Raw genomic sequence first — 115,343 nt, 5'->3', positions numbered from 1 at the left:
TGGTCCTGCTTTTCAGTATATTCTAGATACAGATTATGACGGCATTACTATTGGCGATGTAGAAAACGACTTTACCGTAGGTCTTAATGTAGGCGTAGGTGTTAACTTAGGGAAATTAGGAGTTGACCTTAGGTACGAAAGGGGCTTTAGTGATAATGAAGTTGATATTATTAATGCAGATATTACATCTGTAGAAAAAGATAGAATAGACACTAGACCAGACCAACTTATTTTAAGTTTATCTTTAAAATTATAATTTAAAACATAGTTATTAGGTAATAACAAGAACCAAAAAAAAGCCCTAGAAATTACTTTCTAGGGCTTTTTAAATTTATAAAGCTTGATAATACTATTAATTATCTGGGTCTAAGTAATTTGGAATACCATCTCCGTCTGTATCTGGGTAAGGCAAAATTATATTACCATCCTCATCACTAATTTCATCTCTAGTTAAAATACCATCGTTATCATCATCATCATCTAAAAAGTTAGCCACGGTAGATATTGAAGAAGAACCATCCTCAGATGCTTTATCTGTATTATCATCATACAAATAACCATTACCATTTAAATCTTCTAAGTAAGACGGTATACCATCATTATCATGATCAGATTCATTTACAGCAACTAAGTCAATTTTAAAAATTAATGGACTATATGCAGGTATAGAACCAGTAGCATTATTGTAATAACCCAAAGCAGAAGGAAAAATTATCATACCTACACCATAATCACTTATTTCAAAAGTACCATCAGGATTAACATCATCTTCTGTTAATGCCTTGCCTGCTTTTAAATGTTGTACTGCTTCTGAAAAGCCACGAATTCTACCTGTATATGGTAACCATAAAGGAGTAGATGTAGATGCATCAAAAACAGTATTATCTAATAACAACCCCTCATAACGTATATATGTTGAGTCTGCTGTATTAGCCTGTGCTCCTACTCCTTGTCTTGCTACAAGGTAATAATAAGTATGCTCTACTTCTTTATTGTCAGTTAATCCTATTTCTTCAGAGCGTACAGTTGTTTTAACTGCCGTCATCATATCAATTAACGGTGTTTTATCTGCATTTTCTCCTTCAATTTCTCCTAAAACAATTTTATAGTCAAAATCTGCTGGTGGATTTTGAAAATCTTCATAGTTGTAAAAGTGTGTCTCTAAGTATTTAACTATAGAGTCTTTATCTTGGTCTACTATTTCACTTAATGCTTTTGGAGGCTCTATAGTAAAGCCATTATCATCACTATTGCAAGCCCATACCAAAATGGCTAGTAAAGCAATTAAAAAAACGTTCTTAAATTTCATCTATTCTAATTTATGAGCCGCAAGATACAATTTTCCACTATTTTTGCAGAAGTAGTTAACAAAGAATTTGGAGTTAATATGAGGATAGACAAATATTTATGGTGTACGCGCTATTTTAAAACAAGAAATATTGCTACTGAAGCCTGTAAAAAAGGGCACGTTAAAGTTAATGATAAAGCTGTAAAACCATCTAGAGATGTTTTTCCTATGGACAAAATAACGGTACGTAAAAACCAAATAAATTACCAGTTTACTATTTTAGATGTACCACCCAACAGAGTTGGTGCTAAATTAGTAGATATGTACCGTAAAGATACTACACCAAAAGAAGCTTTTGAGCACTCTGAGCTGCTTAAATATTCTAAGGACTACTATAGAAAAAAAGGCACAGGAAGACCTACAAAAAAAGACCGTAGAGAAATTGATGATTACACAACTACAAATTCTACCGAAGAAGAATAACACTTAAAAAGTGTTTAGTATATTTGACTATATAAAATTACAATACACAATGCAGAACAAAATATTATCTCACAACCAAATTCAGCATAAAATTAAGCGTATTGCTTACCAAATTTATGAGGCTAACGTAGAGGAAACAGAGATTGTAATTGCTGGTATAGAAGGTGGCGGACTAAAATTTGCAAAAAAGCTTAGCTCTGTTTTAGAAACTATTACCACTGCTAAAATTACATTGTGTACTGTAAAAATGAATAAAAAAAACCCTTTAAATAGCGGAGTTACAACTTCTATTTCTAAAGAAGAATACACTAATAAATCTGTTGTTTTAATAGACGATGTATTAAATTCTGGAACAACCTTAATATACGGTGTATTTCATTTTTTAAAAGTACCCTTACGCCAATTAAAAACAGCTGTTTTGGTAAACAGAAACCATAAAAAATATCCAGTAAAAGCAGATTATAAAGGATTATCTTTATCTACATCTTTACAAGAACATATAGAGGTAGAATTTAAAGATAATAATGATGCAGTGTACTTAAACTAACTTTTCTACAATATCATTTACCACTTCAGCGGCTTTCTTTTGCTGTACTAATATAGTATGGTGAGCTTTTGTGTAAAAATAACTACGCTCAAACAAATGTGCTCCTATAAACTCTGGCAATTCGTTTTCTGGTAATCTTGCAATTAAAGGTCTATCTGCCTTTTCTTTTACCAATCTCTTTATAAGTTCTGGTATGGGTACATTTAAATAAAAAACATTACTAGTATTAGTAGTCATAACATTAATATTGTCTCCATAACAAGGTGTTCCGCCCCCTGTAGAGAGTACAAAATCATCATTTGTTGCAAAAATTTCGTTTAAACATAAAATTTCCGCTTTTCTAAAAAATATTTCTCCTTTAGTAGAAAAAATATCAGAAATAGACATCTCATACTTTTTTTCAATGTAAGAATCTAAATCCAAAAAATTGATTTTCAAACGCTTGGCAAGCTCTCTCCCTATTGTAGACTTTCCGCTTCCCATATAACCAACAAGTACTATTTGCATCTATTTTTTTATACAAAGATGGTCTATTTTATACCGAAATAAAAAAAATAAAATAAATTTAATAAAAGTCCTTGTGAAATTAAATAAAGGTCATATATTTGCACCCGCAAACAACAATACGCTGTTTTGCTGGAATAATGACCTGGTAGCTCAGTTGGTAGAGCATCTCCCTTTTAAGGAGAGGGTCCTGGGTTCGAGCCCCAGCCCGGTCACAAAAATAAAAAACCGAAAGTTAAAACTTTCGGTTTTTTTTATGCCTTATTTTAAATATAATTTATTCTTTTTGAAGGTGTTACGCATTAAGTTGTAATTTATCTATTTTTCTATGACAAAAACCCTTGCAGAATAAAATAAAGGTCATATATTTGCACCCGCAAACAGCAGTACGCTATTTTGCTGGAATAATGACCTGGTAGCTCAGTTGGTAGAGCATCTCCCTTTTAAGGAGAGGGTCCTGGGTTCGAGCCCCAGCCCGGTCACAAACAGAAATATTAAAAAAAACCTTGTAGATTAATTCTACAAGGTTTTTTTATTTACAGCCAAATTTTGGATCTACTTTACATTTACGTTGTAGAAATTAACCTTTCTCCCTACTCCTACACTTTCATTTTAATAGAAAGTCTATTTTATTAAAAACCGCCCATTTTTTGTAGTTGCCATATTAATATCTAGTGCAAATGTCTAAAAACGTACAACGTATTGTGCATTGTTCAGTTATTGTCTAGTACTTATATATATTTAAGTATCAATATATACACATATTTGCATATCTCCTTATAGCAATAGTCTTAAAGAAATTTACACTACAGGACTAAAATCAATTTAAAAAAACCAGAAAACCAATACTCTTAAAATGAAATATAAAATAGCGCTTTTAACCTTATGTATTATTACGGCTTTTAACTGTAAAACAAAAGAACCTGTAACAGTACAAACAGATTTTAATTTTGATTGGAATTTTAAACTTGAAGACACTGTTGCAAAAATTCATAATACCGAGTGGAGAAAAGTAAAACTACCACATGATTGGAGCGTAGAAAACAAGTTTGACTCTATACGCGGTGAGGGCGCTACAGGTTATTTACTAGGCGGTATTGGTTATTATAAAAAAGATTTTACTACCAACTTACACAAAAACCAAGTGGCATATATACTTTTTGATGGCGTTTACAACAACGCAACCATTAGCCTAAACAATAATGAACTAGGTTTTCACCCATACGGTTACTCTCCTTTTTATTATGATGTAACATCTACCTTAAATGAAAATGGAAATAAAAACACTTTAAATGTTAAGGTAGATAGAACAAGATATGCAGATAGCAGATGGTACACGGGATCTGGGATTTACAGAAATGTAAAGTTTATTACCAAAAACAAATTACACATTCCTATTTGGGGTTCTTTTATTACTACACCAACGGTTACTAATAAATTAGCTACTATTAGTATACAAACCACTATAGATAATAAATACAATAGCAGTAAAACAGCAATACTAAGTACAACTATTTATAATACAAATAATGAAGTAGTTAACACCAATACCAAAAATATAACTGTTGCTAAAAATACAAGCCTAAAAGACTTAACCACTATTAAAGTAACTAATCCCAAACTATGGGATATAGATAGCCCTACACTATATACGGCTATTACCACTATTACACTAGATAATAAAGTTGTAGATACACAGAAAACAAAATTTGGTATACGAAGTATTAGGTTTGACGCTAACACAGGATTTTATTTAAATGGAAAAAATAGAAAGATAAAAGGTGTATGTCTACATCATGATGCGGGACTTGTAGGTGCTGCGGTACCAAAAGGCGTATGGAGGAGACGCTTACAAACATTAAAAGACATAGGCTGCAACGCAATTAGAATATCTCACAACCCAGCTTCTAATGAGTTTTTAGACCTATGTGATGAAATGGGATTTCTTGTACAAGATGAATTTTTTGATGAATGGGATAACCCAAAAGACAAGCGAAAAAATATGAATGAAAGAAGCGTTGACTACATTACAAGAGGCTACGCAGAACATTTTCAAGAGTGGGCTGAAAAAGATTTGAAAAATACGGTTTTATCACACAGAAATCACCCTTCTATTTTTCAATGGAGTATTGGTAATGAAATTGAATGGACTTACCCACGAAATGCAGATGCAACTGGCTTTTTTAATAATATGGATTGGAGCGGAAATTATTTTTGGTCTTTACCTCCTAACAGTATAAACACTATTAAACAAAAACTTAACACACTACCAAAAGGTAAGTATGATATTGGTACAACAGCAAAAAAATTAACAAAATGGACTAAAGAATTAGATACCACTAGATATGTAATTGCAAATTGCATTTTACCTTCTTCTAGTTATGAGTCTGGGTATGCAGATGCTCTAGATGTTATAGGTTTTAGCTATCGTAGAGTAATATATGATTACGGACATAAAAACTATCCTAATTTGCCACTTATGGGAACCGAAAATCTTGGTCAATGGCATGAATGGAAAGCAGTTATGGAAAGGCCTTTTATTTCTGGTACATTTTTATGGACAGGAATAGATTATATGGGAGAATCTAATAAAGGATGGCCTAAAAAGGGAACTTCTAGCGGACTTTTAGATGTTGCCGGGTTTAAAAAACCATCATACCATATGTTTAATGCTTTGTGGAACAATGAGCCCAATATTTATATTACTTCTCAAAGTTTAGATAAATCTATTTATAAACTAGATGCTAATGGTAATCCTATAGAAAAAAAAGAAGGTAAATGGAAAACCGCTTTATGGCAATGGCACAATGTAAATGATCACTGGAACTACAACAACAATGAACCCACCGTTGTAGAAGTATACTCCAATTGCAGTGAAGTAGAATTATTTTTAAACAATACATCTTTAGGCATAAAAAAACTTGCAGATTTTGAAGATCATATTTACAAATGGGCAGTTCCTTACAAAAAAGGAACTTTAAAAGCGGTTGGCTTAAAAGATGGTGAAAAAGTAGAATATACTATTACAACTACAACAAAACCAACAACTATAAAACTAACCACAGACCAGAAAAAATTAACTGCAGATGGATATGCTGTTGCTCACATTGTTGCTCAAATTACAGATAAAAATGGAAACCCTTTAAAAACTGAAAATCAAACTATTAACTTTATAGTTACTGGTGATGCTACCGTTTTAGGTGTAGACAATGGCAGCATTACTAACACTCAAAACTTTAAAAGCAATACAATTAAAACCAGTAAAGGAAGAGCTCTTTTAATTATACAATCTTTAGCAAATAAAACATCTTCTATAACTATTACAGCAAATTCTGCTTCATTAAAAAGCAACCAAATAACAATTACTTTAGAACCTAATAAAAATTAAAACTATGATTAAAAAAAGCATAGCATTTTGTGCAATAGCTTGTTTATTGCTAATGGCTGCCTGTAAAAATAATACCAAAGCTACAAATACTGCCATAGAGCAAGAAACCAAACTAGAAATTACCCCAAAACAAATTGATGAGTTAGGTATAACAAACCCAGACTCTTTAAGTGCTGCAACAAAAAGAGCTTTGCAATGGCCAAAAGATTTAGGAAATGAATGGTTTATACAGTTCTCTAACCTTAAACCTTTAAAAGGTGATTTAGCTTATGAAGAAGGTGTTGTACGTAGAGACCCTAGTGCAGTAATTAAAGAAAATGGTAAATACTACGTTTGGTACAGCAAAAGCACAGGACCTTCACAAGGTTTTGGTGGTGATGTAGAAAATGAAAAAGTTTTTCCTTGGGATAGATGTGATATTTGGTACGCTACATCTGAAGACGGTGAAACTTGGAAAGAAGAAGGTATTGCCGTTGCAAGAGGTGAAAAAGGCGCTTATGATGACAGATCTGTTTTTACAGTAGAAATAATGAAATATCAGAACAAATATTACTTATGCTACCAAACCGTAAAATCTCCTTACACAGTACGCGTTAAAAATCAGGTTGGTTTAGCCTGGTCAGATTCGCCAAACGGACCTTGGACAAAAAGTGAAGAGCCTATACTTAGTCCTGCAGATAATGGTATTTGGAAAGGAGAAGAACAAGACCGTTTTGCTGTAGAGAAAAAAGGAGATTTTGATAGTCACAAAGTACATGATCCTTGTATTTTGCCTTACAAGGGCAAATTTTACTTGTACTATAAAGGCGAGCAAATGGGCGAAAAAATTACATTTGGTGGTAGACAAATACGCCATGGTGTTGCTATTGCAGACAATCCTTTAGGGCCTTACGTAAAATCACCTTACAACCCAATAAGTAATAGTGGTCATGAAATTTGTGTTTGGCCATACAATGGTGGTATTGCGTCATTAATTACTACAGATGGTCCAGAAAAAAATACTATCCAATGGGCTCCAGATGGTATTAATTTTGAAATTAAATCTGTTATTCCTGGTGTACCAGCTCATGCAATAGGCTTAAACAGATCTGCAGATACAGAAAAAGAACCAACAGAAATATTACGCTGGGGACTTACACATATATACAATAGTAGCGACTACCAAAGTATTATGAGTTTTACATCTGCCAGAAAAACTACACACAGAGCTAAAGGTGTAAAATCTAAATAAGTAACACTATAAACTAAGCACAAAAAAAAAGGAACAGCAAATTATTGTTCCTTTTTTTATTGTACGTTTAGTTAAATAAATAATAGTAATTTTACAGTATAAAAGCATACCGGTAATGAGTAAACCAAAGGAAGTTTTAAAATCTGAATACAATGTTCCTAATTTAGAAAGAGGCTTAATGGTTATAGAAATATTAGCCACTAAAAAAGACGGTTTAACGCTTGCCGAAATTACAGAAGCACTAGACCTTACAAAAACCACTGCTTTTAGAGTTGTAAGCACGCTAATTTTTAAAAATTACTTGCAAAAAAACGAGACCACTAAAAAAATTACACTTTCTAGAAAAATGCTTACACTAGGCATATCTGCAATGAACGAACAAAGTATTGTAGAAATGTCTATAGATGTTATGCGTGCCTTAAGAGATGAACTAAAGGAATCTGTAATGCTTGGAGTTTTATTAGACACTAAAGGCACAATATTAGAGCAGGTATCATCTTCCTATCCTGTAAAATTATTTGTAGAACCAGGTACACAGTTTAATTTACACAGTTCTGTTGGCGGAAAAAGTATTTTAGCTTTTTTACCCAAAGAAGAATCTAATAGCATTTTAAAAAAAATTAGTCTTACTAAATACACAAAAAACACCATTACATCTAAAAAAGAGTTTAAAGAAACGCTAGCCTTGGTTAAACAAAATGGTTATGCCATAGATAATGGTGAAGATATACAAGGTATACACTGCATTGGTGCTCCAATATTTAACGAGTCTGGCTACCCCGTTGCTGCACTCTGGATTACAGCTCCACACGGTAGACTACCACATGAAGAATTTCATAAAAAAGGACAAATTGTAGCAAAATACGCCTTAGAAATATCTGTTAAACTTGGTTTTATTTCACAGTAAATAACTTACTCTTTTTATAAAATTTCATTATTATAATATTCTACAACCCTTATTTAAACTAGGGTTAGTAGCTACATCATTAGATTTTAACACTTTATACTCTATTTAAATGTTTTCCATATTATAAAAAAATGTATATTTGTTTCAAATATGAAACTAGTTTATTATTTGAAACTTAAATAAATGATAGCAACACAATATAAAGGCAATAAAAATTTTGCTGTAATTGATAAAAAAATTGAAGAACCCAAAGATGATGAGGTTCGTATAAAAGTAGCCTATTCTGGCGTATGCGGTACAGATGTACACATTTATCATGGTATGATGGATAAACGAGTTTCTATACCGCAAACAATTGGCCATGAAATGTCTGGTGTTATTGATGCTGTAGGCAAAAATGTAACCAATTTTAAAGCAGGAGAAAAAGTTGTAGTAAGACCTTTAGATGACAGAAAAGTAAAACCTTCAGATAAAGGGTTTAATCATATCTGTGAGGACTTAAAATTTATTGGTATTGACAGTCCTGGTTCTATGCAACAGTACTGGAATGTACCTGCGTTTGTTTTACACAAGCTAAAACCAGAAACAGATTTAAAATTAGCTGCGTTAATTGAGCCTTTGTCTGTAGCAACACATGATGTACGCAGAAGCGGACTAGTTAAAGGTGAAACTGCTGTTGTTTTAGGTGGCGGACCAATTGGTATGTTGGTTGCTATGGTTGCAAAGGAAGTTGGCGCACAGGTTATAATTTCTGAAGTAAACCCTACAAGAATTAAAATGGCAAAGGACCTTGGTTTTGACGCTGTTAACCCAACTGAGCTTGATTTAGTAGCATACGTTAAAAGTAAAACAGATAACAAAAGAGCAGATGTTGTTTTTGAAGTAGCTGGCGTACAACCTGCATTAGATATTATGTGTGAGGTTGCAGGTATTAGAGGAAGAATTTTAATGGTAGCAATACATGGAGATAAAAAACCAGTAGACCTTTTTAAATTCTTCTGGAAAGAATTAAGCTTAATTGGTGCTAGAGTTTATGAAAAAGAAGATTATGAAAAATCTATAGAGCTTATTACAGAAAACAAACTTCCTTTTGAGGCTATGATTACAGATGTACAGCCTTTAAGCAAAATTCAGCAAGTGTTTGAAAACATTGACAAAAACCCTTCTGGAATGAAAGTATTGATGGATTGCAGTTTATAATTTTTAAAGAAACTATATAAAAAATGAGTGTTTTAGATACATTTAAATTAGAAGGCAAAACAGCTTTAGTAACAGGCTGTAAAAGAGGTATAGGTAAAGCTATGGCTATTGGTTTAGCAGAAGCTGGCGCAAATATTATTGGGGTTTCTGCTAGTTTAGAATTAACCGGTAGTAGTGTAGCTAAAGAAGTAGAAGCAAAAGGCAAAAAGTTTAGTGCTTATCAATGTGATTTCTCTGATAGAAAAGCTCTTTATGCTTTTATAAATCAGGTGAAAAAAAATCATCCACAAATAGATATTTTAATTAATAACGCTGGTACAATTTTAAGAGCTCCTGCTGTAGAACATCCAGATGAAATGTGGGACAAGGTAATTGAAGTAAACCAAAATGCACAATTTATACTTACCAGAGAAATTGGTAAAGAAATGGTTGCTAGAGGTTCTGGTAAAATTGTTTTTACTGCATCATTATTAACCTACCAAGGTGGTATTACTGTACCTGGTTATGCCGCTAGTAAAGGTGCAATTGGACAATTAACAATGGCATTTGCCAACGAATGGGCTGGCAAAGGGGTAAATGTAAACGCAATTGCTCCTGGTTACATTGCTACAGATAATACCGAAGCTTTACGTAATAATCCAGAGAGAGCAGAATCTATATTAGCAAGAATTCCTGCTGGTAGATGGGGAAAACCAGAAGATTTTGCTGGCCCTGTAGTCTTTTTAGCTTCTGAAGCTGCTAATTATATGAGTGGAGCTGTTATGCTAGTAGACGGCGGATGGATGGGAAGATAATTTAAAAGATATACAATGCATCATCAAAATATAAAAATAACGGTTCTCTTATTTGTTCTTTTAGAGGTGAGTTTACTATTTGGACAACAAAAGCCTAATATTGTTTTTATACTTTCTGATGATGCTGGTTATGCTGATTTTGGTTTTCAAGGCAGTACAGAATTTAAAACTCCAGAACTAGATAAGCTTGCTAAAAAAAGTGTAAAGTTTACACAAGCATATGTAAGTGCTGCTGTTTGCGGCCCGTCTAGAGCAGGAATGCTTACCGGGCAATACCAGCAAAAATTTGGTTTTGAAGAAAATAATGTCCCTGGTTATATGAGTACTTCTGGCTTGTTGGGTGACGAAATGGGATTACCTACAAACCAACTTACTATTGCAAACTATTTAAAAAAACAAGGATATACTACTGCCCTTTTTGGAAAATGGCATATGGGCAACGCAGATCGTTTTCATCCAACAAAACGTGGTTTTGATGAATTTTATGGTTTTAGAGGCGGTGCACGTAGCTATTTACCGTATGATAAAAACAATGTACTAACCAAAAATGAAGACAGACTTGAAAGAGGCTTTGGAAATTATTTAGAACATAAAGGCTACCTTACTGATAAATTGGCCAATGAAGCCATATCATTCATCAATAAAAATAAAAAATCTCCCTTTTTTATTTACTTGTCTTTTAACGCTGTACATACCCCAATGGAGGCTACAAAAGAAGACCTAAAGCATTTTTCTCATTTAACTGGCAAAAGAAAAATATTAGCTGCAATGACTTTAGCAATGGACAGAGCTATTGGAACTGTTTTAAATGAACTAAATAAGCAGGGGTTAGATAAAAATACTCTAGTTGTATTTACCAATGATAACGGCGGACCATCAGACGCAAACCAATCTAACAATAGTCCGCTTAGCGGTACAAAAGCAAACCATTTAGAAGGTGGTATTAGGGTACCTTTTTTAATGTCATGGCCTGGTAAACTTAAGAAAAATACAACTTACAACTACCCAGTTAGCACCTTAGATCTTTTTCCAACATTTTTAAACGTAGCAAACGGAAACTCATCAAAATTAAAACAACTAGACGGTGTAGACCTAATGCCTTATGTAAACGAAGAAAATAAAGAGAGACCGCATAAGGTTCTTTTCTGGAAAAAAGAAAACAGAGCCGCTATTAGAAATATGGATTGGAAACTAATTCGTTTTCCAGACAGGCCTGCAGAGTTGTATAATTTAAAAGAAGACATTTCTGAAGTAAACAATTTAGCAAATCAATATCCAGAAAAAGTAAAAACATTATACAAGCAATTATTTGCTTGGGAACTTACATTAGAAAGACCTCTTTGGCAATTAAGAAGAGAGTTTGAAGGCCATGCTGCAGACCGCATGGACGCATTTAAAAAAACGAACATAAAAAAATAACACCATACACTATGTCACCAACTAAAGAATACAAGTTATTTATTAACGGAGAATGGGTAAAATCTACATCTGGCGAAACTATTGCCATTATAAACCCATCTACAGAAGAGGTAGTAGCAAATGTACAAAACGGCACTGCAGAAGAAGCTCTAGATGCGTTAGAGGCAGCAGAAAAAGCGCAAAAAGAATGGAAAAAATTACCAGCACGTTCTAGAGCAGATATGTTATATAAATTGGCAGATGAAATTGATGCTAATACAGAGCATTTGGCTCAACTATTAACCAAAGAACAAGGAAAACTTTTAAAAGTTGCTCGTTTTGAGGTTGCTGTTACGGCTTCGTTTATTAGATACGCTTGTGAAGGAGCTCGCAGAATTGAAGGTGATATTATTCCTTCTGATAACCCTAACGAGCAAATATGGATTCAAAAAGTTCCGCGTGGGGTTGTTGTTGCAATTACAGCTTGGAATTTTCCTTTGGCTTTGGCTGGCCGTAAACTAGGACCGGCTTTGGTTGCTGGTAACACCATTGTACTTAAACCAACATCAGAAACACCATTAGCAACACTAGAGTTAGGAAACTTAGCAAATAAAGTGGGTATACCTGCTGGTGTTATAAACATTATTACTGGTCCTGGAAGAGCTATGGGTAATGCCCTAGTAGAAAGTCCTATTACTAAAATGGTAACTATGACTGGCTCTACACCTGTAGGACAACAAATAGCAAAAAACGCAGCAAACAACCTTACTCACGTTCAGTTAGAGCTTGGTGGTAAAGCTCCTTTTATAGTTTTTAAAGATGCTGATATTGATGCTGCTGTAGATGCTGCATTACATTCTAGATTTGACAACTGCGGACAAGTTTGCACCTGTAATGAACGTATGTATTTACATGAAGATATTTACGATGTTTTTATGGAGAAATTCATAACAAAAACTAAGGCATTAAAAGTTGGCAACCCTATGTTAGAGGATACAGATATGGGACCTAAAGTAAATGCTGCCGAGTTAAAACATATGGAGCATTTAATTGCTGTTAGTATAAAAGAAGGAGCTACAATTGCAACTGGAGGAAAGAAACCAGAAGGAAAAGAATTTGAAAAAGGATACTGGTTTGAGCCTACCGTTTTAACTAACGTAACACAAGATATGACTATTGTTCATGAAGAGTCTTTTGGTCCTATTTTACCCGTTTTAAAGTTTAAAACTTTTGATGAAGTTATTGGTTATGCTAATGACTGTGAATACGGACTTGCTGCAATGGTTTTTACCAATGATATGAATACCATTATGAAATGTAATGACGAACTAGAATATGGAGAAATTTATGTAAATCGTGGTCACGGAGAGCAACACCAAGGTTTTCATAACGGTTACAAATTATCTGGTTCTGGTGGCGAAGATGGTAAATATGGTTTTGAGCAGTATATGGAAAAGAAAACATTTTACATTAAACATAAAGCATAGTAGCAACTTTTAAAGATTAAAAATGAGTACAAAAATTAAAAGTGTAAAAACTAAGCTATTTAAGGTTCCGTTACCAGAGGTTTTAAATGATGCCAAACACGGAGACCACACACATTTTGAGCTAGTAACCACTACCATTACTTTAGAAGATGGCAGTACTGGAACAGGCTACACCTATACTGGCGGTAAAGGTGGACACGCTATTAAGGCAATGGTAGAACACGATTTTGCCTCTGTTTTAATTGGTAAAGATGGAACAGACATAGATGGCTTGTATGATTTTATGGAGTGGCATATACATTACGTAGGTCGTGGTGGTATTGCATCATTTGCAATTTCTACTATAGATATTGCTCTTTGGGATATTAAGTGTAAAAAAGCCAACCTTCCTTTATGGAAAATGGCTGGCGGTACAAACAACACTTGTAAAGCATATTGTGGCGGCATAGACTTACAATTTCCAATAGAAAAACTTCTAAATAATATGAAAACCTATTTAGCTAACGGATTTAATGCTGTTAAAATAAAAATAGGAAGAGAAAATTTAGAAGAAGATTTAGAACGTATAAAAGCGGTAAGAGAATTTATTGGGCCAGACGTTACTTTTATGGTAGATGCCAATTATTCTATGTCTATAGAAAAGGCTATTAAAGCTATTGAAGGTTTTAAACAATACGATATTACTTGGTTTGAAGAACCTATTATCCCTGATGATTACAAAGGGTTTGCAGAAATAGTTGATAAAACTGGATTTCCTTTAGCTATGGGAGAAAACCTGCACACTATACATGAATTTGAGTATGCTTTTGAGCAAGCAAAGCTTTCTTTTATACAACCAGATGCATCAAACTGTGGTGGTATTACAGGCTGGTTAAAAGCTGCCCGTTTAGCAGATAAAAAAGGAGTTCCTGCTTGTTCACATGGTATGCAAGAACTGCACGTAAGTTTAGTTTCTGCCCAACCTAACGCAGGTTGGTTAGAAGTACATAGTTTTCCTATAGATGAATACACAACTAGACCCCTTGTTGTAAAAAATCATAGAGCTGTGGCTCCAAACGAAGCAGGAACAGGCGTAGTATTTAACTGGGAAAAACTAGCTCCTTATCAACAATAAAAAAAAATAGTATGAAACCAATACAAAGCAATTTTGGACTTATAGATGATAAAAAAGTAGATTTATATACTTTAAAAAATGCAAACGGAATGGTGGTAAAAATAACCAATTACGGAGCAACGATTACGTCTATACAAATACCTAATAAAAAAGGAGACTTAGTAGAAATTGCTTGTGGATTTGACACTTTAGATGGTTATTTTTCTGATGAATACAAAAAAAATGCTCCTTATTTTGGAAGTACCGTAGGTAGGTACTGCTCACAAATTAAAGATGCTACGTTTATTTTAAACGGTCAAAAATATGAATTAGCAAAAAACTGTGGGCCTAATAATTTACATGGAGGTGCCGTTGGCTTTGATAAAAAAATATGGGCCGTAGATGCTACTTCTGCTAGTGAAAATAAATTAAAGTTATCTTTAGTAAGTAAAAATTTAGAAGAGGGCTTTCCTGGTAATGTTAGTGTATCTGTAACATTTACACTAACAAATAGTAATGAATTAACCATTAGCTACAGTGCAACAACAGATGCAGACACACCATTATCATTAACAAACCATACGTATTTTAACTTATCTGGCTTTACCACATCTATAGAGAACCATACAGCTCAAGTTTTTAGCAATAAACGTTTAAAAATTGATGAAACTGGTGCCGCAACAGGAGAAATAATAGATGTATCTAATGCTGTGGATGATTTAAGAAACCCAAAAAAAATTGCAGACGCACACAATGCAATGAATGATGGTTTTGAACATTTTTATGTTTTTGATAATACTGGAGAAACAGTAACTAAAGTAGCAACAGTAGCCAATGAAAATGAGCAATTAAGTTTAGATGTTTTTACTACAGAGCCTTGTATGCTTTTATACACAGGTAAATACACTGCCAATAATTTAAAACGAGAAAATGGTTTAGAATATGGTAAGTTTAGAGGATTATGCTGTGAAACACACAGGTATCCTAACGGACCAAATATTAAAAACTCTCCAAAATCTATTACAAAAGCTGGTGAAAATTTTAAGAGCACAACCGTCTTTAAATTTTCATTTTAACAATAACTAATTCACTCAAAAAAACAACCAAACTATGACAGAAGGAGTATTACTAGCAATTTTTGCAGGATTAATGTTGGGCCTATATGCCTTACCAGAAAAATTTACCAAAGATTTTAAATATGAGAATACTTGGAGCTTATTTTTTCTACTAACAATGTTTGTTGTTCCAATAATTGCATCAATAACTTTAATAAAAGGGTTTGGTGATATTTTTGGAAATATGCCAACAGATATATGGATAAAAATGGGACTTACAAGTTTTCTTTGGGGAGTTGGAGTTATGATGTGGAGCAAGGCTATTAATCACATTGGTTTGTCTTTAGGGTTTTCTTTATTTATTGGAACCATAATTTTAGTAGGTTCTGTATTACCTTTTATTGAAGATGGCTTACCACCTACTAACAAACTAACCATTATTTTAATTGGTTTATTAGTTGTTTTAGTTGGCATTTTTGCTAACGGAAAAGCTGGCTTTATTAGAGAAAAAGTAGAGAAAAACTCAGAAGAAAATACTGCTAAAAAAGGATCTATGACTACAGGTATTTTAATAGCTGTAGTTGGTGGTTTACTTGCTACAGGTTTTAGTTATGCTAATGCGGCAGGAAGACCTTATTTACACCAGGCTAGCCAAGCTGCAGGAAATGCAGAGTGGATAACTGCTGTTGCCGTTATGTTCCCAATTTTTATTAGTGGAGGTATTGTAATGACTGCCTATTTTTTATGGCAACTAAATAGTAAAAAAGCTTGGAAAGATTTTAAAACGCCTGCTTTTAGTAAAAACTTTGTATTAATACTAGTAATGGCATTTTTTCATTATGCTGCTTCTGCCCTATTTGCCTTTGCTGCTTACAAATTAGGAGCTTCTGGTAACACTGTTGGCTATGCCATTTTTAACACCTCATGTGTTGCAACAGCTATTGTTAGTGGTATTATTACTAAAGAATGGGTTAACGCATCAACAAAAGCAAGAAACTTTTTATACTTAGGGCTTAGTTGTATGATTATAGGTATTGTGTTAGTAGCATACAGTAATGGAATAGAATAAAAACACACTAAATTAAAATATAAAAAGCAGCCAATTAATTTTAATTCGGCTGCTTTTCTTGGTATTATTAATACGCAATTACTACTCTGGTTTATATACCCTAATCCAGTCTACACGCATAACAGTTTTTTCTTCGTTAGTTACTGTTGGGTCATTTAAAAAATCTACACCTTGGTTCTCTCTCCAAGATTGCGCGGCGGCGCTAATAATCAAATGCATTGGTTTAGTTAAGCCAGCACCATTTGTGTAATTCTCTGGATCTATTTCGTTAACAGGTGTTTCTCTAACCAGTATACCATCAACATAATAAGATAAATGCCATGGATCTTCCCATAATACACCATAATTATGGTAATTGTCAGACCAAATTGTTCCCTTACCATCTGCATACCAAGTTTCTGGTCCTGTTGGTTGATAATCTTTAAACGGGTCGCGTATGAACACATGATGACTTAAATGTAGACGTTTTGAAAAGTAGTCATTACTCTTATCACCAAAAGCTTCTAAATTATCAATTTCTTCTGTTGAATCCTCACTCAACATCCATACTGCAGATGATAAAACAGATGCACTAAGTTTTACTCTTACCTCCATATATAACGGATAAGACACTTTGCTTTTTGAAGTTACACAACCGGTAAGAATTGTATTGTCTACTATGTTTGCTTTAAAAACAAGCTCACCACCAACAACTGAAGATTGACTAGGTGTATAACGAGTTATTCCTGGACCAGTCCATTCATTAAAAAAACGATCATTCCAATGGTTATAAAATTTATTAGATGCTTTTCCTTCTTCATAATTAAATTCATTAGAAACCTTTGGTTGTATTGTCCAAGTTTTACCGTTAGTTGGTTTAGGCAAAAAAGACACATCATTTTTATCTGGTTTAATTTCTTCTTTTGGTAATTCTTTATCAGTTGCCGTTTTATCTGCATCACTATTATCTTGACTTGAACAACTGCCCATATAAATTACGAAGGCAATAATCATTAAAACGAAGTTTTTTTCCTTAAGTATAGTTTTCATTAATTTTATTTTAAAAATTGAAGATGAAAAAAAATAAGTTGATAACGAAAATATTTGACTAGACAAAAACTGGACATAAAAAAAGTTTAGACCGCCATTACAACAGTCTAAACTCTAACAAATGAACTAAAAAAAACTAATTTTTTATAATTGAAATATCTTTTCTAAAGCTATCCACTTTTCTCCTTTTTTTGCCCAAGGCAACTCTTGCTGGTACTTCCACATTAAGTTTTCCCACTCTTGTACTTTATGATTATTAGCATCCATTTCTGCCTTTTTTTCGGCATTAAAAGTAGCATCTACCTCCATAATCATAAACATTCTATTACCTGTAAGGTATATTTGCATATCTACAATACCTGCATCCTTAATACTCTTAGTAATCTCTGGCCAAGCTTTGCCCTTTGCGTGGTACGCCTTATATTCTTCAATAAGCTTAGAATCGTTTTTTAGGTCGCAAGAGTAACAATATCTTTTGGTTTGCATTTTATATTTTTTTTGAGGATTTATAGGTTACATAGCCATAAGCAGTAACCACAGATAAACATATAAGTGGTAGTATAAATGAAAAGTTAATTTCTGGTATAAACCCTAACACTTTTACATCTGAAAAACCAGGACCACCCCAGTCTAAAATTCCACCTTGCAAAACCGGCATTAAAGCACCGCCAACAATAGCCATTACCAAGCCAGCAGATCCTATTTTAGCTTCGTCTCCCATATCTTTAAGTGCTATGCCATAAATGGTAGGAAACATAATAGACATAAATAAAGATATACCCACTAAAGAGTACAAGCCTACTTGCCCTTGTAATAAAATTGCTCCTGCAGAAAATAGTACTCCGCCTAAACCAAATAATAGTAATACACGAGACGGATTTAATGTTTTCATTAAAGCTGTACCAATCCACCTGCCAGTTAAAAATATAACCATTGCCGCTACATTATACCATGTAGCCGTTAAGGCTTTATTTGCTGGTAAACCTTCATTTATGTTATCTACGTACTGAAAAATATAGGTCCAACACATAATTTGTGCTCCTACATAAAATGCCTGTGCAACTACTCCAAAAATGTAGTTTTTATTAGCAAGTAATTTTTTAAAAGAATCTGAAATAGACATTTTATCTCCGTCTACAGATTTAGGAATTTTAATAAATAATATAATACCCATAATACATAAAACTACTACTCCTAGTATAATATATGGCACGCTAATTACACTTAAGTCATTTTCTCTAATTACCGCCTTTGCAGATGAGGATAACCCGTCATAAATTAATTCCCCTGCTTCATTTTTATCATCAGAACGTAGTGCAGAAATAACAAACTGTTGAGCCACTATCATTCCTATTAAAGAACCAATAGGATTAAATGCTTGTGCTAAATTTAAACGTTGCGTTGCAGTTTCTTTTGCTCCTAATGATAAAATTAGTGGGTTAGATGTAGTCTCTAAAAAAGCTAAACCACATGTTATAACCCATAGAGATATTAAAAAGTAATTAAACTCCTGAAAAGCTGCTGCCGGATAAAACAAAAAAGCACCTATAGCATACAAGCATAACCCTAATACAATACCAGATTTATAACTGTATTTTCTTATAAATAATGCTGCTGGTAATGCCATAAAAAAATAACCAAAGTAAAAAGCAAACTGTACTAACGATGCCTGCATATTAGACAATTCTGGCATTACTTTTTTAAATGCAGAAACCATAGGATTGGTTAAGTCATTTGCAATTCCCCATAAAGCAAATAAAGAGGTTATCATTATAAAAGGAAATAACAATTCCTTTTTTACAATTGGTTTATTGTTGGTTAAATTCATAATTTAGGATGATTACTTTGATATAAAATTAAAATTAGCAGCTGTTACAAAAGGCTACAACCGGCTTAAATAATAGAACAAATGATTTTATGTGCTATTCCGTTAACAAAGACCTATCTAAATGGACATAACCACCATCTACAGTAATAAACTGTCCTGTTGTGTGTGATGATTTTGAGGATATTGTAAACAAACATTGGTCTGCAATTTCAGCAGGCATTGTCATTCTATTTTCTAACGGTATTTTTTTTACAATAGATTGAAGCTTGTCTTCTCCGTTTTCTAATGTTTTAATCCAAGCTTCATAAGCAGGTGTCCAACTTTCTGCAATAACAATGGCATTAGAGCGTATCCCGTAGCTAATTAAATCTACAGCCCACTCGCGTGTTAAGCCAAACACTCCACCTTTAGATGCTGCGTAGCCAGATGTGCCTCCTTGGCCTGTAAGTGCTACTTTAGACCCAATATTTAAAATATTACCCTTAGTTTTTTTTAGCATTGGTAAACAGTATTTTGCCATTGCAAAATAACTTACCATATTAAGCTTAAGAGAATACATAAAATCTTCTATAGAAGCACTTAAACCTGCACCGTCATTAACACCAACATTATTTATTAAGGCATCAATTTTACCGTATTTTTCTTCTATTGTTTTAGCTGCTGCTTCAATTTGTATGTGGTCTGATAAATCTGTTTTTACAAACAAAGCATCTATACCCTTTTCTTTAAGTTCTTTTTCGTACCCAAAACCTCTATCATTTCTACAAACTATAACTGGTATTGCGCCCTCTGCCGCTAAATGCTGAACAATTGTTTCTCCTATACTTCCTTTAATACCTGCAGCGCCTGTTACTACAACAACTTTATCTTTTAATCCTAAATCCATTTTATATCTTTTATAAATTATAAAATTTTACAGCATTTAACCCTAGTATCTTTTCTTGATCTTCTGCACTTAATTGGGAAATAAAATCTGTAACTAACTCTTTTACTCTTTTATAGTTGCCCGCTACTAAACACACAGGCCAATCTGACCCAAATAATAACCTATCTGCTCCAAATGCTTTTAAAACCAATTGCATATAAGGCTTTATAGTTTGTGGTGTCCAAGTTTTGTAATCTGCTTCTGTTACCATACCAGATAGTTTGCAGTAAACGTTTTGTTGTGCGCCAATTGCCAACATTAAGTTAGCCCAACCATCATAAAAACCATCTTTTATATATGGTTTAGCAATATGATCTATAACAAAGTTTATTTTAGGAAACTTTTTCACAAACTCTAGTACTGCCCCCAATTGATGGGGAAACACTAAAATATCATACGTAAAATTGTATTGTTCTAATTGAGCTATTCCGTTTAAAAAATTGGATCTTAATAAAAAATTATGGTCTGGCTCACCTTGTACTACGTGCCTAAACCCTTTTATTATTTTTATTTTACTGTAATGTTTTAAAACCTCATCAATATTTTCTGCTCTAAAATCTACCCAACCAACAATACCTTTTATAAAATTATTTTTAGAAGCCAAGTCTATTAAAAAGTCATTTTCTAGTATAGTTTGGTCTGCCTGTACAGCTACACAACCATCTATATTATTTTCTAAATAAACTTTCTTTAGTTTGGCTGGCATAAAATCTTTTCTAATTACAGCCATAGTATCATCTATCCAACTATGTTTTGTTGGTTCATACTTCCAAAAGTGTTGATGCGCATCTATTATCATATTACTTTTCCATTTTTCTTAAACATTCTTCTACTCCATATTCATCAATAGCCGTAATGCTTTTAGCAATAAAATCTACCAGTCCTTTATACTTTGTTAAATCTTCTCCAACTATAGTTTTATTAGCTAAGGTATGTGCAACCAAATCTGTTACAGATTGTGATTTATTATCTACCATTTCCCATTGGTTTTTAAAAAAATTAAAGACCAACTTATCATCAGTAACAGCAATAGTTTCTCCATTAAAACTACCTTTATAAAAACGAATTAAGCTAGCCAATGAAAAAGCAATACGTTTAGGAAAAGAGCCGTGTAACTGGTTATAATCTTTAAATGCTGGCAATAATCTAGATTGAAATTTAGAGGTACTATTTAATGATATTGCAATTAAAAAATGTTGAAGTGTAGGATTCCTAAACCTGTCTACAACAGCATCTATAAAAGCATCTATTTCATTTGAAGAAAACTTAGTTAACGTAGGTTTAATTTCTGTAGCTAAAATTTGAAAAATATGATTGCTAACCACCTCATTATCCATACTTTCCTTTACCGTTCTTAAACCGGCTAAATAACCAACCGGAACTAAAGAAGTATGTGCACCATTTAAGATACGCACTTTCATTTCTCGGTAATCGTGTAAATTATCTACAAACTGTACGTTTAAATCTGTTTTAGCAAAAGGCAATTCTTTTTGCACCAATGCATTTGCCTTAATTACCCAACTATGGTACTCTTCCCCAGCAACTAAAAGTTTATCTTTAAAACCTGTTTTTTTCTCTATAAATGGAGCTCTGCCTGTAGGATAACCAGATACTATACGGTCTACCAGTGTACTGCAAAAATGGTTGCAATTTAAAATCCAGTCTATAAACTCTTGTTTTAATTGCCAATGTTTTGCATACTGTAGCACTGTTTCTTTTAAAGCCTCACCGTTATCTTCTATTAACTCACAAGGCAATAAAATACAGCCTTTATCCTTGTCTCCATTAAAATAACTATACCTGTGATACAGCCACAATGTTAGTTTAGCAGGAAATTCTTTAGGAGGACAATCTGCAATTTTATCATTCTCAGAAAACTGAATTCCGGCTTCTGTTGTATTAGAAACTATAAATCGTAATTCTGGCAACTCTGCTAATGCCAAATATTTATCCCATTCTGTGTAAGGCTGAATAATGGTACTTATAGATTCTACTAAAGTAACTTCTGATACTGTTTCCCCATTTTTAATACCATCTAAGGCTACAGTAAACAAACCGTTTTGCTCTCTAAGAGCAGTATAATCTCCTGTTTCTGTTGGTTTAACTACAGCTACACTACCATTAAACGCTGTTGTTTTGTTTAACACATCAAACATCCAATCACAAAAGGCGCGCAAAAAGTTACCTCCGCCAAATTGCATAACACGTATGGGATGTATAACTGGTTTTTTAGCCGTATGCCTATCTAATAATTGTATTGTTTTTTCTTTTGTTGCCATTTTTATAATGCGTTGTTTACTACGTAAATAGTACTTATAAAGAAACTCCTCTTTTCCACGGAATAAAGTCGTTATTGCCATGTATTACTGCTTTTGATGCTAGTTCTCCGCTAGCAACTTTTATAATATGTTCTAATATTTTTTCACCCATAGTTTCTATGGTATCCTCGCCACTAATTACAGTACCTGCATTTATATCTATAATATCTTGCATACGTTGGTATAAGCTGGTATTACTAGACATTTTTAAAACAGGTGCAACTGGGTTTCCCGTGGGTGTTCCTAGGCCAGTTGTAAATACTACTACATTACAACCAGAACCAACCAAACCTGTAGTAGACTCCACATCATTACCCGGTGTACACAACAAATTTAAACCCGGTTTTGTAACCTGCTCTGTATAATCTAACACGCTAACAACAGGAGATGTACCTCCTTTTTTGGCTGCTCCTGCAGATTTCATAGCGTCTGTTATTAAACCATCTTTAATATTTCCGGGAGACGGGTTGTTCTCAAAGCCAGAACCAACAGCAACTGCTGCTGCTGAGTACGCTCTCATTAAATTGTAAAACTTTTTAGAATCTTCTTCTGTTACACACCTATTAATTATTTCTTGCTCTACGCCATTTAACTCTGGGAACTCTGCTAAAACAGGACTACCGCCTAAAGCCACTAATAAATCTGACGCATAACCTAAAGCTGGGTTTGCAGATATTCCCGAAAATCCATCAGAACCACCACACTCTAACCCTAAAACCAATTTGCTAAGCGGTGCTGGTTTACGAGTAATTTTATTAGCTTCTATTAAACCTAAAAATGTATGTTTAACTGCTTCTTCAATAAATTTACGCTCACTTAAACTACGTTGTTGCTCTAAATAATGAACTGGTTTGGCAGTAATGGGGTCTATGGATAAAATGGCATCTTGCAGCATAGAAATTTGTGCATTTTGGCACCCTAAACTTAAAATTGTAGCACCTGCAACATTTGGGTTGCATATATAACCTGCTAATAATTTACATAGGGTTTCAGAGTCTTGCCTAATACCTCCACAACCACCATTATGCTTTAGAAATTTAATTCCGTCTACATTAGTAAACACCCTATTTTTAGCCATTTCCTCGTGAGTAGTAATTATAGGCGTACTTAAAATAGCATCTTTGCTTGCTCCAGATTTGTACTGCTTAATTAAAGCATCTGTATCTACAGCAAAATCTTTTTTTGTTTGGTACCCTAGTTTCTCTGTAAGTGCAGCTTCTAAAACATCAATATTTCTGTTCTCACAAAAAGTTAGTGGTATTACCAACCAATAATTGGCAGTACCTACTTTACCATCTTTTCTATGGTACCCGTTAAATGTTCTGTTTTTAAACTTAGATATGTCTGGTGCACTCCAAACAAATTCTTCTTTTTTATTTGCAAAGTCCGATGATGCATGTTTTATATTTTCTGTTGTAATTGCACTACCTGCTTTAATTGTTGTGGTTGCTTTACCTATTAAAACCCCATACATAAAAATTTTATCTGTAGGATTAAAGTCGTGCAAAGCAAACTTATGTTTTTGCTTTATATCTTGTTGTAAAACTATTTGTTTGCCTGCAATAGTTACTACTGTACCTTTACTTAATGCTGTAATGGCAACTATAATATTATCTTTAACATCTAGTTGTATGTAGTTTTTAGACATGGCTATTTTTTAAAAATTTACAGTTGCTTTTATTACTCCTGTTTCTGGTTTAAGCCAACTATCAAAATTTGAAATCATTTTTGTAAAAGGTACAGAGTGCGTAATAAATGAATCTGTAGGAAACTGATTTAACACGTTAATTACATGTTCAAAATCTTCAGTTGTTGCGTTTCTGCTACACATTAAAGTCATTTCCTTTGCGTGTATAGCTGGGTGTGTATAGGTTAACTCTCCTTTAGACAGGCCTACTAGTATAAATCTTCCGCCGTGAGACATATAAGACGGACAAGTTTCTAGTGCTCCTTTATGTCCAGATGCATCAAAAACAGCAGTACATAAATCGCCATTTGTAATCTCTGTAATTTTAGCCACAGGATCATTAGCTACGTTTACGGTATAATCTACTCCTATTTTATCTTTAGCATATTGTAATCTTTGCTCATTTAAATCTAGTGCTATTACTTTGGCACCTGCAATTTGTGCTAATTTCATAATTCCTATGCCAATAGGACCGCAACCAACAACAGCTATAGTTTCTCCTTTTACAATATTTGCTCTTCTAATAGCGTGGGCTCCTATTGCCAAAGGTTCTACAATTGCCATTTGGTCATTAGATAAATTATTAGCTGGTATTAATATAGAAGCTGGCACAGTAATTTGTTCTTGCATACCACCATCTGTATGCACACCTAAAACCTTTATGTTAGTGCAACAATTTGTTTTTCCGTTTCTACAAGCTATACAAGTTCCACAGCTTATATACGGCATAACAACTACTTTATCTCCTGCTTTTATTCCTTTATCATTTACGCCAATTTCTAAAACTTCTGATGCCAACTCATGGCCTAAAATTCTAGGATATGTAAAAAAAGCTTGGTTACCACCATAAGCGTGCAAATCTGTACCACAAATGCCTACTTTATTAATTTTTAGTAAAGCTTCATCTTCTTTTCTAACTGGTGCATCTTTCTCTTTTAAAAGAAATTCTCCTGGTTTTTCACAAACTATATACTTCATTATTTATGGCGTTATTGTTAGTTATTTTTAACAGTTAATTGTGTTATTAGCTCTTTGGTAAAGTTCGCTTATATCAATTTTGTTAATTACAGTATATGTTTTAAAAGCTAGAACATATGTTATTTATTGCTTTTAAAAACAAACACGTAAGAACAACTAAATGATTGCTTATCAATATATTACATTAAAACTAAACTGTATACAATAAACAAACTCAAAAAACCATATGACTTATTGTATCCTCTATTTTGATATATTTGTTAGTATGACTATCAACCCTACCAAACTTTTTATTCGCCAAAAAATAAAGCTACTATTAGCTAGCTTATTTTTTATTTTAAGTACTACAACATATGCACAAAACTCTTTAAAGTTTGAGCATTTAACTACAGAAAACGGTTTATCGCAAAGCGATGTTAATACAATTTTTCAGGATAAAGATAGATTCATGTGGTTTGGAACCCATGATGGTCTAAATAGGTATGATGGTTATAACTTTACCATCTTTAAACCAGATGCTAAGAACGATAAAAGCATTAGTAGTAATTTAATTTGGAAAATAATTGATGACGATTTAGGAAACCTATGGATTGGTACCACTGGCGGCGGACTAAATTATTTTAACAGAGAAACAGAACAATTTACAACCTTTAAACACAACCCTAAAGATAATAGCTCCTTAAAAAGTAATTATATAACAGTACTTTTTAGAGACAGTAGCAACAGGCTATGGGTTGGTACAGTAAAAGGGATTAGTATGGCCAATTTAAATAAGCCAGCAGACTCTTTAAAATTTACCCACTACAACTTATACCAAAACAGTTCTGTACCAATAAAAAGCACTAATAACGTAAGTACCTTTTTTGAAGATAGCAAACACCAGGTATGGATTGGTGGCACTCATGGCTTATCTAAATTATCTAGAGACAATAATGGAAATATTTATTTTCAGTCTGTAAATCAACTTATTAATTTCCCTGATGTAAATGTTAAAGCCATTGCAGAAGACAGTTTTGGCAATTTAATTTTAGGTACCAGTAAAGGTTTATTTAAATACACACCTAATAAAGATAACAACCAAATAGAATTTTTACATGAAGGCTCGTGTAACGCAGTATCAGTTAGCAATAATAAAATCTGGGTAGGTACAGATAATGGCTTACTAGAGTTTTCTAACAATGCTAATACTGCACCAAAATTAATTAGCACTTATATATACGACCCAAGAAAACCAAATTATAGTCTTACTAAAAACGCTATTAAATCTTTGTACGTAGACCATACTGGTATTATTTGGGCAGGTGCCAATGGCGGTGGTGTAAATAAATTTGATCCTAATAGAAAACAGTTTTCTCACATAAAAAAAAGTCTAGACCCAAATAGTTTAAGTAATGATAAAGTAAGAGCAATTTTTGAGGATAGTAAACAAAATTTATGGATTGGGACAGAAGGTGGAGGATTAAATTTTATTGAAAAAAACAAGATTACCAAAGATTTTAATCAGTTTCAACACTTTAACAACATCAATAAAATATTTGCTATAGAAGAAGTTAAAATAAAAAATAAAAGAAAAATTTTTATTGGAGGCGAGTTTTCTCCCGGACTTTATGAAATTGATGTTACAAGCAACAAAAAATTAGATGAGAACGATTTAAAGTTAATTCCAGATGTATCTGGTAGCGTATTTTCTATCCTTCAAGACAAACAAAAAAATATTTGGATAGGAACCTACAATGGTGGTATACATAGGTGGTTAATTAATAAAGACAGTATTAGTTTTACCAAAGACATTTTAAGGTACAACAACAACCAACAATTTAGTTTACCTAACAATATTATTAGAGATATTTTTGAAGATTCCAAGGGAAATGTATGGTTTGCAACTGGTAACGGGTTAAGCAAATTAACCCCAGAGCAACAAAGGTCAAAAACACCAAAGTTTGAAACTTTTAAAAACAATCCTGAAGATGACACTACACTTAGTCACAATTACATATTAACTGTTTTTGAGAGTAAATCTGGTACCATTTGGGTTGGTACTTTTGGAGGCGGATTAAACAAACTTATTGTAAATAAAGACAAAAAAATACGTTTTAAACGTTACACAGAAAAAGATGGGCTACCTAACAATGTTATTAAAGGTATTTTAGATGATAACCAAGGTAATTTATGGATGTCTACAAACAACGGATTATCTAAATTTAACCCCACCTCTGAAACTTTTCAGAATTATGATGTTAATGATGGTCTGCAAAGTAACGAGTTTAGTGAGCTTACTGCATTAAAAACAAAAGAAGGAAAACTATTTTTTGGAGGGGTAAATGGGTTTACTACTTTTTATCCAGAAGAAATAATTAGTAACAAAATTAAACCAGAAACTGTACTAACAAATTTTTCTGTTTTTAACAAACCAGTTGCTATTGGTGAGCTTATAAACGGAAGAGTAATTTTAGATAAATCTATAAACTCTATAAATAAAATAAAACTGAAGTATAGTGAAAATAGCTTTTCTTTTGAGTTTGCCGCATTACACTATGCTGCATCCAGAAAAAATAAATATGCCTATAAACTAGAAGGTTTTGATAAAGACTGGATCTATACTACATCAAAAAACAGATACGCCACTTACACCAACCTAGAGCCTGGCTCTTATGTATTAAAAATAAAAGCATCTAACAATGATTATATTTGGGATGAAACCCCTATTGAGTTAAAGATAGATGTTACACCACCTTGGTGGAGAACAAATATTGCCAAAGCTTTATATATATTACTAGCAATTGCCCTGCTACTTGCTTTTAGAAGATATACTATAATTAGATCTGCAGAAAAACACCAGCTAGAACTAGAGCACTTAGAAAAAGAAAAACACGAAGAAATTCACCGTTTAAAATTAGAGTTCTTTACAAATATTTCTCATGAATTTAGAACTCCATTAACCCTTATAAAAGGACCCTTAGATTTTTTGCTAAAAAAGGCAGATACCATTAGCCCAAAAGAAGCAAAAGACCAATATGTATTAATGCGTAAAAACACAGATTACTTATTACGTTTGGTAAATCAATTATTAGATTTTAGAAAAATGGATCACGGAAAAATGAGCCTTAATCTAAGTAAAAATAATATTGTAGAATTTTTAAAAGATGTTGGTGAACCATTTCAGTTTTTAAGCAGAAAAAAGAATATTAATTTTGAAATTAATGTTTCTAAAGAATCTATTTTAAGTTGGTTTGATCCTGATGCGGTAGAAAAAATTATAAACAACTTACTTTCTAATGCATTTAAATTTACTCCAGAAAATGGTAATATTAAACTAGATATATTTAATGGCACAGATTTTAAAACGCCAACAGGTATTACACTAGATATAGACCAATCTAAATACATAGTTATTCAAGTAAAAGATTCTGGACCTGGTATACCTGCACACAGATTGCAGCATATTTTTGAACGTTTTTACACAGAAATTGGATTAACAACTCATGTAAACACTAAAGGTACAGGCATAGGCTTATCTTTTACAAAAAACTTGGTAGAACTACACCAAGGTATTATTAAAGTAAAAAGCGATTCTGAAAACGGATCTACTTTTTATGTTTGGTTACCAAAAGATAAAGAAACCTATGAAGAAAAGAAAGAGCTTAACTTTCATGAGGTTTTTGAAGACAATACATTTATCAGCAAGGTAGATGCAGAGTCGCATGCCATAAGTTTTATGGATGATATTATAGACCAGAATATGACACGGTCTAGATCTAAATTACCAATGCTTTTAATTATTGATGACAACCCAGATATAAGATCATTTATTAAAAAAGGATTAGGTGAGAGCTATTATATTTATGAAGCCGAAAACGGACAAAAAGGATTAGAACTTGCCAAAAAGTTTATTCCTAACATTGTGATAACAGATTTAGTTATGCCTGTTATGGATGGTATAGAATTTTGTAACCAAATAAAATCTACACAAGAAACCAGTCATATTCCTGTTGTAATGTTAACTGCTAAAACGTCTCAAGAAAAAGAAATTGAAGGCCTAAAAACTGGTGCAGATGCTTACATTAGAAAACCTTTTGATTTAGAATTATTAGAGATTAAACTCTCTAATATTTTAAATGACAGAGAAAAATTAAGGAAAAAATTTAATAGAGAAATTACACTACAGCCAAACGAGGTTACAGTTACGTCTTCTGATGAAACTTTTTTACAAAACGCCATAGAAATTGTAGAAAAGCATATGATGAACTCAGAGTTTAGTGTAGAAATGTTAGTTAAGGAAATGAATATGAGTAGAAGTAACTTGTATTTAAAAATTAAAGAACTAACAGGACTCTCCTCTAGTGAGTTTATAAGAAACATTAGGTTAAAAAGAGCTGTACAGCTTTTTGAAAAGAGCGATTTATCTGTAAAAGAAATTATGTACATGACTGGTTTTAATACGGCATCATATTTTTCTAAATGTTTTAAAAAACAGTTTGGTGTTGTACCTAGCAAATACATTAGAATTAATAGTGAAGACACTACAGACAAAGAATAGCTTGTAATAAAAAACATATGTTTTATTATTAAAACCATCTGTATACTACTTTTAAAGCTGCAAATCTCAACTTTGTTACATAGGAGTTAATTTTATTATTGTGCGTACAACTTTAGTGCGCACAATAATTTTATGGTAAAATATGTAGTTATGAAGATTTATACAGCTATTTTAATACTAGTACTTACACTTAGTGCTTGTGGTAAAAAAAGCAATCCAAAGTCAAAAAAACAACAACCTAATATTGTTTTTATTTTTACAGATGACCAAACCTACACTGCCATTAATGCTCTAGGAAATTCCGAAATTAAGACTCCAAATATGGATGCTCTTGTACAGCAAGGAACCACATTTACTAACGCATACAATATGGGTTCATGGAGCGGTGCAGTTTGCGCAGCATCTAGAGCAATGCTTATTTCTGGCAGAACCGTATGGAGAGCTAATAATTTTAGACAAAATTGGAAAAAACAAGATTCTATTGATAAAACTTGGGCTAAACTATTAGAAAACAGTGGTTATGACACGTATATGACTGGTAAATGGCACGTAGATGCTCCTGCTACAAAAGTATTTAAATATACTGCTAACATAAGACCTGGTATGCCAAAAGATGCTTGGGACCACGCAACAATGGTTGCAAAGTTCGATTCTCTTAACAAAACTAAAAATCCAGATTCTAAAACAATTATGCCTAATGGCTATAACAGACCAAAAACTACTACAGATACTACTTGGTTACCTACAGATATTACTAAAGGTGGTTACTGGAAAGGCGGAAAACACTGGAGTGAAGTTTTAAAAGACGATGCCATTTCTTTTATTAACTCTGCCAAAGAAAAAGAAACACCTTTTTTTATGTACTTGGCTTTTAATGCTCCGCATGATCCTAGGCAGGCTCCAAAAGCTTACCAAGATATGTACAATGTAAATAACATTACTATTCCAAAAAGCTTTTTACCAGAGTATCCATACAGGCACAATATTGCAAATGGTGATGATTTACGAGACGAAGCCTTAGCTCCTTTTCCTAGAACAGAGCTTGCCATAAAAACTCATATAAAAGAGTATTATGCTAGCATAACGCACTTAGATGCTCAAATAGGAGACATACTAACAGTATTAAAAAAGTCAGGAAAAATGGATAACACTTATATTATTTTTACATCAGACCATGGCTTAGCTATGGGAAAACATGGTTTACTTGGCAAACAAAATTTATTTGACCACAGTATTAGACCTCCAATGATAATTGTTGGTCCAGATATCCCTAAAAACAAAAAGAATACTGCAGATGTGTACTTGCAAGATGCTATGGCAACCTCGTTAGAAATTGCAGGTATAAAAAAACCTAATTACATAGAGTTTAATAGCTTTTTACAGTTAGCAAAACAAAATAATACAAAAAGCAATTACAAAAGCATTTATGGTGCGTATTTAGATGTACAAAGAATGATAAGAAAAGATGGTTACAAGCTTCTTGTATACCCTAAAATTAAAAAAGTACTGCTGTTTAATCTACAAACAGATCCTGAAGAAATGAATAATATTGCTAACCTACCGGAAGAGCAAAACAGGGTGCTACAGTTGTTTAATGAACTACAAAAGCTTCAAAAAACAATGAATGACCCGTTAGATATTTCTACGTCTAAACCTCAACTTAAATCAAACTAAAAAATAAACCATATGCAAACATATAAATTAACTGCTTTACTACTTTTTCTGATGTTTTTTTCTTCTTGTCAAGAAAAGGAAATAGAAGTTTTAACAGACCAAGATTTTAATAAAAACTGGTTATTTATAAAAGATAGTATTCCTAATGCAGAAGCCATAACTATTAATGATAGCAATTGGAGAAAAGTAAACATACCACATGATTGGGCTATAGAAGGTCCGTTTAGTGATAAAAATAATGCACGTACAGGTGGTTTACCTATAGCTGGTATTGCCTGGTACAGAAAACATTTTACTGTAGACGCCAAAAACAAAAACAAACAAATTTCTATAGAGTTTGATGGTGTTATGGACAACTCCAAAGTGTATATTAACGGCAATTTTGTAGGAGAACGCCATTACGGTTACAGTGGGTTTGAGTATAATTTAACTCCGTTTATAAAATTTGGAGAAAACAATGTTATTGCCGTACAATTGGCTCCAGAAGTTTTATCCGAAAGATGGTATCCTGGCGCTGGTATTTACCGCAAAGTTCGTTTAAAGTTAAACGAACCAATACATATTCCGCAATGGGGAACATACATTACTACACCTAAAGTGGCAAGTAATAAAGCCGTTGTTAGCGTAGAAACTAAACTAAAAAACACCTTAAATACAACTGAAAACATTGTACTAGAAACTACCATTTTAGACATTAACAATACAACTGTTGCTGTTTCAAGCAACAAAATAGAACTAGCTAAAGCATCTGAACAAAAAGAGGTGCAAAAAATTACAGTTCCTAACCCTATTTTATGGGATATTGGCAAACCAAACCTATACACAGCTGTTAGTCGTGTTATAAAAGATAACAAGACAATAGACGAGTATACTACAGAATTTGGTATTAGAACTATTGAGTTTAAAAAAGAAGGTTTTTATTTAAACGGAAAAGCAGTAGAACTTAATGGTGTTTGTATGCATCATGATCTTGGCCCTTTGGGTGCCGCTGTTAATTACAGAGCTACCGAACGCCAAATGCAAATAATGCAACAAATGGGTACAAATGCACTGCGTACTAGTCACAACCCACCTTCTACAGAAATGCTGCAGGTTTGTGATAGACTTGGCATTGTGGTTATTGATGAAGCTTTTGATGAATGGAAAGAGGCTAAAGTACCTAATGGTTACCATAAATATTTTGACAAATGGGCAGAGAAAGATTTGCGAGATATGATAAAAAGAGATCGCAACCACCCCTCTGTAATTATGTGGAGTATTGGAAACGAAATTTTAGAACAAGGTAAAAAAGATGGCTGGAAAATAGCTAAAATGTTAAATGACATTTGTCATAATGAAGACAATACCAGACCTACAACTGCTGGTTTTAACTACTACCCTGCTTCATTTAAAAACAAATTAGCATACCAAATAGATGTTGTTGGTGTTAACTACAAGCCTGCTTATTATGCAGAAATTAGAGAACAAAACCCTGATATGATTTTTTATGGATCAGAAACATCTTCACAAACAAGTACTAGAGGTTACTATGAGTTTCCATTAAAAGAAAGAGTTAGCAAAGAAACTAATCAGGTTTCTAGTTACGATGTAAATATTGGGCCGTCTTGGACATACCCTCCAGAAGTAGAATTTGAAGCTCAAAAACAGAATCCACACTCGTTGGGAGAATTTATCTGGACTGGTTTTGATTATTTAGGAGAACCCACTCCTTATGGAGGAAGAGACAACTCCACTAACGGATATTGGAATGATGATTGGCCATCCCACGCATCATATTTTGCACCTGTAGATTTAGTAGGTTTTCCTAAAGATAGGTTTTATTTATACCAAAGCCAATGGACAAAAGAGCCAATGGTACACGTATTACCACATTGGAATTGGGAAGGTAAAGAAGGTCAAAACATACCAGTATACTCGTATACAAATTGTGATGAAGTAGAACTTTTTGTAAACGGTAAATCTTATGGCAAAAAAATAAAAGGAAAAGATACTACTACCATTTTTGCAGAATACAATGGTTTTAAAGGTGGTACTATTGATTCTAAATACAGACTTTCATGGAATGTACCTTACCAACCTGGAAGCTTAAAAGTTGTTGGATATAAAAATGGAAAGCCTGTAGCTACAAAAGAAATTAAAACAGCAGGTAAACCTCATAAAATAAAATTAATAGCAGACAGGAATACTATTAATGCTACAGGAGAAGATTTGTCATTTATTACAGTTAGGGTTGAAGATAAAGACGGTAACTTATGTCCTAAAGCAAATCATCTAATTAATTTTAAAGTATCAGGTAATGGCAATTTAGAAGCTGTTGGCAATGGCAACTCTGCCTCATTAGAGTCTTTTCAGGTAAATTATATTACGTCATTTTACGGTAAAAGTTTAGCCATTTTAAAAGCTACAGAAAATCCTGGTAAAATAACATTAACAGCTACTGCAGATAACCTTACCTCTGCCACAATAACTATAAAAACTAAATAGGAATGAGTAGCCTTAAAAATGTAATACTTGTTTTTTGTTTCTTTTATTTTGCGCAACTAATAACTGCACAAAAACAGCCCAATATTATTGTGGTATTAACAGATGACCAAGGTTGGGCAGATGTTGGTTTTAATGGTGCTACAGATATTCCTACACCAAATTTAGATAGAATAGCTTCTGAAGGTGTAATTTTTTCTAACGGATATGTTTCTCATCCTTATTGCAGTCCGTCTAGAGCTGGATTACTTACCGGAAGGTATCAGGCGCGTTTTGGGCACGACTGTAATATGCCATACAATGGTGAAAATGATGCAACAATTGGTACACCTTTATCTGAAAAACTAATATCTGAAGCATTAAAAGAACAAGGATACAGAACAAGTGCAATTGGCAAATGGCATATAGGAGATCATCCTAATCTGCACCCACCTGCACAAGGTTTTGACCATTGGTTTGGTTTTCCTGGCGGAAGTATGAACTATTGGGGAAAAGCAACAAGCAAAATTCAGACTATTTACCGCAACACAAAGCCAGTTGCAGAGGAAGAACTAACCTACTTAACTGATGATTTTACCAATGAAGCTATCAATTTTATCAACAAAAAAGATAAAAACCCATTTTTTATTTACTTAGCCTATAACGCACCACACGCACCAGACCACGCTACAAAAAAATATTTAGAGCAAACCAAACATATAGAGTATGCTGGCAGAAGTGTTTATGCTGCTATGGTAAATGCTGTAGATGCTAATATTGGTAAAATAGATTCTACTCTTGTTGCTAATGGTATTAAAGACAATACTATTTTAGTTTTTTTAAGTGATAATGGCGGAAGAATACAACATGCAGATAACAGACCTTACAGAGGTCACAAAGGAATGTTGTTTGAAGGCGGAATAAAAGTACCTTTTTTTATCTCATGGCCAAGCAAAATAAAAGAACATAGTAGGTATAAAAAACCTATATCTTCATTAGATGTATTTCCTACACTTTTAAATGCTGCTGGTGGTAATGCTGCTATAGAAAAACAATTAGATGGTGTAGATTTAATGCCTTATATACTGAATAAAAATAAAGATACACCGCACAAGACTCTGTTTTGGAGATCTTCTGGTAATTTTGAATATGCCGTAAGAAAAGGCAAGTACAAATTGTATAAAAGTGCCTATAAAAATAAAACCCTACTTTTTAATATTGAAGAAGATAATTTAGAGCGATATGATATTGCTACCCAACACCCAGAAATATGTATAGATTTAGAAAAGTCTTATGCCAACTGGGATGCAAAAAACAAGACTCCTGGTTGGTTAGATCCACACGCAGAAAATGTAGTTAAAGAGGATAAAAGATGGAGAAAAACACGAGAAAAATCATTAAAAAAGTAATATTTTAGCCACAAAACCAATTCAATGATACATTTACTTAAAAACAAAAAAAGATATATTTACGTTTCGCTGGCAATTGCAACTAGTATTTTTATAAGCAGCTGTAAAGAAACTAAAAAAGAGGCAGACAATTCTGCTAAAAATAATACAACAATGGAAACCGCCAAACCAAATATTGTTGTTATTTATATGGACGATTTAGGTTACGGAGATATTAGTGCTAATGGTGCTACAGAAATAAGTACTCCTAATATAGACAAACTTACCAACGATGGCGTTAGGTTTACCAATGGTTATGCAACATCTGCAACCTGTACGCCTAGTAGATATGGCTTACTAACTGGTGTGTACCCTTGGCGTAATAAAGATGCGGCAATTTTACCTGGTACTGCACCACTTATAATTAATACAGAGCAAACTACCATTCCTAAAATGCTTAAAAAACAAGGATACGCTACTGGTATTGTTGGTAAATGGCATTTAGGACTTGGACAAGGAAATGTGAATTGGAATGAACGTGTTTCTCCTGGTCCTAATGAAGTTGGTTTTGATTACTCTTACATTATGGCAGCAACACAAGATCGTGTACCAACAGTTTATATAAAAAACGGACACGTAGATGGTTTAGACCCAAAAGATCCTATAGAAGTAGATTATTCTAAAAATTATGACAACCAACCAACAGGCAAAAACAATCCGGAATTGTTAAGTATGAAATGGCATCATGGACATAATAATAGCATTGTAAATGGTATTCCTAGAATTGGTTTTATGAAAGGTGGTGAAGCTGCCAAATGGAGTGATGTAGATATGGCAGATCATTTTTTAAAAGAAGCTAAGTCATATGTTACAGAGCATAAAAATGAGCCTTTCTTTTTATACTACGCTTTACAACAGCCACACGTACCGCGTACACCACACCCACGCTTTGTAGGCAAATCTGGAATGGGTCCTAGAGGTGATGTAATTTTAGAAGCAGATTGGATTATTGGTGAGTTTATAAAAACATTAGAAGAAGAAAAACTATTAGAAAATACTTTAATTGTATTTACCAGTGATAATGGTCCTGTTTTAAACGATGGCTATTTTGATGATGCTGTAGAAAAATTAGGAAAACATACACCTGCAGGTGGCTTAAGAGGTGGCAAATACAGTTTATTTGATGCTGGCACACGTGTACCTTTTATTACGTATTGGAAAGGAAAAATAAAGCCTGCTGTATCTAATGCTTTGGTTTGCCAAGTAGATTTACTTAGTTCGCTAGCTAAACTAACAGGCAGTAATACTAACACAAATGATAGCAAGCAATTATTAGATGCATTTTTAGGAAAGTCTAACAACGGAAGAAAGCATTTAATTTTAGAAGCTAGCAAAAAAACAGCTTTAAGGAGTGGCGACTGGGTGCTTATTCCGCCTTACCCAGGTAAAGCTATAAATACACAAGTAAACATAGAATTGGGTATAGCTAATGAGTATCAACTTTATAATTTAAAAGAAGATAAACAGCAACAAAACAATTTGGCAAAAACAAACGCCAAAAAGCTATCTGAACTTGTTTCTATATATACACAATTAAGAGGGGAAACTACAGAGGAATTAAAAGAATTAGAATTGAAATAACTTATTACTTTAACCAAAATTTATAAGACCTTGAAAACATAATTCAAGGTCTTTTTTTATACAAACACTTTCCTTTTTAACACTAATAATACCTTAAAAATATGTAATAAACCATATGTTCTATTTTTCAATACATATCTAATTACCAAATAGACCAAGAATAAATAATTTTAATTTCTTATAAACAAAACTCATTATAATGAAAATAAAATTAGCGCTTTTAAGTTTATTTGTTACTGCAATTTGTTTTGCACAACGTAATAATTTACCAGAAGGATTTACTGTTGGTGACAGAACCAAAACAAACTTAAATTTTAACTGGAAATTTCATTTAGGAGATTTACCAAACGCTCCTACTACTATTAATTTTGACGATAGTAATTGGGAAAACGTTTCAGTACCCCATACACCACAATTGGTATCTTATGAGTTAGATAGCGTAAAAGAAACCTGGGTACAAGAAAAGTATTTGCGTGACATTAGTTGGTATCGAAAAAAACTTACGATTGATGCCAATGCTACAGGAAAAATATTTTTAGAGTTTGAGGCCATACACAATGCTACTGAGCTTTGGGTAAATGGTAAAAAAGTTGGCAACTATGCCGTAAACGGTTATGTTCCTTTCCATTTTGATATTACTGACTTTGTAAACTTGGGCAAAGAAAATACTATTGCTGTTAAGGCAGATAATAGTTTTAGTCAGGTAATTGCTCCTGACCCACACAGAACAGATTATGTAAAGTTTGGTGGCTTGTATAGAGATGTTTATTTGGTAACAACCAATAAGTTACACGTTAACTACAACTGGGAAGATTTTAATGCTGGTGTGCATATAACCACCCCAACAGTAAACAAGCATAACGGAACGGTTACCATAAAAACTACCGTAAAAAACGAAAACAATACCGCTAAAAACACAAAGATTATCACCAAAATTATTAATAAAGATGGCGTGGTTGTAAAAAAAATTACTTCTACTAAAACAATAGCGCCTAATAATGTATACACCTTTAGACAATCTGCAACTATAGAAGACAATTACCATTTATGGTCTCCAGATTCTCCCTATTTGTACAGAGCTAATTCTGTTATTTATGATGAAAATAATGCGGTAGATTTTGTAGAAAACAAATTTGGTTTCAGAAAATTTAGCCTAGAAAAAGGTAAAGGGTTTGTTTTAAATGGCGAGCCATTATTTTTAGTTGGTGCTAACCGTCATCAAAACTACCCAAATGTAGGTGATGCTGTTCCTAATTCTTTTCATTACAATGAAGCACTACAATATAAAAAAGCGGGAATGAACATTATTAGAACATCACATTATACACAAGATGATGCTTTTTTAAATGCTTGCGATGAGTTAGGTATTTTGGTTTATGAGGAACCTAGTACTTGGATTTTATGGGGTGATGATGCTTGGTTTTCTAATTTAGAAGCTGCTACAAGAACTATGATACGTAACCACAGAAACCACCCTTCTATTATTGTTTGGGGTGCCGGAATAAATCACAGAGGTCCAGTACCAAGAATGCAAACTGTTGCTAAAGAAGAAGATCCGTTTAGGTTAACAGCATCTGCATCTAGCCCATGGAACGGAGTAAAAAATGAAGGTGTTACAGATGTACACGCAACTATGGATTACCGTAGAACAGAATTTCCTGAGAGTGCTTTTACAATGGTTATGGAGCACGGTAGTACACCAGATTCCGAGGTAAATCAGTTTCATATTTCTAGGTACAAAGGCAATAAAAACAATTTTGCCGCTATAACTTGGTTGGGTGCAGATTACAATCATTTACAACCAGATGTAAATGACGAGCAATGGAAAAGAGATTTTATGACAACTTATGGAGTATTATCTGCTTTTAGAGTTCCTAAACCGGTGTACTACTGGTATCAATCTGAATTGGTAAATAAACCAATGGTACATATTGCAGATGAAACAGCTTCTAAAAACGGAAAAGTTAGAGTTTTTAGCAATTGCCAAGAGGTAGCGCTTTATCACAATGGGAAACTTATTGCAAGGCAAGTTCCAGATAATAGTCTTACCAAACTAAACCTAAACCATCCTTCATTTACATTTAAATATAATTGGAAAAGCGGAACCTTAAAAGCTATAGGTTATACAAATGGAGAAAAAATAACCGAGTTTACAAGGCATAAAGAAGAGAGTCCGTATAGTTTAAAACTAGATTTAAATATTACAAACCAACCTTTTTATGCTGGCGGATCTGATATACGCTTGGTACACGCATCTATTCTAGATAAAAATGGCGAGGTAGTTACTAACACTAAGCAGCGCGTAGAGTTTTTTGTATCTGGTGCAGGAGAATTAATAGACAATGGTAAAATAGATGCTAACCCTGCACGCTCTTTTAATGGTGTTGCATCAATTTACATAAAAGGAAAAAATACTCCAGGTAAAATTACAATTACAGCTAAAGCTAAAGGCTTAAAATCTGCTAAAACAAGTATTACAACATCAACCTATAATACAAATGAAATTATAAATAATGCTAATCCTATTTACGATTTTCCTGTAACAAGAGTAGACATTGGAGGCAATAAACAATTGGTACAATTTGATTGGGAAGAATGGACTGGTGATAGCAATAAAAACTTAACCTACAACCTAAAAGATTTTAATGCTACTATAGCGGTTAGTGCTACAGACAACATTAAATGGTTAGGAGATACCGCAATGTTAGGAGATTTAAGCTTTGTAGGCACAGATGGTCTTTATTCAGAAAAAGGAAATTTAAGTCTTAGCATAAATAATTTAAAAGCAGGTAATTATGAAATAGAAACGTTTCACCATACCAGAAGAGGCAACGTTAAAATGACCAATGAAATTGAAGTACAAGTTGTAGATATTAATGGTGCTTTTTCAAGAAAATCTGATGACCACATTGTAGATTATTACCAGAATGATAATACAGGAGAACGTAAACCATTATCTATTACATCTAAGTTTTCTGCAGACGGTAATAGTACAATAACCATCAACTTTAAAAATTTAAACAATGTAAGTGATATGTGGTTAAACGGCTTTGTATTAAAACAAGTAAAATAATGCATTTTTCCAACACCTAATTAACCACCCAACAAACCAAAAAACAATGAAAATAACACTAAAAAAATACTTGTTTTGGCTGTTTTTACTATGTTTTACTAGCATAATAGCACAAGAGCAAAATGAAAAAGTAATTTATATTAAAGAACCAAATACTACTTTGCAAGCTAATACTACGTATGAGTTTACTATTGGCTATGTTGCTTTAATTGATAGTGACTTAAGTGTTGAACTTAGTGGTGGACCCTCTAAATTTTATGCTGGCAGCAAGGTAAAAGTAAAAAAAGGTCAGGGTATAAAAAAGCTAACTATTACAACTAATAAAAAACCAACTATAGGCAAAGGCTATAAACTTGTTTTAAGTTTAAGAGATGTAAATGGCAATTGGAAAACTACACGTACAGGGCACGTTATTAGTAACATAGAAATGGTTAAACAAGCTGTTTCATTTTCTAACAATGTAACGTTTTCTCCACTTTTGGCTACTAATATTGTTAGTAATCCAAAATATAATGTACCAGTAAGTTACATTACAAAAGAACCAATATTTATACAAGCTGCAATTTGGGAGGGTGGTAAATGGTTAGCATCATCAGACCGTATAAAGGTATCTGCTGGTAAAGGAGATAAACAGTTAACTATAAATTACAATATACCTTTAGAGGGAAAAAATTACAAGTACTCTGTTTCTTTTGGTAGTCAAGAAGATTTTAGTAATAAAACGTATGTAAGTAAAGAAATATCTGGCCTAAAAATTACCAAACCTCAAAAACAACTTACCATAGTAGAGATTAATGATAAAAGCATTCAGGTATCTTTAAACAAAACAGCTAAAGTTTTAACCTTACCAAGTGCAACTGCATTTAAATACATAAAAATAATAACATTAAAAGGAGAAACAATTTTAGAGGTAAAAGATAGCAAGTCTGTAGCTCTTAATAACTTACCTAAAGGTGGATATTTTGCTATTACAAGCGACAATAATTATTACAAATTTGCAAAATTTTAAACATATGAAAAATAAAATTTTAACGCTTATAAGTATTACACTTTGCTCATTCTGTTTTTCTCAGAACAATAGTGTACAAATAGATTTTACCACCCAAAAGTTTATTGGAGATAAAAGTGAATTAAACCGAGAAAAATACTTTGCAATGCACGCTTCATACAATGACGGTGCTTTGGCAGACGACCCCAATTATTTATTTAACGATTTAGGTATTGAATTTGGAAGAACATTTGCTGGACCTGGACCTTTTTCTAAATATAAAAAAGGAGATTTATCTGTAAATAATGCTACTAAATTAGCCTTAGCAAATGCACAAAGGTTTATAAAAGCACCTTTATTTGATTCACAAAAAACAACAGATTTAATTATTACAGACCACCCTAGAGATGCTTATAAACTAGGAATGGATTTTGAAAAAGCTGCTGCTTTTAACGTAGCATATATTAAAAAAGCATACCCAGTAATGCCTAAATATTATGAGGTAATGAATGAGCCTTTTGTACACGCAAAAGATTTTGTAGATAGTTATGATAAGACTCCTAAAGTAATTTCAGAAATGTCTGAGTTTCATAAAATAGTAGCAGATAAAGTACACGCAGAAATTCCTAATATTATGGTTGGCGGTTATAGTGCTGCTTGGCCAGAATATGACAAAAATAACTTTGCTATTTGGAACACCAGAATGAAGGTTTTTATGGATACCGCTGGAGAAAGCATGCAGTTTTTTGCTACCCATATTTATGATGGTAGAAATGTAGAAGGCGACTTTAATTATAGGTCTGGTAGTAATTCTGAAGCTATTTTAGATTTAATTGAGTCTTATAGTTATCAAAAATGGGGTATTGTAAAACCTCATCTCATATCGGAGTATGGTTACACTGCAAAAGGTTTACAAGGACAACCTTATTCTGCTGCACTAAATGGTATTTGTTTAACATCATACAACAACATATTAATGTCTTTATTAGACAAACCAGACAGGTTGTTAAAAGCTGTACCATTTATTACTGGTAAAGCAACGTGGTTTTATAAAGATAGTAGAAACCCAAATGGTCATCCTTACCCTTGGGTATTACTACGCAAAGGAAAAAATGGAACCTACAAATACACGCACCTTAGAAAATTTTGGCAGCTTTGGAAAGGTGTACAAGGTAAACGTATTTATGCAACATCTAACAATCCAGACATACAAATACACGCGTTTGCAAATAAAAACAAGGGGTATGTTGCTTTAAACAATTTAGCTGATAATGTACAAACTATTAATATAGACTACCTAAACACTAGCAACCAATTGGTAAACAACTTAACTGTAAAAAGGTCTTACAATAATAAAAATGGTATTCCTAAGCTTGTTTTTTTTACAAATGAAAAAGCTGTAAAAGAACTAACCTTAAAACCTGGCGAAACTATTGTTTTAGATTATGACCTAGCAGATTATACGTTTTCTAATATTATAAAAGAAAACAACTATTATGCAAAAACTTGCTTACAAGAAATAAAAGCTAATGCTCCTATTACTTTTACTGTCAACAATGTAATTTCTACCAATAAAGGAAATGCTACTTTAAAAATGGGACTTGGTAGAGCTCATAATTTATCTAAAAAACCTATTGTTAAAGTAAATGGTATTAAGGTTATTGTACCTAATAATTGGGCTGGTTATGACCAAGCTAGCAGAGAACAGTTTTTTGGGGTAATACCAATACCTGTAGAACTAGAAAACATTAAAAACGGAACAAATACTGTAGAGCTCACTTTTCCTGATTCTGGTGGTTATGTAAGTTCTATTATTTTAAATACAGAAAACTTAAAAAAATAAATTATGGTTAGGCACTACAAAACTTATTTTTTAGGTGTTATATGTTTGGCGTTACTAGTTAGCTGTGAGTCTAAAAAACAAACATCAATAGCTAAAAAAAACACCAAACCAAATGTAATTTTAGTAATTACAGATGACCAAGGTTATGGAGATATAGGTGCTCTAGGAAATACAGTTATAAAAACACCTAATATAGATAAGTTGTATTCTGAAAGTTACCACTTAACTAATTTTCATGTTAGTCCTACTTGCGCTCCTACCCGTGCAGCTTTAATGACGGGTAGATACGCAAACAGTACAGGTGTTTGGCATACCGTTGGTGGTTGGTCTTTACTTAGAGAGCAAGAAAAAACTTTGGGTAATATGTTTGAAGAAGCCGGTTACGCTACAGCTGCCTTTGGCAAATGGCATTTGGGAGACAACTATCCGTTTAGGCCGCAGGATAGAGGTTTTTATGAAACAGTAATGCACGGTGGCGGTGGCGTACAACAAACCCCAGATTATTGGAACAACACCTATTTTAACGACACCTACTTTCATAACGGAAAACCAGAAAAATACAATGGCTATTGCACAGACGTTTTTTTTACTGAAGCCATAAATTTTATTCAAAAAAGCAAAGAGAAGCCCTTTTTCTGTTATATAGCACCAAATGCGCCACACGGACCATACAATGTTCCTAAAGCATATTATGATTTGTACAAGGACTTAAACGACTCCATTTTAGCCGATACACAAAAGCGTTTTTATGGAATGATTACTAATATTGATGACAATTTTGGAAAGCTTAGAAAAAAACTTACGGAACTAAAAATAGCAGACAATACCATTTTAATTTTTATGACAGATAATGGTACATCTGCCGGATACTATAATAGAAAAGGAAAAGTTACGGGCTACAACGCAGGTATGCGCGGAACCAAAGGTAGCCAATATGACGGCGGACATAGAGTGCCATTTTTTATACATTGGAAAAATGGTAAAATTAATACCGCTAAAGATATACATACACTTGCTGCACAAATAGACATTTTACCAACATTGGCTGAGTTGTGCAACATAAAATTACCTAAAAACCATTTAGATATAGACGGACAAAGTTTAGTTAGGGTATTAAGCGGAAAAGACTCTTTAAACAATAGACTTTTAATTACCGACTCTCAACGTGTTCAAAACCCAAAAAAATGGAAAAGCTCTGCTGTAATGCAAAACAATTGGCGTTTAATTAACGGTAAAGAGCTGTATGATATTAGCACAGATGTTGGTCAGCAAAACAATATAGCAGCTACCAATAAAGAAAAGGTAGCAGAAATGAGAAGCTTTTACAATAACTGGTGGACACAAGTATCTAAAGACTTTAATAAAGAAATTTATTTTAAAGTTGGCACAACTAAAGAAAACCCAATTACACTAACTGCACACGATACACACGGCAAAGAAACTATGCAACCTTGGAACCAAATACAAATTAGGCAAGGTAAAATTGGTGCTGGTTACTGGAGCGTACATATTTTAGAAGATGGTAATTACCAAGTTGCTTTAAGGAGGTATCCAAAAGAGTCTAACTTACCTATTAACACTTCTACTCCACCAATTACTACTAAAGAAATTGTTGGTTTAGAAAAAGATATTCCAGAAGGTAAAAACTTAAATTATAGTAAAGCTTCTATTGAGTTTAAGGATCAAATAGTATCAGAAATTGATGTAAAAGAGAATGATTTATCAGCAAACTTTAATATCAATTTAAAAGCAGGCAAAACTAAGTTCTATGCAAATTTTATTTCTGATAAAGGAGAAAAGAACGTGGCTTACTACGTGTACATTAAAAAGTTATAAAATGAAAAAATTACTTTTTGTATTTCTAATATATACTGCATTTTGCAAAGCTCAAGATAAACCAAATATTGTATTTATACTTACAGATGATCAATCCTATGATTTGCTTGGTTGTACAGGAAATACAATTGTAAAAACTCCAAATATAGATAAACTAGCAGACAATGGTATATTATTTACTAATGCACACGTTACAAGTGCTATATGTACGCCAAGCAGAATTTCCATTTTATTGAGTCAGTATGAGCGTAAACACGGTGTAAATTTTAATTCTGGCACTAGTGTTTCTAATGTTGCTTGGCAAAACTCATATTCTGTTGTTATGCGTAATAATGGGTATTACACTGGCTGGATAGGCAAAAACCACGCTCCTATTGGTAAAGGTGGTTATCATAGTGGATTAATGGAAAAAAACTTTGATTATTGGTATGCAGGACACGGACATTTAGGGTTTTACCCTAAAGACAATCACGCTATTTTTAATGACGCCATAGCCTTTACACAACCCGAAGTCATTAATGAAGCAGTAGATGATTTTTTAGACCCTAATGCACGTAAACTAAAAGGTGCATTACACTTTTTAGAAAATAGACCAACAGATAAACCTTTTATGCTTTCTGTAAACTTTAATTTACCACACGGAGCAGGCACAAAGTCTATGAAATTAAAAGATAGTGATGATGACATGTACAAAACCATGTACAGAGATATAGCTATACCGTTACCTGATAATTATATTGCAAAAAAAGACATTACAACACCTAAATTACCTGCTAGTTTATTGCATACAGAAGATAGGCAAACTGGTTACAATTATGTAAATACACCTACAACAGTTAAAGAGCGTTACATAAGAGAGCTACAAGCAATGACTGGTATAGATAGGCTAATTGGCAACCTACTACAAAAATTAAAAGCTCTTAAGTTAGATAAAAATACCATTATAATATTTACATCAGACCATGGGCTTTTTAGTGGGCAACAAGGTCTTGGCGGCAAAGCTCTATGTTATGAGCAAACTACACACGTACCCATAATAGTATACAACCCCAGCGCCAAAAAAAAACTAAAAGGTATTAAGAGTGATGCTTTAGTACAATCTATAGATATTGCCCCTACTATGCTTGCTATGGCAAGTATATCTATACCAAACACCTATCAAGGAAAAAATATAAGTAGTCTAATTAATGGTTCTAAAACCGAGGTTAGAGAATATGTTTTTACAGAAAATTTATGGTCTACACATTTTGGAAATCCTAGATGCGAGTCTGTGCAAACAAAAAATTGGAAATACATTAGGTACTACAAAAACAACAATTTTTCTGCAGCTAAAGAAATAGCATATGCAAAAGAGTTTAACATTCCTGTAAATGAAATGTTGTATAAAATGCATGATCCTAGTATTGCTGTGTATAGAAATTATATAGAGGCTCCTTTGCAAGGAGAACAACCTGTTTATGAAGAATTGTACAATTTAAAAGATGATGCATCAGAGTTACATAATCTAATTCACAAGCCAGCTTATAAATCAATTTTAGAGAACCTTAAAAAACAATGGAGAATTGAAATAGTTGCTGCTAGAGGCTCGGGCAAAACAGAAGTTTATAGGTATACAAATGATATGTACCCAGATGCAAAACATTAAAAAATTATAGGTAACTGGACAACATAAGCCTAAGTATCTTTTTAGATTATTAAAAAATACAAACCACAGGTTCTAAAATTAATTTTTATAGAAGCTTCTTCTTTTAAAAATAAAACTAGTTGGTGATTTTATAAAAAACTCTAAAAAAGATATCATAAACTATAAAACGATACTGTTTTGTTTAAATCTAGTTGCCTTAACACATATCTGTTAAAACTAAAAATCATTTATGGTAGTATTATAGTAGTTTATTTCCCTTAATACATTTCTCTTAAACTAATTTTATCTACTAATTAAGAAATTAAACTGGTGATGAGAAAATATTTAATATATCTATTATTTTACGTACTAAGCACACTTAGTACTTTTTCACAAACAAATATATTATTTATAGAGTCTGATGACCAAAGCAACCAAGCCATTGGAGCATATGGCAATACGTTTATGGTTACGCCAAATTTAGACAAGCTAGCAGAAGAAGGTACTTCCTTTACTGCTGCATATAATATGGGTTGCTGGTCACCAGCAGTTTGTATTCCTAGCAGAACTATGCTTATGTATGGTAAGTACTTATGGAAATCACAAAAAATAAATAAACAAAATGCTCCTAAATCATTTCCAGAAAAACTACATGATAACGGCTACCACACCTATATAACTGGTAAATGGCACGCAATGGGTAAAAGTGTAAAAAATATTTTTGATGAAACAGGTACTATACAACCAGGACAATTAAAAACGTACAACTCCCCAGCCGGACATATTACAGATATTACTGCTAATGAAGCTATAAACTTTATAAAAAACTACAACAGTAAAAAACCCTTTTTTACATATGTTGCGTTTAACGCACCACATGTTCCTAGGCAAACAACGCAAAATTACTACGATTTATACCCTGCAGACAAGGTTAAATTACCACCCAGTGTTGTAGATAATACACCACTAAACACTAATGTTAAATACCAATATACAAATAACCCCTTAAGTGCAAAAACAATGCAAAAACGTGTACAGCAAAATAATGCAATGGTAACACATATGGATACACGTATAGGAGATATTATTAACACATTAAAAGAAAAAGGAATCTACAATAAAACTATTATTGTTTTTACATCAGACCACGGAATTAACTTTGGTGAAAATGGAGTTGCCGGAAAAGTATGTTTGTATGAACCTAGCGTTACTGCTCCATTAATAATAAAAGCCCCAACTGTAAAACAAAACAATAAAATAACAGCTCGTGTGTACTTGCAAGATGTTGTACCCACCTTATTTAGTTTATTAAAAATTAAAGATAAAGAAACTACAGACTTTAAAAGTTTAATGCCATTACTTATAAATTCTAAAAAAACTAGAGAGTCTATATACTTAGCAATGTTTAATGACCAAAGAAGCATTATTCATAAAAATAATAAATTGATTTTATACCCTAAAACTGGTACTATAGAAATGTATAACTTAAAAAAAGACCCCTGGGAGACTAACAATATTAGCGCTATAAAAAGGAACCAAAAAACTATTAAAGACCTACTAACCAGGCTTAAAAAATGGCAAATTAAAACTGATGACCAAACAGATTTAAGCATATTTTACAACTAGTATTAACATTTAGTTTTCTTAAAAGCAAATTTTTAAAAGCGAATATTTATGAAACATAAAACCTATATACTATTACTATTGTTATGTTTTTGCTCTTACGGTAAAGCACAACAACCTAATATTGTTTGGATTGTTTCTGAAGATAACTCCAAACACTATTTAAAGTTATTTAACAAGCACGGTGTAACTACTCCTAACATAAAAAAACTAGCTAAAAAAGGAATTACTTTTACCAATGCTTTTTCTAATGCTGCTGTTTGTAGTGCTGCAAGATCTAGTATTATTACAGGTGTTTACGGACCAAAATTGGCATCGCACTACCACAGATCCGAAAAAAAAATTGTGCTACCAAATACAGTAAAGATGTTCCCTGAGTACTTACAAAACGCAGGTTACTATACCGCCAATAATGCAAAAGAAGACTATAATATTATTAAAAATAAAGATGTTTGGGACGATTCTTCTAGAAAAGCAAGTTGGAAAAATAGAGCTAATAATCAACCATTTTTTTACGTACACAACTTAGGCACTACCCACGAAGGAAGTTTACATTTTACTGAAGAAGAAATGAACTCTCACAAAACCAAAACTAACGTGCAATCTGTTTTTGTACAGCCAAACCACCCAAATACACAACTATTTAAGTACACCAATGCATTTTACCGAGACAAAATTGTGGCAATGGATAAAGAGGTAGGTGCTGTTATTAATGCTTTAGAAAAAGACAAGCTGTTAAGCAATACCATTATTTTTTATTACGGAGACCACGGTGGTGTTTTGCCCAACAGTAAAGGGTATTTAAAAGAAACAGGATTACAGGTTCCTTTGGTTGTTTATATACCAGAAAAATATAAAAAAATGTCTCCTTTTACTATAGGTACTTCAACTAATACCTTTGTTAGTTTTATAGATTTTAGCGCTACAGTTTTAAATTTAGCAGGTGTTACAATTCCTAAATCTATAGATGGTTCTGCTTTTTTGGGTAAATCAGTAAAACAAAAAACCATAAACAACAATTCTACTTTTGGTTATGCAGATAGGTTTGATGAAAAGTATGATATGGTTAGAAGCATTAGAGAAAATAACCTAAAGTACATTAGAAATTTTCAGCCTTTTAACATAGATGCTTTAATGAACAACTACAGGTACAAACAACTTGCCTACAAACAATGGAGCACGCTAAACCTACAAAACAAACTTAACCCTACACAGGCTAGTTTTTTTAAGCCCAAGATGGTAGAAGAATTGTATGATGTAGAAAAAGACCCATATGAAACCAATAACTTGGCTAAAAATGCAGCTTACAAGCATAAAATACTAGCTTTTAGGCAAAAGATGAATACTTGGCAAAAAGCTATGCCAGATCTATCATTTTATCCAGAGCATATACTAGTGGAGCAAGCTTTTAAAAATCCGTTAGCTTATGGTAAAAAACATCAAAAAAATTTAAATAAGTACATTAAAATAGCTAACCTACAGCTTATACCATTTAAAGACGCTAAAACAAAACTAAAAAAACATTTACTATCCAAAGATTCAACAGCACGTTATTGGGCGTTAATTTCAAGTACAAGTTTTGGTAGCAAAGCAACTAGTTTATCAGACCTAATTAAAAACATAATGCTTACAGATGTAGATATAGTAAATAAAATGAGAGCTGCAGAGTTTTTAGCTATAGCTGCAAAAAAAGACACTTCTAATAATTTAATTCAGCTTTTATATCAATCTAAAAAACCAAAAGAAGCACTTTTAATACTTAATAGCATTGTACTACAAAAAGATTTTTACCAGAAATATACGTTTCCTATTAACCAAAGTAAACTACATACTACTGTAAAAAATAATATGCTAATACAAGAGCGTTTAAAGTACTTACAAAACCAAATATAAAACCTTAAACTAACTAAAATGAAATCTATTTTACACGTTACTAAAAAAATTACATTACTTATTATTTTTATGATTGTTGGGCAATCTTTTGCTCAAAAAGCTCCGTTTTTTAAAGACGGACAAGATCCTAAACCTAACCAGAAAAAATGGAAATTGGTAAAAAATATGTCTGATGAATTTAATGGCAAAAAAGTAAATGAGAGTAAATGGCAAATATCTGGACAAGGATGGATTGGGCGTGCTCCAGGATTATTTTTGGCAGACAATATTAAAGTTAAAGATGGTAGTTTACAAATTACAACTACTCTACTAGACAAACCAATTATTAAAAACGGAAAAACATTTACACATGGTGGCGGTTATGTGGGCTCTAGAAACGCAATGAAATACGGGTATTACGAGTGTAAAATGAAAGCCAACAAAACCTTTATGTCTTCTACTTTTTGGCTAATAAATGAATCTAGAGAACAAAATGGCTGTAACAAAAGAGTAACAGAACTAGATATACAAGAAACGGTTGGCCAAATTGTTAATAAGGCAGAATGGATGAAGTATTTTGATGAATCTATGAACTCTAACACACATAGTAGAAATATTCCTGAAGGATGTGATTTTGAAAAAGGCTCTGTTAAATCTAAAGGAAAACTTGATACTAAAACTTATGAAGATTTTCATGTGTATGGTGTTTGGTGGAAATCTAAAGATGAAATTTTGTTTTTTATGGATGGTAATTTTGTATCTAAAGTAAAACCTGCAGCAGACTTTAATATAGAAATGTATTTAAGATTGGTTGTAGAAACGTATGACTGGAATCCGGTTCCTGAAGATGGCGGAATGAACGGTTCTAAAGATGAAAGAACTACTACTTATAACTGGGTAAGAACTTGGAAATTAATTGATACTAAATAATATGAAAAGACTAAAAATAACAATAATAAGTTGCCTTTTTTTAACGGCTAATAGTGTTTGTGCACAAAATTTTCCGTTTGAATTACCTAAACAAAAACCTAACCAACCGTTAAGTGAGGCTATGCAACGTAATTATGATAATTATTTAGCGCCAAGACCAGAAGACAACGAGTTGTACTCCTTATTTAAATATACAAAATTAGAAGGGCTAGATTATAGCAATGGAGACGGAACTGTTAGCCGTAGAGATCCTTCTAAAATTATTTTTGAAAACGGAAAGTATTATGTTTGGTATACACACAGAAAAACCAAAACACCTCCTAAAGGTGCTAAACAGGCTACAGAGACTATACCTTCTGCAGATTGGGATTTATCTGAAATTTGGTATGCTACCAGTTTAGATGGGTTTAATTGGGAAGAGCAAGGCGTTGCCATACCTAGACCACCTAAACCAGAATTGGGTCATAGATCTGTTAGTACTGCTGATATTTTAAAATGGAAAGGAAAGTACTATATGTACTACCAAGGTTTTAGTGAAGCTAGTGGTTTGCGTGGTGATGATTGCCCTGTACTAATGTCTTATGCAGATTCTCCTGATGGGCCTTGGATAGCAACTAATAAAATTGTGATCCCTAACGGACCAAAAGGTACGTGGGATCAGTTTTCTATACATGACCCATATCCTTTAGTATATAAAGATAAAATTTACTTGTACTACAAGTCTGATTTTGATGGAAAACCTGATTTGGTAAGAATGCAAGGTTTGGCTACTGCAGATTCTCCTTTTGGACCTTTTACTAAAAATAAACTAAATCCAGTTTTAGCATCTGGTCATGAAACTACTATGTTCCCTTTTAAAGATGGAATTGCTGCTTTAACAATTAGAGATGGTAATGAGCACAACACCGTACAGTTTGCAAAAGATGGTGTTAATTTTAAAATTGCCTCTATAGTAGAAATGACGCCTACAGCAGCAGGACCTTATGTGCCTGATGCCTTTACAAATACTAAAAATGGCACCGGAATTAGTTGGGGATTATCTCATTTTACAAATGCAACAACTTGGGATAAAAATCATGCTATTTTAGTACGTTTTGACTGTGATTTGAGTACTGCCATTAACGATCCTGAAATGAAAAAACACCACGTTTATCACAGACCAGAGGTGTATTTAAAACAAAGTTTAAGTAAAAAACAAAAAGAACGCATTACTGCAAGTAATAAGGAATTACAAAAGTCCAAATAAAAAGTAACATCTTAAAAAAAAGCCCAAACGAGTAATTTAACTGTTTGGGCTTTTTTATGGTAAATATCTATTTAAATTTTAGTTTTCTCTCCTGAATCTCTGTACATGTTGTAGGTAGTAAAAAGGCTTTTTATTTTAGATGCAAACTCTGGTTTGTGTATTAAATTTTGCATTTCATTTTCTGTAACATTATTATTTAAATTAAATAATGCTACTGGAGTTCTGGTACTATTAGTTTTATCTTTTTTATCAAAAGCTATAATTAATTTCCATCCATCTTTAATAATAATTGCTTCTTTGCCAGTACCAGATTGTGTAACTAAATAAGGGTGCACTTTTTTACTTTTGTTTTCTCCTGTAAAAATTGGTAATAAGTTGGCTGAATCATTAGCTTGGCCTTCTTCAATTTCTTGACTTGTAATTGCTGCCAAGGTTGCTAAAATATCTATAGTTAAAATTGGTGTTTTAGATGTAGATTTCTTCTTAATTTTTTCTGGCCACCAAGCAATAAAAGGTACTCTGTGTCCGCCCTCATAAGCTTGGTTTTTTCCTCCTCTGTAAATATCGTTAGATTTGTGACCAGATTGTATACTCTTCCTTTTTAATAACCCCCCATTGTCTGATGTAAACAAAATTATAGTATTATCATAAACACCTTTCTTTTTTAATGCTGCTACTAGCATAGCCATTTGTACATCTAACTCTTTTACCATATCTAAATGTTTAGACGGTGTTTGGTCTGCTATTTTTTCACCATTTAGTCTTTTTGTAGGCGTGTGTGGCAAATGCACTGCTAAAGAACAGTAATACATAAAAAAAGGTTTGTTTATATCTGCCTTAGCAATATAATCTACTGCTTTATTTACAAGTAAAGGTCCCATATTGTGCGGATCCCAATTTGTATCTCCTAAGCCTTCATCTTTATCTAAAATAACCCCTTTTTTGGTCATATTCTCCTGTGATATATAGCCAATTTCTGAGTTTCTTTCTAAAGGCATCCACTCTTGATTTTCATACACCACATAAGGTACATTTTGTATTCCTGCAGGAAAAGTTAAACTATAGTCAAAACCATTATCTAGTGGTCCTTTACCTACTATTTTACGTACATCTACGCCTAACTCTACTCTTTTTCTAGGAGATCTATATACTTCTGTTTCACTCCCTTTTCTTAAAAAATCCATTCCAAAACCCCATTTGCCTAAAAAAGCTGTTTGGTATCCTGCATTTTTCATAAGCTTACCAAGAGTTAATTGGTTTGGCTTAATTGGTGATGCCTCATAAGCTCCCCAAACACCCCAAGGAGCATAACTACGGTAACAGTTATTGCCTGTCATTACTGCATATCTAGATGGTGCACATAATGCCGCAGGAGAATGTGCATCTGTAAAAACCATTCCGTTTTTAGCTAAATTATCTATAGCTGGTGTTTTTAAAACCACATTGTTACTATGCATTTTTCTGTAATAAGAAATATCTCCTACACCAATATCATCTGCTAAAACAACAATTACATTAGGCTGTTTTTGCGCAAAAATCTGTGCTGCAAAAACAACACATATCACAAATATGTACTTTTTAAACATTCTTCTTATTTTAACATTAACCAATTTAGATTTACAATTTTATCGGCACCCCAAACAGATTTAAAAACAACTACAATATTTTGCATGCCAGAAACCTCTTTTAAAAGATTTGTTTCTATGGTTTGCCAACTATTCCAACCACCAGTATATTTTATAGGAAACTCTGCAATTAAATCTCCCTTAAGATTTCCCAAACGTACCTCCATAGAGCCTATTCTTTGTCCGCTTGCTACGCGTGCAACTATTTTTTTTGCAGAACCGTTTGCAAAATCTACATTGTTAAAAGTAACATTCCCCATCATTTTAGTATCGCTCACCATCCAACCTATTGGTTCATTACCACCTACAAAACTAGTTTTTGCTCCACTAATATTATTATACCTATCTACTTGTATTTTTTCTCCTATTGTTGGTGCTCCTATGCCTCTTAATGTTGGCTTTACGCGGGCTATGCTCCCATCTTCTTTAAATGTCATATAATCTGCACGCATAGATCTTAACTTATTGTAACCACTAATTTCCCACCAGTGATAAAACAATATCCATTTTCCTTTATAATTTACAACAGAATGGTGATTGGTACCATTGCCAAGGTTGTCCATTATTTTACCTCTATAGGTAAAAGGCCCTAAAGGATTGTTACTTGTAGCGTATGCAATAGTGTATCCTTCATTTGCAAATACATGCGCAAAAGTTAAGTAATACATACCATTTACTTTTATAGGAAAAGAACCTTCTTTGTAGCCTGCTGGCAACCCTTCTATTTTTATAGGTTTTGCAGCTATTTCTTTCATATTATCTTTTAATGGAGTAACATATAATTTTTCTCCTCCACCAAAATATAAATAAGCTTTACCATTATCATCTAACAACAAGCCTGGATCTATACCTTCTACACCTTTAATGTAATTTTTTTCCCATTTAAATGGCCCAGTAGGACTTTTAGAAGTACCTACGCCTATACGCCTAAAGGAAGATTTATCTAACGGTTCTGCAGGGTAATAATAGTAGTATGTATCTCCTTTTTTAATACAATCTGGAGCCCACATACCGTAGGATTTTTTTTTACCCCAAGGCACACTATTTTGATCTAAAACAACACCATAATCTTTCCATGTATTACCACCTTCTAAAGAATACATATGATAATCTGGCATACAAAAATCTGGTGCTTGTACTCCTTCCTCTGGTACTATATCATGAGATGGATAAACATACAACTTACCATTAAAAACACGAGCAGTTGGGTCTGCCGTAAATATATCTGTTACCAAAGGGTTTTGTGCATTTATACTAGCACACAGTAGTAGTAATAATACTGTAAGTAGTTGCAAAACATTTTTCATATAATATAAATTATGTTGGTTTACGTTAGTTGTTAATTTAATCTGCATGAGCGTCTATTGTACCACCAATATTGTTTTCTTTATAACCCTCTAAACTAACTTTAAATGCGTGTGCATATTTTGTTGGTAGTTTAGCTGGGTTGGCTATTACAAGTCCTCTTTGGTCTCTTTTCCAGCTAATTTTTTCATTACTGCCCAATAAACTTATATTTTCTATTTTAGAGTTTAATACTCCTATAGCGGTAGATAAAGACTTTACCGTAATTTCTTTTTTAGGAGTATCCATTACTATAATATAAAATTCCTTATCTGATTTTTTAGTAAACCTAATATCTGCATCTGTGTATGCTATTTTAAATTTTTCAACTTTATGTCCGCCTTCTGGTAAACGAGTAGGCCCCTCACCAAAAATTGTCCAAGGTCTTGTACCATAAATTGCATCTCCGTTTACAGCTAACCAACTTCCCATATCTAACAATAAGTTTTTCATTTCTTGAGGTATAGATCCATCAGGGTTTGGTGGCACATTTAACAACATTAAACCATTTTTAGATACAATATCTACAAGTATATCTACAAGCTCATTTGGCGTTTTAAACTTGGCATTGGGTCTGTAAAACCAAGCACCAGGAGACGTATCTGTTAACCACATAGGAGACTTTGGCTGGTTTGGTCTTCCACGCTCATAGTCTTTAACAGCAGTGGTTTCAGGAAAAGTAGATTCTTTGTAAGACACTACAACCTCTTTGTTCCATTCAATTCCTTTATTGTAATAATATGCTAAAAATTGCTGTCTACTTTCTTCTGTCATATTCTCTAACCACCAGTCAAACCAAATTAAATCTGGTTGGTACACATCTATATATTCTTTAATTTTAAGCCACCAATCATTATAAAAATCTTCATCTGGAGTATTAGATTCTAATGAATGTGGATTTGTATATAAGTCATAATCTTTAGGGTTTATGCCGCCATGTTTGTGTGCAGGTGCAAAATATTTCCACGTAAATGCATGGTGAAAAGAAGCCATAAATTTTAGCCCCTTTGCCTCTATTTCTTTTTTTAATTCTGCTGATGGATCTATGCCACCATAATTTATAGAATTCCAACGTGTGACCTTGCTGTTCCACATAGCAAAATTATCATGGTGCATAGCTACAGGCCCTGCAAATTTAGCTCCTGATTTTTTAAATAACTCTGCCCATTCTTTTGCATTAAAAGCAGTAGGAGAAAATTGTTCTATTATATGCTTATAACCATATTTTGCTGGCTTACCATACTTTTTTTTGTGGTGTAGGTAGTTAGTTGTTGGCTTACCATTTTTGGTTGGTACTTTTTTACCGTCTTCATACATTTTCATTCCGTGCCAACCAGCATAATACTTATCTGCATCTGTACCTTCAAAAGCAGAAGAAACTGGTCCCCAATGGGCATATATTCCAAACTTAGCATCTTTAAACCAATTGGGAGTAGCATTTACCTTTGCTAAAGACTCCCAACTTTTTGTATATACCGCATTACTATTTTTTTGTTCTTTTGAAGATTGACTATAACTAAACGCTACTATACTAAAAACTGCTATTGTTAATTTTAATTTTACCATACTAAAAAGGATATTATAGTAGCAAAGTCTTTTCTTTTTTGCTCCTAATTACTAAAAGTGTTGTTTGTTACCTTAAACACATTTCAAAAATAATTTAATAGCCTCCTTTAGCAGATAACGTATGTTTTAGAATATAGAACGGATGATGAATTGTGCTAAAAACCACAGGTAATTAAGTGTTTATTAGTTTTAGCACACACAATAGATAAAATAAAAAGCCAATATTTTAAACTAATAAAATTTTGGCTTTTACTAACATTAAAAAAATCTAACTACATTTTTAACTCAATAACATATGCAAAGTCTCCTGGTTTTTCTTTTGGCATTGTAACTTTAAAACCATCTTTTTCTTGACTCCACTTTATTTTTTCTTTACTACCCAATACTCTTGCACTGGTAATATTTAAATCTTTAGCATGTTCTGATCCTTTAGCTAAAGACTCTATAGTTACAATACCATCTTTAGGCCAATCTAAAACAATAGCATAAAGCTTATTATCTTTGGTTGTAAACCTAATGTCTTTAGAAGAAAGGTCTTTATTATTCCCTTCAGAGTGGTGCCCCTTTTTAACCTCTGTTGGTCCTTCTCCAAAGGTTTTCCAGTAAGTAGTGTTATAAATAGCATCACCATTTATAGTTAACCAATCTCCTATTTGTAGTAAAATTTCTTTTTGATCTTCTGGTATGGTACCGTCAGATTTAGGCCCTACATTTAGTAAAAGATTTCCGTTTTTACTAACAATATCTACCAAATCATCTACAATTTGGTTGGCTGTTTTAGACTGCCAATTAGAAACATAGCTCCAAGAGTTTTTGCCAATAGAGGTATCTGTTTGCCAAGGTAATTTACGTATACCAGGTAGTTTACCTCGTTCTAGATCATAAATAACTGTACCCTCAGGGAAAGCTTCATGAGAAAAGTTTTTATCTTGTAGAACAACCTCTTTACCCCACTCTATACCTTTATTATAGTAATAAGCAGCTAATTTTGGTCTCTGATCTTCAAAATCTGGAATATCTAAATAAAAATCGAACCACATAATATCTGGTTGGTAATTATCTATAATATCTTTAGTTCTTGCCCACCACAACTCTTTAAACTCTTTAGAAACAGGTTCGTTTAAATCTTTACCTTTTGTAGAGTACAAATCTGCATACTCAGGGTTTGTAGTATCAAAATGATCTTTTTTGTTAAAAAAAGACCAATTAAAAGCAAAGTGAGAAGATGCTCCCATAATCATACCTTTTTGTCTTCCGGCTTTAAATAACTCTCCTAAAACATCTCTTTTAGGTCCCATATCTACCGAGTTCCAACGTGTAACATTAGATTTGTACATTGCAAAACCATCATGATGTTCTGCCACGGGTATCACATATTTTGCACCAGATTTTTTAAACAAATCTATCCATTCATTCGCATCAAAATTTTCTCCTTTAAACATTGGTATAAAATCTTTATAACCAAACTTTTTTTGATCTCCCCATTTTTCTTTGTGGTGGTTATATACATCAGAAGGTCCCTTTTTTTCTAAATTTAGTTGCGCAGAAAAAGTAGCCGTATCCATATACATTTTACGTGGGTACCATTCTGATGAATATGCTGGAACACTATATGCGCCCCAATGAATAAAAATTCCAAACTTTTTTTTATTGAACCAAGTTGGGTCTTTATAATTTTTTTTGATTGATTCCCAGTTTGCTTCATAAACTGGCTTAGTTTCTTGAGCTATTTCCTGCTTTTTATCTTTTTTATCTGCACAAGACAAAATAGTTAAAGAGAGAATAAAAAGGCTAAGTACTATATATTTTCCACTTTTCATATCTAATAGATCTTAAAGGTTGTTCTTACTTATCTAAAGCGAAATTCTAACTATAGTTTTAAAAGCATTAAAACGTATGTTTTTTATAGTAGACCAAATGTCTAATTCCCTGTTTTTACTACTATTTAAGCCTAGAAATAAGTATTGCATCTGCCTTTTGTGACCAAGGAGACCTAAACTTACCTTGTTTTTTAATAGCTACCTCTTTTGTAAACTCTCCTGTTAGGGTATTAAACCACTGCATAGTTCGGTTTTCATCTTTCTTTTTTAAAAATGCGGCATCTATACCGTAGTTTTCTTTGTGTATGTACAGTAGAACTGTGCCTTTATCATCTGTTAAGTTATAACCACTACCGTTATGCCAAGGAATAGGTTTCATTTTATGAAACTGAAACTTACTAAATAGTTTTTGCACGTAATTAAAGTAAGTAAACTTTGGTTTATAAAACTCTTTAGGTTGCTCAAAAGGGTTATAAATAATTACATTCCATGAAGTACCTTGCCAATAATAAGTGGTGTACACACCTGCAAATAAGCACATATAATTGCGACGTAAACAGGTTTCTGCATTGGTATAATCTCCTGTAAAAACAGTATACATAGACTCCTCATAGCCACCGTGCTCGATATTAAATATGGGTTTGTTTTTAAATTTTGTTTTGGCTTCTAACATTTTGTTATAAATGTTATGTGACCAATTTTGAGAAGAAATAAAATCTACCTTATCTGGAAAATTAGAGCAATATTTATAATCATGTACAGACACCAACCTGTTGTATTTGTCATTTGTTTTTAACCTTTCTATTCTTCCGTGAATATACGCTTCATCTGCCCTACCATAGTATAGCGCCTCTTTAGAAATATCCCATACTATATTAGGAAAAGCTTGGTACCTTTTTACTACATAATCAAAATACATATTATCTGCATCTGTATTCATATTAGGCCAAGCAACCAATTTATTCCAAACATATATCATTAAATGCGTAGCTATACGCTTGTTATGCATTAAGCTAATAGTACGATCTAATTTTTTAAAAAAATCTGGGTTTAGAGCTGAATAATTTGGATTGTCATTATTGCCAAGGAAAGGAAAAATATCTTTTGGTCCACCAAACTCATGTTCTGGATGTTGTTTTAATTTAGAATCTTTAATCCAGCTAACATCATAAGAAAAAACATTCATCACTACCTGATTAAATCCGTTTTGGTTTAAAAGATTTAAAAGATGCTCTGTTTTTGGCAATCCTTTTTTGTTGTGGTAGTCTAAGGCATAAAGCCAATCGCACTCAAAGGCCAATAAAAAGTACGGAGTGCCATCTTCATAATAAAAATTTTGAGGATCAATTTTTGGTATCACTAATGCTCCGTGATTATTAGTGGCTGCAGAAGATACCGTTACACTACCTTTTTTATGATGTATTTTTTTTAGATCTGCATAGGTTGTAAATTTCCAATTACCCTTTAAAGAACTAGAAAACCGTATTACCCATTCTTTATTCCCATTATAAAAACCAGGCACTTGCTGTACTGTACCATTACTATGCGTAAAAATTGCATAAAAATTAGCCGTATAAGGAGATGCTACATTTTGGTTTGTTGTAAATGTTATATCTAAAACCTCCCATTTTGGAATTTTAAAAACAGTGTTTAACGTGTAGTTTTCTTTTTTAAGTTGGCTAGTTACTACTGTAAAACTTAGCAAACTAGTAACTATTAAAAGTTTTAATACATTTTGCATAACACTGTTTTTATTTAGCTATATTTTTTTAATCATTCCAATGCTCATCTATTACCTTTTGTATGTGCGGAAACTTACTACCATCTTCCTCTTTTAAACTTTTACGTTTGGCTTTTAACTGCTTTTTAAGTTCCTTAATTATATCTTTATACGCAGGGTCATTGTAGGCATTATTCATTTCTTTAGGATCTTTAGTTAAATCATAAAACTCCCAAGCAGCTGGTGTGTCCATCTCAAACTTATTACCCCAACTTTTTTTGTTCCATGTAGCATTAGGGTCTTTAGTATCTACCCAATATTTACCATAAAAAAATATTAGTTTGTATTGTTTTGTTCTAATACCAAAGTGAGCAGGGTTTGCATGTGCGTGTGCCATATGCATCCAGTACCTGTAGTAAGTAGACTGCTGCCACCCTTTTGGTTCTTTACCTGTTTCTAAAATAGACTTAAAACTATGCCCTTGCATTTTTTCTGGGGCTGTGCCACCAGCTAACTCTATTAAAGTAGGTGCAAAATCTGCATTGTTAATTATTGCGTCTGATCTAGTACCAGCCTTTATTTTTTCTGGATAACGCACAAAAAATGGCATACGCATAGATTCTTCATACATCCATCTTTTATCTATATAATCATGTTCTCCCAGCATAAAACCTTGGTCGCCTGTGTACACAATTATAGTATTATCATACAAGCCTTCTTCTTTTAAAAATTTTACCAATCTGGCTACATTGTCATCTACACCTTTTACACAACGTAAATATCTTTTTAAGTACTCTTGGTACGTTTTGTGAGTGTATTCTTTATCTGTCATATCCAAAGAAATGCTTGAGGCATCAAACTCTGGGTTAGATATTTTAGTATACTCATTAGACCACAATCGCATTCCCATACTTCTCACAATGTTTCTTTTAGATACAGATGAGCCTATAACACGCAGTAAAGAATCATTAGCACCCCTTGTTGCTATAGAACCATTATTACCATTCTCATACAAACTTGCTGGTTCTGGTATATACGTATTTTCTAAATAATCTTTATAACGCGGTGCATACTCAAAATCGTCATGAGGTGCTTTGTAATGGTGCATTAAAAAAAACGGCTTGTCTTTATTGCGTTTGTCTTTTAACCAAGCAATAGTTAAATCTGTAATATTATCACTAGAATGTCCTTTGGTTTGTATTCTGTTTTTTGGCCACTCTTGTTCTCCTTGCACTATAAATTCAGGATCATGGTATTTACCTTGTCCTGGTAATACAGCATAATAATCAAAAGTAGCAGGCTCATCTTCTAAATGCCATTTGCCAACCACAGCAGCTTCATACCCTAATTTTTTCATTTCCTGTGGTAAATATTGCCTTTCTGGGGGTATATGCCCTTCTAAATCTAACACGCCATTTGTTTGGCTATATTGACCCGTAATCATAGTTGCTCTACTTGGTGTACAAATAGAGTTTGTAACAAAACAATTATCAAAAATAATACCTTCGTTAGCAATTTTATCTAAGTTTGGAGTAGGATTTAAACTTGCCAACCTACTACCATATATACCAAATGCTTGTGACGTATGATCGTCTGCCATTATGTAAATTATATTTGGCTTTTTGGTTTCTATTGTAATTTTTTCTTTTTCGGCACATGAAATAATGGTTGCCGTAAATAGTGAAAAACAAAATAGCTTTTTAAACATTTTTGGTTGGTTTTAGTTATATAAAGTAAAAGCGCTAATTAAAGCGCTTTACAAAAGTTACATTTTTTTTAGTACTAAAGAATAACATATGATTTTATGAATAAAACATATGATTAATACATTTAATCTGCTTTAACCGGTTTAAAAATACGAATCCAATCTACTTTAAATGTATTATTTTCTTTATTAGCCAATTCTGCATCAGATGGTGTAATATTTTTATCTGATCTCCATGTTTGATCCTCTGCATTAATAATTATATCCATAGGTTTACTTAAACCTTTACCATCTGCATAATTATTAGGGTCTATCATTTCTGCTCCAGAGGTTGTTCTTACCAACTCTCCGTTTATATAATACTCTAAATGAAATGGATCTCTCCAGTACACTCCTACTCTATGAAAATCTTCTCTCCATAATGTACCAACCTCATCTTTATACCAACTACCTGCATCTGTTGGTTGGTAATCTTGAAAAGGTTCTCTAATAAACATATGATGACTTAAATGAATACGTTCTGCATACCAAGTTTGGTCTGCCTGTGCTAACTCTGAGTAGCTTGCTCCGTAAGCCTCTACAATGTCTATCTCCTGAGTATCATCTGAGCTTAAAAGCCAAACATCTGATGCTAGCGTAGTATTTGCAATTTTTACATACGCCTCTATATACACCGGGTAAACTACTTGTTCTTTTGAGGTTATACAACCTAAATGAATTTTATTAGAATTTGGTACTCTACTAGCAACCATTTGTAAATAACCATCTTTAACTAAAGAATGGTCTCTTTTCCATTCTGTTAATCCGGGTCCAGACCATTGGTTATGATAAAAATCGGTCCATTTGGCATCAAATTCTGCTCCTTTATTAGCGGCCTCTGCTTCATAATCAAAACTGTCTGACATATTTTGAAACTCCCAAACATTACCTTCTCCTGCTTCTGCTGGCACAGGTATGGTTTTCCAAGTTACTTCTGGTTCTTCTTCTGGTTCTTCAGTTGGGATTTCTGGTGTTTCTATTACCTCTTCATCTGTAGTTTTATCTGTAGATTCATTATCACTACAAGACACTACATAAAACAATAAGAGTACTATTGCTACATTAAATTTCATCATAATAAATTAATTAGTTTGGCTCAAAGTTGTAGAATGATTGTGATTTTAGCACAAAAAAAAACTGTACAAAAAATAGACAACACCAGTATTTTAGGCATAAAAAAGGCCCTACTTAGTGCAGTAGAGCCACTTTTTAAAAAAATTATTTTTTATGGTCTTTCATCTACTTCCATAATTCTTATATCATCAAAATATATAACACCCATACCATTGTGTCTTAAATATATTTCATAATCACTACCCGTAGTAGCTGCAGTAAACCTTTGAGCTGGACTTACCGTAACCCAAGTATCTTCTGCTGCTGTTGCAACAATATTATTCCAAAACTGAAATACAGTTTCTCCGTCTTTTTGTATCCAAGGTCCGTTCATATTTATAACTGCACCAGCTTGCTTGTAAATTTTATACTCTAACTGGTATGTTACCCCTGCTGTTAACGTATATTGATCTATTACGTTATGAAAACCAGACCATGGACCAGATTGTGCTGCATCTACCTTAATACTGTATTGACCACTAGCAGCTTGCTCTGTAGAAGGAGCAACAGTTGTAGTTGGCAAATTATCATCTTTAGTGGTCCAGTTGGCACCACCATCTTCTATGTCATAACGTACTGCCTCATGCTGATACATTTGAACAGGCAAATCTGTAAAAGCAGCTGGAATACGTGTGTCTGTAGACTCTAGGGTACCATTACCATCATATGAAACGGTAATATTATCTGACCTATATATTTGCTCTTGTAATTTAATTTCTAAAATTGTTGCATTAGAAGAATTTAATCCTATTGTAGAAATTGTAAAAGGAGTACCATTTACGTTTACTGTAAAATGAGCTTTTTGGTCTGCAAAAGGTTTAAATTCTCCATTATAAGGTATTTGTATAGTTTGGTTTTCTAATTCTACCAAATCACCGGCAACCTCAAAAGGTAATGATGATGGCACTACGTTTATGGTAGCTGCAATATTGTACCTATCATAATCTGCTGGTATATTTTCTCCTTGTCTACTTATATTTAGCCCTCCTTTAAAAGAACCCAATTGGTTTAATTGTATTACAGCAAGAGAGTCTGTACTGGTAATATCTCCTATTTGCCATGCTCTAGTATTAGGACGACCAATAGTAGTAATGTCTACAAACTCTAATGTTGACCCTGCTTCTACCGTAATAACATCACTCTCTAATTCATGAGGAACAACTACTCCGTTTTGGCGAATTAGTATTTGCGGTACAATAGTGTCATACACATCTACAACAAAAGTAGTATCTATAACCCATTTGCCACCTACCTCTTTAGAAGGAAAAACAAAACCATCTGCACCTTTAAACTCTACATATTCTTTAAACTCATTATAAAGGTTTACTTTTTTTAAGCCACCTTCTTTAAACAAAACATGTACTGTTTTGTCTGTACTCTCTAGAGACTGCGGCGTAATAATAAAATCGTCATAAATAGAATCTTTACGCTTAATTGGCCCTTTTAAATAGTAACTACCTTCTTCTATAGTCCATTTATGAGATATTTCTCCTTGTGATAAATCTGAAAACGATGCAAAATCGTTTACATTAATACTTACAATTGTATCTCTAAAACCACTTGTATACCAAGATACATCTGAGAACGAATTAGGAGCATCATAATCATCACTGTTACATGCGGTAAAAAGCGCTATAACTAATGCTATTAAAATTAATCTATTATTCATAATATCTTTTTTTAGTTATTCAAATTTGGGTTGGCTGTAACTTCACTATTTGGAATAGGGTAATACCCGTGTATACTCTCGTTATAATTTACTGCAGCTTGTGCATAATCTATAAACATAAAGCCATTTGCTATAGGACTTTCTCCTTCTTTTAATACAGAACCCCACCTTGTAACAGATTTGCCTTCTTTGTCTATAAAAGGGTAATTATCTGCCCAATATCTTTTTTGACTTAAATCTTGAAAGCGGTCTTTTAAAATACCCCATCTTCTTAAATCTATAAAACGTACAGCGTGCCCTTCTTCTGCCAACTCTAATGGTCTTTCTACATACATTAAATGTTCCATTAAACTATTAGCATCATAAGTAATATTGTCATGATCTGCACTAGGGTATGCACCGCTACCATCTGGGCCAATTAGTTTTAAAGCAGAACGATGCCTTACTTCATTAATTAAGGCCATAGCTTGCTCTACGCCACCGTCATCTGTACCACCCTTAATTAAGCACTCTGCTAACATTAGGTATATATCTGCCAAGCGAACCAAACGTATATTTAAACCAGAACGAGTATTTGGTACAATATCATTTTCTGATGTTACCGTTGCCCAGTTTGTGTATTTCCTAAAATAGGCTGTTTCTTTGTTATTAAATATAGTTGCATCTGCAGTAGATAACCCGCCGTAATAAGGAGTATCTTTATCATCTACTAGCGCAACAGAATAAGATGCACGTAATGAGTATGATCTTGGCCTCATTAATGTTACTGGGTCACAACCTTCTGTACCATCTTCACAAGGCACAAAGTTTCTTGGGTCATTCATATCTAACTCTTCTGATTTATAAGCCATTTGCAACCAGGCACTTGGCAATGAAGCTCTAAAACCTCCTAAGTTTGCTGGTGCAAATATTCTACTTAAAACATTAGATACATTTTGAGAATCATACGGGTTTAATTCAGATTTAAAATTTATAGAATAACTAACCTCTAAAATAGACTCTGAGTTAAATTCTCCTGCTTCAGAAAAATTATCGTTTATATTATCTACTAAAGATCTGCCGTATTCTCCGTTAGTAATAATATCATTAAAATAAACTGCTGCTGTTGTATAATCTTCTTCATACAAATAGCTTCTTCCTAATTCTGCTGCTGCAGCTGCCGCTGTAACCCTACCAACATTAGCATTGCCATCCCACACTGGAGGTAAATTTTCATAGGCAAATTCTAAATCTGCTAAATAAAAAGCCTTAACTTCTTCTGCTGTACTTAATGGTTGATAAAAATCGCTTTCTGCTTCCGGAACAAAATCAAAAATTGGTACACTACCTTGGTTAAACATATTATACAAGTAGGTGTATGCAATTCCTCTAAAAAACTTTGCTTGTGCTATAATTAGAGTTGCAAAGTCTATATTATCTTGGTCATCATAGGTTTCAATTAATCTTTCTCCGTTTGCTATAACTTGGTTTGCTCTAAAAATTACTGTGTATAAAGCAGACCACTTATTTCTGATGTCGTTTTCTGAGTCATTAAATGTTTGTAGGTAGAAAGAATTTTGTGTGTTTGGCCTACCAAATCCTGGCCAACTCATATCTGCCCTATGGTTGTCTGAAACGATATTAAAAACACTTGTATTTTTAAAAGCGTTATATACAGCCGTTAAACCTCCATTAAGATCTACATTATTTTTCCAGAAACTGCCTGTTGACAGTTCGTTAGGGTTGGTTTCTTCTAAATAATCGTCTGAACACGCTGTACTGCTTATAATAAGCAGTAAAGCAACAGCTATTTTTTTAACTATTAATTTTTTCATTTCTAGTTCTTTTTTAATTAAAATTTAAATTCAATACCAGCTCTATATTGTGTGCTTATTGGGTAAACACCTGCATCTATACCACGTGTGCTTAACCCATCATTACCCACTTCTGGATCAAAACCATCATAATTAGTTATGGTTAATAGGTTGTCTGCTGCTATGTAAAATCTTAATTTATTAATATTAAGCTTTTCATTTAATTTTTTAGGTAAAGTGTATCCTAGAGTTAGGTTTCTAAGCCTACCAAAACTACCATCTTGCAACCAGTAGTCTGTATATCCTCTATAATTAAAATGATCTCTTCCTCTGTCTGCAGGAATTGTAGATGTTGGATTAGACTGTGTCCATTGATGGACTAAGTCTTGGTGTGTACCTTGCTTGTATGCGTAGGCTTTACTACCATTAATTATTTCTCCTCCTATGGCTGCATACCAGTTCATAGAAAAATCTACATTTTTATAGTTTGCGTTAAAATTTAACCCTAACTCATATTCTGGAGCTCCGCTACCCTTATAAACTCTGTCATCTAAAGTAATTTCTCCGTCACCAGCATCTGGTATTCCATCATTATTTGTATCTACAGTTAACTGATCTACGTACTTTAAATCTCCTAAATTTGCTGTAGGATCTATTTGTCTGTATTCATCTAACTCTGCTTGTGTAGTAACCAATCCGTCTGTTTCTACTAAAAAGAAAGCACCGGCTTCATACCCCTCTCTAAGTGCTGTTACCAAATCTTCTCCTGGTAAACCTGGTGCAACTTGACTGCCCCCCAGGAATGAGAACTTGTTAGAATCACTCATTCTTGTAATTCTATTTTCGTTTTTAGAATAATTAGCAGAAACGTTCCAACTAAACTTACCCCTATGCTTATAACTAGCACTCCACTCTGTACCATAGTTGCGCATATCACCAACATTTAATATAACATTAGAATTGTTACCACCACCAACAGTAGGTGGTAAAATAACAGGGAACAGCATATTTGTTCTAGACCCATCATAAACCTCACTAGTTACTGTAAGTTTATTGTTAAAAAATCCGAACTCCATACCAAAGTTCTTTTCAATTTTCTTTTCCCATTTAGCTTTAGGGTTTTTAAATGCTTCTTGTATTGCTCCTAAAACCAAAACTTGGTCTGTTCCTGTACCAAAAACATAGTCATGCCCTAAACCAATAGTTGGTGCAGTACTGTAATCTAATATGCTTTGGTTACCTGTTGTACCGTAACTAAACCTCATTTTAAAGAAATTAAAGGTTTGTCCAAATATATCATCCCAACCTTTTTCGTCTGATGCAATCCAAGCTGCAGATGCAGATGGTGCATATATCCATCTGTTTTCTTTAGAAAAACGACTAGTACCATCACGTCTTAAACTTGCACTTATTAAGTATTTACCTTTATAATCATACTGTACACGACTTAACATACCTATTAAGGTATTGGTTCTGTCTTGTCCGTAGCCGTTACCTGTACCAACATTGGCATCTAAAGTTGCACCGTTTAAATTTGTAATTTCATTATTAAAGAGATCAAATTTTTGAGCAAAGAAAGAGTCATATGTATATTTTTCTGCACTAAGAGCCCCAACTAAAGTTACATGGTGGTCCCCATATGTTTTATCAAAAGTTGCAATACCGTCTATTGTTGCGCTGGTAGATCTATCACTTTGGTTATAAACACCAGATCTAACTTGTTGTGGTATTAAATCTCCCTCTACAGAATATGCTGTAAATAAAGGATTTATTCTTACTCTTGTGTTATTTGTTCTACTTAATGATGCACGTGTTGTTAGCTTTAAACTATTAAGTAATTGATAATCTATTTGCATACGAGCATCAAAATTATCACCTTTTCTAACGTCTGATTGTTTAAGCTTTGCCATTAAAAAACTTAAGTTTCTGGCATCATTGTTATTTGTGGTACCAGCACTATCATCTACAGTTGGTGCGCTTGGGTCTATTAATTGCTGATAAGGTTTGTATCTGTAACCATCTAACAATATTTGCCATGGCGTATACTCTTGCTCATCTGTTCTTAAACCAATACCAGTTGTAAAGGTCCATTTTCCTTTTTTATAAGTTGTATTTGCCCTTACATTTAACCTTTCTAAACCAGAATTAATTAATGAACCTTGTTGGTCAAAATAGTTTACAGATACATTAAACCTTAAACCTTCTTTACCACCAGAAATATTAAGATTATGGTTTTGTATTAATGCCATATCTTCCTGAAGAATATCCATTAATGAGGTATTGTTAGTAAAGTCGTAACGATTTTGCTCTAATGTTGTAAATGAATTATTTGGAAAAGTTCCATTAATATTATTTAACCTTACAAACTGACTGTACATAGAGTCCTCAAAATTCATTAAAGGTACAGAAGAGATAATGTCTTGTACACCCATATAACTAGTTATACCAATATCCATTTTACCAACTTTACCAGATTTGGTAGTAATTAAAATTACACCAGCAGAACCTCTAGTACCATAAATAGCTGCAGAAGCTGCATCTTTTAGTACATCTATAGTTTCTATTTCTGCAATACTTAATTGCGGATTTCCATCTTGCGGTATACCATCTACTACATACAAAGGAGAATTACTACCAAAAACAGAGTTAATACCACGTATAAGTATTACAGCATCTGATCCTGGTTGTCCACTACTAGAAGTTACGTTTACACCTGCAATTTGCCCTTGCAGTGCACTACCAACGTCTGCAGTAGATATTTTTTCAATATCCTCTGCTTGTACTTGGGCAACGGCACCTGTTACCTCTCTTTTCTTTTGTACTCCGTATCCAATAAGTACCACTTCTTTTAATGCTTCTATATCTTCTAACAAGCTTACATTAATGGTACTTTTAGAACCTACGGTAATCTCTTGCGCTACATATCCTATATAGCTAAATATTAAAACACTACTTGGCTGTGCTTGTATAGTGTAGTTTCCATCAAAATCTGTAACTACACCGTTTGTAGTGCCTTTTACAACAACACTTACCCCTAAAAGTGGCTCGCCGTCTGCGCTAACATTACCTGTTACGGTTTTTGTTTGTGCTAGAGCCAAACCAAAGCCCATAACAAAAAATAAAATTGTTAACAAAGCTTTATGTCTAGACTTAACAAGTAAATTAAATTTCATTTCCATAATCGTTTTTTAAGTTTAGTTACACAAATGTTGATTTTATTTACTTTAAGCGTAGTAACAAATGTTTTTTTAAGTAAAACATATGTATAAAATCTTAAAAAAGTGTTAACTAAAACGCTTTCAAACCAGTAAATATGTTGGTTTTGTATTATTTATGTAATTTAAACAGTATAAAAATGTTAATTTATAAAAAATTAACACATTAATTATGCAAATTGATAAAGACACAAAAAAACCACCAACACTACCTATAAAATAATGCTGATGGTTGTAAAAAGCCGATGTAAAATTGTTTAAAATACTATTTTGTACACAAAAGCATAGTTACCAATTTTTGTTTTTGAAGGTTGTATAACCAAACCATTTTTTGTTTGTTCCCAAACAATTTTTTGGTTAGTACCCAACATTTCTATTTTTTTAATTTGATGTTTTGTATTTGCTAATGATGTTATAAAAACTTTATCCTTAGGCCAATCTAAAACTATAGCATACAGTATACCATCTTTTGTTGTAAACCTAATGTCTTTTTCTGTGTTGTCTTTATTTTTATGCTCGCTTAAATGCCCTTCTACCACTTTGGCGGGACCTTCTCCAAAAACCTCCCAAGTTCTTGTACCATATATAGCTTCTCCGTTTACTTTTAACCAAGTTCCCATTTGCAGCAAACGTTCTTTAACTTTTGCAGGAATTTCTCCCTCTGCAGTTGGAGTTATGTTTAATAAAACTGCTCCGTTTTTACTTACTACATCTACTAAAAAATCTACAAGTCTGTTTGTAGATTTATATTTAGGATTTTTTATATGACTCCAAGAATTCCAATCTATTGAGTCGTCTGTTAACCAAGTAAAGTCTTTTTTATCACTCATTCTAGAACGTTCTAAATCTAAAACCGCAGAGCCAACTGCTAAATCTTTAAATTTATAGGTTACAACAACTTCCTTATTATTTTTTAACCCTTGGTTGTAAAAGTTTGCTAAAAATTGTTTTCTGTATTCTTCATTAATAATATCCATTTTATTATCAAACCAAACAATATCAGGGTCATACTTAGTAGTTAATTCTGTAAGTCTGTTTAACCACTCTTCATTAAACGCCTTATTTGGTAAAGGTTTTGTAGGTTTATTAGCCATAACAAAAGTGCCCTCTGGAACTTTAGGGCCGTACAAACCGCTAAATTCTGTATTAAAAGCATCTGTATTTTTATCCCAAGTTGGGTACCAAGCGTATAACCAATGCCTGTGGTAAGTAGTAATAAATTTTAAACCACGGGCCTTTATAGCTTTTTCCATAGCACCAACAACATCTATTTTAGGCCCTTTGTCTTTAGCATCCCAGTTGGTTAACTTACTATCCCACATGGCAAAACCATCTGCGTGTTCTGCTATTGGTCCTGCAAATTGTGCTCCTGCATTTACAAATAAATCTGCCCAAGCATCTGCATTAAACTTTTCTGCAGTAAACATTGGTATAAAATCTTTATAACCAAAGGTATCTAAACTACCATACGTTTTTTTATGATGTTCATTTATTGGGTGTCCGTCCACATACATCCATCTAGAGTACCACTCATTTTTATGCGCTGATACAGAATATGGCCCCCAATGAAAATAAATTCCAAACTTTAAATCTTTATACCATTCTGGCACATTATACTGCTGTAAAGACTCCCAATCTGCAGTATATTTTAGGCTCTTATTAGGTATTTCTGTTGTTACTTTTTTACTAGCACAACCTGTAAAAAGTAATACCAAACAAGCTTTTATAAAAATTCTGTTTTTCATAGTAGGTTAAATAACTTGGAGTTTACATTCCTAATACTATTTTAGGAGTATTGTTACTGCTATAGCCTTCCAAATCTTTTTGTTTTATATTGGTTTTCCAAACATAAGCATATTTTAAGTTCTTCATTTTAGAAAACACGCGTAAACTTTTAGCTGTAATATTAGTTTCAAATAAATTAACTGATGTCATTTTTTGTAGGTTTGTAAGATACTCTACAGCATTATCTGATATTGGGTTTTTACCAAGCTTTAACTTTTGAATATTTGTAAATTGACTTATCACTTTTACATTTTCATCTGTTATCCCTTTACTTTCTAAAGATAACCATATGATATTTTCTTTGATAGGTAACAACTTTTCTAATTTGTCATGAAGCTGATCTTTAGTTCCTTCTTGTAGTGTATTTTCTCCTAAAACTACCTCAAATAAACTAGAATCAAACACTAGTTCTCTTACTCTAAAACCTTCTTTTTCTATACTTGCTATTAACTGTTCACTTACCTTAGTTACAGTAGGCAATGCCTCCGAAGAGTTACTATTAGTAAGCCCCAACATAGTGCTAGCAATTGTGGTTATATTTTCTGGTGTTTTTACATTAGCTACTTTGGTTTTAAAGCCAGCGTTAGAGTTATTTATCCAATAAGTAATAATAGCAATTTCCTCATCAGTTAAGGGTGTTTTCCCTTCCGGAGGCATAAAGTTTTTGCTATGCGGATCTAGTAATACTCTTTTTACCAGTTCAGATTTGGTAGCGCTACCAGGTACTAAAATAGGTCCATTTTTTCCTCCACTATGTATAGACACGCTGTCTACCATAGACAAACCTCCCTTTTTTTTGCTCTGGTTATGACAGCTAATACATTTATTATCTAAAATTGGAGCCACTAAATGTCCGTAAACCTCAGCTTCTTTTAAATTTGTAACAGCTGCTAGTTCTGTTTTTTTTTCTTTGTTAAAAGGTAAGTACTTTACTAGATAATCACTACCGTGAGTAAGATTACCACCATAATGCCCGGTTACACTTATTACAATGACTAATAAAGTAAGAGCGGCTATATTGGGTTGTAATTTTTTATAGTTTGATAATTTTATTTTTTCAATTCTAATTAACCAAGCTACAAAGGCTAGTACTGTTGTTACTACACCAAACCAAAAGTGAGAATCCAACGCATTTTCATCATAATCTCCACTTAATGATAACATATAACCTAAAATACAAGCTACCAATGCACTTACACCTCCTAAAAACAATGCTAAAGGAATAGCCGTTGTTAGTACAGAATTTTTTTTAACCCTGCTAAAGACCTCTAATAAAAAGGCAAATACTAAAAAACCTATTGGTAAATGCACCACAAGTGGATGAAACCTACCTAAAAATAATACAATATCTGGGACACTATTTTCCATACTTAACTTATAATTTTAAACGCGCTCTAATTTTATTGGAGCCGTTTTATTAGCATTCCATTGGCAGATATACAAATTTTTATCTTCATCTACACATACATCATGACCGTGTAAAATGGGTTTATTTTTTAATTGATATGATTTTTGAAGAGCTCCGTTTTTGTACTCTGGAGCAGTGCCTCCCGGATTAGAAACCACCTTATCACCATCTAAAATAGTAACAAAACCAGTATGGTCTTTCCAGTTTGTTTTTCCAACTTTGGGCTGAGACCAGCACACACCTGCATATATGTTAGCATCATTAAAAACTGGTCTGCACACTTGCATATTGGGTAATTTTAATGTTTTAACGTACTTACCCTCTAAGGTAAACCATTTAAAACACTGCTCATTTCTTGAGGTACACACAACCATAGGGTTGTTTTTATCTCTGTAATCTATAGCAACACCGTGTGCATTTTGCAAATTGTAATTTTTATTGGTGTTGTTATGTCCGCCCCAACGTCTAATAAATTCTCCTTTATAATTGTATTGCAAAATGTAATCTTGTCCGTAACCATCTGCCACATAAATATCTCCGTTAGGACCTATGGCAATTTCGGTTGGACAAAAATTTTCTCCAGGCTTGTAAACTCCTATTGTTTGCGGATGACCAATATCAAAAATAACGTTACCATCTGTAGTTGTTTTGGTTATTCTTCCATTATGCTTAACCCATTTTCCTGTTTTATGTAAATACCAACCAGAATCTGCTATAAACAAAAAGTCCTCACCACCTTCATTAGATATTTTAAGTCCATGACCACCAGGGTAAGCTGTTCCCCAAGCATCTAAAACCTTACCAGATTTATCAAAAATTATAATATTATTTTTGGTATGGTCACCTATCATTATTAACCTTCCTTTACTGTCCATTTCCATTTCATGACAATTTAACAAAGGAGTATGCACTGCACTTATTTGTGCCCAGTCGTTATGTACTTTATACGTATAATCTCCGTGGCCTAAAATAGTTTGGTTGTGCTTGCTTTTCTTAAGAATTGAAAAACCTATAGAAGGCGTAGCTGTAACAGCTGCACTAGCTAGAGCTGTATTTTTTATAAAATTTCTTCTAGAAGACATTTATTTGGTTATTTAGGTTAATAAATCTTTTACAACATTACCGTGTACATCTGTTAAACGATATCTTCTGCCTTGGTGCTTAAATGTTAAGCGTTCATGGTCTATACCAAATAAATGTAAAAGTGTTGCATGAAAGTCATGTACATGTACAGGATCTTTTACTACGTTGTAACTAAAATCATCTGTTTCTCCATAAGTAAAACCTGGTTTAACACCGGCTCCTGCCATCCACATTGTAAATGCCTTTGGATGGTGATCTCTACCATAATTTTCTTTGGTTAATTGACCTTGTGAGTATACTGTACGGCCAAACTCTCCTCCCCAAACAACCAAGGTATCATCTAACATACCTCGTTGCTTTAGATCTTTTATTAATGCTGCAGTTGGCTGGTCTGTTTTTTTAGATTGACTTTTTACACCTCCTGGACAGTAACTATGTTGATCCCAACCCTGATGGTATAGTTGTACAAACTTTACGCCTTTTTCTAACAGTTTTCTGGCCATTAGGCAATTTGCTGCATAAGTACCAGGATCTCTACTGTCTTTACCATACATTTCAAAAATTTTATCTGGCTCATCAGACAAGTCTGTTACCTCTGGCACAGAAGTTTGCATTTTAAATGCCATTTCATACTGAGACATTCTTGCTTGTATTTCTGGGTCTCCGTAAGCATCAGTTTGTAAACTATTTAAATCTTTTAAATAATTTAGCATATGTCTACGGTCATTACCATCATAATTTTCTGGATCACTTAAGTACAATACGGGATCTTTACCAGATCTAAACTGTACTCCTTGGTGTTCTGTGGGTAAAAAACCATTACCCCACAAAGCTGCTTTTAAAGGTTGGCCCTTACCATTTTTAGAAACTAAAGTTATAAACGTTGGCAAATTTTCATTGTCGGATCCTAAACCATAGCTAAGCCAGGATCCAATGGATGGCCTACCTGGCAACTGGTTACCTGTTTGCATAAAAGTAACTGCTGGTGTATGGTTTATTTGGTCTGTTTGCATTCCTTTTATAAAGCATAAATCATCTACAACCTCAGACAAATAAGGCATTGCATTACTAACCCAAGCTCTAGACTCTCCGTATTGCTTAAATGTAAACGAAGATGGCGCTATAGGTAACGTACTTTGGTTGCCACTCATACCAGTTAACCTTTGTCCGCCTATAATAGACTCTGGTAACTCTTTACCAAACATATCTGTTAGTTTAGGTTTGTAGTCAAACAAATCCATTTGTGATGGACCTCCACTCTGAAACAAGTAAATAATTCTTTTTGCTTTTGGTAAATGGTGAGGTAAACCAAGCCTGTTTTTGTTATACGTATTTAATATATCTTCTGCAGAACTATTCTTATTTATAGACGCAAACATTTTATCTGCTCCTAACAATGTTCCTAAAGCTAAAGCACCTATACCTAAAGATGTCTTTTTTAAAAAATCTCTTCGGTCTACTTGTTTTTCTAGTTCTTGTAAATCTTTATGAACAGATTTTATTTTTTGGTGATGATTATTACACATAATATATCTTTAAAAAATGGTCTATTTATCTTTTAGTAATTGTTGCATCTGCATTCATTATTGTACTAGCTACAACAGCATTTGCTGCTACCAGAGCTTTGTTATCTGTGTCCGACAATTTAAAAGCCCCTGTTTGTAACCAACCTTTTGCTTTATCTAAATTGGCACTAAATTTCTCGTATTCTGATTTTTGTAAATTAATTAGTAGTTTTAGTTCATTTTGATTGGCATTTCTTCCTGTAAGCCTTAAAAAGGCTAAGTTAACTGCCTCTTTTTCATCTTTTATTTCAGACATTTTTTTACCCAACACCCTAGATGCTTCTATGTATGTAGGATCATTAAGAACAACAAGAGCTTGTAATGGTGTATTGGTTTTTTGTCTACGAGAAGAGCATAAATCTCTAGTAGGAGCATCAAAAGTTGCAATAGTTGGGTTTGGCACGGAGCGTTTCCAAATGGTATACATACTTCTTCTGTACAAATCTTCTTCCCCGTCTTGAACATACTCATCACTATTTACTTTCCATAATCCCTTAGGTTGATAAGGTTTTACGCTTTCTCCTCCAATTTTTTTGTTTAACAAACCAGATGCTAATAAGGCATTATCTCTTAACATTTCTCCAGATAACCTTGAGGACGGACCGCGAGACAACCATTTATTTTCTACATCTACAGCCAATAACTCTTCAGATATTACAGAGCTCTGCTGGTATGTATTTGTTAGCATTATAGTTTTAAATAGTTTTTTTACATCCCAACCAGACTCTACAAAACTAACTGCTAACCAATCTAACAATTTAGGGTGTGTAGGCAGATTTCCTTGGTTACCAAAGTCTTCTGAACTTAACACAAGACCTCTACCAAATAAATTCTGCCAATACCTATTTACCGTTACTCTGGCAGTTAAAGGGTTGTTTTTATCTGTAATCCACTTGGCTAAACCTAACCTATTTTTAGGCCAGCTATTATTCCATTGCAGTATATCTTCTGGCACATTAGGAAAAACAGAATCTGTAGGAGAATCATAATTACCACGATCTAAAATATAGGTTTGTCTTGGCGTTTTACGCTCTTTCATTACCATAATCTGCTTAACAGGGTCTATACTATCTACTAAAACAAGTCTGTCTTTTTCTAATTTTTTTAGCATAGCAGTGTAAGACTCAGAGTTGGTATGTAGGTAATATTTTAATAGTTTATCTTTTTCTGCTTTAGATAAATTAGCAAAGGTTTTATTTTTAAATGTTTTTAGTTTTTCTGTATCTGCAATTTGCAACACTTCAATTTCACTTAATTCTTTATTGTAAACCAGCAAATCATCTACAGTGGCTCCTCCAATACCTTTACCTCTCCATACTGCTCCAATACGCAAACCTGGTTCTAGTTTTTCACTCTCTGGACCGTATAATCTTATCTCATGAAATACAATATCTTTATATAAATTATCATAAACAGTTTTTGTTTTTTGTTTTTCTCCATTTACATAAATAGCTACCCCGTCTGCTTTACTAGAGCCATCATAGGTCATAGTAAGTTGTATCCATTTTTCCTTTGGTACATTATTTAAAGACTCTATTACTATAGCATTATCTGGATATACATGAGCTAGTAAAGCCTCTAGTTTATTGTTTTTTATTTTTAAATGATACCCTCTAAAACTGTGTAGCTCTGGGCTATTCATTTTATGAAAAATAACTCCCTCTTTTAAATCTTTTGGTATAAATACTTTTATACCTATACTAAATGGCTGATTTCTTTGGTAAATACCAATTTTATCTAAATCTAACCAAGTATCTCCATTCATAAACAAACCGTTACCACTAGCTCCTTTTTTGTAAATAGGTTTTTCATTATCTACAAATTGCTGGCGCATTCTTATATTATTTTGTCCGTTACCACCTATAGCATTTGTTATTTTTGGAGTATTAAAATTAAAAGAGGCCACCAAACCATTTGGTGTTGGCTGCAATGGTATTTTTTGATGACTATTATTGGCTAACCACTTGTTTGCTTTTGTGGTTTCATTTTGTGCAGTTTGCGCTAGTTTATTTTCTGTAGTATTTACAATTTTTTCTAGATAAGCAATTACCCCTTCTTGCTCTTTAGTTGGCAGCATCATTGCAGGAACTGGTGTAGCTAAATCCCAAGGAATTAAGCCAGTTTCATCTATATTATTAAAAAAACTATACATCTCATAATAGTTTTTTTGCGAAATAGGGTCATACTTATGGTCATGGCATTTTGCGCAAGCGTAAGACAAGCCTAACATACCTTGTGTTACTGTAGCGGTCCTATCTGCAACATACTCAGATCTAAATTCTTCATCTATAATACCACCTTCTAAATTTTGCGGATGCAGTCTGTTAAAAGCTGTTGCTATTTTTTGTTCTGTTGTTGGGTCATCAAATAAATCTCCTGCCAATTGCCAAGTTAAAAACTCATTATAAGGCATATTTTCATTAAAAGATTTTATTACCCAATCTCTCCACGGAGAAGTATCTCTATACCTATCATTACTATAACCGTGAGTATCTGCATATCTAGAAACATCCATCCAATCTAATGTCATTTGCTCTCCAAAGTGCGGAGATGCTAATAACCTATCTATTTGTTTTTCAAAAGCATTAGTAGAAGTATCATTTATAAAATTTTGTATTTCTTGCTGTGTTGGTGGCAAGCCTGTTAGGTCTAAAGAAGCCCTACGGAGTAACATATGCCTGTTTGCTTTTTTAGAAGGTAAAAGGTTTACTTCTTCTAATTTTGCAAGAACAAAATTATCTATAGCATTTGCAGCTAAATTAGGCTCTTTAATTTTTGGTACAACTGGCTTTTCTGGTTTAATAAATGCCCAATGATCTTTATACTCAGCTCCGTCTTCAATCCACTTAATTAAAACAGCTTTTTCATAATCTGTTAAGGTTAAATGAGAACTAGGTTCTGGCATTATTAATTTAGGATCATCTGTAATTATTCTATGAAAAAACTCGCTTTTATTTAAATTACCTGGAGTAATTGCAAATTTTCCTGGAGTCTCTGTTAATTCTGCATAAGCAAAACTAGCCTCATGTAATTGCAAGCCACCTTTTATGTTTCCTTTATCTGGACCATGGCACAAATAGCATTTATCAGACAAAATTGGTTTTACATGCTGATTAAAATCTACTTTTTCTGGTAAGTTGTTATATTCTACAGCCACCAACTCTGGTAAGTTTGGACCTCCACAAGAACACAATAACAAAAAAACACCACTTATAATTAACAGTATCTTATTTTTTAACATAAAATTTGACGATTATTTAACATCTCAAAAATAAAATAACTTGTAGCCATTTTATTGACCAAATCAGCTTATAAAATATACATTTCCGTTATGTTCAGTTTTTATCTAGTGATATAATCTACTAAAATTTGCTATTTTAGTAGAGATTTAAGTAGTTGTTTAAAAAAGTGTCTAGTTTTAGAAAAATACTAAATCAGCTATTTTAGAAGAATAAGTACTAAATATGATAGAAATTCTACAATCTTTAAGGTTAACTTTACTTAACACTGGCTATGCCAAATTAGGTACATCATGGAATTTTGACAATGTTATTAGTCCGTTTACCAGAATGTATTACATTACAAAAGGCACTGCTAAAGTGTACCATAATGATGGAGTTTACATTTTAAAGCCTGGCTACCTATACTTAATTCCTAGCTATACTTATGCTAGGTATATTTGTGAGGATTATCATGAGCAATATTACATTAGTTTTTTAGAGGAAATTAATAATGGCTTGTCTATATACAATTTTAAAAATTTTGACTACGAAGTAAAAGCAGATGAAAAAAGCTTGTATTATTTTAAAAGATTGGTTGACTTAAATGCCAATAGGGAAATTAAAAATAGTGACCCTAAAACGTATGATAATAGACCTACACTATTAGACTTTATTAAACAAAATGAAAATTTAACCACAAAAGAGTTTATAGAAACCCAAGGAATATTAAATATATTAATATCTAAATTTATAACAAATAATAAACTCCCTAAAGAAATAAACCTAACCAACTCTAATTTAAACCAAATACTAAACTACATTAATAAAAATCTTCATTTACCAATTTCTATAGATGAGCTTGCTAATAAGTGCCATTACAGTACAGATTATTTTTCTAAGTTATTTTTACAAACCTATGGTATTAGACCTAATAAATACATACAAACCAAAAGAATAGAGCGTGCACAACTACTGCTATTAACCACAAACGACTCTTTAGAAGAGGTGGCACAAAAGGTTGGTTTTGAAAATGTATCATACTTTTCTAGATCTTTTAAAAAGCATACCGAAAAAACACCTGCTTCTTTTAGAAAGGAGCAGGTGAATATATAAATGTAATAAGGTTATTATGTATTAAAACTTACGTTCTTTTCTACCTCGCATTTTATTAGCTTCTCTATCATTTAAAAACTTTTCTTTAACAGGATCCCAATCTAAATCTCTACCTAAATTATACGCAATATTAGCAATATTACATACTGTTGCAGAACGGTGACCTGTTTCTACATCACAAATAGGTTGAGTTCTATTTTTTATAGAAGTAATCCAATCTTGGTAGTGATTCCCTTTTGTGTCATACAATTTTGTATCAGACGAGGTTAACTCTGCGTTTATTAAATTTTGAGGTGTAGTCTCAAAATAGTTACGGCTTATGTCCATATTCCCTTTAGACCCTATAAAACGTACACCCCATTTTCTACCAAAGTCTTGGTGTATCATTTCTACTCCATTATCATAATACATTTTTAAACCTCTAACAGCTGTTCTATCTGTTGGCGGCACATACTTAACTGGTCCTGATCTATCCATACCCAATGCCCATTGTACAATATCAAACATATGAGCTCCCCAATCACAAAGTATACCACCACCTACTTCTTCATAAAGTCTCCAGTCTGGCCAAAAATCAACATCGTTACGAGAAGGTGCTAACCTGTGGTTATAGTCTAATAAAGGTGCAGGTCCGCACCAATTGTTCCAATTTACCTCACTTGGTAGTGTTTCTGCTTTTAAATTGTATGGTACTGCAGGGTCTCCTACATTTACAAGTACCTGTTTTATATCTCCCAAGTAACCATTTCTAACAAGTTCACAGGCTCTTCTAAAATTTTTGTTAGAACGTTGCATACTACCAGTTTGCAATATTTTACCTGTTTTTTTTGCTGTTTTAACTAGATCTATACCCTCATTAATATTATGAGTTAAAGGTTTTTCACAATAAACATCTTTACCTGCCTTCATAGTGTCTATAGCTTGTATTGCATGCCAATGATCCGGTGTTGCAATAACCACAGCATCTATATCATTACGGTTTAACAACTCCTTGTAATTTGTGTATGTAGAAACTCCATTGTAACTATTTTGGTTTCTTTTGTCTGCATAAATTTTATTTACGGTACCTTTAAACCATTCATTTTTAGTAGACCAAACATCACACGCTGCCACAATTTGTGAGTTGGTAACACCCACAAAATTATTAGCCAACCCCCTACTTTGTTTTCCTAAGCCAATAAATCCAATATTAACTCGGTCGCTTGGAGCAACAAACCCTCTTCCAAAAATATGCCTTGGCAAAATAGTAATGGCTCCTGTTGCTAAAGCTGTTTTTGTAATAAAACCTCTTCTAGATATGTTAGATTTTGTTTTTGGTTTTTTAGTACTTTTTGTGTCCTTCATAGTTATAGGTTGTTATTTTTATTAGTTATAAGGTATGTTACTAAATTTAGTTATTTAGTTTCATAAAATTAGCTATACTATGGTTTGTCTAGTAATAGTAGTGTTTAAAATTGTAACATAAATGGTTAATTTTAAGGGAATAGAAAAAAAATCCGAAAACCATAAGTTTTCGGATTATAGATGAAGTAATAAACTTTTTATTTTTTTTCTTGAAGAATAGTTATTAGTTCTGACGGGTTAGCCACATAAGTTGTTCTTTCTTCAAAATATTTTTCTTTTAAATTAATGGGGTTACCGGCTACTAGCAAATGTGCAGATGTATTATTAAGTATCTCTTCAATTTTATCTTTTACTCTATCGGGTATTGTGGTAATAAACATTGTAAGCATTAAATTTGGCTTCACAATTTGTTGCACAGATTTTAAATTTTCTAGTGGTACATGTTGCCCTAAATAATAAACATTCCAGCCTAAGTCTTTTGCTATATATTGCGCAAGTAATAATCCTATTTCATGATGTTCATTTTCTGGTAAAAACATTACTATTTTAGATGCATCTGATTCTGGCAAGGTCAAATTATCAATAGCAGCTATAACTTTTTGTCTAATTAAATTAGAAACAAAATGCTCTTGAGCGGGCATCACTTTGTCTATACCCCAAAGCACTCCTATTTGGTTTAAAAAAGGATAAATTAGATCTGAAACCGTTTGTAAAAGTCCTTTATTTAAGATATGACCATCTAAAATTTTCACAAATTCTCGTTCATTCATTTCTAACAAGCACAACATTAAAGCCGTAAGTACATCACCATCTATAGGCTTTAATAAAACCTCTGTTACATTGGCGTGCAACTCTTCATTAGACATCTTATCTATCTTAGATATTTTAAAACCATTCCTATGTAAAATACTAACGTTTAATAACTTACGCAACAACTCATCTGTATAATATCTAATGTTAGTATCGGTACGCTCTGGTTGTACAAAGGAATATCTGCTCTCCCACTTTCGTAGAGTGTGTGCATTAATACCAGTTAATGTGGCTACCTGAGACATTGAATAACTACCCATTTGTTTACAATTTTCTGTTTGCAAAAATAATTGAAAAATACACTCAAATCATATTTTGTCTAATTTTTTATTCTTTTTACTAGACATTTTAAAATAATTTAATACATTTGTCTAACAATAACCTTATAAAAGTTAGACAATATGAAAATTAAAATTTATTTTTCGGCATTAGTTCTTTTCTTATTTGCATTCACATCTTGTAATGATGATGATGACACACCTCAAGAAAAAGAAGCTCAATTAAACATTGTAGAGACGGCATCTGGCACGGATGCGCTTAGCTCTTTGGTTGCTGCTTTAGCAAAATCTGACGAGAGTCCAAACTCAGACTTAATATCTGCTTTAAGCGGTACAGGTCCTTTTACAGTTTTTGCACCTACAAATGATGCATTTACAGCATTATTTGCAAGTTTAGATGGTTATTCTTCTTTAGATGATTTTGATACAGAAGAAGAAAAAGCTTTATTGGCTTCTATTTTAAAGTACCATGTTGTTGCTGGTGCAGCTGTTGCATCTAGCGACTTAACAGACGGACAAACTGTTACAACGCTACAAGGAGATGACTTAAGCATTACGCTTAATAATGGCGTATTTGTAAGTGATGCTTCAGATACAGATGCACAAGTTGTTACGGCAGATGTAGATGCCACAAACGGTATAGTACACGTTATAAATAAAGTTTTGTTACCTGAAGCCGTAATAGACGCCATTAACTTAGGAACCTTAGTTGATGTAGTTGTAGGCAGTGATGCACTTACTGTTTTAGAAGCTGCTGTTATTAAAGCTGGTTTAGTAGACACATTAAACTCTGATGGGCCTTTTACTGTATTTGCTCCTACAGATACTGCATTTATTGCTCTTTTAGATATGTTAGGAGATGATTATACTTCTTTAGATGACTTTGATACTGATGAAGAAATACAATTATTAAAAGATATTTTATTATACCACGTAGTGCCTGCAAAAGTATTATCTACAGATTTAGCCGCTGGTGAAGTAGGTACTGCCTTGGCAGACAATACTATTGAAGTAGTAGATAACGAAGGTACTTTTGTTATTTCTGATGCATCAGATGTTAATGCCAATATTTCTGCTGTAGATATTATGGCCTCTAATGGTGTTGCTCATGTTATAGATAAAGTATTACTACCACAGTCTGCAGTAGATTTTATTGCTGATCAACAACCAACTATTGTAGAATTAGCAATAGCTACTAATGATTTGTCATTATTGGTTGGTGCTTTACAACAAGCAGATGCTGGTTTAGTAGATTTATTAGGTACAGAAGGGCCATTTACAGTTTTTGCACCTACAAACGCTGCATTCGCTGCTTTGTTAGAAGAGTTAGGAGATGATTACAACGAATTAGCTGATTTTGATACTGAAGAAGAAAAAACAATGTTAGCTACAATTTTAAAATATCATGTAGTGGCAGGAACGGCTGCATTTTCTACAGATTTAAGTAATGAGCAAATGATTGCAACTGCACAAGGTGAAGAAGTTTCAGTTAATTTAACTGGTGGCGTATTTATACAAGATGCTACAGATACAGACGCAGCGGTAACTACTGCTGATATTGAAGCAAAAAATGGAGTTATACACATTATAGATAAGGTGTTATTACCACAAGAAATTGTAGATGCTTTACAACCTAATATCGTTGAACTTGCAATTGCAACAGACGATTTATCCTTATTAGTAACTGCTCTACAACAAGCAGATGCTGGCTTGGTAGAACTACTAGGTATGGAAGGACCGTACACGGTATTTGCACCTACAAACGCTGCTTTTGAAGCTTTGTTAGAAGATTTAGGACCAGATTATACAAGCTTAGCAGATTTTGATACTGAAGATGAAAAAACACTTTTAGCAAACATACTTAAATACCATGTAGTATCTGGAGCTGCTGTATTATCATCAGACCTAACAGACGGACAAATGGTAACTACTGCCCTAGGACAAGATGTTACTGTTAACTTAACGGGTGGTGTATTTATTACAGATGCTACAGATAGTAATGCAGAAGTTACTACAGCAGATGTAGAAGCTAGCAATGGTGTTGTACATATTATAAATAAAGTGTTAATGCCAGATACTCATTAACATTAAATTAAGTTAACCTGTTGGTTGGGTTAATTTGGTTGTTGTACCGGTGATGTAAAAATCACCGGTTTTTAATATTATATTTAAAAACAAATAGTATCTTAGGAAGATACTTGTTAACAATCTATGAAAAAAATAATCATTATAGGCTCTGGTTTCTCTTCATTATCTGCTAGTTGTTACTTAGCTAAAGCAGGTTATGACGTTACTATACTAGAAAAAAACACAACAACTGGTGGTAGAGCTAGACAATTAAAAACAAATGGTTTTGTTTTTGATATTGGTCCAACTTTTTATTGGATGCCGGATGTTTTTGATAAGTTTTTTACTGATTTTAATAAAAAAACAAGTGATTATTATCAATTAGACCAGTTAAATCCTGCTTACCAAATTTATTTTGGTAAAAAAGATGCTATTTCTATCTCTGAAGATTTTAACGAAACTAGAGATACGTTTGAGAAAATAGAACCAGGTAGCGGTAAACAATTAGAGCGGTTTATAAACAAAGCACGCATTAATTACGACATTGCTATAAAAAAGCTTGTTTACAACCCAGGAGAAAATATATTTGAGATTATAAACCGCAAAACAATAACTAAGTTGTACGAGTTTATTTTAACAATTAAAAATCAGGTATCTGGTTATGTAAAAAATGATAAGCTACGTAAAGTTTTAGAGTTTCCCGTTTTATTTTTAGGAGCAAAACCAAGTAACACACCATCTTTTTACAATTTTATGAACTATGCAGATCTAAAACTTGGTACTTGGCACCCACAAGGTGGTATGTATAAGGTTGTAGAAGGTATGCAAACATTAGCACAGAGCTTAGGTGTAAAAACCATTACAGATAGCCCTGTTTTAAAAATAGACATTAAAGATGGTAAAGTAAAAGGTGTAGAGAGCAAAAGTGGATACCTAGAATGTGATATTCTTTTAAGTGGTGCAGACTACCACCACACAGAAACTTTACTTCCTAAACAATACAGACAATACACAGAGAGCTACTGGGACAAAAAAATATTTGCCCCTTCTGCTCTATTATTTTTTGTGGGTTTCAACAAAAAAATTGAAGCAGTAAATCATCATACTTTATTTTTTGATACTGATTTTGAAGAGCACGCTAAAACTATTTATGACACTAAAGAATGGCCAAACAAACCATTGTTTTATGCTAGTTTTCCTAGTAAAACAGATGCTACCAGTGCACCAAATGGTAAAGAAGCTGCTATTTTTTTAGTTCCAATTGCTCCAGATATTGAAGATACAAATGAGCTAAGGGAGCATTATTTTAATCAAATTATAGAAAGAGTTGAAATACTTACAGACCAAAGTTTAAAAGAGGATATTTTGTTTAAAGAATCCTACTGTGTAGATAATTTTAAAGATGATTACAACTCATACAAAGGTAATGCCTATGGTTTAGCAAATACATTATTGCAAACCCATATTTTAAGACCCAAATTAAAAAGTAAAAAAATAGACAATTTATATTTCTGCGGACAATTAACTGTTCCAGGTCCAGGTGTGCCACCATCATTAATTTCTGGCAAAGTAGTAAGTGAACTAATTTTAAAACACAGTAAATAATGAAAGCTCTGTTTGATTCTTCTAGCGTTAATTGTAGCAAATTAATAACCACAACGTATAGTACATCATTCTCTATAGGTATAAAACTTTTTGCCCCATCTATTAGACCAGCAATATATGCCATATATGGTTTTGTAAGGTATGCAGATGAGATTGTTGATACTTTTCATGATTACGATCAAGAAATACTTTTAAATGAGTTTGAAGAAGAATACAGAAAATCTCTTGTACGTAAAATAAGTTTAAATCCTATAATTAACTCTTTTCAAGAAGTGGTTTTAAAATATGAACTACAAGAGTATGTAGACGCATTTTTAACTAGTATGCGTTTTGATCTTAATAAAACCGAATACAGCACAAGAGAAGAGTATAAAGAATATATTTATGGTTCTGCAGATGTTGTTGGCTTAATGTGTTTACGTGTTTTTGTAAACAATGATAATGAAAGGTTTAACCACTTAAAAGAATCTGCTCAGTACTTAGGGTCTGCTTTTCAAAAAGTAAATTTTTTAAGAGATTTTAAAGATGATATTAATGAGTTAGGAAGATCTTATTTTCCGGAGTTAAATACTAACACCCTTACTCACACAGCTAAAGATCGTATTTTACAAGATATAGAAAACGATTTTGCAGAAGCTTATAAAGGTATTGTACAACTTCCTTTAGAAAGTAGATTAGGAGTTTTTGTAGCTTATAAATACTACTCTAAGTTACTTAATAAATTAAAAAAGGCAGATACCAGTAGTATTATGAATAGTAGAATACGCATTTCTAACCCGCTAAAGTTTTTAATTTTAACCAAAGCATATATTAGATTTAAATTTAATATCATATAAAGTATTTTCTTATAACTTTATAGTTTATTAGTACGGACTTTTAAACTTAGTTAATGAAATTATTTTTTCTCTTGTTTGCTATAATCTATAATCAATATACAGATTGTTCTAATTTAGACAATGTTAGAAATACATTTCATACTATAAAAACTAATAATGATTTAAAGCAATTTATAGAAGCTAGTAAAAAAATTAATTGCAATAAAGTGACACCTTACATAGCCTCATGCACTATGAAAAAAGCAGAGTTTACCGTGTGGCCTTTTAGAAAATTAGCATATTTTAATGAAGGTAAAAAAACTTTAGAAGATTATATAAAAACATATCCTAATGATATTGAAGCTAGGTATGTAAGGTACTTAGTGCAAAATAACATTCCTAGTTTTTTAGGGTATAACACAAGAATTGCAGCAGATAAAAAATTTATTTTAGATAATTTAAACGCATCCCCGTTACCTAAAAGCTACAAAAAAGTAATTTTAAAAAATATAAATACAATAAGCCCAAATTAATGAAAATAGTACTTTTTATACTAGTTACAATTGTTACATTTACTGTTATGGAAGTTATTACTTGGATAACTCACAAATACGTAATGCACGGTTTTTTATGGATTTTACATGAAGACCATCATCAGCCAAAATACCCACACCCTTTTGAAAAAAATGATTTGTTTTTTGTAATATTTGCAATACCAAGTATTGCTTTATTTTTCTTTGGTATTAGACCTGAACTAAACTTTATGTTTTTTATTGGATTAGGCATTTTATTTTATGGCATTGCTTACTTTTTAATACATGATGTTTTAATACACCAACGTTTTAAGTGGTTTAAAAAAACTAAAAATAAATATTTAATAGGCTTACGTAAAGCACACAAAGTACACCACAAACACTTAGGTAAAGAACACGGAGAGTGTTTTGGAATGTTATATGTCCCAAAAAAATATCACAAACAATACAAACCTTAATGAAGCCCCTTTTTTACCTACTTATAAATTTTGCCTGTATTAGTATACCTTTTATTGCTAGCTTTTACCCAAAACACGCTTTTTACAAAAAATGGGAAGCATTTTTTAAAGCCTGTATACCGGTAGCTTTGTTTTTTATAATTTGGGATTACTGGTTTACCGCCATAGGTGTTTGGGGCTTTAATAAAGATTACCTTAGTGGTATATTTTTAGGTGAATTACCTATTGAAGAAATATTATTTTTTATTGCAATACCATATGCATGCGTTTTTACATACTTTGCTTTATTATATTTAATAAAAAATAATCCATTACAAAAAATTGAAAAATACATTACATTTACAATAATTGCTGCTTGTTTAATTACCGCTCTATTTAACTTAAACAAGCTATACACGTGTACAACTGGTATTTTAGCCGTCCTTTTTTTAGTTTATTTGTACTATAAAAAAACAAACCTTAGCTATCATTATTTAACGTATTTAATAATTATACCGTTTTTTTTAGCCAGTAATGGTTTGTTAACTGGCAGTTTTTTAGAGTCTCCTATTGTTTGGTATAACAATGCAGAAAATTTAGGTGTTAGAATAGGTACTATACCTGTAGAAGATTGTTTTTACGGACTTGTACTTATTTTTATGAATATTGAGTTGTTTCGTTACTTTAACAAACAAAATCAATAATTAATCTTCTATACCTTCTTTATAGACTTTTAGTGCTCTCTCTCGGGCTGCTTTATGCTCTACCATTGGCTGCGGATAATTAAAACCATCCAACTCAGGAATCCAATGCTTTACATATTTAAAATCTTTATCAAACTTTTTTAATTGTGTAATAGGGTTAAATATTCTAAAATACGGAGCAGCATCGCAACCAGTACCTGCTGCCCATTGCCAATTGCCATTATTAGAGGCCAACTCATAGTCTAACAACTTTTTAGCAAAATAAGCCTCTCCCCACTGCCAATCTATTAATAAATGCTTACATAAAAAGCCAGCAGTAATCATACGCACTCTATTGTGCATATAACCTGTTTTGTTTAACTGTCTCATACCAGCATCTACCATAGGATAACCAGTATTACCAGAACACCATTTTTCAAAATCGTCTTTATTGTTACGCCATTTTATACCATCGTACTTAGATCTAAAATTTTGGGTAACAACCTTTGGAAAATGAAATAAGATTTGAGTAAAAAATTCTCTCCAAACCAATTCACTTAAAAACACACTTTCTAAACCATCTAAACCTCTAATTAATTTGCGTACACTTACGGTTCCAAAACGCAAGTGTGGGCCTAAATACGTTGTTATATTATCAGACGGAAAATCTCTTTTTTCTGCATAAACATCTAAATGCTCTAAATTGTATGGTTCTACAGTTATATTAGATGCACTAAATCCTAAATTTTCTAATGAAGGAAAGTCTGCATTAAACTCTAATAATTTACCTTTAAAATCACATTTCTTATCTTCAATTAGGTCTGGAGTAAATTTAGATAGCCATTTATTTTTATAAGGAGTATAAACTGTATAGGGATCACCGTCATTCTTTAAAACATCATCCTCTTCAAAAATAACACTGTCTTTATAAGACTTAACCTCTATAGATTTATCGTTTAAAAATGAAGTTATTTTCTGATCTCTTTCTCTTGCATATGGCTCATAGTCTTTATTGAAAAAAACACGCTCTACATTGTATGTACTTACTATTTTTTTCCAAGCAAGTTCTGGTGTTGTATGCAAGCATAGTACACTACTATTATATTCTTTTAAAGCTAAATTTATAACCGATAAAGTTTTATGTATAAACGTTACTCTTGCATCATCTTCATCTAGTTCATTTAAAATATTTTTATCAAAAATAAAAACAGGAAGTACGGAATTACCAGATTTTAATGCATTACACAGTGCCGTATTGTCTTCAATTCTTAAATCTCTCCTAAACCAAAAAACAGAAATTTTATCACTCATAAAAACTATAATTATGCTTGTATCAAAAATAAGGCCTATTCACTTAAAAAGCTATTATATACTATGCTAATGCACATATTAAAGACATAAAATATCAAATTAAAAAGTTTATTTATCTATAGCACATAGTTATATTTGTGCTATATATTATTTTACCAATGGCTACGTGGCGGAATTGGTAGACGCGCTACCTTGAGGGGGTAGTGTTCTTAAGAACGTGCTGGTTCGACTCCAGTCGTAGTCACAAAAAAAGCGCTTTTTACAAAGCGCTTTTTTATTTTTTCAATCTATATTTTATTCTTTCAAAAGTTTATCTAATAATTTTCGTGTTTTTTCGCTATTCCAATTTTTTGCACTTGTTTCTTTAATTATAATTTTTCCGGATTTATTTAATACAAATGTTGTTGGAATTACTGTATGTTTAAGCTCTTTTGGTAACATGTAATTAGAATAATACACATTAAAACTAAAATTGTTGTCGTTTAAATATGCCTTTACTTTGTTTACCTTATCGCTTGCTAAAAAAATAAACTCTACATCATTTTTATAGTCAGTATATAACTTTTGTAAACTTGGCATTTCTGCTACACAAGGCGGACACCAAGTTGCCCAAAAATTGATAAAAATTACTTTACCTTGGTAATTATTTAAATTGAAGTTATTGCCGTTGGCGTCTACAAATTTCCAATTAAAATTTTGCACCATAACTTGTTCTTGTTCATTTAGAACAGTTGCACTTCCCGAAAAAACTCTGCTTGTAAAAACCTTTACTTTAAATCCTAACGGCGTAAATACTATAGCAATTAAAAGTACATAAAAAACAATATTTAATATTCTTTTTTTAGTAATAGGCATTTTATTTGGCTAAAAGTTTGTCTATAGTTTGGTATACTTTATTGTTATCCCAGTTAGATATGCCTTCCTCATAAATAACAATATTACCTTGTTTATCTATAACGTAACTAGATGGTACTTTTGTTGTATTTACAGCGTGTTTAGCATCAATAATTAAATAAGTAACAGGAAAATTAAATTTTTTAAGCTGCATAAATTCTTCTACCACATCTTTTTCCTCATTAGTAATTATATAAAAATCTACTTTATTTTTATAGTCATTATAAAACTTTTGTATGGATTGTAGTTCGGCTTCACAATGCACTTTCCACGAAGCCCAATTGTTTATGAAAATTACATTTCCTTTAGATTTGGTAAAATTAAATAAGTTATGGTCTTCATCTTTTAAAACCCAGTCATAATCTGTTACCTTTTTCTGATTTTCTTTAGTAATAACAGAAGGAGCAGTTGCTACCATATTGTTTAAAAATATTTTTCCCATATGCCCTAAGGGAGTCCAAAAAAATGCTGCTACAAGAAGCATTATTAAAAGAGTAAAAACTGTTTTCTTTTTCATTTTATATTGTATAATAACCCCTAAAATAGGAAGATAAATTCATATAAAAATAAAAACTCCCGAATTACTTCGGGAGTTTTCTTTTATTAAAACAAACTTGGCTTATGCCGCGTTTTCTTTTTTAATTACATTTAACGCAGAACCTTCTCTGTACCAATCTATTTGAGGTTGATTGTACGTGTGGTTTAGTTTAATAACATCTTTACTACCATCTGCATGAACTAACTCTAAAGTTAATTGTTTGTCTGGCGCAAATTCTGCTATGTCTACAAAGTTAAATGTATCATCTTCTTGAATTAAGTCATAATCTGCTTCATTAGCAAATGTTAAACCTAACATACCTTGTTTTTTAAGGTTTGTTTCATGAATACGTGCAAAAGACTTAACTATTACCGCTGCAACACCTAAATGTCTTGGCTCCATAGCTGCGTGCTCACGAGAAGATCCTTCTCCATAGTTATGGTCTCCCACAACTACAGATCTAACACCTGCAGCTTTGTATGCACGTGCGGTATCTGGAACACCACCGTACTCTCCTGTTAATTGGTTTTTAACAAAGTTTGTTTTTTTACCAAAAGCGTTAACAGCTCCAATTAAACAGTTGTTAGAAATATTATCTAAATGCCCACGGAAACGTAACCAAGGACCAGCCATAGAAATGTGGTCTGTTGTACATTTGCCAAAAGCTTTAATAAGCAATTTAGCTCCTATTAAACTTTCATCTTTAATAGGCGTAAATGGCTCTAATAATTGTAATCTTTCAGAATCTGGAGAAACTTTAACCTCTACACCAGAACCATCTTCATCTGGAGCTAAGTAACCAGCATCTTCTACATCAAAACCTTGTGGTGGCAACTCTATACCTAATGGCATATCTAATTTTACCTCTTCACCATCTTCGTTAATTAATGTATCGTTCATAGGATCAAAATCTAAACGACCAGATATTGCTATTGCAGCAACCATTTCTGGAGAACCAACAAATGCGTGTGTATTTGGGTTACCATCTGCTCTTTTAGAGAAGTTACGGTTAAATGAGTGCACAATTGTGTTTTTCTCATCACCTTTAGCATCACTTCTGTCCCATTGCCCAATACAAGGACCACAAGCATTAGTAAATACTGTTGCTCCTAAATTTTCAAAAATTTCTAAAATACCATCTCTTTCTGCAGTAAAACGAATTTGCTCTGAACCTGGATTGATACCAAAATCTGATTTTGGCTTAATTTTTTTATCAACTGCTTGCTTAGCAATAGAAGCTGCTCTTGTTAAATCTTCGTAAGAAGAGTTAGTACATGAACCTATTAATCCCCAATCTACTTTTAAAGGCCAGTCATTTGCTTTTGCCTTTTCTCCTAACTCACCAACTGGTGTAGCTAAATCTGGAGTAAAAGGTCCGTTTAAATGAGGTCTTAACTCATCTAAATTAATTTCTATAACCTCATCAAAATATTGCTCTGGATTAGCGTAAACTTCTGGGTCTGCAGTTAAGTGCTCTTTTACTTCATTTGCTGCATCTGCAACATCATTACGGTCTGTTGCACGTAAATAACGTTCCATAGACTCATCATAACCAAATGTAGATGTAGTTGCACCCACTTCTGCACCCATATTACAAATTGTACCTTTACCAGTACAAGAAAGGTTTTTAGCACCTTCTCCAAAATATTCTACAATTGCACCTGTACCACCTTTTACAGTTAAAATACCTGCAACTTTTAATATAACGTCTTTTGCTGATGTCCAACCAGAGATATTACCAGTTAATTTAACACCAATTAATTTTGGAAACTTTAGTTCCCAAGCCATACCTGCCATAACATCTACAGCATCTGCACCACCAACACCTATAGCAACCATACCTAAACCACCAGCGTTAACTGTATGAGAATCTGTACCAATCATCATTCCGCCAGGAAATGCATAATTTTCTAAAACTACTTGGTGAATAATACCTGCTCCTGGTTTCCAGAAACCAATACCATATTTATTAGAAACAGACTCTAAAAAGTTAAATACCTCTGCACTTGTTGTGTTTGCAACTTTTAAATCTGGTGCAGCACCACTTTTAGCTTGAATTAAGTGATCACAGTGTACTGTTGTAGGAACTGCAACTTTTGGCTTACCAGCTTGCATAAACTGTAATAATGCCATTTGTGCGGTGGCATCTTGACAAGCAATACGGTCTGGTGCAAAATCTACATAATCTTTACCTCTTGTAAATTTAGTATTTGGTTTACCATCCCATAAGTGAGAATACAATATTTTTTCTGAAAGTGTAAGTGGCTTTCCTACTATTTCACGAGCCATATCTACTCGTTCAGCCATACGGGCATAAACCCCTTTTATCATATCAATGTCAAATGCCATTCCTTTTAGTTTTGAGTTTAATTTATTGCAATTCCACAAAATTAATAAAATCTAAAGGGTAAACGAAGAAATTAACCAACGATTCATGTTATTTTGCTAAAAAAACAAAAAAAAGTACCTGTAAAAATGAATGCATCATTTTTTACTTAAAATTTTATCAAATTGTTTACGAAAACGTTTGAAATTGATTTTTCTTTAATTTAGAATAATTTAGCAATAATTTGTTCTTCAGAGATATTTTCTGCTTCTGCCTTGTAATTTTTAATTATTCTGTGTCTAAGAATACCAGTTGCCACAGATTGAACGTTCTCTATATCTGGTGAAAATTTACCATTAATAGCAGCGTGTGCTTTTGCTGCCAATATTAAATTTTGTGAAGCTCTTGGCCCTGCTCCCCAATCTATATATTGTTTAACATAATCGGTAGCTGTTTCTAGATTAGGTCTAGTACTATTTACCAATTTAACGGCATATTCTACAACATTGTCTGGCACTGGAATTTTGCGCACTAAATGTTGTACCGCTACAATTTCTTCTGCACTAAAAAGGGCATTAATTACCGGTTTATTGTCTGATGTTGTACGTTTAACAACCTCTATTTCTTCTGCTACAGATGGGTATTGTAATTCTATAGCAAACATAAACCTATCTAACTGTGCTTCTGGCAAAGGATATGTACCTTCTTGCTCTATAGGGTTTTGTGTTGCTAGCACAAAATAAGGAAGATCTAATTTGTAATGGTTACCAGCTATTGTTACAGCCCTTTCTTGCATTGCTTCTAAAAGAGCCGCTTGCGTTTTAGGCGGTGTTCTGTTTATTTCATCTGCTAAAATAATATTAGAAAAAATAGGGCCTTTAATAAATTTAAAGTTTCTTTTTTCGTCTAATATTTCACTACCCAAAATATCACTAGGCATTAAATCTGGCGTAAACTGTATGCGTTTAAAATCTAACCCTAAGGTTTGGGCTATTGTATTTACCATTAAGGTTTTTGCTAAACCGGGCACGCCAACCAATAAAGAATGGCCACCTGTATAAATAGATAATAAAATTTGATCTATTACTACATCTTGCCCAACTATAACTTTAGCAATTTCTTGCTTTAGTGCTTGGTGTTTTTCAACTAGATTTTTAACAGCAGTTACGTCTGACATAAAGTTTTACTATTTTTTAAACCAGTTGTTTTTAAACTCGCAATCTTTATTGTCTTTATTAATACTTACATAAGTATCATTAATATGTTCTACCATCCATTTTTGTATAGCGTCTACTCTTTTTTGCGTTAACGCTAACTCCTGAATTTTAGTATAATCTTGTGCAAAATCTGCTACGTGCTCATCATACCTATTGGTAATTTTCATTATCTTATACTTTTTTGCACCACCCTGCTGCTCTACCTCTAAAATTGGCATAGAGATTTCATTATCTTTAATATCTCTAACTTGGTTATACAACTCAGGCTGCATTTTAGTAAGCTCAAACTTAGTTCCAAAATCTTGTGGGTTTCTTAATTGCCCCCCTTCGTATTTTGTTTCTTTCTGATCAGAAAAATTTAAAGCAGCTTCTGCAAATGTTAATTCTCCATCTAAAATTCTCTGTCTAATCTTCTCTAACTCTATCCTAGCTTCTTCTAGTCTTTCATCAGATACTTTAGGAGCCATAAGAATATGCCTTACATCTCTTTCCTGACCTCTAATTTTTTCTAGGTAAATAATATGAAATCCAAACTTAGTTTCAAAAGGCTCAGAAACTTCTCCCTCTTTTAGACCAAAAGCTACATCTTTAAATTCTTTAACAAAATTAGTTTCTTTAGTAAGTTTATAAAAACCACCATTAGATCTAGAACCTTCATCTTCAGATGAAATAATTGCTTTAATTTTAAAACTAGAACCACCTTCTAAAACATCTTCTCTTATTTTATTAAGCTTATCTATTACTTTTTGTTTTTCCTCATCACTAGCTTCTGGTTGCTTTACAATTTGTGCAATCTCTAACTGTGCACCAAAAACTGGTCTTTCTTCTTTTGGTATCTTTTTGTAAAACTGTCTTACTTCTTCTGGAGTAATCTCTATTTCTTCTACAATTTTTTGCTGCATTCTTTCAGACAACATTCTTAGCTTATTAATTTTAAAAAGATCTTCTCTTAATGCTTCTTGAGAGTCTTTTTTATAATACTTAAGTAATTTGTCCATAGAACCAATTTGCCCTACTAAACCTTGTATTTGTCTTTCACTTGTTGCATTAACTTCATCATCAGAAACCAACAAACTATCTTGTACTGCTTGGTGTGCGTACAAACGGTCTTCCATTAATTTACCTAACAAACCACATTTAGTTACATCATCTTCAGAAACACCTTGACTACGTAAATCTATAAGTGTTTTTTCTATATCAGAATCTAATATTACATAATCACCCACAACAGCAGAAACACCATCTAATTTTACTCTTTTAAAGTTAGATTTTATAGTGTCTTGTGCAATTTGCACAACATCATCTGCTTGCTCTTGTTCTTGCATTGCATTAGCTGTAAACGTAACAGTTAATAACATTGCAAGTAAAAAAGTAATGTTGTTATTCTTGTTTTTCATATATCTCAAATTCCTTATTTTTAATAGCTTCATCTATAATATCTACTTCTAGTTTCCTTAAGTATTCTAGTCTTCTACGGTTTAATAAAACACGTTTAATTGTTGGCGTAATATACTGTAAAGGTGCAGGTTCGTTTTTATTTAACATATCTACAACCTTGGTCAAATATACCCCTAATGAATCTTGCATCTCAAAAAATTGTGCTTTTTTTAAGTATTGGTCTTCATTTTCTGATGTTAAAGGAGGTATTTCACTCTTTAGCCTAGAGGCTTCTACCCAAACCGAATCGTTAAAATTAACTTTTCTAAATTGTACACTAATAGAGTCTAAATACATACGGTCTTTATCTGTAAACCCTTTTAATTTTTCTATTACTGCAGATTTATTTAAAAATTGTGGTGGTAACTCTACATAACGCACTCTTACAATTTTCTCGTTAAGCTTAAAATTTTCTTTTTCTTTTTCATAAAAAGTATTTAACTCCTCTTTGCTTATAACGGTGTCTTGTTCTTTTTGCACCAGAGCTTCTTTGTAAGCTCCAGTGTATAAATCTGTTTTGTAATTTGCCACAAGCCTATCAAACTCCGCCAATTGCTCTTCAGACAGGTTTACTTTAGATTTTGACATTAACAACTGCTTAGAAGCCCAATTATTAATGTAATTGGTTACCAAAGTGGTGCTATCTTCTTTTGAGGTGTTTTTTGGTATTAAATCTTGTATATCTTCTTTATACAAAAAGTTTTCTCCTACCCTTGCTATGGCAACCTTGTCTTTATCACTAACAAAAACACCTTGGCATGAGCTAAGTGTTAACGTGCCATAAAGTATTCCTAACAAGAAAACTAACTTATTTATATGTTGCATAAATTGGTGCATCACGCAAAAATAACAATTAGATGTTGCGATACAAGATTTATTGTAAAATGATTAACACTTTTTGGCACTAAATACTAAAAAAAAGTAAATTTTACTGCAAAAAACAAGCATTTAGATTAACAGGAGTATTTTAATTGTTGCCTGTTACCTCTAATTTACATAAAGAAATAGTAGTTTTACCTCTAAATATTATTTATATCAACTTAAATTACATGGCTAAACAAATAAAACTTATATGGGATTTTAGAGGCCCAGCTGCAGAAAAAACGGCAGAACATCATGAAATACATTTAAAAGAATTTATTAGTGCCGAAAAACTAGACCTTAATATAACCGGATACACAGTTATAACAGATATGCATAGTATAGCATACTTAGTTGTTAATGAAAAAGAAATGATTGCTGTGAGAGACGCATTAAAACCTCATAGAGGAGAATTATATACTACAAAATGAAACCATACACACTAAGCTTTTTATTATTTGCATTACTATTTTCTTGTAAGGAAAAACAGCAAAAAATAAACCATCCTATTAATTATATTATTGCATCTAAAAGTGATAATATAAAAAAGGTGTTAGATAGCATTACTAATCATGAAGTACAATTTAGATATACCGAAATAAAAAAGACCAATGGTGTTTTTGTGGTTAATAATTTTGATTTTAACACCAATTCAAATAATTACTTTTATCCAGCTAGCTCTGTAAAATTACCTATTGCTGTTTTAACGTTAGAAAAAATATTTGAAAGCGAAGGCTACACTAAGGATACCGAGTTTTTTATTGAAGGTGATACTTTAAAAACAACATTTGCTAAGGAAATTATTAAATTATTTACCTTAAATAACAATGATGCTTACAATAGATTATTTGAGTTTTTGGGTCAGGATTATATTAACCAAAAACTTAAAGAAAAAGGTGTAGAAAATGTTAGAATAGCTCATAGATTAGCTACAGAAGATGCTGATAATGTTACTACAAAACCTTTAGTTATTTATTTAAATGACAGTACAACCATAAATACTAAGGCTATAATTAACAGCCCTATTACTCCTTTACAACTTGATAAGGTAAAAAAGGGTACCGCTTATATTGATAACGACGAAATTCTACAAAAAGAACCTCTAGATTTTAGCCTAAAAAACTATTATAGTATTGATGCTCAACAACAGGTGTTACAGCGCATAATTTTTCCTGAGTCATTTAAAAAAGAGCAGCAATTTAATTTATATGAAGATGATTTATCGTTTTTGACAAAAGTAATGAGCAGCATCCCTAAAGAAGCAAGTTATGCTAAGTTTTTTATGTATGACGATACAAAAAAGCCAATACCAAATAACATAAAAATATACAATAATATTGGTTACAACTATGGCACTTTAACAGACTGTGCTTTTATTGAAGACACAGAAAACGATATTAGTTATATGCTTACAGCAACAATACTGGTAAATAAAAATGAGGTTTTTAATGACAATAACTACGAGTATGAAACTGTGGGAATTCCATTTTTAGCAGAGTTAGGTAGAGAATTTTACAATTACAACCTACAAAAAAAGCAGAACTAAAAATAACCTATTATACTATTTAACGCTTAAACTTGTTATAGTATATAACCAATTTAATATGTAAACTGTTATATTTTCACGGTTTACAGGGTACAAACCTACTTATAGTAATAGCTACATTGCACACTACTATAATAACTAGTAATTTTTAGGAACCAGCTTATGGCAAACGACCAAGAATATTTAAATAACCTAACCAAACAGTTTGAAATTCTTTTAAGCAAGCAAGAGCATTTTGCAAAGGAACTTATGGTTCTTCACAAAGAAATAGAGCGACTCAAAAAAGAGGGTATTCCTAAACAAAAAAGTAGTGAAAAGACTGCAACTATTACAACACCAGAAGTTACTCCTATTACAGAACCTACAGCAGAAAAGCCTACAGTAGAAGAACCTGTTATAGAAGTGACAAAAGATGTTTATAAAGACCCTATTACTGTCCCGAAAAATGCAACTACACAACCTAAACAAAATATAAAAACAAAAATATCTAAACCTAAAGCCAAATCTAATATTGAAAAGTTTATTGGTGAAAACTTACTAAGTAAAATAGGTGTTCTTATTCTAATAATTGGTGTTGCAATTGGCGCAAAATACTCTATAGAAAATAATTTAATTAGTCCGCTAACCAGAATAATTTTAGGTTACTTAACTGGTCTAGGTTTACTTGGTCTGGGCATTAAACTAAAACAAAAATATACAAATTACAGTGCTGTTTTAGTAAGCGGATCTATAGCTATAATGTATTTTATAACGTTTGCCGCTTATAGCTTTTATAATATTCTACCGCAAATACCCGCTTTTGCAATAATGGTAATACTTACTGTGTTTACCATTATTGCTGCTACCAACTACAACAAACAAACCATTGCACATATTGGGCTGGTTGGCGCTTATGCAGTTCCTTTTTTATTAAGTAGCGGCTCTGGTGAAGTTGGTATTTTATTTACGTATATGTCTATAATTAATATAGGCATTTTAACATTGTCATTTAAAAAAGATTGGAAGGGCTTATTCTACTCTGCTTTTATATTTACTTGGTTTATATACGGTTCGTGGTTTTTATTTAGCTATAATTATGACTACTTTACAAAAGCCTTTTTATTCTTGTTTATATTTTTTCTGATATTTTACACAACATTTATAGTTAATAAAATAAAAAAGAACCACGCTTTTAATCCTAGCTCTATTTTAATACTTTTAGTAAACTCTTTTATCTTTTTTGGTTATGGTTTTTACCTACTAAGTTATAATCAAGATTACAAAGGTTATTTAGGCTTATTTACGGTTGCAAATGCGTTGTTGCATTTTATTGCTGGTACTATTTTATACAAACAAAAACTAGCAGATAGCAAGCTTTTATATTTTATATTAGGTATGGTCTTTGTTTTTATCACCATTGCTGTACCTGTACAACTAGACGGTAATTACGTTACTATTTTATGGATTACTATTGCCGCTTTACTTTTCTATATTGGCTCATCAAAAGGCGCTCCTATATTAAAGCAAATCTCTTATCCGTTAATAATATTATCTCTGCTAAGCTTGTTTCAAGATTGGGGAACATACTACTTAGATCATAGTTATTATAGTGATTACGCAGGTAATGTTACTCCACTATTAAACGTAAATTTATTAGGATCTTTACTTAGCATTACCTCTTTGCATTTCATTTATACAACCAATAAAAAACACAATACCAAAAACAACGTTTTATCTTACATTACCCCAATACTATTAATATTAGTAACATTTAATAGTTTCTTTGTAGAAATAATACACTACTTTAATTTAGCTCTAGATAAGTCTAAAATTATAATAGACAAAACAGACATTTATAGCAACCCTATTAATTATGACATTAATAGCTTTAGCATACTAACACTTGTATGCTACACCTTGTTATTCTTTTCTATACTAAGTATTATAAATATTAAAAAGATAAAAAACAGAGCATTAGGTATTGCAAACATTAGCATTAACAGTCTTGTTTTATTTATTTCTTTAACAATTGGTCTACTTATTTTAAGTGACTTAAGAGATAGTTATTTAAATCCGTCTGAATATTACAACTCTGGAAGTATGCACCTTGCAGTAAGGTATATACTTTATGCATTTACAGCACTAATAGTTTACTGTACTTATAGTTACACTAAACAAAGTTTTATGCGCATAAACTTTAAAATTGCGTTTTCTATATTACTTAATATAACAGTACTTTGGGTTTTAAGTAGCGAACTTATTAATTGGATAGACTTGTCTGGTGCAGAACAAACATACGGGCTAGAATTAAGTATTTTGTGGGGTGTATATTCATTCTTTTTAGTAGCAAAAGGAATATGGAAAAAAATAAAATACATACGTATTGGCGGCATAATCCTTTTTGGCGTTACTATTATTAAACTTTTCTTTTTAGATTTAGCCTCTTTAAATACCATATCTAAAACTATTGTTTTAGTTATTTTAGGACTATTAATTTTAGGAGTTTCATTTTTATACAACAAGTACAAAAACAAAATTTTTGATGAATCAAAAACAGAATAAAGCCGTATTATTTTTTTTACTAGTTACTACTGTATTTTATGCACAAATGCAAAAGTATGATGCCAAAATTGAGCTTAAAAACATTACAGATACTTGGCATAATATTGTTTTACCAGATACTGTATTTGCTAATACCCAAGATCATTTAAGTGATATTCGTATTTATGGTATAACTCCAAAAAATGATACTATTGAAGCTCCATACCTTTTTAATTACACATCACCAGAATTAAAAACTAAAACGGTAGAATATAAATTATTAAATGCAAGTACTAAAGATGGTATATACTACTTTACATTAAAAGTACCTTCCAAAGATCCTATAAACCATATAAAATTAGATTTTGAGAATACTAATTTTGATTGGAAAGTTTCGGTTGAAGCTAGTCATCATCAAAAAAAATGGTTTAAAATATATGATGATTATAGAATTGTTGCCATTAAAAATAACCTAACAAATTATAGTTTTACAGACATTAATTTTAGTGCAGCGGAATACACCTATTTTAGAATAGGAATTAAAAGTGATGAAGAACCTATATTAAAAAGAGCAACTTTAGAGCTTAAACAAAAAACAACTGCCAATATTACAGACAGAAAATTAAAGTCTTACAACATTAACGAAGACAAAAAAAACAAAAAAACCATTATTAATGTTAACCTTACAAAAAAGGCTCCCACTCACCAAGTAACAATAAATGTTAGTGATGATATTGACTATTATAGACCTATAAAAATTGAGGAACTTTTGGACAGTGTTAAAACTGATAAAGGTTATTTATACGACTACAACACTTTAAGTGTAGGAACATTATCCTCAATAGAAAATAATACATTTACTTTTGACAATACCTTCTCAAAAAAGATACGCATAACTATTTTAAATTTTGACAATCAACCTTTAAAAATAAAAAACATATCTGCTAAAGGATACAAGTATTTACTTACTGCTAGGTTTACTGAGCCAGCTACATACTATTTAACATATGGTAACAAAGATGCCTATGGTCCTAGTTACGATATTGCACAGTTAAACATAAAAATGCCTAAAAACATAAAAAAACTCTCCCTAGGTGAACCTGTTTTTATAGCTAAAAAAGAAAAACAAACCCAAGAGCCACTTTTTAATAACAAATTATGGCTGTGGGTTATAATGGTTTTAATTATGACTATTATTGGATGGTTTTCTTATAAAATGCTAAGCAATAAGCCCGAAGAAAATAAATAAAAAAAGCCCTAGAATTTAAGTTCTAGGGCTTTTTTTTATTTATTTTTAGTTATACTGGTTCTCCGTACAAATCAAAGTCTGCAGCTTCTGTAATTTTTATATTAGCATATTCTCCTTGTTTTAGGTAATGCTTGGTAGCATCAATTAAAACTTCATTATCTACATCAGGAGAATCAAACTCTGTTCTTCCCACAAAATAATTACCTTCTTTTCTATCAATAATACACTTAAAAGTTTCCCCAATTTTTTCTTGATTTAATTCCCAAGAAATCTGTGATTGAATCTCCATAATTTGGTTGGCCCTATCTTGCTTTACCTCTTCTGGCACGTTATCTTCCAAGTTATAGGCGTGGGTGTTTTCTTCATGACTATATGTAAAACAACCTAAGCGTTCAAAACGCATATCTGTTACCCATTGTTTTAAAGTTTCAAAATCTTCTTCTGTTTCTCCAGGGTAACCAACAATTAATGTTGTTCTAATTGTCATATTTGGCACCGTAGCTCTAAAATCTTGCAACAACTTAGTGGTTTTTGCCTGTGTAGTTCCACGGCGCATACTCTTTAAAATAGCATCTGATATATGTTGTAAAGGAATATCTAAATAATTACAAATTTTTGGCTCCTTATTCATCAAATCTAAAACATCCATAGGAAAACCAGTAGGAAACGCATAGTGCAAACGTATCCATTCTATACCATCCACTTTCACTAATGCCTCTAACAGTTCTGCTAAATTTCGTTTTTTATATAAATCTAAACCATAGTATGTTAAATCTTGGGCAATTAATATTAACTCTTTAACACCTTTGGCTGCTAATTTTTTAGCTTCAGTAACCAAATCTTCAATAGGTGTACTTTTATGCTTACCACGCATTAATGGTATTGCACAAAAAGAACAAGGCCTATCACAACCTTCAGCTATTTTTAAGTAAGCATAGTTTTTAGGAGTTGTTGTTACACGCTCTCCTATTAATTCATGCTTATAATCTGCCTCTAAAGCTTTTAATAAACTAGGTAGTTGACTAGTACCAAAATACTCATCTACATTTGGAATTTCCTTAATTAAATCCGGCTTATAACGCTCACTTAAACACCCAGTAACAAAAACCTTATCTACCTCACCAGCTTCTTTCTTCTGTACAAAATCTAAAATAGTATTTACACTTTCTTCTTTTGCATTATCAATAAAGCCACACGTATTTATTACAACAATATTACCCTCTTCTTCATGAGCCACTTCTTTACCGTTTGCTTTTAATTGCCCCATTAGTACTTCAGAATCGTACACATTTTTAGAGCAACCCAAAGTAACTACATTAATTTTGTTTGTTTTTAGTGATTTTGTGCGCATAATCTATTAAAATTGGCTGCAAAAATACAACTTGCTTAAGGAATGACAGCTATATAGAACTAATTTTATGATTTTTACGTTAAACCATTAGTCTTTAATGTTATCTAACATAAAAATAAATACAATGACTAGTCACAAATATTTTTTTTTAATAGTATTGCTTTGCACAATTTGTAGTTGTTCTACAGATAAAGAAAATAGTATAGACGATACAGATTCTAATGAAATGTATTTTCCGCCTATTAACTCTGACGAGTGGAAAACTAATACAGTCGAAAATTTAGGCTGGGATGAAGATGCTTTACAACCGCTTTTAAGTTTTGTTGAAGCCAACAAAACAAAAGCTTTTTTAATACTTAATAACGGGAAAATTATAGTTGAATGGTATGGAAACGGTGCTAATGCAACTACAAATTTAGCTTGGAATTCTGCAGCAAAAACATTAGTATCTTTTACCGCAGGAATTGCTATTGATGAAGGCTTACTAGACATTAACAAACCATCTAGCAATTACTTGGGTACAGGCTGGTCTTCTTTAACCTCTGCCCAAGAACAAAACATTACAGTTAAAAACCATTTAACAATGACTACTGGTTTAGACTACACTGTAACTAACAACAACTGCACAGACCCAGAGTGTTTCACTTTTAAAAATTTACCAGGCACATTTTGGTACTATCATAATGGAGCATACACTATTACACACAATATTGTAGAAGGAGCCGCACAGCAAAATTTTAACACTTATTTTAATAATAAACTTAAAAATGTAATTGGCATGCAAGGTAGTTGGTTGCCAGTTGGTTATTTTAAATTGTATTACAGTAACGCCAGAAGTATGGCCAGGTATGGAATTTTAAATCTAAATAAAGGAAATTGGGACGGAATTCCGGTGTTAGAATCAGAAACATATTTTAACGAAATGACAAGCACGTCTCAGAACTTAAATGATGCATACGGTTATTTTTGGTGGCTAAACGGAAAAGCATCATATAAATTACCTGCTTCAGAACTAGATTACGCAGGTAAATTAATACCTAATGCACCCAACGATTTAATAGCCGCCTTAGGCAAGGATGACCAAAAACTATACATTTCACCTAGTAAAAACTTAGTTGTTGTACGTTTAGGTGATGCTGCTAATGATGAACTACTTGGTCCGTCTAGTTTTGACAATTTACTTTGGGAAAAAATAAACAACCTAATTAACTAGTTGTAATCTTTTGGCATTTTTCTCACATTAAAAACAGACTCAAAACCTGCTGCATAACGCAACAAGTCTGCCTCGTTAAATTGTTTTGCTATAAAAGTTAAACTAATTGGCTCCCCTGTTTTTTTATATCCCATTGGTACTGTAATTGCAGGATATTTAGCTACTGCTGCATAACCAGCATGATAATTATTTATAGATAAAATTGCATTTAAATTATAAGCATTCATAGCTTCATTAAAATAACGTCTTCCGCTTTGCTCTAAATCACTAACAATAACAGCTAGTTGTTCAACTGTAGTGGTATCCGCTAAAATTCCTCTAAATAAGGCTTGCCCATAAGGTATTCTTACAACAGAGTCTTTTTCATTAAATGCTACGGCAGATTTTATATCTTTTATTGGTAATTTATTTTTAGTTTGACTGTTTATATAGGTTGGCAAATCGTATTTCATATCAATATTTAAAATACTTAAAAAACCATCCATTGATACCTCTGGAGGAGTAATTTCTATAATTACACTGCCTTGTTCTCTTAATTTATCTATTGTTATTTTATAAATAGAATCTGTTTCTAATAAACTTTTTATAGCTCCAAAACGTTTACCCTTTAAACTATTACTAGATAAAGTAGCTGATAGCACTCCAGTTTCTACAGCAATAGATTTACCATCTAACTCATCTTTGCCTTTCATAGCATCTAATAATATTGCAGCATCAATAGTATTCTTTGCCATTGGCCCAGGTGTATCTAAAGTACTAGAAATTGGCACTATACCTGTTCTACTTAAAAAACCAATAGTTGGTTTTAAACCAACAACAGAATTTTGACTAGATGGAGACAAAATGGAACCAGATGTTTCTGTACCTACGGCTGCTACTGCATAATTAGCCGCTACAGCAGTACCACTGCCAGCACTAGAACCTCCAGTCTCAAAAACTGCTCTACCATACGGATTTAATGTTTGCCCGCCTACAGCACTATAACCAACAGGGCAACCAGAGCACAAAAAGTAAGCCCATTCACTTAAATTAACTTTTCCTAAAATTAGAGCACCATTTTTCTTTAGTCGCTTTACTATAAAAGCATCATCTGTACTGTTATTTTTTAATGCTATTGCACCAGCTGTAGTTACCATATTCTTAGTATTAATATTGTCTTTTAACAATATAGGCATACCGTATATGGGGTGCTTATTACTTGGCTCATTATCTGTTTTTTTAAGCTCGTCTAACTTACGAGCCTGCTTAACTACTTCACTATTTAAAGCAATTACCGTATTTAAGGTTGTAGCATTATCCAATTCATATTTATAAATTCTGTATAAATAAAAAAGTACCAGCTTTTCATAAGTTAATTTCCCTTCGTCTATTTGTTTACGCAAATCATATATATTCTGCTCCAAAATAAGTGGCTTTAATGCCGTATATTCTTCTTCTGATAATTTTTGAACCTCTGGATATAAGGGAAGAAAAATTGCATTTTTATCAATTACTTTAGATTGTAAAAGTTTATAACGCATTCTAGAGTTTTTATGCGTTTTATTTTTTTCCAACTCTAAAGAGTCGTTATATGGAGCCCACAATACAACTTCTTCATTAGACGTTTCTTTTTTGTTTTTACAAGCATAAGTAAGTAAAACCAATACAACTACTAATATTTTTTTCATAACCAGATAGTTTTAAACAAAAAAACCTCCGCAAGGAGGCTTTATAAAATTATTTTTTTAGGTTAAAGAATGAGTCTACAAACTCATACTTATTAAAAACCTGTAAGTCCTCTATACCTTCTCCTACCCCAATATATTTAACCGGAATTTGAAACTGATCTGAGATCCCTATTACAACACCACCTTTTGCAGTACCGTCTAATTTAGTAACTGCTAATGAAGTTACCTCTGTAGCTTTAGTAAATTGTTTGGCCTGCTCAAAAGCATTTTGACCAGTAGAACCATCTAAAACAAGCATTACATCATGCGGCGTATTATCTACAACCTTATGCATTACTCGTTTTACCTTAGTAAGCTCATTCATTAAATTTACCTTATTATGCAAACGGCCAGCAGTATCTATAATTACCACATCTGCATTTTGTGTTACAGCAGAACTTAAGGTATCAAAAGCAACAGAAGCAGGATCACTACCCATTTTTTGTTTTACAATTGGAATATCTACGCGATCTGCCCAAACCTGTAGTTGATCTATTGCCGCAGCCCTAAAAGTATCTGCAGCACCTAAAACAACTTTTAAACCTTGTTTTTTAAATTGATAAGCCATTTTTCCAATGGTAGTAGTTTTACCAACACCATTAACACCAACAACCATAATTACATAAGGCTTTACATCTTTAGGTACAGTAAACTCGGTTTCATTACCAGTATTTGTCTCAGATAATAAAGCCGCAATTTCTTCTCGTAAAATTACATTTAACTCATCTGTCCCTAAATATTTATCTTTAGAAACACGTGCTTCTATACGATCTATAATTTTTAAGGTAGTATCTACACCAACGTCAGAAGTAACTAAAATTTCTTCCAAGTTATCTAACACATCATCATCTACCTTAGCTTTACCAGCAACAGCTTTACTCAACTTAGAAAAAAAGCTACTTTTACTTTTCTCTAAACCTTTATCAAGGCTTTCCTTCTTTTTTGAAGAAAATATATTTTTAAATAGACTCATTTTTTATCCTGTAATTTTACCAAAGATATAAAAATAAAAAAAGCCACTTTCTAATGAAAGTAGCTTTATTATCAATACTGTATATTGATATTATTTTTTAGCTAACCACTCGTTTACTAATTCTGGAGCCATAACTGATTCCACAAACGTGTAAGCTCCTGTTTTAGGAGACTTTACCATTTTAATGGCTTTAGTTAATCTCTTTGAGCTGGTCTGTAAACTTGCTACTGTTTTCTTTGCCATAACTTTATAGTTTAACAATTTCCTTACTAAAGGAAATTTAAATTATTTTATTTCTTTATGAACAGTCATTTTCTTAAGGATTGGGTTAAATTTCTTTAACTCAATTCTGTCTGGAGTGTTCTTTTTGTTTTTAGTGGTAATGTACCTAGAAGTACCTGGTTGCCCAGATTCTTTATGCTCTGTACACTCTAAAATAACTTGTATTCTGTTACCTTTCTTTGCCATCTTTATTATTTTTTAAAGAGATTATTTAATAACCCCCTGTGCTTTAGCCTCTTTTAATACTTCAGAGATTCCTTTTTTGTTGATACTCTTAAGAGCTCTTGTAGATACTTTTAAAGTTATCCAACGATCTTCCTCTGGAATGTAAAAACGTTTTTTGGAAAGATTTACATCAAACCTTCTTCTTGTCTTATTAATAGAGAAAGACACGTTATTTCCAAACATTGCTTTCTTTCCAGTGATTTCACAAACTTTTGACATTATGCTAGATTTTGTGTTATTTTAAACAGGCTGCAAATTTATAGCTTTTTTTTGGGTAGACAAAATTCTTTTCATCAAATTTTTAAAATTATTTTATCTACCTCTAAATTGTTGCTATTTAGCAACCTAATATTCCTTTATACAACAGTTCTAAAGCCTTGCTTACAGCTTTATTTACCACTCTTTCTCTTTGCCCTCCTAATTGATGGTATACGGCAAAAATTTTTGTTGGTGTTGCCACACCAATATAAACAGTTCCCACTTCGGCATCAGAATCTCCTTTTGTTGGCCCAGCATTACCTGTAGTGGCTATTGCAAAATCTGTATTAAGCATTTTTTTTACATTTTTTGCCATTGCCATAGCAACCTCTTCACTAACTACAGAGTGTTGTTTAATAAGATCTTCTGAAACACCTAACAAAGCGGATTTAACCTCTGTAGCATAGCTTACAATACCTCCTTTAAAATATGCTGAAGCCCCTGGAATTGATGTAATAATTTCTGAAATTTTACCTCCAGTAAAACTTTCTGCTGTAGCTAAAGTTTTTCTTTTTTCTGTAAACAATTTAGCTACTACAACCTCTAACTCATCCTCACCTTCATCGCCATAAATTATATCCCCTATTAGAGTTTTTAACTTTAAGCTTTCTTCCTTTATAATTTTTTCTAAACTATCTTTATCTACACTTGTTCCAGATAAACGCAAACGTACAGATCCTAAACTTGGTAAATATGCTAGTTTTATAAAAGGTGGTAATTGATTTTCCCAGCTACTTATTTGCTCTGCTAAAGTACTTTCACCAACTCCGTATGTTATAAATGTTTTGTGTATAATATGCGGCCTTTTAAACTCTTTTGTAATACGAGGTATAACCTCTTCTGTTATTAAATAACGCATTTCAAAAGGCACTCCTGGCATTGACACAAATACAGTATCTGCATCTTTAATCCACATCCCTGGAGCAGTACCTTTAACATTATGTAATACGGTAGCCTTAGATAATACTTTGGCTTGCTGACGGTTTACGTCTAGTATAGGTTTATCTGAAAACTTTTTAAACAACTCCTCTACATGAGCTAAAACTTTATTGTCCTGAACCAGGACATCATTAAAAAACTCACACAATGTATGCTTGGTAATATCGTCTTTAGTAGGACCTAAACCGCCAGTTATTAAAACTATGTCTACTCTTTTAGACGCATCATTTAAAGCCGAAAGAATTTGTTGTTTATTGTCTTGTACAGATGTAATCTGATAAACAGCAACTCCAATCTTATTTAACTCCTTACCTATAAAAGCTGAATTGGTGTCTATTACCTGACCAATGAGTAACTCATCACCTATGGTAATTATCTCTGCAAGCATTACAGACTAAAATCATTTTTTAATTCAGACACCACCTGCTCTATATCAACCTTTAAGGTTTTAAAAATTTCATCAATTTTATTAAAATCTCCTTGTTGCTTACCCAGAGACTCTATTTCATAAGCCGCAGCCATAGTTTGCTCCATACCCAACAAATCTACATTAGGTTTAATTTTATGAGCTAATTGGTAAGTTGGCTCATAATCTCTACTTTCAATTGCTTTTTCTAGAAGACCTAAATCTTCTGGTACTTCTTCTAAAAATACAGATACTACAGAATTGATAAAATCATTATCACCATCTGCCATTTCATTTAATTTATCAAGACTATAAATCATTTATTTTATATTTAATGTAAACATTTCTTCACCTTCTAAGGTGCCACAAAGATAATCATTAGCATCTACCCGTCCTACACCTGCTGGTGTACCTGTAAATATAACATCTCCTTTTTTTAACATAAAGTATTGAGAAACATACGATATAAGCTCGTCTATTTTCCACAACATTAAATTTGTATTTCCCTTTTGTACTATTTCTTCATTTTTAAACAATGAAAAATTTATATTATCTACAGAAGAAAATTTACTTTTTGGCAACCATTTACCTATTACTGCCGCACCATCAAAACCTTTTGCTTTTTCCCAAGGTAAACCTTTTTCTTTTAGCTTAGATTGTAAATCACGTGCTGTAAAGTCTATTCCTAACCCAATTTCATCATAATAATTGGCAGCAAATTTTTGTTCTATATGTTTTCCTACTTTTTTAATTTTAACTAATACCTCTACTTCATAATGGATATTATCAGAGAATTCTGGTATGTAAAAATCTTGTTCTTTAGGCAACACAGCAGAATCTGGCTTAATAAAAACAACAGGATCTGTAGGCTTTTCATTGGCCAATTCTTTAATATGATCTGTATAATTACGACCAATACAAATAATTTTCATAATATGCTTTATTAGTTTACTGCTTTTCTTTAGACAATTTTAAACTCACTGCTGGTATTAAGTGCTTGGTATTATCTTTAGATTTCACCTTAAAATCTGTCCATTCTCCCATACCATAAACCATAACTTTAAAATTTTGGTTTTTATTGTAAACACCACCAAATGTTGGGGCAAACCTATCTTCAATTGTAAGCTCATTAGTTAAAGGATCTTTACCTTTTATTGCATACCAATTGTAAGGCACAAACAGCCACTCTAATCCAATATATAAGCCTTGTCTAGGCATTTTTATATTAAAGGCCGATAAATCTATAGATACAAAATCATTTTCTACAAAGGTCTCTAAAATTATACTTTTGCGTAACAAATCCTTAGCTGGTTTTTTAGTTTCCGGATCTACGTCGTACACACGAATTCTAAATTTAGATGCTCTTCTTTTAAACCCTTCATTTTTTTGAAAAAATACAGTTACCTTATTTACATATTTTTTTTGAGCTCCTATATTAGGATAATAAGTTGCCAAAACCCAAGGTGTAGAAGAAGACGAAAATCCGCTTTTTAAATCATAACTAGCAATAGGGTTTAATACAAATGAGTCTCCTAAAGACTTAGCCACAACAACCTCATCTAACTCAAAAGACTCTTCTAACATACCAAACTTTTTTTCTTCTACTAGTTTTTTTACAGCTACAATTGTGTCTTTAAAACCTAAAGAAGATAAGTGCACTTGTTTTTCTAAAAAAGAGGAAGGTACATCTACAAAAAAATATCCTTTTTCATCTGTAGAAGCACCCTTTAAGGTGTTTAAAAAACTAACATTTACATATGGTATTGGCTCTTGTGTTTTTGCGTTGTATATGGTGCCGTCTATTAAAATTTCTTGTGCAGACAAACTAACAACACTAAAAAAAAGCAAAAAGAAAAATCTCATTATTTAGCTTAACTTATTGTTTAACTTACTAAGTTTTATTTGAGTAAGTACTTTTTTTGTGTACAACGGAAAATCTGCATTTAAAATCCACCCAAAGTAGCCTGGTTCTTTCTCTAAAACATCATCTACCTTTTTACCTTTATGCTTACCAAAAGAAAAAGCTGGGTCACCATCTTGGTCTATAATTATAAAACCTGCAAAGTCTGCAAACTTCTTACGAGTGGTAAATTCTGATAATTTTTTAATATCATTATCTAACTCTGGGTACCGATCTAATTGCGATTTTAAGACCTCAAAAGTGGCATTAGTATCTGCCGCTGCACTGTGTGCATTGGTGAGCTCTTTATTACAATAAAATTTATAAGCAGCTTCTAATGTTCTTTTCTCCATCTTAAAAAAGATGGTTTGCACATCTACAGAAACTGTATTTTTCATATCAAAATCTACTCCAGCCCGAAGCATTTCTTCTGCTAAAAGAGGAATATCAAACCTATCTGAATTGTAACCACCTAAGTCACAATCTTTAATTATTGCGTAAATTTCTTTAGATAATTGTGCAAAAGTAGGTTCATTTGCAACTTTCTCATTGCTAATACCATGTACTGCAACTACCTCATCTGGAATATGCATTTCTGGATTTACCAGCCACGTCTTACTTTCTTTATTTCCGTTAGGGTATACTTTTAAAATGGAAATCTCTACCACTCTATCTTTAGCCACGTTTATACCAGTTGTTTCTAAATCAAAAAAACAAATTGGGCGTGTTAATTTTAAATCCATTTTACTGTGTTTTAACACAAAGATAAATGAATAGCAACTTTTAGAAAAAATAAAATGGGTATAAAAAATGCCCTATTAAAAAACAGGGCATTTTATTGTGTTATTATGTTGGTATTGTTTTATATTTCTCTGTTCACATCCCAAGCTTCTAAGTATTCTGCCACTGCTTTTATAAACATACCTCCTAAAGCACCATTTACAACACGGTGATCATAACTATGAGATAAAAACATTTTAGAACGTATACCTATAAAATCACCTTCTGGTGTTTCTATAACAGATGGCACTTTACGTATGGCTCCTAAGGCTAAAATTGCTACTTGCGGCTGGTTAATAATTGGTGTACCAAATACACTACCAAATGTACCTACATTGGTTACAGTATATGTACCACCTTGGATATCATCTGGCTTTAAAGCATTGTTTCTTGCTCTGTCTGCTAAATCATTTACAACTTTAGCCATACCAACTAAGTTTAACTGATCTGCATTTTTAATTACAGGTACAATTAAATTTCCGTCTGGTAATGCTGCTGCCATACCTAGGTTTATATTTTTCTTTTTAATTACAGACTCTCCGTCAAAAGAAATATTTATTAAAGGAAACTTTTTAATTGCAAAAGCAACTGCCTCCATAAATATTGGTGTAAACGTAAGTTTTTCTCCTTCTCTCTTTAAAAAGGCATTTTTGTTTTTGTTTCTCCAGTTTACAAGGTTAGTAACATCTACCTCTATAAAACTTTGTACGTGAGCAGATGTAGCCACACTAGCAGTCATATGCTGCGCTATTAATTTACCCATACGAGACAAAGGAACAACCTCATCTCCAGCAGATGCTACTACAGGTGCTGCTTTAGGAGCTGGTGTTTTTACAGGTTGTGGCTGCGGAGCTGGTGCACTTTTTGGCGCTTCTGCACTACCATTAGTACTAGGTACTGTTCTGTTTTCTACGTAATTTAATATATCTGTTTTAGTAACTCTGCCTTCTTTACCTGTACCTTTTATAGCATCTAACTCTGCTATAGTAATACCTTCTTCTTTAGCTATATTTTTAACTAAAGGAGAGTAAAATTTGTCTGAATCACTAAAATCTTGCGATGTAGCTACCGTTTCTTTTGCCACAGCAATAGAACTTTCTATGGCAGCAACTTCTGGTGTTTCTTCTGCTTTTTCTTCTACCGCTGGCGTATTACTTTCTGTTTCATTAGAGGTTTCTGCTTCTCCAGAAATTTCTATAATGGCAACAGTTTGTCCTACTTGTACTATATCATCAACGTTAAAAAGTTTTTCAACTAAGACACCTTCTACTTCAGAAGGCACTTCAGAATCTACCTTATCAGTGGCAATTTCAAAAACAGCCTCATCCATCTCAATGGTATCTCCTACTTCTTTTAACCAAGTAGTTAATGTTGCCTCTGCAACACTTTCTCCCATCTGAGGTAATTTTAATTCAAATTTTGACATATTACTATTTTAAAAGCAATTTATATACTTAATTTTGCAAAAATACTAATTAAAACGTCATTTAATTAAATTTAGTGCATTTATTTTAATTTAAACTATCCTAATTTTAAAGAATTCTCAAAAGGAACCCTATTTAATATACTTCTACCAAGGGTTACCTCATCTGCATATTCTAACTCATCACCAACGGCAATACCACGTGCAATTGTAGATGTTTTTAAGCCCATACCTTCTATTTGTTTGTAAATATAAAAGTTGGTAGTATCACCTTCCATAGTAGAACTTAAAGCAAAAATTAACTCTTTAATTATACCTTCTTTAGATTTATTTACCAAAGAATTTATTGTTAAATTTTGCGGACCCACTCCCTCCATTGGAGAAATTCTCCCTCCTAAAACGTGATACAGACCCCTGAATTGTCCTGTATTTTCTATAGCCATTACATCTCTAATATCTTCTACAACACAAACTATAGACTCATCTCTTTTTGGATTAGCACAAATTTCACACAAAGCAACGTCTGATATATTATGACAGTTGGTACAAAACTTAATTTCTTCTCTTAATTTTAGTAAACTATTAGATAATGCACTAGTTTGATCCTTTGGCTGTTTTAATAAATGTAATGCCAAACGCAAAGCTGTACGCTTACCAATACCAGGTAATTGAGATATTTCATACACTGCATTTTCTAACAATTTAGAAGAGAAATCCATACTATTAATTTTCTATACAAATTTACAATTTATTCTTGTTTTTTGGCGACTATTAATCCTATGATGATATTTTTTCTTTTTGTACTTTGCAATCACAAATTACTACTCATGACATCTACGCATATATTACTACTAATAGGTTGTTACTTTTTAGTTTTACTATTAATATCTTACTTAACCGGCAAAAACGACTCTAATGAAGATTTTTTTAAAGCTGGCAAACAATCTCCTTGGTATGTAGTTGCTTTTGGTATGGTTGGCGCATCTTTATCTGGTGTAACTTTTATATCTGTTCCGGGATGGGTACAAGGCTCACAATTTAGTTATATGCAGGTTGTGTTTGGTTACCTTATAGGCTACTTTGTTATTGCCTATCTTTTAATGCCAATTTATTATAAATTAAATGTTACTTCTATATACGAATATTTAAAAGAGCGTTTTGGTTTAGTTAGTTACAAAACTGGCGCTTTCTTTTTCTTTATATCTAGGGTATTAGGAGCCTCTTTTAGGTTATTTTTAGTGGCATTAGTATTACAGCAGTTTGTTTTTGATGATTTAAACATTCCGTTTGAAATTACGGTAATACTCTCCATACTTCTTATATGGATTTACACTTTTAAAGGCGGAATAAAAACCATTGTATGGACAGATACCCTACAAACACTTTTTATGCTAATATCTGTTGGTTTATCTATCTATTTTATTACTGATAAGCTAGATATGAGTTTAGGAAATTTATTAGCCTCTGAAGAACTAAAACAATACAATAAAATTTTTTACACAGATAGTTTTTTAGCAAAAAACCACTTTATAAAATCGTTTTTTGGGGGTATGTTTATTGCTATTTGTATGACAGGCTTAGACCAAGATATGATGCAAAAAAACCTGAGTTGCAAAACATTAAAAGACGCACAAAAAAATATGATTTCTTTTAGCCTGGTATTGGTGGTTGTAAACTTTATTTTTTTA

General features: G+C 32.5%; 87 protein-coding genes and 3 tRNA genes (1 of these 90 running past the window's edge). 43 read left to right on the top strand and 47 right to left on the bottom strand.

Features of this window, described 5'->3' with window-relative positions:
* Positions 1-256: the 3' portion of a porin family protein gene (locus BFJ87_RS04140; protein WP_077400347.1), read on the top strand. It extends 329 nt beyond the left edge of the window; only the last 256 of its 585 coding nucleotides appear in the window; its start codon lies off the left edge, out of view; it ends in the stop codon at positions 254-256.
* Between the two features lie 96 nt (positions 257-352).
* Here the strand turns inward: BFJ87_RS04140 and BFJ87_RS04135 are convergent, their stop codons facing one another.
* Entirely contained in the window at positions 353-1,309 is a 957-nt protein-coding gene (locus BFJ87_RS04135; RefSeq protein WP_077400344.1) for an FKBP-type peptidyl-prolyl cis-trans isomerase, read from the bottom strand.
* Between the two features lie 78 nt (positions 1,310-1,387).
* Between BFJ87_RS04135 and BFJ87_RS04130 the strand changes: the two genes are divergently transcribed.
* Both BFJ87_RS04130 and BFJ87_RS04125 read left to right on the top strand, forming a co-directional pair.
* Positions 1,388-1,771, top strand: coding sequence for an RNA-binding S4 domain-containing protein (locus BFJ87_RS04130; RefSeq protein ID WP_077400486.1), 384 nt, complete (start codon positions 1,388-1,390; stop codon positions 1,769-1,771).
* A 49-nt stretch (positions 1,772-1,820) separates the two neighbouring features.
* Positions 1,821-2,318, top strand: a complete 498-nt coding sequence (locus BFJ87_RS04125) for a phosphoribosyltransferase domain-containing protein (protein WP_077400341.1) — start codon at positions 1,821-1,823, stop codon at positions 2,316-2,318.
* Here the strand turns inward: BFJ87_RS04125 and BFJ87_RS04120 are convergent.
* Positions 2,310-2,825, bottom strand: a complete 516-nt coding sequence (locus tag BFJ87_RS04120; protein WP_077400338.1) for a shikimate kinase — start codon at positions 2,823-2,825, stop codon at positions 2,310-2,312. The two genes, BFJ87_RS04125 and BFJ87_RS04120, sit on opposite strands and share 9 nt — an antisense overlap.
* Before the next feature lie 139 nt (positions 2,826-2,964).
* Here BFJ87_RS04120 and BFJ87_RS04115 point away from each other — a divergent pair.
* The 12 genes from BFJ87_RS04115 (at position 2,965) to BFJ87_RS04060 (ending at position 16,444) form a co-directional block, all read left to right on the top strand.
* Positions 2,965-3,037, top strand: a tRNA-Lys gene (locus BFJ87_RS04115).
* Positions 3,038-3,231: 194 nt separating this feature from the next.
* Positions 3,232-3,304, top strand: a tRNA-Lys gene (locus BFJ87_RS04110).
* 374 nt (positions 3,305-3,678) lie between these two features.
* The gene (locus BFJ87_RS04105; RefSeq protein ID WP_077400335.1) at positions 3,679-6,210 is read left to right on the top strand and encodes a glycoside hydrolase family 2; all 2,532 of its coding nucleotides are present in this window, start codon (positions 3,679-3,681) and stop codon (positions 6,208-6,210) included.
* A 4-nt stretch (positions 6,211-6,214) separates the two neighbouring features.
* The gene (locus BFJ87_RS04100; protein ID WP_077400332.1) at positions 6,215-7,441 is read left to right on the top strand and encodes a glycoside hydrolase family 117 protein; all 1,227 of its coding nucleotides are present in this window, start codon (positions 6,215-6,217) and stop codon (positions 7,439-7,441) included.
* 115 nt (positions 7,442-7,556) lie between these two features.
* Entirely contained in the window at positions 7,557-8,348 is a 792-nt protein-coding gene (locus tag BFJ87_RS04095; protein ID WP_013619990.1) for an IclR family transcriptional regulator, read from the top strand.
* Between the two features lie 183 nt (positions 8,349-8,531).
* Positions 8,532-9,548, top strand: coding sequence for a zinc-dependent alcohol dehydrogenase (locus BFJ87_RS04090; protein ID WP_077400329.1), 1,017 nt, complete (start codon positions 8,532-8,534; stop codon positions 9,546-9,548).
* A gap of 23 nt (positions 9,549-9,571) precedes the next feature.
* On the top strand, positions 9,572-10,342 hold the full coding sequence (locus BFJ87_RS04085) for an SDR family oxidoreductase (RefSeq protein WP_077400325.1): 771 nt from the start codon (positions 9,572-9,574) through the stop codon (positions 10,340-10,342).
* Positions 10,343-10,357: 15 nt separating this feature from the next.
* Positions 10,358-11,761 carry a sulfatase gene (locus tag BFJ87_RS04080; RefSeq protein WP_077400323.1) on the top strand — a complete coding sequence of 468 codons (1,404 nt, stop codon included), beginning with the start codon at positions 10,358-10,360 and terminating at the stop codon, positions 11,759-11,761.
* 11 nt (positions 11,762-11,772) lie between these two features.
* On the top strand, positions 11,773-13,227 hold the full coding sequence (gene aldA / locus BFJ87_RS04075; protein WP_077400320.1) for an aldehyde dehydrogenase: 1,455 nt from the start codon (positions 11,773-11,775) through the stop codon (positions 13,225-13,227).
* A 22-nt stretch (positions 13,228-13,249) separates the two neighbouring features.
* Complete coding sequence (locus BFJ87_RS04070) at positions 13,250-14,341, top strand: mandelate racemase/muconate lactonizing enzyme family protein (RefSeq protein WP_077400317.1); 1,092 nt, start codon at positions 13,250-13,252, stop codon at positions 14,339-14,341.
* An 11-nt stretch (positions 14,342-14,352) separates the two neighbouring features.
* Entirely contained in the window at positions 14,353-15,396 is a 1,044-nt protein-coding gene (locus tag BFJ87_RS04065) for an aldose epimerase family protein (protein ID WP_077400313.1), read from the top strand.
* Between the two features lie 34 nt (positions 15,397-15,430).
* Positions 15,431-16,444, top strand: a complete 1,014-nt coding sequence (locus BFJ87_RS04060) for an L-rhamnose/proton symporter RhaT (RefSeq protein ID WP_077400310.1) — start codon at positions 15,431-15,433, stop codon at positions 16,442-16,444.
* Positions 16,445-16,525: 81 nt separating this feature from the next.
* On the opposite strand, the gene BFJ87_RS04055 is transcribed toward BFJ87_RS04060, so the two are convergent.
* From BFJ87_RS04055 to BFJ87_RS04020, 8 genes are all read right to left on the bottom strand, one after another.
* Positions 16,526-17,473 carry a family 16 glycosylhydrolase gene (locus BFJ87_RS04055; protein ID WP_077400307.1) on the bottom strand — a complete coding sequence of 316 codons (948 nt, stop codon included), beginning with the start codon at positions 17,471-17,473 and terminating at the stop codon, positions 16,526-16,528.
* A 144-nt stretch (positions 17,474-17,617) separates the two neighbouring features.
* Positions 17,618-17,959, bottom strand: a complete 342-nt coding sequence (locus BFJ87_RS04050) for an L-rhamnose mutarotase (RefSeq protein WP_077400304.1) — start codon at positions 17,957-17,959, stop codon at positions 17,618-17,620.
* Position 17,960: 1 nt separating this feature from the next.
* Complete coding sequence (gene fucP, locus BFJ87_RS04045; protein WP_077400301.1) at positions 17,961-19,301, bottom strand: L-fucose:H+ symporter permease; 1,341 nt, start codon at positions 19,299-19,301, stop codon at positions 17,961-17,963.
* Positions 19,302-19,395: 94 nt separating this feature from the next.
* Entirely contained in the window at positions 19,396-20,187 is a 792-nt protein-coding gene (locus BFJ87_RS04040) for an SDR family oxidoreductase (protein WP_077400298.1), read from the bottom strand.
* Between the two features lie 10 nt (positions 20,188-20,197).
* Complete coding sequence (locus BFJ87_RS04035; RefSeq protein ID WP_077400295.1) at positions 20,198-21,025, bottom strand: amidohydrolase family protein; 828 nt, start codon at positions 21,023-21,025, stop codon at positions 20,198-20,200.
* Position 21,026: 1 nt separating this feature from the next.
* Positions 21,027-22,505 (bottom strand): tagaturonate reductase, encoded by a 1,479-nt coding sequence (locus tag BFJ87_RS04030; RefSeq protein WP_245799587.1) that lies wholly within the window; start codon positions 22,503-22,505, stop codon positions 21,027-21,029.
* 34 nt (positions 22,506-22,539) lie between these two features.
* Positions 22,540-24,192 (bottom strand): UxaA family hydrolase, encoded by a 1,653-nt coding sequence (locus BFJ87_RS04025; RefSeq protein WP_077400289.1) that lies wholly within the window; start codon positions 24,190-24,192, stop codon positions 22,540-22,542.
* A 9-nt stretch (positions 24,193-24,201) separates the two neighbouring features.
* A complete protein-coding gene (locus BFJ87_RS04020; protein ID WP_077400286.1) occupies positions 24,202-25,209 on the bottom strand; it encodes a zinc-binding alcohol dehydrogenase family protein in 1,008 nt (335 codons plus the stop codon).
* A 265-nt stretch (positions 25,210-25,474) separates the two neighbouring features.
* Here BFJ87_RS04020 and BFJ87_RS04015 point away from each other — a divergent pair, with 265 nt between their 5' ends.
* The 14 genes from BFJ87_RS04015 (at position 25,475) to BFJ87_RS03950 (ending at position 51,944) form a co-directional block, all read left to right on the top strand.
* Entirely contained in the window at positions 25,475-29,746 is a 4,272-nt protein-coding gene (locus BFJ87_RS04015) for a two-component regulator propeller domain-containing protein (protein WP_245799586.1), read from the top strand.
* A 150-nt stretch (positions 29,747-29,896) separates the two neighbouring features.
* Positions 29,897-31,420: a sulfatase family protein gene (locus BFJ87_RS04010; RefSeq protein ID WP_245799585.1), complete on the top strand. Its 1,524-nt coding sequence runs from the start codon at positions 29,897-29,899 to the stop codon at positions 31,418-31,420.
* Positions 31,421-31,432: 12 nt separating this feature from the next.
* The gene (galB, locus tag BFJ87_RS04005) at positions 31,433-33,904 is read left to right on the top strand and encodes a beta-galactosidase GalB (RefSeq protein ID WP_077400277.1); all 2,472 of its coding nucleotides are present in this window, start codon (positions 31,433-31,435) and stop codon (positions 33,902-33,904) included.
* 2 nt (positions 33,905-33,906) lie between these two features.
* Positions 33,907-35,289, top strand: coding sequence for a sulfatase-like hydrolase/transferase (locus tag BFJ87_RS04000; protein WP_077400274.1), 1,383 nt, complete (start codon positions 33,907-33,909; stop codon positions 35,287-35,289).
* Positions 35,290-35,313: 24 nt separating this feature from the next.
* A complete protein-coding gene (locus BFJ87_RS03995) occupies positions 35,314-36,909 on the top strand; it encodes a sulfatase family protein (RefSeq protein ID WP_077400272.1) in 1,596 nt (531 codons plus the stop codon).
* A gap of 199 nt (positions 36,910-37,108) precedes the next feature.
* Positions 37,109-39,982, top strand: a complete 2,874-nt coding sequence (locus BFJ87_RS03990; protein WP_077400269.1) for a glycoside hydrolase family 2 protein — start codon at positions 37,109-37,111, stop codon at positions 39,980-39,982.
* 46 nt (positions 39,983-40,028) lie between these two features.
* The gene (locus BFJ87_RS03985; protein ID WP_077400266.1) at positions 40,029-40,991 is read left to right on the top strand and encodes a hypothetical protein; all 963 of its coding nucleotides are present in this window, start codon (positions 40,029-40,031) and stop codon (positions 40,989-40,991) included.
* A 4-nt stretch (positions 40,992-40,995) separates the two neighbouring features.
* Positions 40,996-42,813, top strand: coding sequence for a beta-agarase (locus BFJ87_RS03980; protein ID WP_077400483.1), 1,818 nt, complete (start codon positions 40,996-40,998; stop codon positions 42,811-42,813).
* A gap of 3 nt (positions 42,814-42,816) precedes the next feature.
* Positions 42,817-44,649: an arylsulfatase gene (locus BFJ87_RS03975; RefSeq protein ID WP_077400263.1), complete on the top strand. Its 1,833-nt coding sequence runs from the start codon at positions 42,817-42,819 to the stop codon at positions 44,647-44,649.
* A 1-nt stretch (position 44,650) separates the two neighbouring features.
* Positions 44,651-46,294, top strand: a complete 1,644-nt coding sequence (locus BFJ87_RS03970; protein ID WP_077400260.1) for a sulfatase-like hydrolase/transferase — start codon at positions 44,651-44,653, stop codon at positions 46,292-46,294.
* A 312-nt stretch (positions 46,295-46,606) separates the two neighbouring features.
* Positions 46,607-47,899, top strand: coding sequence for a sulfatase-like hydrolase/transferase (locus BFJ87_RS03965; protein WP_077400258.1), 1,293 nt, complete (start codon positions 46,607-46,609; stop codon positions 47,897-47,899).
* 48 nt (positions 47,900-47,947) lie between these two features.
* Complete coding sequence (locus tag BFJ87_RS03960; RefSeq protein ID WP_077400255.1) at positions 47,948-49,789, top strand: sulfatase-like hydrolase/transferase; 1,842 nt, start codon at positions 47,948-47,950, stop codon at positions 49,787-49,789.
* 18 nt (positions 49,790-49,807) lie between these two features.
* Positions 49,808-50,698, top strand: coding sequence for a family 16 glycosylhydrolase (locus tag BFJ87_RS03955; RefSeq protein ID WP_075694332.1), 891 nt, complete (start codon positions 49,808-49,810; stop codon positions 50,696-50,698).
* A gap of 1 nt (position 50,699) precedes the next feature.
* Entirely contained in the window at positions 50,700-51,944 is a 1,245-nt protein-coding gene (locus tag BFJ87_RS03950) for a glycoside hydrolase family 117 protein (protein WP_077400252.1), read from the top strand.
* Between the two features lie 71 nt (positions 51,945-52,015).
* On the opposite strand, the gene BFJ87_RS03945 is transcribed toward BFJ87_RS03950, so the two are convergent.
* The 15 genes from BFJ87_RS03945 to BFJ87_RS03875 form a co-directional block, all read right to left on the bottom strand.
* Entirely contained in the window at positions 52,016-53,530 is a 1,515-nt protein-coding gene (locus BFJ87_RS03945; RefSeq protein ID WP_077400480.1) for a sulfatase family protein, read from the bottom strand.
* 5 nt (positions 53,531-53,535) lie between these two features.
* The gene (locus BFJ87_RS03940) at positions 53,536-54,924 is read right to left on the bottom strand and encodes a family 43 glycosylhydrolase (RefSeq protein WP_216352837.1); all 1,389 of its coding nucleotides are present in this window, start codon (positions 54,922-54,924) and stop codon (positions 53,536-53,538) included.
* The gene (locus BFJ87_RS03935) at positions 54,914-56,479 is read right to left on the bottom strand and encodes an alpha-L-fucosidase (RefSeq protein ID WP_077400249.1); all 1,566 of its coding nucleotides are present in this window, start codon (positions 56,477-56,479) and stop codon (positions 54,914-54,916) included. The genes BFJ87_RS03940 and BFJ87_RS03935 overlap by 11 nt, the downstream gene beginning before the upstream one ends.
* A gap of 272 nt (positions 56,480-56,751) precedes the next feature.
* The gene (locus BFJ87_RS03930) at positions 56,752-58,299 is read right to left on the bottom strand and encodes an alpha-L-fucosidase (RefSeq protein ID WP_077400246.1); all 1,548 of its coding nucleotides are present in this window, start codon (positions 58,297-58,299) and stop codon (positions 56,752-56,754) included.
* Between the two features lie 121 nt (positions 58,300-58,420).
* Positions 58,421-60,040 carry a DUF5060 domain-containing protein gene (locus BFJ87_RS03925; RefSeq protein ID WP_077400243.1) on the bottom strand — a complete coding sequence of 540 codons (1,620 nt, stop codon included), beginning with the start codon at positions 60,038-60,040 and terminating at the stop codon, positions 58,421-58,423.
* 28 nt (positions 60,041-60,068) lie between these two features.
* Positions 60,069-61,727 carry a sulfatase family protein gene (locus tag BFJ87_RS03920; RefSeq protein WP_077400240.1) on the bottom strand — a complete coding sequence of 553 codons (1,659 nt, stop codon included), beginning with the start codon at positions 61,725-61,727 and terminating at the stop codon, positions 60,069-60,071.
* A gap of 122 nt (positions 61,728-61,849) precedes the next feature.
* Positions 61,850-62,839, bottom strand: a complete 990-nt coding sequence (locus BFJ87_RS03915; RefSeq protein ID WP_077400237.1) for a LamG domain-containing protein — start codon at positions 62,837-62,839, stop codon at positions 61,850-61,852.
* A gap of 149 nt (positions 62,840-62,988) precedes the next feature.
* Positions 62,989-64,545 carry a hypothetical protein gene (locus tag BFJ87_RS03910; RefSeq protein WP_077400234.1) on the bottom strand — a complete coding sequence of 519 codons (1,557 nt, stop codon included), beginning with the start codon at positions 64,543-64,545 and terminating at the stop codon, positions 62,989-62,991.
* Positions 64,546-64,556: 11 nt separating this feature from the next.
* Positions 64,557-66,359: a RagB/SusD family nutrient uptake outer membrane protein gene (locus tag BFJ87_RS03905; protein WP_077400231.1), complete on the bottom strand. Its 1,803-nt coding sequence runs from the start codon at positions 66,357-66,359 to the stop codon at positions 64,557-64,559.
* A 17-nt stretch (positions 66,360-66,376) separates the two neighbouring features.
* Positions 66,377-69,511: a SusC/RagA family TonB-linked outer membrane protein gene (locus tag BFJ87_RS03900; RefSeq protein WP_245799584.1), complete on the bottom strand. Its 3,135-nt coding sequence runs from the start codon at positions 69,509-69,511 to the stop codon at positions 66,377-66,379.
* Positions 69,512-69,810: 299 nt separating this feature from the next.
* The gene (locus tag BFJ87_RS03895; protein ID WP_077400225.1) at positions 69,811-71,298 is read right to left on the bottom strand and encodes an alpha-L-fucosidase; all 1,488 of its coding nucleotides are present in this window, start codon (positions 71,296-71,298) and stop codon (positions 69,811-69,813) included.
* Between the two features lie 22 nt (positions 71,299-71,320).
* Complete coding sequence (locus BFJ87_RS03890) at positions 71,321-72,706, bottom strand: DUF2231 domain-containing protein (RefSeq protein WP_077400222.1); 1,386 nt, start codon at positions 72,704-72,706, stop codon at positions 71,321-71,323.
* Positions 72,707-72,721: 15 nt separating this feature from the next.
* Positions 72,722-73,828, bottom strand: a complete 1,107-nt coding sequence (locus BFJ87_RS03885; protein WP_077400219.1) for a twin-arginine translocation signal domain-containing protein — start codon at positions 73,826-73,828, stop codon at positions 72,722-72,724.
* Between the two features lie 12 nt (positions 73,829-73,840).
* Complete coding sequence (locus BFJ87_RS03880) at positions 73,841-75,355, bottom strand: DUF1501 domain-containing protein (RefSeq protein ID WP_077400216.1); 1,515 nt, start codon at positions 75,353-75,355, stop codon at positions 73,841-73,843.
* 25 nt (positions 75,356-75,380) lie between these two features.
* Positions 75,381-78,635, bottom strand: a complete 3,255-nt coding sequence (locus BFJ87_RS03875) for a DUF1553 domain-containing protein (RefSeq protein ID WP_077400213.1) — start codon at positions 78,633-78,635, stop codon at positions 75,381-75,383.
* 223 nt (positions 78,636-78,858) lie between these two features.
* Between BFJ87_RS03875 and BFJ87_RS03870 the strand changes: the two genes are divergently transcribed.
* Entirely contained in the window at positions 78,859-79,728 is an 870-nt protein-coding gene (locus tag BFJ87_RS03870; protein WP_077400210.1) for an AraC family transcriptional regulator, read from the top strand.
* Between the two features lie 21 nt (positions 79,729-79,749).
* Here the strand turns inward: BFJ87_RS03870 and BFJ87_RS03865 are convergent, their stop codons facing one another.
* Together BFJ87_RS03865 and BFJ87_RS03860 are read right to left on the bottom strand one after the other, a co-directional pair.
* Positions 79,750-81,072, bottom strand: a complete 1,323-nt coding sequence (locus BFJ87_RS03865; protein WP_077400207.1) for a Gfo/Idh/MocA family protein — start codon at positions 81,070-81,072, stop codon at positions 79,750-79,752.
* Positions 81,073-81,269: 197 nt separating this feature from the next.
* Positions 81,270-82,142, bottom strand: a complete 873-nt coding sequence (locus BFJ87_RS03860) for a MerR family transcriptional regulator (RefSeq protein WP_077400204.1) — start codon at positions 82,140-82,142, stop codon at positions 81,270-81,272.
* Between the two features lie 141 nt (positions 82,143-82,283).
* Between BFJ87_RS03860 and BFJ87_RS03855 the strand changes: the two genes are divergently transcribed.
* From BFJ87_RS03855 to BFJ87_RS03830, 6 genes are all read left to right on the top strand, one after another.
* On the top strand, positions 82,284-84,245 hold the full coding sequence (locus BFJ87_RS03855) for a fasciclin domain-containing protein (protein WP_077400201.1): 1,962 nt from the start codon (positions 82,284-82,286) through the stop codon (positions 84,243-84,245).
* A gap of 126 nt (positions 84,246-84,371) precedes the next feature.
* Positions 84,372-85,832 (top strand): phytoene desaturase family protein, encoded by a 1,461-nt coding sequence (locus tag BFJ87_RS03850; RefSeq protein WP_077400198.1) that lies wholly within the window; start codon positions 84,372-84,374, stop codon positions 85,830-85,832.
* Positions 85,832-86,668, top strand: coding sequence for a phytoene/squalene synthase family protein (locus BFJ87_RS03845; RefSeq protein ID WP_077400195.1), 837 nt, complete (start codon positions 85,832-85,834; stop codon positions 86,666-86,668). The genes BFJ87_RS03850 and BFJ87_RS03845 overlap by 1 nt, the downstream gene beginning before the upstream one ends.
* 53 nt (positions 86,669-86,721) lie before the next feature.
* On the top strand, positions 86,722-87,180 hold the full coding sequence (locus BFJ87_RS03840) for a hypothetical protein (RefSeq protein ID WP_077400192.1): 459 nt from the start codon (positions 86,722-86,724) through the stop codon (positions 87,178-87,180).
* Positions 87,180-87,638 (top strand): sterol desaturase family protein, encoded by a 459-nt coding sequence (locus BFJ87_RS03835; RefSeq protein ID WP_077400190.1) that lies wholly within the window; start codon positions 87,180-87,182, stop codon positions 87,636-87,638. Before BFJ87_RS03840 ends, BFJ87_RS03835 begins: the two co-directional genes overlap by 1 nt.
* On the top strand, positions 87,638-88,321 hold the full coding sequence (locus BFJ87_RS03830; RefSeq protein ID WP_077400187.1) for a lycopene cyclase domain-containing protein: 684 nt from the start codon (positions 87,638-87,640) through the stop codon (positions 88,319-88,321). The genes BFJ87_RS03835 and BFJ87_RS03830 overlap by 1 nt, the downstream gene beginning before the upstream one ends.
* Here BFJ87_RS03830 and BFJ87_RS03825 read toward each other — a convergent pair whose 3' ends face one another.
* Positions 88,322-89,611, bottom strand: coding sequence for a cryptochrome/photolyase family protein (locus BFJ87_RS03825; RefSeq protein ID WP_077400184.1), 1,290 nt, complete (start codon positions 89,609-89,611; stop codon positions 88,322-88,324). It abuts the gene before it with no gap.
* Between the two features lie 160 nt (positions 89,612-89,771).
* On the opposite strand from BFJ87_RS03825, the gene BFJ87_RS03820 reads away from it, so the two are divergent.
* Positions 89,772-89,855: transfer RNA gene (locus BFJ87_RS03820), tRNA-Leu, on the top strand.
* Between the two features lie 50 nt (positions 89,856-89,905).
* Here the strand turns inward: BFJ87_RS03820 and BFJ87_RS03815 are convergent.
* The 6 genes from BFJ87_RS03815 to BFJ87_RS03790 form a co-directional block, all read right to left on the bottom strand.
* On the bottom strand, positions 89,906-90,466 hold the full coding sequence (locus BFJ87_RS03815; RefSeq protein WP_077400182.1) for a TlpA family protein disulfide reductase: 561 nt from the start codon (positions 90,464-90,466) through the stop codon (positions 89,906-89,908).
* A gap of 1 nt (position 90,467) precedes the next feature.
* Complete coding sequence (locus BFJ87_RS03810; protein WP_245799583.1) at positions 90,468-91,022, bottom strand: TlpA family protein disulfide reductase; 555 nt, start codon at positions 91,020-91,022, stop codon at positions 90,468-90,470.
* Between the two features lie 102 nt (positions 91,023-91,124).
* A complete protein-coding gene (locus tag BFJ87_RS03805) occupies positions 91,125-93,392 on the bottom strand; it encodes an aconitate hydratase (protein WP_077400179.1) in 2,268 nt (755 codons plus the stop codon).
* 200 nt (positions 93,393-93,592) lie between these two features.
* Entirely contained in the window at positions 93,593-94,546 is a 954-nt protein-coding gene (locus tag BFJ87_RS03800) for an AAA family ATPase (protein ID WP_077400176.1), read from the bottom strand.
* A 9-nt stretch (positions 94,547-94,555) separates the two neighbouring features.
* The gene (locus tag BFJ87_RS03795; protein ID WP_077400173.1) at positions 94,556-95,983 is read right to left on the bottom strand and encodes a peptidylprolyl isomerase; all 1,428 of its coding nucleotides are present in this window, start codon (positions 95,981-95,983) and stop codon (positions 94,556-94,558) included.
* A complete protein-coding gene (locus BFJ87_RS03790; RefSeq protein WP_245799582.1) occupies positions 95,967-96,848 on the bottom strand; it encodes a peptidyl-prolyl cis-trans isomerase in 882 nt (293 codons plus the stop codon). The genes BFJ87_RS03795 and BFJ87_RS03790 overlap by 17 nt, the downstream gene beginning before the upstream one ends.
* A 224-nt stretch (positions 96,849-97,072) precedes the next feature.
* On the opposite strand from BFJ87_RS03790, the gene BFJ87_RS03785 reads away from it, so the two are divergent.
* The 4 genes from BFJ87_RS03785 (at position 97,073) to BFJ87_RS03770 (ending at position 102,199) form a co-directional block, all read left to right on the top strand.
* Entirely contained in the window at positions 97,073-97,315 is a 243-nt protein-coding gene (locus BFJ87_RS03785) for a hypothetical protein (RefSeq protein WP_077400471.1), read from the top strand.
* Positions 97,312-98,430, top strand: coding sequence for a serine hydrolase (locus BFJ87_RS03780; protein WP_077400166.1), 1,119 nt, complete (start codon positions 97,312-97,314; stop codon positions 98,428-98,430). The genes BFJ87_RS03785 and BFJ87_RS03780 overlap by 4 nt, the downstream gene beginning before the upstream one ends.
* Before the next feature lie 162 nt (positions 98,431-98,592).
* Positions 98,593-100,971 (top strand): DUF2339 domain-containing protein, encoded by a 2,379-nt coding sequence (locus tag BFJ87_RS03775; protein WP_077400163.1) that lies wholly within the window; start codon positions 98,593-98,595, stop codon positions 100,969-100,971.
* Positions 100,952-102,199 (top strand): DUF3999 family protein, encoded by a 1,248-nt coding sequence (locus BFJ87_RS03770; RefSeq protein WP_077400160.1) that lies wholly within the window; start codon positions 100,952-100,954, stop codon positions 102,197-102,199. The genes BFJ87_RS03775 and BFJ87_RS03770 overlap by 20 nt, the downstream gene beginning before the upstream one ends.
* 49 nt (positions 102,200-102,248) lie before the next feature.
* Here the strand turns inward: BFJ87_RS03770 and rimO are convergent, their stop codons facing one another.
* Positions 102,249-103,550 carry a 30S ribosomal protein S12 methylthiotransferase RimO gene (gene rimO, locus BFJ87_RS03765; protein WP_077400157.1) on the bottom strand — a complete coding sequence of 434 codons (1,302 nt, stop codon included), beginning with the start codon at positions 103,548-103,550 and terminating at the stop codon, positions 102,249-102,251.
* A 124-nt stretch (positions 103,551-103,674) separates the two neighbouring features.
* On the opposite strand from rimO, the gene BFJ87_RS03760 reads away from it, so the two are divergent.
* Positions 103,675-104,763 carry a serine hydrolase domain-containing protein gene (locus tag BFJ87_RS03760; RefSeq protein WP_077400468.1) on the top strand — a complete coding sequence of 363 codons (1,089 nt, stop codon included), beginning with the start codon at positions 103,675-103,677 and terminating at the stop codon, positions 104,761-104,763.
* On the opposite strand, the gene BFJ87_RS03755 is transcribed toward BFJ87_RS03760, so the two are convergent.
* The 12 genes from BFJ87_RS03755 to recR all read right to left on the bottom strand — a co-directional run bounded on the left by BFJ87_RS03755 (position 104,760) and on the right by recR (position 114,374).
* Entirely contained in the window at positions 104,760-106,430 is a 1,671-nt protein-coding gene (locus tag BFJ87_RS03755) for an amidase family protein (RefSeq protein ID WP_077400154.1), read from the bottom strand. The genes BFJ87_RS03760 and BFJ87_RS03755 overlap by 4 nt on opposite strands.
* 49 nt (positions 106,431-106,479) lie before the next feature.
* Positions 106,480-107,442, bottom strand: coding sequence for a signal recognition particle-docking protein FtsY (ftsY, locus tag BFJ87_RS03750; protein ID WP_077400151.1), 963 nt, complete (start codon positions 107,440-107,442; stop codon positions 106,480-106,482).
* Between the two features lie 90 nt (positions 107,443-107,532).
* Complete coding sequence (locus BFJ87_RS03745) at positions 107,533-107,685, bottom strand: DUF4295 domain-containing protein (RefSeq protein WP_077400148.1); 153 nt, start codon at positions 107,683-107,685, stop codon at positions 107,533-107,535.
* Between the two features lie 42 nt (positions 107,686-107,727).
* Positions 107,728-107,910, bottom strand: a complete 183-nt coding sequence (gene rpmG, locus BFJ87_RS03740) for a 50S ribosomal protein L33 (RefSeq protein WP_024481505.1) — start codon at positions 107,908-107,910, stop codon at positions 107,728-107,730.
* A gap of 21 nt (positions 107,911-107,931) precedes the next feature.
* A complete protein-coding gene (rpmB, locus tag BFJ87_RS03735) occupies positions 107,932-108,168 on the bottom strand; it encodes a 50S ribosomal protein L28 (RefSeq protein WP_077400145.1) in 237 nt (78 codons plus the stop codon).
* A 118-nt stretch (positions 108,169-108,286) separates the two neighbouring features.
* A complete protein-coding gene (locus BFJ87_RS03730) occupies positions 108,287-109,534 on the bottom strand; it encodes a competence/damage-inducible protein A (RefSeq protein ID WP_077400142.1) in 1,248 nt (415 codons plus the stop codon).
* The gene (locus tag BFJ87_RS03725) at positions 109,534-109,872 is read right to left on the bottom strand and encodes an Hpt domain-containing protein (protein ID WP_077400139.1); all 339 of its coding nucleotides are present in this window, start codon (positions 109,870-109,872) and stop codon (positions 109,534-109,536) included. The genes BFJ87_RS03730 and BFJ87_RS03725 overlap by 1 nt, the downstream gene beginning before the upstream one ends.
* Positions 109,873-110,484: a fumarylacetoacetate hydrolase family protein gene (locus tag BFJ87_RS03720; RefSeq protein WP_077400136.1), complete on the bottom strand. Its 612-nt coding sequence runs from the start codon at positions 110,482-110,484 to the stop codon at positions 109,873-109,875.
* Between the two features lie 16 nt (positions 110,485-110,500).
* Entirely contained in the window at positions 110,501-111,415 is a 915-nt protein-coding gene (locus BFJ87_RS03715; RefSeq protein WP_077400133.1) for a carboxypeptidase-like regulatory domain-containing protein, read from the bottom strand.
* Positions 111,416-111,418: 3 nt separating this feature from the next.
* Positions 111,419-112,195 carry a 3'-5' exonuclease gene (locus tag BFJ87_RS03710; RefSeq protein ID WP_077400130.1) on the bottom strand — a complete coding sequence of 259 codons (777 nt, stop codon included), beginning with the start codon at positions 112,193-112,195 and terminating at the stop codon, positions 111,419-111,421.
* 119 nt (positions 112,196-112,314) lie between these two features.
* On the bottom strand, positions 112,315-113,658 hold the full coding sequence (locus tag BFJ87_RS03705; RefSeq protein WP_077400127.1) for a dihydrolipoamide acetyltransferase family protein: 1,344 nt from the start codon (positions 113,656-113,658) through the stop codon (positions 112,315-112,317).
* Positions 113,659-113,753: 95 nt separating this feature from the next.
* Positions 113,754-114,374, bottom strand: a complete 621-nt coding sequence (gene recR / locus BFJ87_RS03700; protein WP_077400124.1) for a recombination mediator RecR — start codon at positions 114,372-114,374, stop codon at positions 113,754-113,756.
* Between the two features lie 108 nt (positions 114,375-114,482).
* Between recR and BFJ87_RS03695 the strand changes: the two genes are divergently transcribed.
* Positions 114,483-115,343 (top strand): sodium:solute symporter (locus BFJ87_RS03695; RefSeq protein ID WP_171974463.1); only part of this gene is annotated, 861 nt, incomplete at its 3' end.

It is taken from the genome of Cellulophaga omnivescoria (genome assembly GCF_001999725.1).
Classification (GTDB): domain Bacteria; phylum Bacteroidota; class Bacteroidia; order Flavobacteriales; family Flavobacteriaceae; genus Cellulophaga; species Cellulophaga omnivescoria.
Note: the sequence above shows the minus strand (reverse complement) of the source record. Positions and strands in the feature narration are given on the sequence as shown.

Excerpts from the sequence above, each read along its gene's own strand:
- BFJ87_RS03955 (WP_075694332.1), top strand. The coding sequence starts at position 49,808 with ATGAAATCTATTTTACACGTTACTAAAAAAATTACATTACTTATTATT.
- BFJ87_RS04065 (WP_077400313.1), top strand. The coding sequence starts at position 14,353 with ATGAAACCAATACAAAGCAATTTTGGACTTATAGATGATAAAAAAGTA.
- BFJ87_RS03830 (WP_077400187.1), top strand. The coding sequence starts at position 87,638 with ATGAAGCCCCTTTTTTACCTACTTATAAATTTTGCCTGTATTAGTATA.
- BFJ87_RS03775 (WP_077400163.1), top strand. The coding sequence starts at position 98,593 with ATGGCAAACGACCAAGAATATTTAAATAACCTAACCAAACAGTTTGAA.
- BFJ87_RS03930 (WP_077400246.1), bottom strand. The coding sequence starts at position 58,299 with ATGAAAAGTGGAAAATATATAGTACTTAGCCTTTTTATTCTCTCTTTA.
- BFJ87_RS03850 (WP_077400198.1), top strand. The coding sequence starts at position 84,372 with ATGAAAAAAATAATCATTATAGGCTCTGGTTTCTCTTCATTATCTGCT.
- BFJ87_RS04120 (WP_077400338.1), bottom strand. The coding sequence starts at position 2,825 with ATGCAAATAGTACTTGTTGGTTATATGGGAAGCGGAAAGTCTACAATA.
- BFJ87_RS04055 (WP_077400307.1), bottom strand. The coding sequence starts at position 17,473 with ATGAAAACTATACTTAAGGAAAAAAACTTCGTTTTAATGATTATTGCC.
- BFJ87_RS03970 (WP_077400260.1), top strand. The coding sequence starts at position 44,651 with ATGAAAAAATTACTTTTTGTATTTCTAATATATACTGCATTTTGCAAA.
- rpmB (WP_077400145.1), bottom strand. The coding sequence starts at position 108,168 with ATGTCAAAAGTTTGTGAAATCACTGGAAAGAAAGCAATGTTTGGAAAT.
- BFJ87_RS03870 (WP_077400210.1), top strand. The coding sequence starts at position 78,859 with ATGATAGAAATTCTACAATCTTTAAGGTTAACTTTACTTAACACTGGC.
- BFJ87_RS03990 (WP_077400269.1), top strand. The coding sequence starts at position 37,109 with ATGAAAATAAAATTAGCGCTTTTAAGTTTATTTGTTACTGCAATTTGT.
- BFJ87_RS04125 (WP_077400341.1), top strand. The coding sequence starts at position 1,821 with ATGCAGAACAAAATATTATCTCACAACCAAATTCAGCATAAAATTAAG.
- BFJ87_RS03980 (WP_077400483.1), top strand. The coding sequence starts at position 40,996 with ATGAAAAATAAAATTTTAACGCTTATAAGTATTACACTTTGCTCATTC.
- BFJ87_RS03810 (WP_245799583.1), bottom strand. The coding sequence starts at position 91,022 with ATGAAAAAGAAAACAGTTTTTACTCTTTTAATAATGCTTCTTGTAGCA.
- BFJ87_RS03720 (WP_077400136.1), bottom strand. The coding sequence starts at position 110,484 with ATGAAAATTATTTGTATTGGTCGTAATTATACAGATCATATTAAAGAA.
- aldA (WP_077400320.1), top strand. The coding sequence starts at position 11,773 with ATGTCACCAACTAAAGAATACAAGTTATTTATTAACGGAGAATGGGTA.
- BFJ87_RS03840 (WP_077400192.1), top strand. The coding sequence starts at position 86,722 with ATGAAATTATTTTTTCTCTTGTTTGCTATAATCTATAATCAATATACA.
- galB (WP_077400277.1), top strand. The coding sequence starts at position 31,433 with ATGCAAACATATAAATTAACTGCTTTACTACTTTTTCTGATGTTTTTT.
- BFJ87_RS03950 (WP_077400252.1), top strand. The coding sequence starts at position 50,700 with ATGAAAAGACTAAAAATAACAATAATAAGTTGCCTTTTTTTAACGGCT.
- BFJ87_RS03915 (WP_077400237.1), bottom strand. The coding sequence starts at position 62,839 with ATGATGAAATTTAATGTAGCAATAGTACTCTTATTGTTTTATGTAGTG.
- BFJ87_RS04040 (WP_077400298.1), bottom strand. The coding sequence starts at position 20,187 with ATGGATTTAGGATTAAAAGATAAAGTTGTTGTAGTAACAGGCGCTGCA.
- BFJ87_RS03805 (WP_077400179.1), bottom strand. The coding sequence starts at position 93,392 with ATGGCATTTGACATTGATATGATAAAAGGGGTTTATGCCCGTATGGCT.
- BFJ87_RS03845 (WP_077400195.1), top strand. The coding sequence starts at position 85,832 with ATGAAAGCTCTGTTTGATTCTTCTAGCGTTAATTGTAGCAAATTAATA.
- BFJ87_RS04090 (WP_077400329.1), top strand. The coding sequence starts at position 8,532 with ATGATAGCAACACAATATAAAGGCAATAAAAATTTTGCTGTAATTGAT.
- BFJ87_RS04015 (WP_245799586.1), top strand. The coding sequence starts at position 25,475 with ATGACTATCAACCCTACCAAACTTTTTATTCGCCAAAAAATAAAGCTA.
- ftsY (WP_077400151.1), bottom strand. The coding sequence starts at position 107,442 with ATGAGTCTATTTAAAAATATATTTTCTTCAAAAAAGAAGGAAAGCCTT.
- BFJ87_RS03855 (WP_077400201.1), top strand. The coding sequence starts at position 82,284 with ATGAAAATTAAAATTTATTTTTCGGCATTAGTTCTTTTCTTATTTGCA.
- BFJ87_RS03745 (WP_077400148.1), bottom strand. The coding sequence starts at position 107,685 with ATGGCAAAGAAAACAGTAGCAAGTTTACAGACCAGCTCAAAGAGATTA.
- BFJ87_RS03730 (WP_077400142.1), bottom strand. The coding sequence starts at position 109,534 with ATGCTTGCAGAGATAATTACCATAGGTGATGAGTTACTCATTGGTCAG.
- BFJ87_RS04070 (WP_077400317.1), top strand. The coding sequence starts at position 13,250 with ATGAGTACAAAAATTAAAAGTGTAAAAACTAAGCTATTTAAGGTTCCG.
- BFJ87_RS03945 (WP_077400480.1), bottom strand. The coding sequence starts at position 53,530 with ATGTTTAAAAAGTACATATTTGTGATATGTGTTGTTTTTGCAGCACAG.
- rpmG (WP_024481505.1), bottom strand. The coding sequence starts at position 107,910 with ATGGCAAAGAAAGGTAACAGAATACAAGTTATTTTAGAGTGTACAGAG.
- BFJ87_RS03985 (WP_077400266.1), top strand. The coding sequence starts at position 40,029 with ATGAAAATAACACTAAAAAAATACTTGTTTTGGCTGTTTTTACTATGT.
- BFJ87_RS03900 (WP_245799584.1), bottom strand. The coding sequence starts at position 69,511 with ATGAAATTTAATTTACTTGTTAAGTCTAGACATAAAGCTTTGTTAACA.
- BFJ87_RS03925 (WP_077400243.1), bottom strand. The coding sequence starts at position 60,040 with ATGCAAAATGTATTAAAACTTTTAATAGTTACTAGTTTGCTAAGTTTT.
- BFJ87_RS03780 (WP_077400166.1), top strand. The coding sequence starts at position 97,312 with ATGAAACCATACACACTAAGCTTTTTATTATTTGCATTACTATTTTCT.
- BFJ87_RS03920 (WP_077400240.1), bottom strand. The coding sequence starts at position 61,727 with ATGTTTAAAAAGCTATTTTGTTTTTCACTATTTACGGCAACCATTATT.
- BFJ87_RS03935 (WP_077400249.1), bottom strand. The coding sequence starts at position 56,479 with ATGGTAAAATTAAAATTAACAATAGCAGTTTTTAGTATAGTAGCGTTT.
- BFJ87_RS04130 (WP_077400486.1), top strand. The coding sequence starts at position 1,388 with ATGAGGATAGACAAATATTTATGGTGTACGCGCTATTTTAAAACAAGA.
- BFJ87_RS04105 (WP_077400335.1), top strand. The coding sequence starts at position 3,679 with ATGAAATATAAAATAGCGCTTTTAACCTTATGTATTATTACGGCTTTT.
- BFJ87_RS04085 (WP_077400325.1), top strand. The coding sequence starts at position 9,572 with ATGAGTGTTTTAGATACATTTAAATTAGAAGGCAAAACAGCTTTAGTA.
- BFJ87_RS03755 (WP_077400154.1), bottom strand. The coding sequence starts at position 106,430 with ATGAAAAAAATATTAGTAGTTGTATTGGTTTTACTTACTTATGCTTGT.
- BFJ87_RS04135 (WP_077400344.1), bottom strand. The coding sequence starts at position 1,309 with ATGAAATTTAAGAACGTTTTTTTAATTGCTTTACTAGCCATTTTGGTA.
- BFJ87_RS03715 (WP_077400133.1), bottom strand. The coding sequence starts at position 111,415 with ATGAGATTTTTCTTTTTGCTTTTTTTTAGTGTTGTTAGTTTGTCTGCA.
- BFJ87_RS04010 (WP_245799585.1), top strand. The coding sequence starts at position 29,897 with ATGAAGATTTATACAGCTATTTTAATACTAGTACTTACACTTAGTGCT.
- BFJ87_RS03960 (WP_077400255.1), top strand. The coding sequence starts at position 47,948 with ATGAAACATAAAACCTATATACTATTACTATTGTTATGTTTTTGCTCT.
- BFJ87_RS03910 (WP_077400234.1), bottom strand. The coding sequence starts at position 64,545 with ATGAATAATAGATTAATTTTAATAGCATTAGTTATAGCGCTTTTTACC.
- BFJ87_RS04080 (WP_077400323.1), top strand. The coding sequence starts at position 10,358 with ATGCATCATCAAAATATAAAAATAACGGTTCTCTTATTTGTTCTTTTA.
- BFJ87_RS03835 (WP_077400190.1), top strand. The coding sequence starts at position 87,180 with ATGAAAATAGTACTTTTTATACTAGTTACAATTGTTACATTTACTGTT.
- BFJ87_RS04035 (WP_077400295.1), bottom strand. The coding sequence starts at position 21,025 with ATGATAATAGATGCGCATCAACACTTTTGGAAGTATGAACCAACAAAA.
- BFJ87_RS03995 (WP_077400272.1), top strand. The coding sequence starts at position 35,314 with ATGATACATTTACTTAAAAACAAAAAAAGATATATTTACGTTTCGCTG.
- BFJ87_RS03875 (WP_077400213.1), bottom strand. The coding sequence starts at position 78,635 with ATGTTAAAAAATAAGATACTGTTAATTATAAGTGGTGTTTTTTTGTTA.
- BFJ87_RS03725 (WP_077400139.1), bottom strand. The coding sequence starts at position 109,872 with ATGATTTATAGTCTTGATAAATTAAATGAAATGGCAGATGGTGATAAT.
- BFJ87_RS03790 (WP_245799582.1), bottom strand. The coding sequence starts at position 96,848 with ATGCAACATATAAATAAGTTAGTTTTCTTGTTAGGAATACTTTATGGC.
- fucP (WP_077400301.1), bottom strand. The coding sequence starts at position 19,301 with ATGAATTTAACCAACAATAAACCAATTGTAAAAAAGGAATTGTTATTT.
- BFJ87_RS04030 (WP_245799587.1), bottom strand. The coding sequence starts at position 22,505 with ATGGCAACAAAAGAAAAAACAATACAATTATTAGATAGGCATACGGCT.
- BFJ87_RS03885 (WP_077400219.1), bottom strand. The coding sequence starts at position 73,828 with ATGTCTTCTAGAAGAAATTTTATAAAAAATACAGCTCTAGCTAGTGCA.
- BFJ87_RS03880 (WP_077400216.1), bottom strand. The coding sequence starts at position 75,355 with ATGTGTAATAATCATCACCAAAAAATAAAATCTGTTCATAAAGATTTA.
- BFJ87_RS03760 (WP_077400468.1), top strand. The coding sequence starts at position 103,675 with ATGACTAGTCACAAATATTTTTTTTTAATAGTATTGCTTTGCACAATT.
- BFJ87_RS03770 (WP_077400160.1), top strand. The coding sequence starts at position 100,952 with ATGAATCAAAAACAGAATAAAGCCGTATTATTTTTTTTACTAGTTACT.
- BFJ87_RS03860 (WP_077400204.1), bottom strand. The coding sequence starts at position 82,142 with ATGGGTAGTTATTCAATGTCTCAGGTAGCCACATTAACTGGTATTAAT.
- BFJ87_RS04000 (WP_077400274.1), top strand. The coding sequence starts at position 33,907 with ATGAGTAGCCTTAAAAATGTAATACTTGTTTTTTGTTTCTTTTATTTT.
- BFJ87_RS04100 (WP_077400332.1), top strand. The coding sequence starts at position 6,215 with ATGATTAAAAAAAGCATAGCATTTTGTGCAATAGCTTGTTTATTGCTA.
- BFJ87_RS03795 (WP_077400173.1), bottom strand. The coding sequence starts at position 95,983 with ATGAAAAACAAGAATAACAACATTACTTTTTTACTTGCAATGTTATTA.
- BFJ87_RS03940 (WP_216352837.1), bottom strand. The coding sequence starts at position 54,924 with ATGCAGATTAAATTAACAACTAACGTAAACCAACATAATTTATATTAT.
- BFJ87_RS03965 (WP_077400258.1), top strand. The coding sequence starts at position 46,607 with ATGAGAAAATATTTAATATATCTATTATTTTACGTACTAAGCACACTT.
- BFJ87_RS03785 (WP_077400471.1), top strand. The coding sequence starts at position 97,073 with ATGGCTAAACAAATAAAACTTATATGGGATTTTAGAGGCCCAGCTGCA.
- BFJ87_RS03905 (WP_077400231.1), bottom strand. The coding sequence starts at position 66,359 with ATGAAAAAATTAATAGTTAAAAAAATAGCTGTTGCTTTACTGCTTATT.
- BFJ87_RS03800 (WP_077400176.1), bottom strand. The coding sequence starts at position 94,546 with ATGTCAGACGTAACTGCTGTTAAAAATCTAGTTGAAAAACACCAAGCA.
- BFJ87_RS04095 (WP_013619990.1), top strand. The coding sequence starts at position 7,557 with ATGAGTAAACCAAAGGAAGTTTTAAAATCTGAATACAATGTTCCTAAT.
- recR (WP_077400124.1), bottom strand. The coding sequence starts at position 114,374 with ATGGATTTCTCTTCTAAATTGTTAGAAAATGCAGTGTATGAAATATCT.
- BFJ87_RS04025 (WP_077400289.1), bottom strand. The coding sequence starts at position 24,192 with ATGTCTAAAAACTACATACAACTAGATGTTAAAGATAATATTATAGTT.
- BFJ87_RS04020 (WP_077400286.1), bottom strand. The coding sequence starts at position 25,209 with ATGAAGTATATAGTTTGTGAAAAACCAGGAGAATTTCTTTTAAAAGAG.
- BFJ87_RS04060 (WP_077400310.1), top strand. The coding sequence starts at position 15,431 with ATGACAGAAGGAGTATTACTAGCAATTTTTGCAGGATTAATGTTGGGC.
- BFJ87_RS03815 (WP_077400182.1), bottom strand. The coding sequence starts at position 90,466 with ATGCCTATTACTAAAAAAAGAATATTAAATATTGTTTTTTATGTACTT.
- BFJ87_RS03890 (WP_077400222.1), bottom strand. The coding sequence starts at position 72,706 with ATGGAAAATAGTGTCCCAGATATTGTATTATTTTTAGGTAGGTTTCAT.
- BFJ87_RS03895 (WP_077400225.1), bottom strand. The coding sequence starts at position 71,298 with ATGAAAAACAGAATTTTTATAAAAGCTTGTTTGGTATTACTTTTTACA.
- BFJ87_RS04050 (WP_077400304.1), bottom strand. The coding sequence starts at position 17,959 with ATGCAAACCAAAAGATATTGTTACTCTTGCGACCTAAAAAACGATTCT.
- BFJ87_RS03825 (WP_077400184.1), bottom strand. The coding sequence starts at position 89,611 with ATGAGTGATAAAATTTCTGTTTTTTGGTTTAGGAGAGATTTAAGAATT.
- rimO (WP_077400157.1), bottom strand. The coding sequence starts at position 103,550 with ATGCGCACAAAATCACTAAAAACAAACAAAATTAATGTAGTTACTTTG.
- BFJ87_RS03710 (WP_077400130.1), bottom strand. The coding sequence starts at position 112,195 with ATGGATTTAAAATTAACACGCCCAATTTGTTTTTTTGATTTAGAAACA.
- BFJ87_RS03705 (WP_077400127.1), bottom strand. The coding sequence starts at position 113,658 with ATGTCAAAATTTGAATTAAAATTACCTCAGATGGGAGAAAGTGTTGCA.
- BFJ87_RS03975 (WP_077400263.1), top strand. The coding sequence starts at position 42,817 with ATGGTTAGGCACTACAAAACTTATTTTTTAGGTGTTATATGTTTGGCG.
- BFJ87_RS03865 (WP_077400207.1), bottom strand. The coding sequence starts at position 81,072 with ATGAAGGACACAAAAAGTACTAAAAAACCAAAAACAAAATCTAACATA.